The organism is Enterobacter sp. PI-10 (assembly GCF_027947695.1).
In the GTDB taxonomy this organism is placed as follows: Bacteria; Pseudomonadota; Gammaproteobacteria; order Enterobacterales; family Enterobacteriaceae; genus Enterobacter; species Enterobacter vonholyi.
In genome coordinates, this window is sequence record NZ_JAJNOG010000003.1 from 287,050 (window position 1) to 402,392 (window position 115,343).

A 115,343-nucleotide genomic window follows, 5' to 3' on the forward strand; every position below is an offset into this window, starting at 1 on the left:
AACAACATGCTGTGGTGGGCAACGCTGATGCTGCTGGGTGGTGCCGTGGGTAAATCCGCGCAGCTGCCGTTGCAGACGTGGCTGGCCGACGCGATGGCGGGTCCAACCCCTGTCTCCGCGCTGATCCACGCTGCGACCATGGTTACCGCCGGTGTTTACCTGATTGCGCGTACCCATGGCCTGTTCCTGATGACCCCGGAAATTCTGCATCTGGTGGGTATCGTCGGTGCGGTCACGCTGGTGCTGGCAGGCTTTGCCGCGCTGGTGCAGACCGACATCAAACGCGTTCTCGCGTATTCCACCATGAGCCAGATTGGTTACATGTTCCTGGCGCTGGGCGTTCAGGCGTGGGACGCGGCCATTTTCCACCTGATGACGCACGCGTTCTTTAAAGCGCTGCTGTTCCTCTCATCCGGTTCCGTGATTCTGGCCTGCCACCACGAGCAGAACATCTTCAAGATGGGCGGACTGCGTAAGTCCATTCCGCTGGTTTATGTCTGCTTCCTGGTGGGCGGCGCGGCGCTGGCGGCACTGCCGCTGATCACCGCGGGCTTCTTCAGTAAGGACGAAATCCTTGCGGGTGCCATGGCGAATGGTCATATCAATCTGATGGTTGCGGGTCTGGTCGGCGCGTTCATGACCTCCCTGTATACCTTCCGTATGATTTTCATCGTATTCCACGGTAAAGAACAAATTCACGCTCACGCAGGGAAGGGGATTACCCATCACCTGCCGCTGATTGTGCTGCTGGTACTGTCCACCTTCGTTGGCGCGATGATTGTGCCACCGCTGCAGGGCGTACTGCCGGACACCACCGAGCTTGAGCACGGTCGCGTTCTGACGCTTGAAATCACCTCCGGTGTGGTCGCTATCGCGGGCATCCTGATCGCAGCATGGCTGTGGCTGGGCAAACGTACGCTGGTCACTGCCGTGGCCAACAGTGCGCCGGGCCGCCTGCTGGGCACCTGGTGGTACAACGCGTGGGGCTTCGACTGGCTGTACGACATGATCTTCGTTAAGCCGTTCCTGGGCATCGCGTGGCTGCTGAAGCGCGACCCGCTGAACAGCCTGATGAACATCCCGGCGATCCTTTCCCGCTTTGCAGGTAAAGGCCTGCTGTACAGCGAGAACGGTTACCTGCGCTGGTATGTGGCGTCCATGAGCATCGGTGCGGTTGTCGTGCTGGCGCTGCTGATGGTGTTGCGTTGATCGTTAAGTGAATTTTATTCGAATTCGTTGAAAATCAGGCCCCTGCTGGGGGCCTTAAAAAGGAATGTAAATCGCCATGTTACTACCCTGGCTAATATTAATTCCCTTCATCGGCGGCTTCCTGTGCTGGCAGACTGAACGCTTTGGCGTGAAGATGCCGCGCTGGATCGCGCTGATCACCATGGGATTGACGCTCGCGCTTGGCCTGCAACTGTGGTTGCAGGGCGGTTACTCACTGACCCAGTCTGCGGGCATTCCGCAGTGGCAGTCTGAGTTCATCCTGCCGTGGATCCCACGTTTCGGCATTACGATCCACCTGGCGATTGACGGTCTGTCTCTCCTGATGGTGGTGTTGACCGGCCTGCTCGGCGTTCTGGCGGTACTTTGCTCCTGGCGAGAAATCGAAAAATACCAGGGCTTCTTCCACCTGAACCTGATGTGGATCCTGGGCGGCGTAATCGGCGTGTTCCTTGCCATCGACATGTTCCTGTTCTTCTTCTTCTGGGAGATGATGCTGGTGCCGATGTACTTCCTGATCGCGCTGTGGGGCCACAAGGCGTCCGACGGTAAAACGCGTATCACGGCGGCAACCAAGTTCTTCATCTATACCCAGGCGAGTGGTCTGGTGATGTTGATTGCCATTCTGGCGCTGGTGTTTGTTCACCACAATGCGACCGGCACCTGGACCTTCAACTACGAAGACCTGCTGAAGACCCCAATGTCGCACGGCGTGGAATATCTGCTGATGCTGGGCTTCTTCATCGCGTTCGCGGTGAAAATGCCGGTCGTTCCGCTGCACGGCTGGCTGCCAGACGCGCACTCTCAGGCACCAACGGCGGGTTCCGTTGACCTGGCGGGCATCTTGCTGAAAACGGCGGCCTACGGCCTGCTGCGTTTCGCTCTGCCGCTGTTCCCGAACGCCTCCGCAGAGTTCGCACCGATTGCCATGTGGCTTGGTGTGATCGGTATCTTCTACGGTGCCTGGATGGCTTTCACCCAGTACGACATCAAGCGACTGATTGCCTACACCTCCGTTTCCCACATGGGCTTCGTGCTGATTGCTATCTACACCGGCAGCCAGCTGGCGTACCAGGGCGCGGTGATCCAGATGATTGCGCACGGTCTGTCTGCAGCCGGCCTCTTCATCCTGTGCGGTCAGCTGTACGAACGTCTGCATACCCGCGACATGCGTATGATGGGCGGTCTGTGGAGCAAAATTAAGTGGCTGCCAGCGCTTTCCATGTTCTTCGCGGTGGCTACCCTGGGGATGCCGGGTACCGGTAACTTCGTCGGCGAATTTATGATTCTGTTCGGCAGCTTCAAAGTGGTACCGGTGATTACCGTGATCTCCACGTTTGGTCTGGTGTTCGCTTCCGTATACTCGCTGGCGATGCTGCACCGCGCTTACTTCGGTAAAGCGAAGAGCGAAATTGCTGCACAAGAACTGCCGGGGATGTCGCTGCGTGAGCTGTTCATCATCCTGCTGCTGGTCGTACTGCTGGTGCTGCTGGGCTTCTTCCCGCAGCCGATTCTGGATACCTCGCATAGCGCGATGGGTAACATCCAGCAGTGGTTTGTTAATTCTGCTTCTACTACAAGGCCGTAATTCGCCATGACAATAACTCCACAACAACTGATCGCGCTGCTACCGCTGCTGATCGTCGGATTGACGGTGGTGGTTGTGATGCTCTCCATTGCGTGGCGACGCAATCACTTCCTGAATGCCACGCTGTCGGTCATCGGCCTGAACGCCGCGTTAGTCTCTCTCTGGTTTGTTGGTCAGGGTGGGGCGATGGACGTCACCCCGCTGATGCGCGTTGACGGTTACGCCATGCTGTATACCGGACTGGTGCTGCTGGCAAGCCTGGCAACCTGTACCTTTGCGTACCCGTGGCTCGAAGGCTACAACGACAATAAAGAAGAGTTTTACCTGCTGGTTCTGATTGCCGCGCTGGGCGGCATTCTGCTGGCGAATGCGAACCACCTGGCCGCGCTGTTCCTCGGCATTGAGCTGATATCTCTGCCGCTGTTCGGCCTGATTGGTTACGCCTTCCGTCAGAAGCGCTCCCTGGAAGCAAGCATCAAGTACACTATTCTGTCTGCTGCTGCATCCTCGTTCCTGCTGTTTGGTATTGCGCTGCTGTACGCACAGTCCGGTAATCTCTCCTTCATGGCGCTCGGCAAGAGCCTCGGCGACGGCATGCTGCATGAGCCGCTGCTGCTGGCGGGTCTGGGCATGATGATTGTTGGCCTTGGCTTCAAACTCTCTCTGGTGCCGTTCCACCTGTGGACGCCAGACGTATACCAGGGCGCTCCGGCTCCGGTGTCGACCTTCCTGGCGACGGCGAGCAAAATCGCTATCTTCGGTGTGGTCATGCGTCTGTTCCTGTACGCGCCGGTAGGTGACAGCGAAGCGGTTCGCGTGGTGCTGGGCATTATCGCGTTCGTCTCCATCATCTTCGGTAACCTGATGGCGCTGAGCCAGACCAACATCAAGCGTCTGCTGGGCTACTCGTCTATCTCTCATCTGGGCTACCTGATGGTGGCGCTGATTGCGCTGCAGAGCGGCGAGATGTCGATGGAAACCGTGGGCGTGTATCTGGCCGGTTACCTGTTCAGCAGTCTCGGCGCCTTCGGCGTGGTGAGCCTGATGTCCAGCCCGTACCGTGGTCCGGATGCCGATTCACTGTTCTCCTACCGTGGGCTGTTCTGGCACCGTCCGATCCTGTCTGCGGTGATGACCGTGATGATGCTCTCTCTGGCAGGTATCCCGATGACGCTTGGCTTTATCGGTAAATTCTACGTGCTGGCCGTCGGTGTGCAGGCGCACCTGTGGTGGCTGACTGCGGGCGTGGTGATCGGTTCCGCGATTGGTCTCTACTACTACCTGCGCGTGGCCGTGAGCCTGTACCTGAGTGCGCCTCAGCAGCTCAACCGTGATGCCCCAACCAACTGGCAGTACAGCGCCGGTGGTATCGTCGTGCTTATCTCGGCGCTGCTGGTGCTGATCTTCGGTATCTATCCGCAGCCGCTGATTGATATCGTGCAGCGAGCGATGCCGCTGATGTAAAAACAAAAAACCCGCCTCGGCGGGTTTTTTTATGGTTTGCCCAGCGGCGCTACGCTTGCAGGGCCTACGGGTTTTGTAGGTCGGGTAAGCGTAGCACCACCCGACTAAGCCAGCTGCTTCCGGCTAATCAACGGCCCGTCAATCTTCTTCATCGAGCGGTCCAGCACTTCCTCAATCACCGACGACAGCTCGTTTAGCTCAAACTTCGCCACATACCCGTCCGCTTTCACCTTACGAATATGATCTTCGTTGGCGTTGCCGGAAAGGGAAGAGTGGATCACCACCGGAATGTCCTTTAATACCGGGTCGGTTTTGATTTTGCGCGTCAGCGTAAAGCCGTCCATCTCCGGCATTTCAAGATCGGTCAGCACAAGCGCGATCTTGTCGGTGATGGGAACTCCCTCAGCCTGCGCCTGTGCGGCCAGAACCCCAATTTTCTCCCACGCCTCTTTGCCGGTGATATGCAGCTGTGCCGGGATCTCCATCGCCTGCAGACCTTTCTCCAGCATCGAGCGCGCGACTTTCGAATCTTCTGCGACGATGGCGACTGCGCCAGGCTTAATATGGAATTTGGTGGTCTTCAGATTGGTGGCGTGCAGATCGTGATTGGCCGGAGTGATGTCATACAGGATCTGCTCAACGTCCAGCACCATCGCCAGATCGTTGGTATCGCTCTTCTCGTCAAGACACGCAATGCTGGTGATGTAGCGACCGCTGACGGCAGTTTCCGCCGCGTGCACCTGCTTCCAGTCCAGACGCATGATGTTCTCAACCGACTCCACGGCAAACGCCTGCACGCTGCGCGCGTATTCGGTGATCAGCAGGATATTCAGCCCGGTGGTGGGCTTACAGCCCGCCACGGCGGCGAGGTCGATCACCGGGATCACCTGATCGCGAATATTCACCATTCCCATCAGCGGTGATTTCATCCCGGCGGGTTTCGTGAACTCCGGCATCGGCACAATTTCACGCAGCTTAAAGACGTTAATGCCAAACAGCTCAGATTTATTTTCGTTAAGAGAGGTGCCAAGACGGAACAGCAACAGTTCAAAACGGTTCGACAGGGTCAGATTCGCCCTGTCATCAATATCTTTCTGGAAATTATCCATTCTACCCTCGAGAGAAATGCTGACCTTTTAATCGTTATCGGCATCCTGAGGGAAAAATGAAGGACTAAACGCTGACCTGAGCGAAATCTTCGGCCAGCTCACATTCCGGGAACAGCGCGCGACACTCTGCCAGCAGCTTTTCACAGCCCCGCGCGTCGTAGCGCGAGCTGACGTGGGTGACGATGAGCCTCCCGACGCCCGCGTCACGGGCAAGCTGCGCCGCCTGACGCGTAGAGCTATGGCCCCGGCCGTTGGCTTTTTCTTCCATCGCTGTTTCAAGCGTTGCTTCATGCACCATCACATCCACGCCCTGGGCAAGCTGAAGCGCTGCCGGGCACGGGGCCGTGTCGCCAAATATTGCCAGCTTTTTGCCGGGCTGCGGTGCGGCAAGATAATCCTGGCCGTTGATGACGCGTCCGTCCTCCAGCGTGACGGTCTCACCGTGCTTCAGGCGCTGGAACAGCGGTCCGGGTTTGACGCCATCGGCCATCAGCGCGGCGGCGTCCAGCGCGCCGGGTTTGTCATGCGCTTCAATGCGGTATCCATAGCACTCGACAGGGTGATTGAGCGGCTGAGCGCTCACCTTATATTCGCCGTCATCGAAAACCAGGGCTTCGCTAATTTCAACGACCTCCAGCGGATAATCCGTCCATGACCCGCTAAGGCGCAGCGTGGTTTCAACAAATTCACGAATACCCGAAGGCCCGTAAATCGTCAGCGAGTTGGCGTTACCGGCCATCGAGCGGCTGCACAGCAGGCCGGGAAGGCCAAACAGATGGTCACCATGCAGATGGGTGATAAAAATTTTATCCAGCTTGCCGGGGTGATAAGCGGTGTGTAACAGCTGATGCTGCGTCCCTTCACCACAGTCAAACAGCCACAGCCCGCCGCGGGTGGGGTGTTTAAGATCCAGCAGTATCGCCGTCACATTTCGTGAGCGGGTTGGCACGCCCGCGGACGTACCCAGAAAAATCAGTTCCATAACGCAATCAGCCCTTTGCCGAACGGGGAGGGGTTTAGTATAACGTGATGAACCCCAGGAAGGAGACTGACATGATCCAGTGGCAAGATTTACACCATAGTGACCTCACCGTTCATTCACTTTACGCCGTGCTGAAACTGCGCTGCGAAGTGTTCGTGGTTGAACAGACCTGCCCGTATCAGGACATCGACGGCGACGATCTCGTCGGCGAGAACCGCCATATCCTCGGCTGGCGGAATAACGAGCTGGTGGCGTATGCGAGGATTCTGAAAAGCGAAGACGATTTTGAGCCTGTCGTCATTGGCCGGGTCATCATCAGCGGTAAGGCGCGTGGCGAAAAGCTGGGCTATCAGCTGATGGAAAAAACGCTGGAGGCGTGCCGGAAACAGTGGCCTGACAAGGCGTTATACCTGGGCGCGCAGGCACACCTGCAGTCCTTCTACGGCCACTTTGGTTTCGTGCCGGTCACCGATGTGTACGATGAAGATGGCATTCCCCACGTCGGCATGGCGCGAGAAGCGAAGCAGGCGTAATAGCGAGTCGTTGGCTATAGTTAGCGGACTGGTGTACTAACATGGAGAAAAATATGTCATTTCAATCCTGGGATACCCGTATCGACGACGACCTGGCTTTACTGAGCGAAACGCTGGAAGAGGTGTTACGTTCCTCGGGCGACCCTGCCGATCAGAAATATATTGAGCTAAAAGCCCGCGCCGAGCAGGCGCTGCATGAAGTGAAAAACCGCGTCAGCCATGCGTCTGATACCTACTACTACCGGGCCAAAAAAGCAGTGTATCGTGCCGATGATTACGTGCATGAAAAACCGTGGCAGGGTATTGGCGTGGGGGCTGCCGTAGGGCTGGTACTGGGGCTGCTGCTGGCCCGACGTTAAGCCGCTTAACCACTCCCTATACGTGGGTACTGCTATTTATCGTCAGTACCCCGTATAATACGAGGTTTTAACAGGGAGAGGTTCGCGTGAATTCGATTTTCCTCGCGCTGGAGCAATTGCGTACCCAGCTTTCGCAAGCGTTACCCGCAACACCCGGCTTACGTCATTTCGACGTCTCTTTCCCGTTAAACGACGCCTTCGACCCTCTCGCCTGGCTTGGGGCTCAGCAGTGCTATCCGCAGTTTTACTGGCAACAGCGTAACGGCGATGAAGAGCTGGCTGCGCTGGGGGCGGTTACCCAATTTTCCTCTCTGGCGTTAGCCACGCAGTTTTTGCGCGAGCAAAACGCGGCACAAGATACCCGTATCTGCGGCCTGAACGCTTTTAATCCGGAGCAGGGGAGCCTCTTTTTACCGCGGCTGCTCTGGCGACGTACCGCCGGCAACGCCACGCTGCGCCTGCAGCTGTGGAGCAATTATTCTCTTCAGGAAGATGCCCGCGCCGCGCTGGATTTTTTACAGCAGCTCCGTCCTGCAAGGCCTATCCGCCCGCTGTCCGTTCAGGTAGAGCACGAAACCCATCTGCCGCAGCAGGCCGAATGGCTGACGCTTATCCGCAGGGCGACAGAGACCATTGCGTGCGGTGAATTTGAAAAAGTGGTTCTCGCCCGGGCAACCGATATTCGTTTTACACAGCGCGTAAACCCCGTCGCGCTGATGGCAGCCAGCCGGGCCCTCAATTTACATTGCTACCATTTCTGCATGATTTTCGACGCCAGCAACGCGTTTCTCGGCTCGACCCCCGAGCGTCTGTGGCGGCGGCGCGGCACGCTGCTGCGTACGGAAGCGCTGGCGGGCACCGTCGCCAGCCATAGCGATGATAGCCAGGCGCAGCGTCTCGGCGAGTGGCTGCTGAACGATGATAAAAACCAGCGTGAAAATATGCTGGTTGTGGAGGATATCTGTCAGCGTCTTCAGCACTCCACGCAGACGCTCGAGGTACTGCCCCCCCAGGTGGTACGCCTGCGTAAAGTGCAGCATTTGCGCCGCTGTATCTGGACCGAGCTTAAACAGGCTGATGACGAGCAGTGTCTGCTCATGTTGCAGCCGACCGCGGCCGTTGCCGGATTACCCCGACAGCCTGCGCGCGAGTTTATTCAGAAGGTTGAACCCTTTAACCGCGAATGGTACGCCGGTTCGGCCGGGTATTTATCCCCCGAGCAGAGTGAGTTCTGCGTGGCGCTGCGCTCCGCGCGCGTTCAGGAGGACTACCTGCGGCTCTACGCCGGCGCCGGTATCGTCAGCGGGTCTGACCCGGAGCAGGAGTGGCAGGAGATTGAAAACAAAGCCGCCGGATTGCGCTCTCTGCTCCTAAGGGATTAATACAGATTCGCGCAATCCCGATTCATATCAAAATTCCAATTTTTTCTATTATTTATACTGTGTCGCATTCTTGATACCGGACAATCTCATGTCAGTAAGTTCTTTTAACCGACGCTGGGCGGCGGTGATCCTTGAAGCCCTGACGCGCCATGGCGTCAGGCACGTGTGTATTGCACCGGGTTCTCGCTCAACGCCGCTGACGCTGGCGGCCGCCGAAAACCGGGCGTTAATTCACCACACCCACTTTGATGAGCGTGGCCTCGGGCATCTTGCGCTGGGTCTGGCGAAGGTCAGCAAAGAACCCGTGGCGGTGATTGTCACTTCCGGTACCGCCGTGGCGAACCTCTATCCGGCGCTGATTGAAGCCGGGTTAACCGGTGAAAAACTGATTCTGCTGACGGCCGATCGTCCTCCTGAGCTTATCGACTGCGGCGCCAATCAGGCCATTCGCCAGCCGGGACTCTTTTCTTCGCATCCTTCGCAGACGATTTCGCTGCCCCGTCCCACCCAGGATATTCCGGCAAGCTGGCTGGTCTCCACCGTCGATCACGCCATGGAGACGTTGCGTAGCGGAGCGTTGCATATCAACTGCCCGTTTGCCGAGCCGCTGTACGGTGAGGTGGACGACACGGGTCTTGACTGGCAGCAGAGCCTCGGCGACTGGTGGGAGAGTGAAAAACCGTGGCTGCGCGAGCAGACGCACCTTGAGAGCGCGAAACAGCACGACTGGTTCTTCTGGCGGCAGAAGCGCGGCGTGGTTATCGCCGGGCGCATGAGCGCGTCTGAAGGCAAGCTGGTTGCCGAATGGGCGCAAACCCTGGGCTGGCCGCTGATAGGCGACGTGCTTTCCCAGACCGGTCAGCCGCTGCCGTGCACCGATCTCTGGTTGGGTAATGCCAAAGCGGTCACCGAACTGGCGCAGGCGCAGATTGTGGTCCAGCTTGGATCGAGCTTGACCGGCAAACGGTTACTGCAGTGGCAGGCGACCTGCACACCGGACGAGTACTGGCTGGTGGACGCGCTGGAAGGGCGGCTTGACCCGGCGCACCACCGCGGTCGTCGTCTCGTCAGCTCTATCGACGCCTGGCTGGCGCTCCATCCCGCTGAAAAACTCAAGCCCTGGGCGGTGGCCATTCCGGACCTTTCGCGCCAGGCGTGGGAACTAACCAAAGCGCACTGTGAAGCGTTTAGCGAAGCCGGGCTGGCGCACCGTATTCGCCAGTACCTGCCCGAGCAGGGGCAGCTGTTTGTCGGCAACAGCCTGGTCGTGCGGCTGATTGACGCCTTTTCGCAGCTGCCCGCGGGCTACCCGGTGTACAGCAACCGTGGCGCCAGCGGCATCGACGGGCTGATCTCCACGGCGGCGGGCGTGCAGCGCGCCAGCGCGAAATCGACGCTGGCGATCGTGGGCGATCTCTCCGCGCTCTACGATCTCAACGCGCTGGCGCTGCTGCGTCAGGCGTCAGCCCCGTTTGTGCTGATTGTGGTCAACAACAACGGTGGGCAGATTTTCTCCCTGCTGCCTACGCCGCAGAGCGAGCGCGAGCGTTTCTATCTGATGCCGCAGAACGTGCAGTTCGAACACGCCGCGGCGATGTTTAGCCTGAAATACCATCGCCCGGAAAGCTGGGAACAGCTGGACGCGGCGTTAAACAGCGCATGGAAACAGCCGGGCGCGACGCTGATTGAGCTTGTGGTGAACGATGCTGACGGTGCGCAGGCCCTGCAAAGCCTGCTGGCGCAGGTGAGCCAGCTGTGATCCTTTCGGGCGTGCTGCAGGCCGGAAAACCAGGCTATCCCTGGCTGGTCTTTTTGCACGGTTTTTCGGGTGACTGTCGCGAGTGGCAGAGGGTCGGTGAAGGACTTAGCGATTATCCCAGGCTATATCTGGATCTGCCGGGGCACGGTGGATCCCGGAATCTGGGTGTGAAGGGGTTTGACGAGATGAGCGCGTTGCTCACCCGAACCCTGCTTAGTTACAACATACTTAAATTCTGGCTTGTCGGGTACTCCCTCGGCGGCCGCATTGCAATGTTCCATGCCTGCCAGCAGCCGAAGGGGCTGCAGGGCGTGGTGGTGGAGGGAGGGCATCCGGGCCTGCAGGATGACGATGCGCGAAATGCGCGGCTGGCATCCGACCGCCGCTGGGCAACGCGTTTTCGTACCGAACCGCTGGAGAAAGCGTTCGCTGACTGGTACCAACAGCCCGTTTTCGCCTCCCTTACGGACGCCCAGCGCGATGCGCTGATTACCCTGCGCAGCCAGAACAGCGGCGCGACGCTGGCGATGATGCTCGAGGCGACGTCGCTGGCCGTGCAGCCCGATTTGCGTGTCGCGCTTAGCGCACGCGATTTCACTTTTGATTATCTCTTTGGCGAACGTGATGAGAAGTTTGCGGCCCTGGCCGCCGAGCTGAACGCTGTTCTCCATGCAATTCCCAACGCCGGACACAACGCCCACCGGGAAAATCCCGATGCGGTTACCGCGAGTCTGGCTCAGATACTGCGTCTTCGCATAAAGGACACTCTATGATCTACCCTGATGAAAACATGCTCTATGCACCGGTTGAATGGCAAGACTGCTCCGAAGGCTACACCGACATTCGTTACCACAAATCCACCGACGGCATTGCTAAAATCACCATTAACCGTCCGCAGGTGCGTAATGCCTTCCGTCCGCTGACCGTGAAAGAGATGATTCAGGCCCTGGCGGATGCGCGCTACGACGATAACATCGGCGTGATTGTCCTGACCGGCGAAGGCGATAAAGCGTTCTGCTCCGGCGGCGATCAGAAAGTGCGCGGTGACTACGGCGGATACCAGGACGACGCGGGTACGCACCACCTGAACGTCCTCGATTTCCAGCGTCAGATCCGCACCTGTCCAAAACCGGTGGTGGCGATGGTGGCGGGCTACTCCATCGGCGGCGGCCACGTGCTGCACATGATGTGTGACCTGACTATTGCCGCCGAGAACGCCATCTTCGGCCAGACGGGCCCGAAAGTGGGATCCTTCGACGGCGGCTGGGGTGCCTCCTACATGGCGCGCATCGTCGGTCAGAAAAAGGCCCGCGAAATCTGGTTCCTGTGCCGTCAGTACAACGCGCAGGAAGCGCTGGATATGGGCCTGGTGAACACCGTGGTGCCGCTTGCCGATCTCGAAAAAGAGACCGTGCGCTGGTGCCGTGAAATGCTGCAAAACAGCCCGATGGCGCTGCGCTGCCTGAAGGCCGCGCTCAATGCCGACTGTGACGGTCAGGCGGGTCTGCAGGAGCTGGCGGGCAACGCCACCATGCTGTTCTACATGACCGAAGAGGGTCAGGAAGGGCGCAACGCGTTTAACGAAAAACGCCAGCCGGACTTCAGCAAATACAAACGGAACCCGTAATGCGTCGCGCGCAGGTTTACCGCTGGCAGATACCGATGGACGCGGGGGTGGTGCTGCGTGAACGGCGGTTAAAAACCCGTGACGGCTTCTTCGTGCATCTGCAGCAGGGCGAGCGGGAAGGCTGGGGCGAGATTTCGCCTCTGCCGGGCTTTAGCCTTGAGTCGCTGGATGACGCGCGGGCGGCCTTGCTGGCGTGGGCGGACGCGTGGCGCGAGGGGGCGGATCCGGCGCTGCCGGACGTCCCTTCCGCGGCCTTTGGCATCAGCTGCGCGCTGGCCGAGCTGGAAGGCAGCCTGCCGGAAGCGGGGAATTACCGCGCGGCGCCGCTCTGTACGGGCGATCCGGACGAGCTGTTCGCGCAGCTCTCCGCCATGCCGGGCGAGAAGGTCGCGAAAATCAAAGTCGGGCTTTATGAAGCGGTGCGCGACGGCATGGTCGCCAACCTGCTGCTGGAGGCGATCCCCGACCTTCATCTGCGTCTGGACGCCAACCGCGCCTGGACGCCGCTTAAGGCGCAGCAGTTTGCAAAGTACGTCAATCCGGCGTACCGCAGCCGCATTGCCTTCCTCGAAGAACCGTGCAAGACGCGCGATGATTCGCGCGCGTTTGCCCGCGAAACGGGGATTGCCATCGCCTGGGATGAAAGCCTGCGCGAGGCCGATTTTGAATTTGTCGCCGAACCCGGCGTCAGCGCGGTGGTGATTAAACCGACGCTGACCGGCAGCCTGGCGAAAGTGCGCGAGCAGGTCGCGGCGGCGCACGCCTTAGGGCTGACGGCGGTCATCAGCTCGTCGATTGAGTCCAGCCTTGGGCTAACCCAGCTGGCGCGCATTGCCGCCTGGTTAACGCCTGATACGGTCCCTGGTCTCGACACGCTGAACCTGATGCAGGCTCAGCTTCTCCGCCCGTGGCCGGACAGCGCGCTGCCGTGCCTCGACCTTACGGCGCTGGAGCCGCTGCAATGAGTTTTACCGACTGGCCGTGGCGGCACTGGTGTGCGCTGTCTGCCGATAAGCCTGCCCTGAGGCTGAACGACGAGACGTTTACCTGGCAACAGCTGTGCGCGCGCGTCGACAGCCTTGCGGCGGGGTTTCACCAGCAGGGCGTGGAGGAGGGCGACGGCGTGCTGCTGCTGGCCTATAACCACCCGCAAACCCTGCTGGCGTGGCTGGCGCTGCTCCAGTGCGGGGCGCGTATTCTTCCCGTGAATCCGCAGCTGCCGCGCCCGCTGCTGGGCGTGCTGCTCCCGCAGATGACGCTGCGCTTTGCGCTGGTACTGGACGGCAGCTACGACGTTCTTCCTGCCCTGAGCATGCGCGAGACCGCCGATGCGTATTGCGCTGCGTGGCAACCGGCGCGGCTGGCGTCCATGACGCTGACCTCCGGCTCCACCGGGCTGCCGAAAGTGGCGGTCCATACCTGCGAGGCCCATCTTGCCAGCGCGCGCGGCGTTTTGTCGCTGATGCCCTACGGTGAAGACGACGACTGGCTGCTTTCGCTGCCGCTGTTTCACGTTTCCGGCCAGGGGATTTTATGGCGCTGGCTGCAGGCCGGCGCGCGGTTAACCGTGCGCGAGAAACAGCCGCTGGCGGAGGCGCTGTGCGGCTGTACCCACGCCTCGCTGGTGCCAACCCAGCTCTGGCGTCTGCTTAATGCACACCAGCATGTTGCACTGAAAGCGGTGCTGCTGGGCGGGGCGGCCATCCCTGTTGAATTGACCGAACAGGCGCGAGAACAGGATATACGCACCTTCTGCGGCTACGGCCTGACCGAGTTTGCCTCTACCGTCTGCGCGAAAGAGGCGGACGGCGAGCCGGACGTGGGCTATGCGCTGCCGGGCAGAGAGGTTCAGGTGGTCAACGGGGAAGTCTGGATCAGGGCGCAAAGCATGGCCTCAGGCTACTGGCGGGATGGCGAACTGATTCCGCTGACCAACGCGCAGGGTTGGTTCGCTACACGCGATCGCGGCGAATGGCATGACGGCCGCCTGACGATCCTCGGCCGCATGGACAACCTCTTTTTTAGCGGCGGAGAAGGGATTCAGCCGGAAAGCCTTGAGCGCGTTATCGCCACGCACCCGCAGGTTAACCAGGTGTTTATCGTTCCGCTGGACGACGCCGAGTTTGGGCAGCGTCCGGTGGCGGTAGTGGAGTGCGAGCCGGGAACGGATATCACCTGTTTACCTGACTGGGTGCGGGATAAGGTGGCGCGTTTTGAGCAACCCGTCCGCTGGCTGCTGTTGCCGACCGAACTCAAAAATGGCGGTATCAAAGTCTCGCGCCGCGCGTTGCAGCAGTGGGTGAACGCATCGCTGAAGGGATAATAGCCGTTTCAAATAGTTACAATCTACCGTTCTGCCGCACGCAGAGTGCTTGATCCCCGGGATACTCCGGTTAAAATCTCGCGGTTTTGGGACTCCTTTATAATAATTGTGCGGGATCACGACAATGAAAAAAGCGGCATTACTGGGCTTCGGCCTGATGGTTGTATCTGCGGCGGCTAACGCCATTAGCATTAACGGCTCGGCGGGTCAGGATTATACCCACCTGGGCTTTGGCATGGGTACCGAGACATCCGGTCTGGCGATGACCGGCGGCTGGACGCATAACGATGATGACGGCGACGCGGCCAGCCTCGGCCTGGGTCTCAACGTTCCTCTTGGCCCGTTCCTGGCGACCGTCGGCGGTAAAGGTATCTATACCAACCCAAATGACGGTGACGAAGGGTACGCGGCGGCAGTGGGCGGCGGCCTGCAGTGGAAAATTGGCGACAGCTTCGGCCTGTTTGGTGAGTACTACTATTCGCCGGACTCCCTCTCAAGCGGTATCGAAAGCTATGAAGAGGCTAACGCCGGCGCGCGCTGGACCATCATGCGTCCGATTACCATCGAAGCGGGCTATCGTTATCTGAACCTGGCCGGTAAAGACGGCAACCGCGACAACGCGCTGGCCGACGGCCCGTACGTGGGCGTCAGCGCAGGCTTTTAATCACTCCGGCGCGGCATTCTGTCGCGCCAGTTTCTCTCTTATCCACCCCGCGTTTGCGTTATAGTGTTTTGACCAAATAAGCGGGAGAACATAATGATTAACGTGGAGATGTTATCCACCGGCGACGAAGTGCTGCATGGACAAATTATTGATACCAATGCAGCCTGGCTTGCCGATCTTTTCTTTGAGCAAGGATTACCGTTAACGCGCCGCAATACGGTGGGCGACAATCTTGAGTCACTGGTCTCTATTCTGCGTGAACGCAGTGAGCACTGTGACGTGCTGATTGTGAACGGTGGGCTCGGCCCTACCAGTGACGATCTCAGCGCGCTGGCCGCCGCGACCGCAAAAGGCGAAGGGCTTGTGCTGCACGAGGCGTGGCTTTCGCAGATGGAGCGCTTTTTCTCCGAACGTGGCCGCGTCATGGCCCCCAGCAATCGCAAACAGGCTGAAATTCCCGCCAGCGCCGAGCTGGTTGATAACCCGGTGGGTACCGCGTGCGGATTTGCCATGCAGCTGAACCGCTGCCTGATGTTCTTCACGCCGGGCGTGCCCTCAGAATTTAAAGTGATGGTCGAGCAGCAGATCCTGCCGCGCCTTCGCGATCGTTTTACCCTGCCGGAACCGCCGCTGTGTCTGCGTCTGACCACCTTTGGCCGCTCGGAAAGCGATCTGGCCCAAAGCCTCGATCACCTTCCGCTGCCGCCGGGCGTGTCTATGGGCTATCGCTCCTCCATGCCGATCATTGAACTTAAGCTGACAGGTCCGGCCGAGCAGAAAGAGGCGATGCTGGCGTTGTGGCCCGAGGTGCAGCGCGTGGCGGGCGAAAGCCTGATCTTTGAAGGTACGGAAGGGTTGCCCGCGCTGATTGCGAAGCAGCTGCAGGCGCGTCAGCTCAGCGTGACCTTAAGCGAGCAGTTCACCGGTGGCCTGCTGGCACTTCAGCTGTCGCGCGTCAACGCGCCGCTGCTGGCCAGCGAAGTGGTGCCGTTCCAGCAGGAGACTCTGGCGCAGACCGCCCGCTGGGCGTCCGAGAGAAGGGTGAAGCATTTTGCCGGTCTGGCGCTGTTCGTCGGCGGGCTGGATGAAGAACACCTCAACTTCGCGCTGGCGACGCCCGAGGGTACCCACGCCCTGCGGGTAAAAATGAGCATTACCCGCCACAGCCTGGCGGTGCGTCAGGAGGTGTGCGCCATGATGGCGCTGAACATGCTGCGCCGATGGCTGAATGGCAAAGAGGTGGCCAGCGAGCACGGCTGGATTAACGTGGTTGAGTCGCTGTTCGTGGAGTAACGCCTGTGCCGGGGCCTTTCGCCCCGGCCATGTTCAGCCGAGCGCCTTTGCCAGCAGCGTAATCGGATGTTCGCAGCGCTTGCTGGTGGACATCTCAATCTGCCATTTGCAGGTTTCGCAGTCCGTCACCACAATATCCGCGCCGCTCTCCTCAATCTGACGAAACAGCGGGGCGCCAATCGCCTGCGACGTTTCGTAGTTTTCACGCTTAAAGCCGTAGGTTCCCGCAATCCCGCAGCAGCGCGAGTCCAGCACCGTCAGCTCCAGCCCCGGGATTAACCGCAGCAGCTCCAGCGTATAGAGCGACCAGCCCATCTTCTCCATATGACAAGGTGTGTGATACACCACCTTCAGGGGTAATTCCCTCAGCGGCAACGTCTGCCCGCTGTCCAGCTTGCGCCACAGGAAACGTGTCGCCAGCTCGATGTGCTCGCGCAGGCCGGTGTTGTCCACGTCCAGCAGATGCGGGTACTCATCGCGCAGGGTAAAGGTACAGGTGGAAGAGGTCGCCAGCACCGGAATACCTTTATCGACAATCGCTTCGCGCAGGGAGGTGACATTGCTCTGAGCCTGCCTGCGCGCTTTATCGGTGAACCCGTTGGCAATCAGCGGTACGCCGCAGCACTTCTCTTTATTCAGTAGCTGAACGCCCGTTCCCATGGCGTTCAGCACCTTCAGCAGATCTTTACCCAACTGCGGGTGGTTGTAGTTCACGTAGCAGCCGTGGAAAAAGGCCACCTGCTCGGCGTACTGAGCCTGTTTCGCCGCGACGGATTTATACCAGCGGCGGAAGGTTCCGTGAGAATATTTCGGCAGGCTGCGGTGATGGTCTATCTTCAGCGTGGCATCCAGCAGCTGGCGCACCGGTTTGAGAGAGGTCGCGGCATTCACCAGCGGGGCAAACGGCGTAGAGACGCTGCCCATCAGATCGGTATGGCTCAGAATCGCGTCCCGCAGCGACGGCTTTTGCGCGCTGTAGCGCGCCCGGGCGCGCTGGATAATATCGCCGATTTTCACATCCGACGGGCAGGCGACTTCGCAGCGTTTGCAGTTGATGCAGTATTTCAGCGCTTCATCATACAGCTTGCCGTCCTTCAGGCGCAGACGCTCGCCGTCCGGTCCGGCCTGCTTTGGTCCGGGATAGCGTGGGTTCACGCCGCTGACCGGGCAGACGGTGGTACACACCGTGCATTTGATGCAGCTTTCAAAACGGGTATCGTTCATTGTTCAGCCTCCGTGCGCTGGCTAATCTGCTCTGCCACATACAGCGCCGTGACTGCGCAGACGCCGCCACCGCATCCCTGAGCAATAGGATCGTACCCGCCCAGCAGCGAGCCGATGGCAAAGAGATTACTGACAGGTCTACCGGCAAGCTGCGGGTGTAACCGGTTATCGACAATCACGCCGAACTGCTGCCAGGGCTGCGGCGAGAAGAAATCACTTTGATACCAGTCCGCGCGGGAGGCATGCTGGCGAACATCCAGTCCCATAATAGCTTCCCGGATACCCTCCCGGCTGCTCAGCAGCCCGTTGCTGAAGAAGCTGCCGCTTGCCAGCACCGTATAGCGCGCACGAAGCGGAATATCGTCGTGGTTGCGCGTCCAGATTTCGCTCACCGCGCCGTCGGTCAGGGTGATTTTTTTCACCTCATCACCCGCCATCCACACGCCGCCCTGCGCGACAAACTGGCGCTGGAGCTGGGTATGCAGACGAATGCCGGGTACGGACGGAGGCAGCGTTGGCAGCAGGCCGAGCGAGCAGGGCAGACGATCCGATAGCCAGCGCCAGAGCCGGTTGTCGCGTAAGCCAAAGCAGGCGGGCATCAGCAGGGCGTCACAGCTGTCGCTGAGGGGCCTGAGCGCGTCATACAGCAGCGGCCATTTGTCCTCGTTATCCAGAAATCGGGCGATATTCACCGCGCGAAACTCGCTCGGGTTATCGCGCAGGACATCAAGCTCAGGTAGCTCTATCTCTGCCGTTTCCGCGTTAACGCCCTGGCGGCAAAGCGACGCCGCCGCGAGATGGGGCTGAAAATCCAGAAAACCGCTAATACCCACGACCCGAACGCGCGCGGCATTGAAGGGGGCAACGGGCACCTCCTCCGGGCTGAGCCAGGCAGAGCGTAAGGTACCGAGCGGCGTGACGCGCTGGTGATTGAGCCGGGCGCTCCCCTTCAGACGCGCGCCGCAGTCCGCCAGCAGCGCTTCCGTTTCCAGCGCAAAGCGGTCAACGTTGTGCGCGCCAATCAGGTGATAGGGGTGCTCCGGCGGCAGCTTATCGCGGTACGTTTCGTCCACCAGATCCAGCGAGCCCGACGAGAAGTGCAGGGCGCTCTGGCCCCGTGTGATAATGGCGCAGCGAAGCCCCTGCTTCGTGAGCCTGATGCCGCAGAGCAGGCCTGCCAGCCCGCCGCCGACGATTACGGTATCAAATTTCATCGCGTTGCTCCTTCTCAAGACCGCAAAGCCCCTGGTAGACCCAGCGGGTAAATTCGCTTTCGCGCAGGGCATCGCCCCAGGCGACAGGCTGGATGCCTTTCCAGCGCTCGTTTAAAAACGCGCTGAGCTGATCGAGCGACTGGGTAGCGGTGGTGGTATGAAAGCGCTGCAGCAGTCCGGCGGCACGACAGGCGCACAGCTCGCCCTGACAGGTACCCATTCCGACGCGGGTGCGGCGGCGAAGATCGAGCAGGCTGTTAACCGTCAGATTTTCCACCGCGTACTGCACCTCACCGGCGGTGACGGCTTCGCACTCGCACACCAGGCTGCGGCTCAGGCGCCCTTCACCGAGCCACTGCGGCGTTCTGTCGCCGTGGCGGTAAATAGCGGATCCGCGCAGCGGCGCGGGCAGGGAGATGATTTTTTGCAGCGTTTTTTCGGTGGACTGACGCGAGCCGGGCAGGGGTTGTTCTGCCGTCACGCACCGTTCGGTATTGCCCAGCTTGCGGCAGACGGCATCGGTCGCCCACTCGGCCATCAGGCGGTAGGTCATCAGCTTGCCGCCGGTGATGGTGATAAACCCGTCCAGGCCGTCACGCCCGGCGTGATCGAGCAGCACAATGCCCCGGCTGACGTTACGCCCGCTCGGATCGTTATCGCTGGCGACCAGCGGACGCACGCCTGCGTAGGCGCGCAGAATACGCGTCTGCGCCATCACCGGGGCCAGTTTTTCCCCTTCGCGCAGCAGGATGTCGACCTCTTTAGCGGTCACGCGGTTGTAGTCAATCTCGCTATAGTCCACGTGGGTTGAGGTCGTACCGATTAATGAGATGGTGTCGCCTGGTACCAGAATATCGGCATCTGACGGTTTGCGGCAGCGGTTAATGACGTGGTTATTGATGCGGTGGTCGAGGATCAGCAGCGAGCCTTTCGCCGGGAACATGCGCACCGACAGGTCCGCGTATTCCGCGATGCGCTGCCCCCATATCCCCGCCGCGTTAACCACCACGGCGGCATACAGCTCGCTGTGTTCGTTATATTGCGTATCAACGATCCGTACGCCGCAGATGCGGTTTCCCTCGCGGATAAGCCCGGTCACTTCGTGTCCGGTCAGAATGTGAGCGCCATGTTCGCGGGCGTCCAGCATGTTGGCGGCAGTCAGGCGGAAGGGGTCAACGGTGCCGTCAGGCACTTTAACCGCGCCGATAAGCGCCGGGTTAACCGACGGTTCCAGCCGCCGCGCCAGAGCCGGATCCATGGCCTCAGCCTTAATGCCCGCTGCACAGCAGGCGGTAATAAAGGTGTCCTGAAAGGTGAGGTCATCTTCGGGAAGAGTGATAAACAGGCCGTCAGTCGGCTCAATGCAGTGACGGGCGATACGCTTAAGGATCTGGTTTTCAGCAATACATTCGCGCGCGGATTCAGCGTCGGTGACCGCATACCGGGCGCCGCTGTGCAGCAGGCCGTGGTTACGCCCGGTTGCGCCCGTGGCGATATCATGGCGTTCCAGAAGCGTGACGCTTAAGCCGCGAAGGGCGCAATCGCGCGCGATCCCGGCGCCGGTCGCGCCACCACCAATGATTATCACATCACTATAACGAGGATCGTGACTGGTCATTGTTTACCCTCTATGTTCGTTTTTTATCATTTAGCCATATTAATTTTGTGGTTTGTTTGATTTCGAACATAAACGCGCGGAATTCGAAAGTGAAACGTGATTTCATGCGCTTTTTTGCGCATTCTGTCATATTTCTGTAACAATCTGTGCGTTGATTCACAGTAACAATCACCGTGATTTCTTAACATCCCCGCCTCTGGAATTCAGGTGCGAGCCACCTGCTCATTCATTTCAAGGCCACGGAGGCTGTTATGCTCAGTATCTTCAAACCTGCGCCGCACAGGGCGCGTCTGCCAGAGGCAGAAATAGATCCGCTCTATCGCCGTCTGCGTTGGCAAATCTTCCTGGGGATCTTCTTCGGGTACGCGGCGTACTACCTTGTACGTAAAAACTTCGCGCTCGCCATGCCGTATCTGGTGGAGCAGGGCTTTTCCCGCGGCGATCTGGGGTTCGCGCTGTCGGGGATCTCTATCGCCTACGGTTTTTCCAAATTCATCATGGGTTCCGTGTCGGATCGCTCGAATCCGCGCGTGTTCCTGCCCGCCGGTCTGATCCTGGCGGCCGCGGTCATGCTGTTCATGGGCTTTGTGCCGTGGGCAACCTCCAGCATTGCCATCATGTTCGTGCTGCTGTTCCTCTGCGGCTGGTTCCAGGGGATGGGGTGGCCGCCGTGCGGGCGTACCATGGTGCACTGGTGGTCCCAGAAAGAGCGCGGCGGCATCGTGTCGGTGTGGAACTGCGCGCATAACGTGGGCGGCGGTATTCCGCCTCTGCTGTTCCTGCTGGGGATGGCCTGGTTCAACGACTGGCATGCGGCGCTTTATATGCCTGCCTTTGGCGCCATTCTGGTGGCGATTATTGCCTTCGCCCTGATGCGCGACACGCCGCAGTCCTGCGGCCTGCCGCCGATTGAAGAGTACAAAAACGACTATCCGGATGATTACAGCAAGGAGCACGAAGAAGAGCTGACCGCGAAACAGATCTTCATGAAGTACGTGCTGCCGAACAAGCTGCTGTGGTACATCGCGGTCGCGAACGTGTTCGTTTACCTGCTGCGCTACGGCATCCTCGACTGGTCGCCAACCTACCTGAAAGAGGTGAAGCACTTCGCGCTGGATAAATCCTCCTGGGCCTATTTCCTGTATGAATATGCTGGGATCCCGGGCACGCTGCTTTGCGGCTGGATGTCGGACAAGGTGTTTAAAGGTAACCGCGGCGCGACGGGCGTGTTCTTTATGACCCTGGTGACCATTGCTACCGTGGTGTACTGGCTCAACCCGCCGGGCAACCCATCAGTAGATATGGCCTGCATGATCGTCATCGGCTTCCTGATTTACGGTCCGGTGATGCTGATCGGTCTGCATGCCCTGGAGTTGGCGCCGAAAAAAGCGGCGGGCACGGCGGCGGGCTTTACCGGCCTGTTCGGCTACCTGGGCGGTTCGGTCGCGGCGAGCGCCATCGTGGGCTACACCGTTGACTTCTTCGGCTGGGACGGCGGCTTTATGGTGATGATCGGCGGTAGCGTGCTGGCGGTACTGCTGCTGATTGTTGTGATGATCGGTGAGAAACGTCACCACGCGGAAGTGCTGGCGCGTCGTCAATAAGGAGCTTAGCGGTGAAATTTACCCAACTTGCAACCGGCCTGCTGCTGGCGGGCCTGATGACAGGCTCCGCGCTGGCGGCGGATAAAATTGTTATTGCCCACCGCGGCGCCAGCGGCTATCTGCCGGAGCATACGCTCCCGGCGAAAGCGATGGCCTATGCCCAGGGCGCGGATTATCTGGAGCAGGATCTGGTGATGACGAAGGACGACCAGCTGGTCGTCCTGCATGACCACTATCTTGACCGCGTGACGGACGTGGCGGATCGTTTCCCGGACCGCGCGCGCAAAGATGGCCGCTTCTATGCCATCGACTTCACGCTGGCGGAGATCCGTTCCCTGAAGTTTACCGAAGGCTTCGAGATTGAAAACGGCAAGAAGGTACAGGTCTATCCGGGACGTTTCCCGATGGGCAAATCTGACTTCCGGATCCATACCTTCCAGGAAGAGATTGAGTTTGTTCAGGGGCTGAACCACTCAACCGGTAAAAACATCGGCATCTATCCGGAAATCAAAGCGCCGTGGTTCCACCATCAGGAAGGGAAGGACATTGCCGCGAAGACGCTGGAGGTGCTGAAACAGTACGGCTACACCAGCAAGAAGGACAAGGTCTACCTGCAGTGTTTTGATGCCGCCGAGCTGAAGCGCATCAAAACCGAGCTGGAGCCGAAGATGGGCATGAACCTCAATCTGGTGCAGCTGATTGCCTATACCGACTGGAATGAAACCCAGGAGAAGCAGCCGGACGGAACGTGGGTGAACTACAATTACGACTGGATGTTTAAGCCGGGCGCGATGAAGCAGATTGCGCAGTACGCCGACGGCATCGGGCCGGATTACCACATGCTGGTGGCGGAAGGCTCAACGCCAGGTCACGTGAAGCTGACTGCGATGGTGAAAGAGGCGCACGCCAGCAGGATGCAGGTGCACCCATATACCGTGCGTGCAGACCAGCTGCCGCCATATGCCACGGACGTGAATCAGCTTTATGAAGTGTTGTATAAGCAGGCGGGCGTGGACGGACTGTTTACGGATTTCCCGGATAAAGCGGTGACGTTCTTAAAATAGAAAAAAGGGCCGTAAGGCCCTTTTTTACATCTCGATCTCTATATCGCCTTTTGCCCGGCAGCAGCAGGGCAAAATTTCCCCTTCGTTGATAAAGGCCAGCGGCTCGGTCAGCCAGTCCACCTGGCCGGCGACCAGACGGCAGCGGCAGGAGCCGCAGTAGCCGGAACGACACTGGTACTCTACTTCTACCTGATGCGCCTCAAGCGCCACCAGCAGAGAAGGGTGCTCCTCCCGACACAGTACCTCAGTGCCGGAAAGACTTAACGTGACGCGTGACATCAGAGCTGGAAGTTGCTCAGGTCGTCGGTGTTGACTTCAGAATCAATCTGACCGACCAGATAAGAGCTGACTTCCACTTCCTGCGGCGCAACCTGCACGTTATCGGACACCAGCCAGGTGTTGATCCACGGAATCGGGTTAGAGCGCGTCTGGAACGGAAGGTCGAGACCAACAGCCTGCATGCGGATGTTGGTGATGTACTCAACGTACTGGCACAGGATGTCTTTGTTCAGGCCAATCATGGAGCCGTCGCGGAACAGGTAGTCTGCCCACTCTTTCTCCTGCTGAGCGGCCAGCACGAACAGGTCGTAGCACTCCTGCTTGCACTCTTCAGCGATTTCCGCCATCTCCGGATCGTCCGTACCGCTGCGCAGCAGGTTCAGCATGTGCTGGGTGCCGGTCAGGTGCAGGGCTTCATCACGGGCAATCAGACGGATGATTTTGGCGTTGCCTTCCATCAGCTTGCGCTCGGCAAAGGCGAAGGAGCAGGCGAAGCTGACATAGAAGCGGATCGCTTCCAGTGCGTTGACGCTCATCAGGCACAGGTACAGCTGCTTTTTCAGCGCTCGCAGGTTCACGGTGATGGTTTTACCATCCACGTGGTGGGTGCCTTCGCCCAGCAGGTGCCAGTAGCTGGTCATCTCGATCAGCTCGTCGTAGTAGTGAGCAATGCCTTCCGCGCGCTTCTGGATCTGCTCGTTGGTGACGATATCGTCAAACACAACCGCCGGATCGTTCACGATGTTGCGGATAATGTGCGTGTAAGAGCGGGAGTGAATGGTCTCGGAGAATGCCCAGGTTTCCACCCAGGTCTCCAGCTCAGGAATCGAGATCAGCGGCAGCAGCGCCACGTTAGGGCTACGTCCCTGAATGGAGTCCAGCAGCGTCTGGTACTTCAGGTTGCTGATGAAGATATGTTTTTCGTGATCCGGCAGCGACTGGTAGTCAATACGGTCGCGGGATACGTCCACTTCTTCCGGACGCCAGAAGAAGGAGAGTTGCTTTTCAATCAGCTTTTCGAAGATGTCATATTTTTGCTGATCGTAGCGTGCCACGTTGACCGGCTGGCCGAAGAACATCGGCTCTTTGAGCTGGTCGTTTTTCGTCTGTGAAAAGGTGGTATATGCCATGAGTGTGTCCTGTCTTACGAAATAAAGGCGGGGATATCCCCGCCCTTCATTAGATCTTACATGCGCCGCTTTCGCAGCCATCGTCCTGAATTGACGGTACCAGGTCGTCCTGCGCGTCTTCCGCACCATCACGGGTGTTGTGATAGTACAGGGTTTTCACGCCAAATTTGTAGGCGGTGAGCAGGTCTTTCAGCAGCTGCTGCATCGGGACCTTGCCTGACGGGAAGCGCGTCGGGTCATAGTTTGTATTGGCAGAGATCGACTGGTCGATAAACTTCTGCATGATACCCACCAGCTGCAGGTAGCCGTCGTTGTTTGGCATTTCCCAGAGCAGCTCGTAGTTGTCACCCAGCGTCTCGTAATCCGGTACCACCTGACGCAGCACGCCGTCTTTCGACGCTTTAATGCTGACGTGGCCGCGCGGTGGCTCAATACCGTTGGTGGCGTTAGAGATCTGCGAAGAGGTCTCAGACGGCATCAGGGCAGAGAGCGTGGAGTTACGCAGGCCGTGAGTCTTGATGGACTCGCGCAGGCCTTCCCAGTCGAGGTGCAGCGGCTCGCTGACAATCGCATCCAGGTCTTTCTTGTAGGTGTCGATTGGCAGAATGCCTTTCGCGTAGGTGGTTTCGTTGAACCACGGGCACGCGCCTTGCTCTTTCGCCAGCTCGTTGGACGCTTTCATCAGGTAGTACTGAATCGCTTCGAACGTCTGGTGCGTCAGGTTGTTGGCGCTGCCGTCAGAGTAACGCTTGCCGTTTTTCGCCAGCCAGTAGGCGAAGTTGATCACGCCGATACCCAGGGTACGGCGGCCCATCGCACCGCGTTTAGCGGCCGGGATTGGGTAATCCTGGTAGTCCAGAAGGGCGTCGAGCGCACGAACCGCCAGCACGGCCAGCTCTTCCAGCTCGTCCAGGCTCTTAATCGCGCCCAGGTTGAACGCGGACAGCGTACACAGCGCGATTTCGCCGTTTTCGTCGTTCACGTCTTCCAGCGGTTTGGTCGGCAGGGCGATCTCCAGGCACAGGTTAGACTGGCGCACTGGCGCAACCACCGGATCGAACGGGCTGTGGGTGTTGCAGTGGTCAACGTTCTGGATGTAGATACGGCCGGTAGAGGCACGTTCCTGCATCATCAGGGAGAACAGGTCTACCGCCTTCACGCGCTGCTTACGGATGCTGTCGTCTTTTTCGTATTTGGTGTACAGACGCTCGAACTCGTCCTGATCGGCAAAGAACGCGTCATACAGGCCCGGGACGTCGGACGGGCTGAACAGGGTGATGTCTTCGCCTTTCAGCAGACGGGTGTACATCAGCTTGTTGATCTGCACGCCGTAGTCCATGTGACGCACGCGGTTGCCTTCCACGCCACGGTTGTTTTTCAGAACCAGCAGGCTTTCCACTTCCAGGTGCCACATCGGATAGAACAGGGTCGCAGCACCGCCGCGCACGCCGCCCTGAGAGCAGGATTTTACGGCCGTCTGGAAGTGTTTATAGAACGGGATACAGCCGGTGTGAAACGCTTCACCGCCGCGAATCGGGCTGCCCAGCGCACGAATGCGACCGGCGTTGATGCCGATACCGGCACGCTGGGAGACGTATTTCACGATGGCGCTGGAGGTGGCGTTGATTGAATCCAGGCTGTCACCACACTCGATCAGTACGCAGGAGCTGAACTGACGGGTTGGGGTACGCACGCCAGACATGATCGGCGTCGGCAGAGAAATCTTGAACGTGGAGACCGCATCGTAGAAACGCTTCACGTAATCCAGACGGGTATCACGCGGGTAGTTAGAGAACAGGCAGGCAGCCACCAGAATGTAGAGGAACTGGGCGCTTTCGTAGATCTCGCCGGTTACACGGTTCTGAACCAGGTATTTGCCTTCGAGCTGCTTCACCGCCGCGTAGGAGAAGTTCATGTCGCGCCAGTGATCGATAAACCCGTTCATCTGCTCGAACTCTTCTTCCGTATAGTCTTCCAGCAGATGCGTGTCGTATTTGCCCAGCTCAACCATTTTCACCACGTGATCGTAAAGCTTCGGCGGCTCAAACTGACCGTAGGCTTTTTTACGCAGGTGGAAAATCGCCAGACGTGCAGCCAGGTACTGATAATCCGGTGCTTCGCGGGAGATGAGGTCTGCCGCTGCTTTAATGATCGTTTCGTGGATATCAGACGTTTTGATGCCGTCGTAGAACTGAATGTGGGAGCGCAGTTCAACCTGGGAGATAGATACGTTGTTCAGTCCTTCTGCTGCCCAGTCGAGAACTCGATGGATTTTGTCCAGATTGATACGCTCGGTAGTACCGTCGCGCTTTGTCACCAGCAGACTCTGATTCATGTGGGTTTTACCTGTCCGTGAAATAAAAAATATCCCCCGTTTATCCACAGATCCGTCTTGTGACTAACTCTGTGGATAAATACTACATGTAGGGGGTTTGCGATAAGAGAAACGCTATATGGTGAGTATTCTAGTATCGAATCTTTTCAGCACAAGGGTTGATTTTGGCGTTAAATTGAGGTTGTGAAAGGGTAAAAAAGGCTAAGTCCTCGTACCGTAAGGCCTGGAAGACATGTCAATAATTAAGAAAAAAAATTCAAAATTTGATCGAGTGCTGATTTCTTCAACGGGAGGTCAGAATTGCGCAACATGATGTCGCGCAATCTTTATAAGAATAACGAATGACGTTAGTCGTTTTTGGCGGTTGTGTGCAACATATAGTTAACATCAACGCCCGGTGCGAGTTTGAATTTATTGGTTAGCGGATTGTAGTGCAGGCCGGTGATGTGCTGCTCTTTGAGCCACGTCTGGTCAACCCAGCTTAACAGCTCTGCAGGCTTGATGAATTTCTTCACGTCGTGCGTCCCTTTCGGCACCATGCGCAGTACATACTCCGCGCCAACGACGGCCATCAGCCACGCTTTACCGTTACGGTTGATGGTTGAGAAGAAGACCTGGCCGCCCGGCTTCACCAGTTTTGCACAGGCATGTACCACCGACTGCGGATCGGGTACGTGCTCCAGCATCTCCATGCAGGTCACCACATCGTACTGATGGGCGTGTTTTGCCGCGTGTTCTTCCACGGTTTCCTGCACGTAGTCTACCTGTATGCCAGACTCCAGCGCATGAAGACGGGCAACCTGCAGCGGTTCAAAGCCCATATCCAGGCCCGTGACGTTCGCCCCTTCGCGCGCCATGCTTTCCGCCAGGATGCCGCCGCCGCAGCCGACGTCGAGCACTTTCTTACCGAACAGGCCGCCGGAACGCTCCGCGATATAGCCCAGACGCAGCGGATTAATGCGATGCAGCGGTTTGAACTCACCTTCGAGATCCCACCAGCGGGACGCCACCGCTTCAAATTTGGCAATCTCTTCGTGGTCAACGTTGTGAGCCACCGGGGATTTTTCGGCATTCATGGGCGCTTTTACTCCTTATTTAGCAAGACAAAGGAGTATATCAGGCAATCCCCGTGAATAAAGCGTATAGGTTTACCTCAATCACCTCGGCTGTGTTATAATTTGCGACCTTTGAATCCGGGATACAGTAGAGGGATAGCGGTTAGATGAGCGACCTTGCGAGAGAAATTACACCGGTTAACATCGAGGAAGAGCTGAAGAGCTCCTATCTGGACTATGCGATGTCGGTCATTGTTGGCCGTGCGCTGCCGGACGTCCGCGATGGCCTGAAGCCGGTACACCGTCGCGTACTATACGCCATGAACGTATTGGGCAATGACTGGAATAAAGCCTATAAAAAATCTGCCCGCGTCGTCGGTGACGTCATCGGTAAATATCACCCGCATGGTGATACCGCCGTTTATGACACCATCGTTCGTATGGCGCAGCCATTCTCCTTGCGCTACATGCTGGTAGATGGTCAGGGTAACTTTGGTTCAGTCGACGGCGACTCCGCTGCGGCGATGCGTTATACGGAAATCCGTATGTCGAAAATCGCTCATGAGCTGATGGCCGACCTGGAAAAAGAGACCGTTGATTTCGTCGATAACTACGACGGCACCGAGCGCATCCCAGATGTGATGCCAACCAAGATCCCGAACCTGTTGGTTAACGGTTCTTCCGGTATCGCGGTCGGTATGGCAACCAACATTCCGCCGCACAACATCACGGAAGTGATCAACGGCTGTCTGGCCTATATCGACGATGAAGACATCAGCATTGAAGGGCTGATGACACACATTCCGGGCCCGGACTTCCCGACGGCGGCGATCATCAACGGTCGTCGCGGTATTGAAGAAGCGTACCGTACCGGCCGCGGCAAGATTTACATCCGTGCCCGCGCCGAAGTGGAAGCGGACGCTAAAACCGGCCGTGAAACCATTATTGTTCACGAGATCCCGTATCAGGTGAACAAAGCGCGTCTGATTGAAAAAATCGCCGAGCTGGTAAAAGAAAAACGTGTTGAAGGCATCAGCGCGCTGCGTGATGAGTCTGACAAAGACGGTATGCGCATCGTGATTGAGATCAAACGCGACGCGGTGGGTGAGGTTGTGCTGAACAACCTGTACTCCCAGACTCAGCTTCAGGTCTCCTTCGGTATCAACATGGTTGCGCTGCACCATGGTCAGCCGAAGATCATGAACCTGAAAGAGATCCTGAGCGCGTTCGTCCGTCACCGCCGTGAAGTGGTGACCCGTCGTACCATCTTCGAACTGCGCAAAGCGCGCGATCGTGCGCACATCCTTGAAGCGCTGGCGGTTGCGCTGGCCAACATCGACCCGATCATCGAACTGATCCGTCGTGCGCCAACCCCGGCAGAAGCGAAAACTGCGCTGATTTCCCGTCCGTGGGATCTGGGCAACGTCGCCGCGATGCTGGAACGTGCGGGCGATGACGCGGCGCGTCCTGAGTGGCTGGAACCTGAATTCGGCGTGCGTGACGGTCAGTACTACCTGACGGAACAGCAGGCCCAGGCGATTCTGGATCTGCGTCTGCAGAAACTGACCGGCCTTGAGCATGAAAAACTGCTCGACGAATACAAAGAGCTGCTGGAACAGATTGCTGAGCTGCTGCACATTCTGGGCAGCGCAGAGCGCCTGATGGAAGTGATCCGCGAAGAGCTGGAGCTGGTCCGCGATCAGTTCGGCGACGAGCGCCGCACCGAAATCACCGCCAACAGCGCGGACATCAACATCGAAGACCTGATCAACCAGGAAGACGTTGTTGTGACCCTGTCTCACCAGGGCTACGTGAAGTATCAGCCGTTAACGGACTACGAAGCACAGCGTCGTGGCGGTAAAGGTAAATCTGCAGCACGTATTAAAGAAGAAGACTTTATTGACCGACTGCTGGTGGCGAACACCCACGACACGATCCTCTGCTTCTCCAGCCGCGGTCGTCTGTACTGGATGAAAGTCTATCAGCTGCCAGAAGCAAGCCGCGGCGCGCGTGGTCGTCCAATCGTTAACCTGCTGCCGCTGGAAGCGAACGAACGTATCACCGCTATTCTGCCGGTACGCGAGTACGAAGAGGGCGTGAACGTCTTTATGGCGACCGCCAGCGGTACCGTGAAGAAAACCGCGCTGACCGAATTCAGCCGTCCGCGTTCTGCCGGTATTATCGCCGTGAACCTGAACGAAGGCGACGAGCTGATTGGCGTGGATCTGACCTCGGGATCTGATGAAGTCATGCTGTTCTCTGCGGCCGGTAAAGTGGTGCGCTTCAAAGAAGACGCCGTCCGTGCAATGGGCCGTACCGCGACGGGAGTTCGTGGTATCAAGCTGGCTGGCGAAGACAGCGTTGTTTCTCTGATTATTCCGCGCGGTGAAGGGGCTATCCTGACCGTGACGCAGAATGGTTACGGTAAACGTACGGCGGAAGGGGAATACCCAACCAAGTCTCGCGGTACGCAGGGCGTTATCTCCATCAAGGTGACCGAGCGCAACGGTTCCGTTGTCGGCGCGGTGCAGGTGGACGATGCGGATCAGATCATGATGATCACCGATGCCGGTACGCTGGTGCGTACCCGCGTGTCTGAGATCAGCGTGGTGGGTCGTAACACCCAGGGCGTGATCCTCATCCGTACAGCGGAAGATGAAAACGTAGTGGGTCTGCAGCGCGTTGCCGAGCCGGTGGATGACGAAGAGCTCGACTCCATCGACGGCAGCGTTGCGGAAGGCGATGATGATATCGCGCCGGAAGCCGACACCGACGATGACGTAGCGGATGACGCTGACGAGTAATGTCTTCTGATGCAAAAAAGGGCCGGATTCCGGCCCTTTTCTTTTGCATTAGCAGATAAGTCAACGTTGCGACCTGGCGCGTTTACCGCTACCTTAACCACATTCTTTTGACCCCGACGGCGGAGCCTCGCCCCCTTGAAATACCTCGTCTCCTTTCGTACTACGCTGAAAGTCTCTCGCTATCTGTTTCGGGCGCTGGCGCTCCTGCTTTGGCTGCTGGTGGCCCTGTTCTCGGTGTTTTACATCGTTAACGCCCTGCACCAGAAAGAAGCGGAGATCCGCCAGGAGTTTAACTTAAGCTCCGACCAGGCCCAGCGCTACATTCAGCGAACGTCTGACGTCATGAAGGAGCTGAAGTATATTGCCGAAAATCGTCTGACGGCGGAAAACGGCATCCTTGCGCTTCGCGGGCGTGATGACAAAACCGAGGTCCCGGACTTCCAGCCGCTGTTCCCGGATTCCGATTGCTCCACCATGAGCAATACCTGGCGCGGGTCGCTGGAATCCCTTGCCTGGTTTATGCGCTACTGGCGCGACAATTTCTCCGCCGCCTATGACCTGAACCGCGTCTTCCTGATTGGCAGCGAGAATCTTTGCATGGCTGACTTTGGCCTGCGCGATGTGCCCGTTGAGCGTGATGATGCGCTGAAAAGCCTGCATGAACGTATTGTGAAATACCGCAATGCGCCACAGGACGAGCGCGGGAATAACATCTTCTGGGTGAGCCAGGGCCCGCGCCCGGGCGTGGGGTATTTTTACGCCCTGACGCCGGTCTATCTGGGCAATCGCCTGCAGGCGCTGATGGGGATTGAGCAGACCATTCGCATGGAGAACTTCTTCACCCCGGGCAGCCTGCCCATGGGGGTGACCATTCTGGATGAAAATGGTCATCAGCTGATCTCCCTTGCCGGGCCCGATAACCGTCTAAACGTCGAACCGCACTGGATGCAGGAGCGGTCGTGGTTTGGCTATACCTCGGGTTTCCGCGAGCTGGTCCTGAAGAAGAGCCTGCCGCCTTCGTCGCTGAGTATCGTCTATTCGCTGCCGGTGGATATGGTGCTTGAGCGGATACGCATTCTTATCATGAATGCGATTCTGCTGAACCTGCTGGCGGGGGGCGCGCTGTTCACGCTGGCGCGCATGTATGAGCGGAAAATCTTTATTCCCGCAGAAAGCGACGCCCAGCGGCTCGAGGAACACGAGCAGTTTAACCGCAAGATTGTCGCCTCGGCGCCGGTGGGGATCTGTATTCTGCGTACCCAGGACGGAACCAACATCCTGAGTAATGAACTGGCGCATAACTACCTGAACATGCTGACGCACGAAGACCGGCAGAGGCTGACGCAAATTATCTGCGGCCAGCAGGTTAACTTCGTCGACGTGTTGACCAGTACGCACACCAATCTGCAGATCAGCTTCGTGCACTCCCGCTATCGCAATGAAAACGTGGCGATTTGCGTGCTGGTGGATGTTTCCGCCCGCGTGAAAATGGAAGAGTCGTTACAGGAGATGGCGCAGGCCGCAGAGCAGGCGAGTCAGTCGAAATCCATGTTCCTTGCGACCGTAAGCCACGAGCTGCGCACGCCGCTGTACGGGATTATCGGTAACCTCGATCTGCTGCAGACGAAGGAATTGCCGAAAGGAGTCGACAGACTGGTGACGGCGATGAACAACTCCTCCAGCCTGCTGCTGAAAATCATTAGCGATATTCTCGACTTCTCTAAAATTGAGTCTGAGCAGCTGAAAATTGAGCCGCGGGAATTCTCACCGCGCGAGGTGATGAACCACATCAGCGCCAACTATCTGCCGCTGGTCGTGCGTAAACAGCTGGGACTCTACTGCTTTATCGAACCGGACGTGCCGCTGACGCTGCACGGCGATCCGATGCGCCTGCAGCAGGTCATCTCCAACCTGCTCAGCAACGCCATCAAATTCACCGATACCGGCTGTATTGTGTTGCACGTCTGCCGGGCGGGGGATTACCTGAGCATTCGCGTGCGCGACACGGGGGTCGGCATTCCGGCGAAGGAGGTGGTTCGTCTGTTCGACCCGTTCTTCCAGGTTGGGACCGGCGTGCAGCGTAACTTCCAGGGAACCGGACTGGGGCTGGCGATTTGTGAGAAGCTCGTCAGCATGATGGACGGCGATATCTCTGTGGATACCGAGCCCGGCATGGGCAGCCAGTTCACCATCCGCATTCCGCTTTATTCGGCGCAATATCCGGCAAAAGCGATGGTAGACGGGCTGAGCGACAAGCGCTGCTGGCTGGCGGTGCATAACGCCTCGCTGAATGACTATCTGACGGCGCTGCTTACCCACAGCGGCGTGAGGGTGTGCCGTTATGAAGGTCAAACGCCGGACGTGGACGATGTGCTGATCGCCGACGAGATGCTGGAGCTGCCGTGGCAGGGGAGAGGGTCAGTGCTCTTCTGCCGTCGCCACATCGGTATCCCGGTTGAGCGTGCGCCAGGAGAATGGGTACACAGTGTCGCAACCCCGCACGAGCTGTTGAGCCTGCTGGCGCGTATCTACAAAGTAGAACTGGAAGAGAGCGAGGGCGCGGGCGGATTGCCGTCACCGGAGTCTCTGGCGTCGGTGAATGACGATATGATGATTCTGGTGGTGGATGACCATCCAATTAACCGTCGCCTGCTGGCTGACCAGCTTGGATCGCTGGGCTATCAGTGCAAAACCGCCAATGACGGCGTGGATGCGCTGAACGTGCTGAGTAAGAATCATATTGATATCGTGCTGAGTGACGTCAACATGCCTAACATGGACGGCTACCGTCTGACGCAGCGCATCCGGCAGCTTGGCCTGACGTTGCCGGTGGTGGGCGTAACGGCGAACGCGCTGGCGGAAGAGAAGCAGCGCTGTCTGGAGTCAGGCATGGACAGCTGTCTGTCGAAACCGGTGACGCTGGACGTGCTTAAGCAGACCTTGTCGATTTACGCGGAGCGCGTGAGAAAAACCAGAATATAAAAAAGGCCCGCAAGGGCCTTTTATGTTTTTTACCCTCTCCCGGGGAAGAGGGATGGGGTGAGGGCATCAGGCCGCACACCCGTCGGAATCAATCCTTGTCCGTTGCGCTCAGCGTGACGGAGGAGAGATAGTTCAGCAGTGCAATATCGTTGTCCACGCCCAGCTTCATCATCGCTGATTTCTTCTGGCTGCTGATGGTTTTAATACTGCGGTTCAGCTTCTTGGCAATCTCGGTCACCAGGAAGCCTTCTGCGAACAGGCGCAGAACTTCACTCTCTTTCGGAGACAGGCGTTTGTCACCGTAGCCACCCGCGCTGATTTTTTCCAGCAGACGAGAAACGCTTTCAGGCGTGAACTTCTTGCCTTTCTGCAGCGCTGCGAGCGCTTTTGGCAGATCGGTCGGTGCGCCCTGTTTCAGCACAATCCCTTCGATGTCCAGATCCAGTACCGCGCTCAGGATCGCCGGGTTGTTGTTCATGGTCAGAACAATGATCGAGATATCCGGGAAGTGGCGTTTAATATATTTGATGAGCGTGATCCCATCACCGTATTTGTCTCCAGGCATGGAGAGGTCGGTAATGAGCACGTGTGCATCAAGCTTTGGGAGGTTATTGATCAGTGCTGTAGAGTCTTCAAATTCACCGACTACATTCACCCACTCGATCTGTTCAAGTGATTTGCGAATACCGAACAGTACAATCGGATGGTCATCGGCAATAATTACGTTCATATTGTTCATGTATAAGGCTACCTTGCTACAGCAAGCTTTTGACGTAGGCGTCAATGTCGCTGATGTATTTTTCAATGCCAGAGGCATCTTTCTCACGAATTAGATGTTCCAGCGTTTCACATAACTGCTTGCCGGGAACCAGATTAAGCATGGCAAACACCCCTTTAAGCCGGTGTGCTGTCTGTGCCAGCGCTGCAAAATCATTCGCAGCGGACTCAGTATACAACCGCTTAACATCATCTGGTACTGTATCAACAAAGAGTGAATAGTATCCGCTGGCGTGAAGCTCGGCATTTTCATTACCGCCAAGCGGGGATTCCGCTATCTCTTCCTGCGCCAGCTGCTCTTCTATTAGTTGTAGTACAGCTTCCTGCATCGCATTGCTTATATTAAAGTTGACGCGCAGCTGGCCAGGGCCGATTTTCCGCACGCCTGACTCATCATCGCTTAAAAGCAAGCCGGAGGCAGTAAGATTAGACGGATTATCAGTTAAAAACAGATCAAATTCTTGACTTGCAAGTCTTTCATCCGGCGTGATGCAGGCCGCACCCCAGTTTTCTAACTGGCGAACGACAATATTGCGGATCTCGTTCGACGTAACGTCGACCATCACCACGACATCATCGAGCAGACGTTCTTCATCTTCTTCCTGCGGATTGGCGGCCATTTTCACGTGCAGAGAATAGCGGGTGCCGAGGGATTCACGGGCCTTGATATTCAGATGGCCGCCGAGCTTACGCGCCAGCTGATCGCATAGCCAGAAGGTAAGGGCATTTGCCTTGCCGTAGCGATCGCTTTGCGTGTCGTTCAGGAACGGGAAGTGCAGATTATCAATTTCACTCGTGGTGACGCCTTCCCCGGTGTCCAGGATGCGGAACGTCAGGCGGTCTTCTGCCGACTCCTCCGTACTGACTTCAAGGGTGATTTTACCGATCTGCGTGGTGGTCACCGCGTACTGAATAATCATCAACAGTATGCGGCGCAACGCTTCACGATCGCCGTGGCGTTCGTCATTTGCCGGGAGATTGTTATTGATCAGCAGCTGCAGCCCTTTGCGCTTAATCACGGGCAGGACTTCCGGAACCACTTCATCAATCAGAGCCTGAATAGAGAAGAGGCTTGGCGTTCCCTTCCAGAAATCATTCTCCAGCATGTTCGCCAGCTGGATCTCATCAACCATTCTGACCAGCGAGTCGGCCTGACAGGCAAGCTGGTGGCTTTCTGACGTATTTAACGCCGCCGCCTGGGTCGCCAGCGTTTTTAACGGCTGCTTGAAGGCATCGCCAATGTTCTGCATAAATGCGGCGCGCCCCTGCTGGTTTTTCTCATACAGCCTTTGCGCCTGCTTGAGCTTTTTATTCACCAGCACTTCGCGATCCTGATCGCGGATGATGAAGATTTGCGTGCGTGGAGCCACCTGGCTGCGGAACTGGCGGATCTCGTACAGTTCATTGTTGATGGTGGCCTGAATCACCCCCTGGTGCTGATCCGCCATGGTGGTGATATTCTGCAGGTTAAGATGCGGCAGCAGATGGTCGGCAATTTTGTTGCTCATCACCGTACGATTCGCTTCCTGGTCGTGAACTAAGACCCCAAGCGGCAGCACGGAAACAATCTCTTCATTCAGCGCGCGTAATACGCGCAGCTCATTGCTGGTGCCGGCAGGAACCGCAGAGGCGTCGCTTTGACGCCCCGACTGGAAACGGAAGGTGCTGTACCCAAACAGGGCCAGCGCCAGCAGACCGATATTCAGCAGCAGAGGCAGCAGGATATTTTGCAGGGTATCCAGCAGCAGCGTGCCAAACGGCACCTGCCACACCAGACGCATACCGGTCGAGTTCAGGGATGAGGCAATTTCGATTTTCGAGCCGTTAAAGGAGATCGATACGCTCTCTGCGGCCTCTTTGTCAGATGCCGCACGCATGTTTTGAGTGCTGCTGTCGGGCTCCAGACGGAAACTATCGAGCGGCATGTCCGGTGGGATTAAATCATTTATCGGTAAATCGAAGGCGACCACCGTCGCCAGATGTCCTGGCTGGTTGAACGTGGTGCGCAGAGTAAAATAATGACCGTTTTGCCATGCCAGACGGCGCAGAGAAGAGAAGCTCTCACGTTCATCAAGCGCATTCGCCTGTTGCAGCATCTCTGCCCGGCGGGAATCGACGATGCTGCCCACGGTGGTCTCTTTAAAACCGGAAGAGAGATCTTTTAACGGCAGCGTAGAGATAAGGATCATGCTGTTGTCCTGACCATTCAGATAATACATCGACCATGGCACCGTTTCGGCACCCCAGAGGGTATCCAGATAGGTCGAAATACGCTGCGTCATCTCAAGCGTCGCGCTGTCATGAGAGCCAAAAATAAGCGCCTCGGTTTTACGCTGCGGTTTTTCGAGGTAATAGACATCCTGCTTAAGCCGCGTCTCCTGAAGTCCATCTCCGGACGAGGAGGCAGGTGCGGCCGCGATATTGTCGTAAATCTGCCATGTGGCGTAGCGCCAGGTATCTATGCGCTTATGGACGGCGTGGGTGATATCGACGACCTGATAGCTCTTATCCTTCAGCCATGCATTAACCGCGCTTTGTATCATCACCCCCATGGTCACTAACAGCACAACGATCAAAAGAAGAAAGAAACGGGTGATGCTCCCGGGAAGGAGGGAGAATTTGCTCGGGGCGGTGGTTTCAGTCTGACTCATTGATATCTTTAACCCGTTGTGGTCGTGCTCTGTGGCGATAGGGCAGTATAAAGGGTAATAACTGAATTTCCAGCGCCACTGTCCGGGAAGAGGCGACTTTTTCACTGGACAATATCGGCGGTGGATGGAGCAATAAACGTGTACAAACTCGCCGTGCGCGTACAAATAATAAGTGCGCTAAGCCAGCAAATAGCACGAATTAACAAGAAATTAAGCGCTATATCATTTGCGTGCCAGAGAAGGATAGCCGGTGAGAAATTAGTTAATAGTCGTTACAATTTCGGATCGGTAGCACAAAAAATGAGAAGTTACGTAAAGAAAGGTAAAAAAAAACCGAATGCGAAGCATTCGGCTCAATTAGGGATAAACAGACATTCAAAATTGAATGACGGTAATAAATAAAGTTAATGATGATAGCGAGAGTTATTTTAGAGATTAGGTGCGATCTTGTTTTGTCATTCAGTGCTGTAACGGATTTTATTGTAAGCTATTGATTTATATGTGGTGTATTTTTCGTTTGATTATAAGTGCTAATTTTCTAAGCTATTTGTGCTTTGTAAAAGTTCCTTGATATTTACATTTTGAAACATGTTGATAGATAAATGAAACATCTTCAAAGTTTTCGTATCATATTCGCATTGGATTATTCTGTAATTTTGCGGAGAATGAAATTGCCGACTGGTTAATGAGGGTTAACCAGTAAGCAGTGGCAATTATAAGGCATATAACAGAGGGTTAATAAAATGAAAGTTAAAGTACTGTCCCTCCTGGTACCAGCACTCCTGGTGGCAGGCGCAGCAAATGCGGCCGAAATTTATAACAAAGATGGCAACAAATTAGATCTGTACGGTAAAGTTGATGGTCTGCACTATTTCTCTGACGACAAGGGTGCCGACGGCGACCAGACCTACATGCGTCTCGGCTTCAAGGGCGAAACTCAGGTTAACGATCAGCTGACCGGCTACGGCCAGTGGGAATACCAGATCCAGGGCAACACCTCCGAAAGCGAAAATGATGCCTGGACGCGTGTGGCGTTTGCGGGTCTGAAATTTGGTGACGCGGGGTCTTTCGATTACGGTCGTAACTACGGCGTAATCTACGACGTAACCTCCTGGACTGACGTTCTGCCAGAATTTGGTGGCGATACCTACGGCGCAGACAACTTCCTGCAGTCCCGTGCTAACGGCGTTGCGACCTATCGTAACCAGGACTTCTTTGGTCTGGTGGATGGTCTGAACTTTGCTCTGCAGTATCAGGGTAAAAACGGCAGCGTAAGCGGTGAAAACGTGGGTGGACGCAGCCTGCTGAAACAGAACGGCGACGGCTACGGTGCTTCCGTGACCTATAACCTGGGCGAAGGCTTCAGCGTAGGTGGCGCAATGTCCTCCTCCAAACGTACTGCCGATCAGAACGGTGCAAGCGTTTACGGTCATGGCGATAACGCAGAAGTCTATTCTGGTGGCCTGAAATACGATGCCAACAACATCTATCTGGCAGCGCAGTACTCCCAGACCTACAACGCAACCCGTTTCGGTACCTCTAATGGCGACAGCCCGACTACCGCTTACGGTTTTGCTAACAAAGCGCAGAACTTCGAAGTGGTTGCTCAGTACCAGTTCGACTTCGGTCTGCGTCCATCCGTGGCCTACCTGCAGTCTAAAGGCAAAGACATCGAAGGTTACGGCGATCAGGATCTGCTGAAATATGTTGACGTTGGTGCGACTTACTACTTCAACAAAAACATGTCCACCTACGTGGATTACAAAATCAACCTGGTTGATGAAAATGAATTCACCCGTCAGGCGGGTATCGGTACTGACGATATCGTAGCGCTGGGCCTGGTTTACCAGTTCTAATCGCTTTATCGTGTGACGTAAGGGGCCTGATGGCCCCTTTTTTGTGCTTCCCCGATTCTCACTACTTACCCGTTTTGGTGTACTCTTGCCGCCCTGGCATGAGGATAATAATGAATGGACATGACTTTTTTACGCGCCAGCTTTCTGGCTATGCTTTTTTTCCTGACCGCGTGTGACGATCCCGCGCCCGTGGCGAAAACCGATGCACCCGCCGCGACGGTGCTCGAAGGCAAAACGATGGGAACCTTCTGGCGCGTCAGCGTGATGAACCTCGATAAAACTCGCACGGATGAGCTTCGCGGCAAAATTCAGGCGCAGCTGGACGCCGACGATCAGCTGCTCTCAACCTATAAAAATGACTCGGCGCTGATGCGCTTTAATCTCTCCACCAGTACCTCTCTGTGGCCGGTGAGCGAGGCGATGGCCGATATCGTGACTGAATCCATACGCGTGGGTTACAAAACTAACGGGGCGATGGATGTGACCGTCGGCCCTCTGGTGAACCTCTGGGGATTTGGCCCGAATAAACAGCCTGTGAAGACGCCCGAACAGGCGGCCATTGATGACGCCCGCGCCAGAACGGGGCTGCAGCATCTGACGGTGATCAACCAGTACGGGCAGCAGTACCTGCAAAAAGATATTCCCGATCTGTTTGTCGATCTGTCAACGGTCGGGGAAGGCTATGCGGCGGATCATCTTGCTGCACTGATGGCGCAGGAAGGCATTTCCCGTTATCTGGTCTCGGTTGGCGGCGCGTTGGTCAGTCGGGGCATGAACGCCAGCGATAAGCCGTGGCGCGTAGCGATTCAAAAACCAACCGATCGGCAAAATGCCGTGCAGGCGATAGTGGATATCAACGGACATGGCATCAGTACATCCGGAAGCTATCGTAACTATTACGAGCTTGACGGGAAGCGTATTTCACATGTTATCGATCCGCAGACCGGGCGCCCCATCACGCATAACCTGGTCTCGGTAACGGTCATTGCCCCCACCGCGCTGGAAGCGGATGCCTGGGATACCGGGTTAATGGTTCTCGGCCCGGAAAAAGCTAAAGAGGTGGTCCGTCAGGAAGGGCTGGCGGTTTATATGATTGTTAAAGAGGGCGACGTGTTTAAAACCTGGAGCTCGCCGCAGTTCAACAGTTTCCTGGTCAGCGACAAAAATTAAAAAGCAAGGTTGCGGGTTTTTTATCGGTGGCGCTCAGGCACGCTCTATGTATGCTTATACGAGGAGCCGATCATGAAAAACCCAACCTTAATTACCGATGAGGATCGCTGGCAGGCCGTACTGGCCCGCGATCCGCTCGCTGACGATCAGTTTGTCTTCGCCGTGCAGACAACGGGTATTTTCTGCCGTCCGTCATGTCGCGCCCGCCACGCGCTGCGTAAAAATGTCCGTTTTTATCCTGATGCCCATCATGCCGCTCAGGCAGGGTTTCGCCCGTGCAAGCGCTGCATGCCGGACAAACGCGATCCGCAGGCGCAGAAGCTGGCAAAAGTGGAACATGCCTGCCGGCTTCTGGAGCAGGATCCTGCGTTAACCCTGGAGAAGCTGGCGGAGCAGGTTGCCATGAGTCCTTTCCATTTCCACCGCCTGTTTAAGTCGGTGACGGGCATGACGCCAAAAGCCTGGCAGCTGGCGGTGCGGGGTCAGCGTTTGCGCACCGCGCTTGCGCAGGGAGACAAAATTACCGACGCCGTGCTGGCGGCGGGATTTCCCGACAGCAGCAGCTATTATCGTAAAGCCAACGATGCATTAGGCATGACGGCGAAGCAGTACCGTAAAGGAGAGGTGGCCGTGCGGTACGCCATCGATGACTGTTCGTTGGGACGCTGTCTGGTCGCCGAAAGCGAGCGGGGGATCTGCGCGATTCTGCTGGGTGACACCGATGCTGAAGTAACCGCAGAGCTTGCCACGCAATTTCCAAAAGCTACGCACGCGCCGCTGGACGACGCGTTTGTGCAGCGGATCCACCAGGTCATTGCCAGTATTGATAATCGCGACGTACCGCTTGCGCTGCCGCTGGATATTCGTGGAACTGCTTTCCAGCAGCGCGTCTGGCAGGCACTTCGCAACATTCCCTGCGGCGAAACGGCAAGCTACCAGCAGGTGGCGCAGGCGATTGGCCAGCCCAGGGCGGTACGCGCCGTTGCCGGAGCCTGTGCGGCAAACACGCTGGCGATTGTGATCCCCTGTCATCGCGTGGTTCGCAACGACGGTGCGCTGTCGGGCTACCGCTGGGGGACGGCGCGAAAAGCGCTATTACTGAAACGTGAGGCGAAACGTCAGGAGGGATAATGCTCGATCTTTTTGCGGATGCTGAACCCTGGCAGGAGCCGCTTGCGCCGGGGGCGGTTATCCTGCGTCGCTTTGCTCTCTCCCGTGCGGAGGCGTTGCTTGCCGGAATTGAAGAGGTCACAGCGGTTTCACCGTTTCGTCATATGGTAACGCCGGGCGGCTACACCATGTCGGTGGCCATGGCCAACTGCGGCGAACTGGGCTGGGCGACGAACGAGCGGGGCTATCTGTATGCCCCGAACGATCCTGCGACCGGCCAGCCCTGGCCTCCGATGCCTGCGGTTTTTCAGGCGCTTTGCCGTGAGGCCGCCGTGGCAGCCGAGTATCCTGACTTTCGGCCGGATGCCTGCCTGATTAACCGCTATGCCGTTGGCGCAAAGCTCTCGCTGCATCAGGATAAGGATGAACCCGATCTGCGCGCGCCTATCGTCTCGGTATCGTTAGGTCTGCCCGCCGTCTTCCAGTTTGGGGGATTACGCCGCAACGATCCGCTCAAACGCATCATGCTGGAACATGGCGATGTGGTGGTGTGGGGCAGGGAATCGCGGCTTTATTATCACGGCATTCAGCCGTTGAAACCCGGCGTCCACCCCCTCACGGGTGAGTACCGCTTTAATCTGACCTTCCGTCAGGCGGGGATGAATAAACTAAAATAAGAATTATTCTTGATGTCCGCGCAGGGCAGTTTACACTGCTGGCTGATTTTTATTGTCCGGATTGCCTGCATGCAACTACTTCTCCTCGTCTGGCGTCAGTATCGCTGGCCCTTCATCGCCGTTATGGCGTTAAGCCTTGCCAGCGCCGCGCTGGGTATTGGCCTGATCGCGTTTATTAACGTGCGGTTGATAGAAATGGTCGACACCTCGCTCTCCGTATTGCCGGAGTTTCTTGGCCTTCTGCTGCTGTTGATGGCGGTTACGCTCGGCTCACAGCTGGCGCTGACCGCGCTTGGCCACCATTTCGTTTTTCGTTTGCGCAGTGAGTTTATCAAGCGGATCCTGGACACCCAAATAGAGCGCGTTGAGCAGCTCGGCAGCGCCTCCCTGCTGGCGGGGCTGACCAGCGACGTGCGCGCCATTACCATCGCGTTCGTTCGTCTGCCGGAGCTGGTGCAGGGGATCATTCTGACCTTTGGCTCGGCGGCCTATCTCGCCTGGCTCTCCACCAAAATGCTGGCGGTGACTGCACTGTGGATCGCCATCACCATCTGGGGCGGTTTTATGCTGGTGTCGCGCGTCTATAAACATATGGCGGTGCTGCGCGAAACCGAAGATAAGCTCTATAACGATTACCAGACGGTACTGGAAGGGCGTAAAGAACTCACCCTGAACCGCGAGCGCGCCGAGTATATCTTTAACAATCTCTATATCCCGGACGCGCGCGAATACCGGCATCACATTATTCGCGCTGATACCTTCCACCTGAGCGCGGTGAACTGGTCAAACATTATGATGCTGGGTGCCATTGGCCTGGTATTCTGGATGGCGAACAGCCTGGGCTGGGCGGACACCAACGTAGCGGCAACATACTCGCTGACGCTGCTGTTTTTGCGCACGCCGCTGCTCTCGGCGGTCGGCGCGTTGCCCACCTTACTGAGTGCGCAGGTGGCCTTTAATAAGCTCAAAAAATTCGATCTCGCGCCGTTCCAGGCAGAATTTCCGCGCCCGCAGGCCTTCCCGAACTGGCAGACGCTCGAGCTACGTAACGTCACGTTCCGCTATCAGGACAGCGCCTTCTCCGTGGGGCCGATCAACCTGACGATCCGCCGCGGCGAGCTGTTGTTCCTGATTGGCGGCAACGGCAGCGGTAAATCGACGCTGGCTATGCTGCTCACCGGGCTTTATCAGCCGCAGTCGGGCGAGATTTTGCTGGATGGCAGGGCGCTGAGCGCGGAGAAACCTGAAGATTACCGCAAGCTTTTCTCGGCGGTGTTCACCGACGTTTGGCTGTTCGATCGGCTGCTGGGGCCGGATGGGCAGCAGGCTAGTCCGGCGCTGGTGGAAAAATGGCTGGCGCAGCTGCAGATGTCGCACAAGCTGGAGTTACAGGACGGGAAGATCCTCAACCTGAAGCTTTCCAAAGGGCAGAAAAAGCGCGTGGCGCTGCTGCTGGCGCTGGCGGAAGAGCGTGACATCATCCTGCTCGACGAGTGGGCAGCGGATCAGGACCCGCATTTCCGCCGCGAATTTTATCAGGTGCTGCTGCCGCTGATGCAGGAGATGGGCAAAACCATTTTCGCCATCAGCCACGACGATCACTACTTCATTCATGCTGACCGCCTGCTGGAGATGCGCGACGGCAGGCTGAGCGAGCTGACCGGTGAAGAGCGCGATGCGGCATCGCGTGACGCGGTGGCGCGTACGGCCTGAAGCCTTCACCCTAACCCTCTCCCACAGGGAGAGGGGAGAGATCGTGGCCGTAATGCCGCTTTTTTCTCCATCCCGGCCCGTTGTTTATTCTTATTTACATATCCCCGCGCTATGCTTAACCCCAACTCATTTAATGGATTTATGATTGATGTCGGTATTAAAGAAAAACAGCGCCAGACAGCGTGACCAGGAGCGCGCGCGACTCATCTGGCTCCTCACGACCGATAAAGCGGTCACTTCTACGCTATTAGGCAAACTCACCCTGGCTGAGCAATATGATGTCGGCACTCTGGCCGACGATATTGCTGAGGTAGGTGCGCTGGTTGCTCACTTACCCCCGCCGGATCTGGCGGACACCCTTGAAGCGCTTCCCTCGGAAGAACGTCACGCCCTCTGGCGTCTGGTACAGGATCACGAGCGCGGACAGGTGCTGCTTGAGGCCTCCGAAAACGTCTGGGACGACCTGATCGACGAGATGAGCGACCGGGATATTCTCGACGCTCTGCAAACGCTGGATATCGACGAGCAGATTTACCTCGTTCAGCACCTGCCGCGAAACCTGACCGGTCGCCTGCTGGCGTCACTGCCTGCGGAGGAGCGGGCGCGCGTGCGTCAGGTGATGCACTATGAGAAAAACAGCGTCGGCGCGATCATGGAGTTCGGCGTTATCACGGTGCGACCGGACGTGACGCTCGGTACCGTACAGCGCTATCTGCGTCGCCTGGGCAAAATGCCGGATAACACCGATAAACTGTTTGTCACCTCCCGGGACAAAACCCTGCTCGGCGAGCTGGAGCTGAAAACCATCCTGCTCAACAGCACCCAGCGGAAGGTGAGCGAGGTGATGGAAAACGAGCCGATGGTCTTCTCCCCGGAAGACGATGCGGAGAAAGCGGCGCGAACCTTCGAACGTGACGACCTCGTGAGTGCTGCCGTCGTGGATTCCGTCGGCAAACTGATGGGGCGTCTGACCATCGACGAGATCGTTGACGTGGTCTACGAAGAAACCGATAACGATCTGCGTGCGCTCGGAGGGATCAGCGCAGAAGATGACGTCCATGCCTCCGTCGGCAAGGCGGTGAAAACGCGCTGGGCGTGGCTGGCCATTAACCTGTGTACCGCGTTTATCGCCTCCCGCGTGATTGACGGCTTTGAACACACTATTTCGCAGCTGGTGGCGCTGGCCTCGCTGATGCCGATTGTGGCCGGGATTGGCGGCAACACCGGAAACCAGACCATCACCATGATCGTCCGCGCGCTGGCGCTGGAAAATATTCAGCCCGGCAACTTCGCCTTTCTGATCTTCAGAGAGATGGGCGTGGCGCTGATCAACGGCCTGGTATGGGGCGGCATTATGGGCGGCATCACCTGGTGGCTGTATGACGATATGGCGTTAGGCGGAGTGATGATGCTGGCGATGGTGCTGAATTTGCTGGTGGCATCGATGATGGGCGTCATTATCCCGTTGACCATGACCAAACTGGGGCGCGACCCCGCGGTGGGGTCGAGCGTGATGATCACCGCCATCACCGATACCGGCGGTTTCTTTATTTTTCTTGGACTGGCGACGATTTTTCTTCTTTAAGCCGACGCTTGATGCGGGCGGGGAGGAGTGCCATGACGATAATCCCGCCCAGCACGCCAATTGCCAGATTGCCGGTTGATACCGTGGCGGCAACGGTGACCAGCATGACGACCGTTTCCGCTATCGGGGCCGTTTTCAGCGTGGCGGGCTGAAGGCTGTGCCAGCTGAAGGTTTTGACGGCGACGATTGCCATAATGCCCGCCAGCACCGCCATCGGGATGTTGGCCATCACCTCGCTGAGCGCCGTCACCAGGATCAGCAGCACGATGCCCGCAGCGAAGGTTGAAATGCGGCTTCGGCCTTTCCCCATCTCCACGTTAACGATGGTTTGTCCTATCATCGCGCAGCCTGCAATACCACCGTAAAATCCGGCCAGAATATTGCCGACGCCTAATCCAATGCTTTCGCGGCGTTTACTTGACGGTGTCGCGGTCAGTTCATCCACCAGCTTTGCCGTGAGCAGGGACTCCAGCAGGCCGACAAAGGCGATGCTCAACGCGCACGGCCAGATAATGCTCAGCGTCTGTAAATTGAGGGGGACCAGAAGTTCACTAAGTCCCGGCAAACCGCCGCTCATTGAGCCTTCATCGCCCACGGTCGGCAGGCTTTGCCCGGTTGAAACGGTAAACAAGGTTAACAGCACAATCGCAATCAGCGGGGAAGGGATGCTTTTGATATAGCGCGGCACCCAGAGCACGATCAGCAGCGTCAGCACGAACAGGCCCACAATCAGCGGGCTTCGGCTCCAGAAATGCGGCACCTGAGCTAAGAAGATCAAAATGCCCAGGGCGTTAACAAACCCGGTCATGACCGACTGGGGAATAAAGCGCATCAGCCTTGCCATGCCCAGCACGCCAAACAGAATCTGAATCACGCCAGCCATGAGCACGGCGGGAAGAATGTACTGCACGCCGTGCTGATGCACCATCGGCCCAATGACCAGCGCCACGGAACCGGCCGCTGCCGTGACCATCGCCGGACGACCACCGAGTATGGACAGGGCGAGACACAGCACTACGGAAGCGATCAGGCTGACCTTCGGGTCAACGCCCGCGACCACCGAAAACGAGATGACTTCGGGGATCAGAGCCAGGGCGGTAATCACGCCTGCCAGCGTTTCGTGCGTCAGCTTCTTAGGGGAACGCAGTACGTTGGCTACGCGGTTTTCGGGGGATACAGCAGAATGGGGTAAGGACATAACAGTTCGCTGGTTAGGGCAGGCTTCCGTGCGCGCGATCACAAAACGCAACATACTAGCCAGTAAAACCGCGCTTTACCAGACGCATCGCTAATTCCTCACAAACAATCCATCATTAAATTTCACAATTACAATAATTTCGTAACCTTTAAACAATATTTAAAAGTTGTTACCGTGCCCCCGCAGCTTTTTTCACCTGCAATTTCCACGCATCAAGCACTTTTACACTAAGGCATAAATTATGAAAAAAATGACTGCCATGCTCTTTTCTCTGGCCGTGGGGCTTAACACCGTCTCCATGGCGGCGAAAGCTGACGCACCAAAAGAGCAGGAAACGGACGTCCTTTTAATCGGTGGCGGGATCATGAGCGCCACGCTGGGAACCTATCTGCAAGAACTGCAGCCGGACTGGTCTATGACCATGGTCGAGCGCCTTGATGGCGTGGCGCAGGAGAGTTCGAACGGCTGGAATAACGCCGGTACCGGCCATTCGGCACTCATGGAACTGAACTATACGCCGCAGAAAAAGGACGGTTCCATTAGTATCGAGAAGGCAGTAGAAATCAACGAAGCATTCCAGGTTTCTCGCCAGTTCTGGTCTCATCAGGTCAACAGCGGCGTGCTGCACGACCCGCACTCCTTCATCAACACCGTGCCGCACATGAGCTTTGTGTGGGGCGAGCAGAACGTCAACTTCCTGCGCGCGCGCTACGCCGCTCTGCAGCAGAGCACGCTGTTCCGCGGGATGAAATACTCTGAAGACCACGCGCAGATTAAAGAGTGGGCTCCGCTGGTCATGGAAGGTCGTGACCCGAACCAGAAAGTGGCGGCGACCCGTACCGAAATTGGTACTGACGTTAACTACGGTGAAATTACCCGTCAGCTGGTGACGTCTCTGAAGAAAAAAGAGAACTTCAATCTGCAGCTCAGCACCGAAGTGCGCGGTTTCAAGCGCAACGCGGATAATAGCTGGAGCGTGACCGTTGCCGATCTGAAAAACAATGAAGCTGAACACGTCATCAAGGCGAAGTTTGTCTTCATCGGTGCGGGCGGCGCGGCGCTGAAGCTGCTGCAGGAGTCCGGTATTCCGGAAGCTGACGACTACGCGGGCTTCCCGGTCGGCGGTCAGTTCCTGGTGTCCGATAACCCGGAAGTGGTGAATCGTCATCTGGCAAAAGTGTACGGTCAGGCTTCCGTGGGCGCGCCGCCAATGTCCGTTCCACACATCGATACCCGTATGCTTGACGGCAAACGCGTGGTGCTGTTTGGACCGTTCGCGACCTTCTCCACTAAATTCCTGAAAAACGGCTCCCTGTGGGATCTGCTGAGCGCAACCACCACCTCTAACGTCAAGCCGATGATGGACGTGGGTCTGGATAACTTCGATCTGGTGAAATACCTGATTAGCCAGGTGATGCTCTCTGACGACGATCGTTTCGAAGCGCTGAAAGAGTACTATCCTCAGGCGAAGAAAGAAGACTGGCGTCTGTGGCAGGCGGGTCAGCGCGTGCAGATTATCAAGCGCGATCCGAAAGAGGGCGGCGTGCTGCGTCTGGGTACCGAAGTGGTGAGCGATAAGGATGGCACAATCGCCGCGCTGCTGGGCGCGTCACCGGGTGCGTCTACCGCTGCGCCAATCATGCTGCACCTGATGGAAAAAGTGTTTAAAGATAAAGTCGCCAGTCCGGAATGGCAGGCGAAGCTGAAAACCATTATTCCATCCTACGGCACGAAGCTGAACGGTAACGTGGACGCGACGGAGCAGGAGCTGGAATACACCAGCCGCGTACTTCAGCTGCAGTACATCAAACCGCAGGCTGCGGATGCTGCGCCGAAAGCGGAGCTGAAGCCTCAGCCGGAAAACAAACCGGTTGCGGATATCGCGCTGTAAGGTAAAAAAGCCGGGTGGCGCTGACGCCTACCCGGCCTATGTTCGGTGTTGTTTTGTAGGTCGGGTAAGGCGAAGCCGCCACCCGACTTAATTTCAACGTACGACAGCCTGCTCAATCTTCTCTTCAGCCTTCCACACGCGATACTTCACTTCCACGTTTTCAGGCGTATAAACCACGATCGGCAACTTGCTGTTGTAGCGCAGCAGGCTATTGTCGCCCAGATACGCTGTCACAAATTTCTTCTCTTTCTTGCCGTCCGGGCAGGCCATCATGGTGGAGACCGGAGAGGTCACTTTATCAAAGACGTAGTAGTCATAACCCCAGCCTTCCAGCGTTTTGCTTTCCAGCTGACCGCCCAGACGATGCTGGTTGCAATCCACTTCCAGCGTCTTGCCAATCAACAGCTCCACTTTGAAATTCGCTTCATCCTGCTGTGCCGGTAGCTGGATCACCTGACGCTTCATCCCTTTATCCGCTTTCGGATACGGGGCGACTTTTTCCAGCGGCTGCTCTTTAGGGGTTTCGCTGGCGAAAGCACTGGTGCTGACACATGCGGCGGCGATGAGTGCGATGGCAAATTTAGGTGCGTTTTTCATTGTCATTCCTTTATGTCAAAACGATCCTGCACAGGTTAACATATCAATTATGAATGATTGGTGTTATTTACTTACATTTTCAATATTAATAGCGCAATAAACCACATATTTGCCATTTAAGTAGAGATTTGTACTGGCGTGGAGTCCGGCAGGCGTTTGTGTTATTTTAGACCCTCTATAATGTTATTCATCTGTAAAAGGGAAGAGAGATGGTTCGTGCAAAACTGAAAACGCCTGAAGGCCGCAAGTTCCTCCTGGCGCTGCTGGTTGTGTTTATGATTGCTGCCGCGTGCGTGGGGCGGGCCACCATTGTAGGCGTTATCGAACAGTACAACATTCCTCTCTCTGCCTGGACAACCAGCATGTATGTCCTGCAGTCGGCGATGATCTTTGTCTACAGCCTGGTGTTCACCGTTCTGCTGGCCATCCCGCTGGGCATTTTCTTCCTGGGCGGACGTGATAAACACTAGACGCCGATTTGCGATATCGAAGCCATCCTGCGGGGTGGCTTTTTTATGTCTAATAATTTTTATTCGCATTTCCAGGATATTCTGTTTCGAACAAGACAGTGCAACATGAAGCAGGAGATGCGCAATGTTATCCCGGTTTGCAACGCTCAGCCGGATCCCGAAAGGAGTCTGGGTGGTGGGCGGCGTCAGTATGTTAATGGATATCTCCTCGGAGATTATCCACAGCCTGCTGCCGCTGTTTATGGTGACGACGCTGGGCGCCAGCGTTATTTTCATTGGTTTGATTGAAGGTCTGGCTGAAGCTACGGCGCTGTTTATCAAGGTGTTTTCCGGCGCCATCAGTGACTATCTGGGCAAGCGTAAAGGACTGGCGGTTCTGGGCTACGGTCTTGGCGCATTGAGTAAACCGTTGTTCGCTATCGCCTCTTCTTCCGGCATGATCCTTGGGGCGCGCTTAATCGACCGGGTCGGGAAGGGGATACGGGGAGCGCCGCGCGATGCGCTGGTTGCTGATGTTACGCCGCCGGAACTTCGCGGCGCGGCCTTTGGGCTGCGTCAGTCGATGGACACCGTCGGCGCATTTCTCGGGCCGCTGCTGGCCGTAGGATTAATGCTGCTGTGGAACGATGACTTCCGCACGATTTTCTGGATCGCGGTGATCCCCGGCGTGCTCGCCGTGGCGCTGCTTTTCTTCGGCCTGCATGAGCCGAAAACGCCCGTCGAACATAAACGCACGAACCCCATCAAAAAAGAGAACCTCAGGCGTCTCGGGAAAGGCTGCTGGTGGGTCATTGGCCTGGGAGCCATCTTCACGCTCGCACGTTTCAGTGAAGCATTTCTTGTGCTGCGCGCACAGCAGTCGGGGGTGCCGCTGGCGCTGATCCCGCTGGTGATGGTGGCCATGAATCTGCTCTATTTCCTCTCTGCCTATCCGTTTGGCAAGTTGTCGGACGGGATGAGCCACACCCGATTACTGCAGTGGGGCCTGGTGATGCTGATTGGGGCAGATATTGTGCTGGCGCTGAGCACCCACTGGGCTGGAATGCTTCTGGGCGTCGCGTTTTGGGGAGTACATATGGGTATGACCCAGGGATTACTGGCGGCAATGATCGCTAAAACCGCACCGCCCGATCTGCGCGGCACTGCTTTCGGTATTTTTAGTCTGGTCAGCGGCGTGGGATTATTAATCGCCAGCGTGGGAGCCGGCGCGATATGGGAAACGTTTGGCGCGGAATATACGTTTTATGCCGGAGCGGTGATTTGTCTGGCTACGCTGGTGTATCTGCGCAAAACCCCGGACGAGGCGAAATAAAAAAACCAGCCATCAGGCTGGTTTTCAGTATGTTTTTGGTCGGCACGAGAGGATTTGAACCTCCGACCCCCGACACCCCATGACGGTGCGCTACCAGGCTGCGCTACGTGCCGACGCATAAAAAGAATACTACTCGATTCCGTTTTGAATGCAAGGGAATCTGTCGCTAACTGGTTTATTATTAATCAGTTAGCGATGAAGCGCTTCTCATCCGTCAGGACCTGCAGCAGCAGGCTCAGCTGCGGTTTCTGGTCTTTCAACCGTTCACCCTGCAGATTATACGTCTGATAATTCCCGTTACTGTTCAGCACCAGCGTCAGCTTCGGTGTGGTCACCACCAGCGTGTCATTCCCGGCAGCCGTGACCCAGTTATGGCGGCGCGCGGCGCTGAAGAGATCCTGTCCCTGCGAATACTCGTTCGCTGGCGTGCTGACATGCAGCAGGCGTTGCATCAGGGTAGTCATCACATCTTTATGCTCGGTAAGCATATTGATGCGCTGTGCCGGGGTGCCAGGCCAGTGGATCACCAGCGGAACCTGCAGGTTCGGGCGTGACCAGCTCATGCTCTTCGTCTCGTCACCTAACGGGACGCCATGGCCTGCGGTCACGATCACCACGGTGTTATCCAGCTTGCCGGACTCACGTAGCGCGTCAAGCACGCGGCCAATCTGCGCATCAACATCACCCGCCGCGCGGCCGTAGCGGCGCGCGAAATCACTCTTATTGCTGTTAGCAAGCGTTGTGCCGTTAAAGGCAACCCATGAGAACCAGCGGTTATCTTCCTGCGCGTAGCGCTGAAGCCAGTTTATCCATTGGCCGGCGGTCTGCGCATCGGACTGATTTTGTGCCGCTGGCAGTGAGAAATCGGACAGCAGCGCCTGGCGGTAGAGCGGGCTGTTAAAGCCATCGGATGAGAACAACCCTAACTGATAGCCCTGCTGATTCAGCCCGGTGATCAGCGCCGCAGGCGTGCGGGTAGAGAGTACGCCGTCCATGTATCCGGCTGAAATGCCATAGAAGAGGCCAAAGATGCCCGCGTCGGTTGTGTTACCGGAGCTCATATGCTGAGTAAACGAGACGTTTTGACTCGCGAAATCGGCCAGCACAGGCATCTGCTTCTCGTAACGGGAATAGTTCAGGCCATCAACGGTGATCAGCAGGACGTTTTGCCCGCGCCCCATATCGCGATAGCGTAGATCGCTCAGAGGATACTGCACGCTGACGGCTTCCGGATTACCCTGCTCGATAAGACGGCGCTGGTACTCCTGAGCGTCAAGCAGGCCGTGTTTCTCGAGGAAACGACGGGCCGTCATCGGGTACGAGAGCGGCAGGTTCGCGCGCTGCATGGTAATAGGGCGATAGAAGTTTGCATCCGCCCAGATATACATGATGTGCGAACTGATAAAGGAGACGAAAAAGAGCGCGGCGACGGGCTTCGCGTAATGGCGTCGCCGGGTCAGGCTGCGGAGCTTTTGCCAGCTCCACGTCGCAAACAGCATCTCAATCAACAGGATCACCGGGACGCTGATAAACATCAGCTGCCAGTCACGGGCCGTTTCGTTCTGGTCGGGGTTAATCACCAGTTCCCAGACGATGGGGTTAAGATGCAGGTGGAAGCGGGTGAACACTTCACTGTCGATAAGCAGCAGCGTCATCCCCACCGTCGCGAGGATGGCGGATAAGAACCGCATCAGACGCTGCGACATGACGATAAACGTCAGGGGGAACAGGATCAGCAGATAGGTGGCGAAAACCAAAAAGCTAAAGTGACCGACAACGCTTATCCAGGAGTAGACACGCCCGGTTAGCGTTGTTGGCCAGTCTGCGACAAACAGATAACGACAGCCAATGACCGTCGCCAACAGAATGTTGAACAGGGCAAACCAGTGCCCCCAGCTGACCATCTGGGAGACTTTTTCACGGTAGCGCTGACGATTCGTCACCATAAACTGTTGTTCGTATCCCTTAATGGGCCGGGTCGTTGCTGACGGACGACTGTAAAGCCTGGGCGAAAGATTTTGCGATCGCCTGACGCTGAGCCGGAGCAACGCTGGTGTTAATCAGGTTGGTGACCATATTTCCCAAAACCATCAGGGAGAGATCGGTCGGCGTTTTATGTTTTTCCAGTACGTTGACCAGCTCACTGAGCAGTTGTTCAACGTGTTCATCACTGTAGCGGGAATGTTGTGGCATAAATCAAAATCAGTTTGTTGATGAAAGGGCAACATATTACCGTAGCAACAGCTTTTTTTCCCCTTTTTTATCTGTTGTTGCACACATGTCCTGGTGGTGGTTGAATACCGCCCGGTCTAAAAGGAGAGTTTATCATGAGTCTGGAAATCAACCAGATTGCCTTGCACCAGCTTATCAAGCGTGATGAGCAAACCCTTGAAGTGGTGCTGCGCGATTCGTTACTGGAACCCACGGCGACCGTGGTGGAGATGATGGCAGAGCTGCATCGCGTCTACAGCGCCAAAAATAAAGCCTATGGTCTTTTCAGCGAAGACAGCGAACTGGCCGATAGCCTGCGCCTGCAGCGCCAGGGTGAAGAGGATTTCCTGGCGTTTAGCCGTGCGGCAACCGGGCGTCTGCGCGACGAGCTGGCTAAATATCCGTTCGCCGACGGCGGGATTGTCTTGTTCTGCCACTACCGCTATCTGGCGGTCGAGTATCTGCTGGTTACCGTGCTGAATAACTTAAGCAGCATGCGCGTGAACGAGCAGCTGGATATCAGCTCGACGCATTATCTGGACATTAACCATGCGGATATCGTGGCGCGTATTGATTTGACCGAGTGGGAAACCAACCCGGAGTCGACCCGCTACCTGACTTTCCTGAAGGGACGCGTGGGCCGCAAAGTGGCGGATTTCTTTATGGACTTCCTCGGTGCCAGTGAAGGGCTTAACGCCAAAGCGCAGAACAAAGGGCTGCTCCAGGCGGTTGACGATTTCACAGCAGAAGCGCAGCTCGATAAATCTGAGCGCCAGACGGTGCGTCAGCAGGTTTACAGCTACTGCAACGAACAGCTGCAGGCAGGGGAAGAGATTGAGCTGGAGTCGCTGTCAAAAGAGCTGGCGGGCGTCAGCGAAGTCAGCTTCCAGGAATTTACCGCAGAAAAGGGCTATGAGCTTGAAGAGAGCTTCCCGGCGGATCGCAGCACGCTGCGTCAGTTAACCAAGTTTGCCGGCAGCGGCGGTGGGTTAACCATTAACTTTGATGCGATGCTGCTGGGTGAACGTATCTTCTGGGATCCGGCCACCGATACGCTGACCATTAAGGGCACGCCGCCGAATCTGCGCGATCAGCTTCAGCGCCGCACCTCGGGCGGTAAATAGCAGGCACAAAAAACCCCGCAGAAGCGGGGTTTTTTTCGACAGGTTTGCGATTACGCGCGAACGAAGTCGATGTGAGTCAGTTTTGGCTTGAACGCGTGACGCTGAACAGCCTGAACTTTCACTTTTTCTTCTTTACCGCCAACAACGATGGTCAGAACTTCGCTGTAGAATTCAGCTTTGGTCTGCAGGTTCCACAGTTTGTCGTGATCCAGTTCGATTGCAACTGGAGCAGCTTCGCCACCGTAAACGATAGCCGGGAACTTGTTAGCGGTACGCAGGCGGCGGCTCGCACCCTTACCCTGCACGTTACGTACTTCTGCTTCGATAGTAAACATTGATTTCTCTCTGTATTTAAAACCCTACTACAGGCGACCCAGCAGCAGGTGAGTGTTCTGCCTCACGGATGTGAAGCGGGCGGCATTTTATACTCAAATGCCCCCCACATCAATGAAAAGTCCCGCTAACCGCGCAATTCGTTGGCGCGACGGAAGCGACCTTCGTAGTCAAAGAGTTTCTCGCGCACCTGCCAGAACTGGCCTTTTTTGCGGGCGACGACAAAATCCGGATGGCGCAATAGCACCTGCTGGCGCACGATATCCGCCACGGTGATCCAGCGCAGGGGCACCCCCGGGGTGCGGGTGTGCGGGCGAATAAACAGCTGTTCGAAGGCCGTTCGCTGGGCAGGCGTCTGGAGCCGGAAGCGCTCGCTGACGTCCGCCCCGTCTTCATCGTAATAGGTGATTTTCAGCCATTCGCCTTTTTCATCGGCGCCGGGCTGCAACGCCATGCCGGAACAGCGCAGCACCAGCGCATCTTTCAGCTTTAATGCCGCTTTCAGCATGTCGTCCGGGTCAACCAGCACCGTGTCGCATTCCCGACAGCGGCGAGCGGCAATGTCGTTTTCGGCGTTGCACTGCGGGCAGTTTTTAAACCGGAAGCGGAAATCGCACTGCTCGCGATGCCCGTCATCATCTTCAAACCAGCCCTGACAGCGGCGGCCAAAATGTTCGATCAGCGTGCCGTCGGCGGTGGTTTTTCCCCAGAAGGTGTTGGCAAACCCGCAGGCAGGGCAAAAGACCTGCACGGGCACGTTGTCGCTTTTCCCTTTTGGCGCGCCGACCTCAGGCGTATAGAGATCGTGCGGGTTACCGGCATAATCCAGAATCAGGCAGTCGGTTTTCCCCGGCGCCAGACGCAGGCCGCGGCCAACAATTTGCTGATACAGACTGACCGATTCGGTCGGACGCAAAATAGCGATCAGGTCGACGTGCGGGGCGTCAAAGCCGGTGGTCAATACCGATACGTTAACCAGATAGCGGAACTGCTGGGCTTTAAAGGCCTCAATCAGGCGGTCGCGCTCGGGGCCGGGCGTCTCGCCGGTGATGAGCGCCGCGTCGCCGGGGGGCAGTAACCCGGTGATTTCTCGCGCGTGCTCAACGGTGGCGGCAAAGATCATCACCCCTTTGCGCGTCGCGGCGAACTCCTCTATCTGGCTGATGATATGCGGCGTAATGCGCTTTTGCTTTTTCAGCTCCTGGTTAAGATCCGCTTCGCTGAATAACCCGTTGCTCTGCGCCTGCAGGCGGCTGAAATCGTACTGCACCACCGGCATATCCAGCCGCTCAGGTGGCGTCAGGTAGCCATGTTTAATCATGTAGCGCAGCGGAAGCTCGTAGATGCAGTCGCTAAACAGGGCCTTGTCATCGCCGCGCACCATGCCGTGATAATGGTAGCGATAGATCCAGCCTTTCCCCAGACGAAACGGGGTCGCCGTCAGGCCCAACAGGCGCAGGTGAGGATTCACCTCTTTCAGGTGGGACAGGATTTGCTGATACTGGCTGTCGTCGTCATCGCTGATGCGGTGACATTCGTCGACAATCAGCAGCGAAAATTCGCTGCGAAACAGGTCCAGATTGCGGGCCACCGACTGCACGCTGCCAAACACCACTTTGCCGTGGCTCTCTTTACGCTTCAGCCCGGCAGCGAAAATATCGGCTTCCAGCCCAAGTGCACAATATTTGGCATGGTTTTGCGCGACGAGCTCTTTAACGTGCGCCAGCACCAGCACGCGGCCGCGGGCCAGACGCGCCAGTTCGGCAATGACCAGGCTTTTGCCTGCACCGGTCGGGAGCACAATCGCCGCCGGCTCGCGATGTTTACGGAACCAGGCGAGGGTGGCGTCAACGGCTTCCTGCTGATAGGGACGAAGTGTAAAAGTCATGGGGTCTCGGTTTCGTTATTCCGCACATAGTATGCCACGAAACTTTTTCCCTTGAGTGGCGCAACCAGACCATTATACTGAACCGTTCCAGACTGCTTCTTTTTTCGGACCTGTTGTCCGACTTCCTGCACCATTAAGGCTAAAAAGATTTCATGCGACTTGATAAGTTTATCGCTCAGCAACTCGGCGTAAGCCGCGCTATTGCCGGGCGCGAAATTCGCGCCAGCCGCGTTACCGTGGATGGCGACATTGTGAGAGACAGCGCGTTCAAACTGCAACCTGACCATCAGGTGGAGTATGACGGCAATCCGCTGACCCAGCAGCACGGTCCGCGCTACTTCATGCTCAATAAGCCGGAAGGCTACGTCTGCTCAACGGACGATCCGGATCACCCGACGGTGCTCTATTTCCTCGACGAGCCGGTGGCGCACAAGCTGCACGCCGCAGGTCGACTCGATATCGACACCACCGGGCTGGTGCTGATGACCGACGACGGTCAGTGGTCGCACCGCATCACCTCTCCACGCCACCACTGCGAGAAAACCTATCTCGTGACGCTGGAGTCACCGGTGTCGGATGACACGGCAGAGCACTTCGCGAAAGGCGTTCAGCTGCATAATGAAAAAGATCTGACCAAACCGGCGGTGCTCGAAGTCATCACCCCGACGGAGGTCCGCCTGACCATCAGCGAAGGGCGCTACCATCAGGTGAAACGTATGTTTGCCGCGGTGGGGAACCACGTTGTTGGCCTGCATCGCGAACGGATTGGTGCGATTGAACTCGATCCCGACCTGGCGCCTGGCGAATATCGCCCGTTAACGGAAGAAGAGATCGCCAGCGTCGGTCTGCCTTCGCACTAATTTCAGGAGAACTCTGTGACCACCAGGCCACACTCGTCGTTCAAAATCGTCTTCATTCTTGGCCTGCTGGCCATGCTGATGCCGCTGTCTATCGATATGTACCTGCCCGCGCTGCCGGTCATTTCCGCGCAGTTTGGCGTTCCGGCGGGCAGCGCGCAGATGACGCTCAGCACCTATATTCTCGGCTTTGCCCTCGGCCAGCTGTTTTATGGCCCGATGGCCGACAGCCTTGGACGCAAGCCGGTCATTCTGGGCGGGACGCTGGTCTTTGCCGCCGCAGCGGTTGCCTGCGCGCTGGCGCAGACTATCGATCATCTGATTATCATGCGTTTCTTCCACGGTCTGGCGGCGGCAGCGGCAAGCGTGGTGATTAACGCCCTGATGCGCGATATCTACCCCAAAGAAGAGTTCTCCCGCATGATGTCGTTTGTCATGCTAGTGACGACGATTGCGCCGCTGGTGGCCCCAATGGCCGGTGGTGCGGTGCTGGTGTGGTTCAGCTGGCATGTGATTTTCTGGATCCTGGCCCTGGCCGCGCTGCTGGCCTCCGCGATGATCTTCTTCTTTATTGATGAAACGCTTCCCGTCGAGCGCCGCCAGAAGTTTCACATCCGTACCACCATCGGCAACTTTGCCTCGCTGTTTCGCCACAAGCGCGTGCTCAGCTATATGCTGGCGAGCGGGTTCAGCTTCGCCGGAATGTTCTCCTTCCTGAGCGCCGGGCCGTTTGTCTATATCGAGCTGAACCACGTTTCGCCGCAGCACTTCGGCTATTACTTTGCGCTTAACATCGTCTTCCTGTTCATCATGACCATCATCAACAGCCGCTTTGTCCGGCGGGTGGGGGCGCTGAACATGTTCCGCGCCGGGCTGTGGATCCAGTTTGTGATGGCGATCTGGCTGGTGGTGAGCGCGTTTCTGGGCGTGGGCTTCTGGGCGCTGGTGGTCGGCGTGGCGGCCTTTGTTGGCTGCGTGTCGATGGTGTCGTCCAATGCGATGGCGGTGATCCTGGATGAGTTTCCGCACATGGCAGGAACCGCATCATCTCTGGCAGGGACGTTCCGCTTCGGCATCGGCGCTATCGTCGGAGCGATGCTTTCGATGGCCACCTTTACGACGGCGTGGCCGATGCTGTGGGCGATGGCTTTTTGCGCAACCAGCTCGATACTCTTCTATCTTTACGCCAGTCGACCGCGAAAAGCGGCCCACTAAAACGCAGAGAAGGCCCGGAAGGGCCTTTTTTGTTGATGCATATCAACCAAACCCCCGTTCGTTTATTCCGTGTTTGTTTATTTTATGTAAAATCTATTTGTGTAAAAAGTCACATCATTGTATTCAAAAAGGTTGAGTTAGATCGCAGAAACGGGTACATATAGCGCCGACGCGAGCCTGAATACCGATAAAAAAGTGCTGAATAGTGCAGGCTGGCGATGATGTGTTACTATAAATGTAAATAAATTGTGAAGTAAATTTTGCTTCCGGGGAACGAACGTGAATACATTACAACTTTCTATTGTCCATCGCTTGCCCCAGAGCTATCGCTGGTCGGCGGGTTTTGCTGGTTCGAAAGTTGAACCGATTCCGCAAAACGTCGCGGGCTGTGAAAACTGCCTGGTGGCGCTCAAGCTTCTGAGCCCGAGCGACGAAAATGCCTGGCGGGTGATGGAGCGTCTCAGTCAGGCCCTGACGGATATCGAAGTGGACAGCTCCGTACTGGAGTGCGAAGGTGAGCCGTGCCTGTTTGTGAAAAGCCAGGACGAGTTTGCTGCTACCTGCCGCCTGAAAAATTTTGGCGTTGCTATTGCAGAGCCTTTCTCCGGCCAGTATCCATTCTGAGCGCTAGTCTGACGACAACAGCTGGCGCGTGTAGCGCTGCGTTGGCGCGCTAAATACGCGCTGGCAATCACCCTGCTCGACCACCTCTCCCTGACGCAACACAATCACCTGATGGCATAGCGCCCGCACCACCTGTAAATCATGGCTGATAAAGATATAGGCCAGCCGGTGCTTTTCCTGTAACCCTTTCAGCAGCGCCAGGATCTGCGCCTGTACGGTCCTGTCCAGCGATGACGTCGGTTCATCCAGAATAATCAGCTCCGGTTTCAGGATCAGCGCGCGGGCAATGGCGATACGCTGGCGCTGCCCACCGGAAAATTCCGCAGGGTAGCGATGGCGCGTCTCGGGATCTAGACCCACTTCGGTCATGACCCGCATGACCTCCTGCTCGCGTTGCTGCGCGCTCAGGCCGGGCTGATGGACGCGCAGACCCTCTTCGATAATCTGTAACACGCTGAGCCGCGGGTTAAGCGAGGAGTTGGGATCCTGAAACACCACCTGCATGCGGGGACGCACGGGCAGCATCTGGCGGCGGTTCCAGCGGTGCAGCGGCATATCGTCAAAGAGGATTTCCCCCTGCGAGGCGATTAAGCGCAGCAGCGCCAGACCGGTGGTGCTTTTGCCCGAGCCGGATTCGCCCACCAGACCCAGGGATTCACCCGGGCGCAGCGAGAAGCGGAGGTTTTTCAGCACCGGGTTGCGATCGACAATGCGGCGCAGAATACCTTTACGGATCGGGAACGAGACGGACAGATCCTCAACGCGCAGCAGCGGCGTGCTGTCCGCATCGAGAGGAACCGGGTCGCCGGAGGGTTCGCTGTCGAGCAGGCGCTGCGTATAGGGGTGCTGTGGGGCACTCAGCAGCGCGGACGCCGTATCCTGTTCAACACAGCGTCCGTTTTGCATCACCGCGACGCTGTCGGCCAGCTTTCTCACAATGCTCAGGTTGTGCGTGATAAACAGCAGGCTCATGTTCAGCTCGTCACGCAGTTCCCGCAGCAGCGTCAGTATTTGCGCCTGTACCGTCACGTCAAGCGCCGTTGTAGGCTCGTCGGCAATCAGCAGTTCGGGGCGCGTCAGCAGGGCCATGGCGATCATCACGCGCTGGCGTTCGCCGCCGGAGAGCTGATGCGGAAAATCATTCAGCCGTTTGGCCGCATTGCGTATGCCCGTTCGTTCAAGACAATCCAGAATTTCTCCCCGCGCGGCCTCTTTGCGCATCCCTCGGTGCAGGGAGAGCACTTCATAAAGCTGTTTTTCCAGGCTGTGCAGAGGGTTAAGTGAAACCATCGGCTCCTGGAAGATCATCGCGATTTTGTTGCCGCGAATGCCGCGCAGGGCATGTTCGTCGGCATGCAGCAGCGAACGGCCATGAAAAAGAATGTCCCCTTGCGGATAGCTCACCGGCGGAGAAGGCAGCAGCCGCAGGATGGAGAGCGCCGAAACGCTTTTGCCTGAACCCGATTCGCCGACCAGAGCCAGCGTTTCCCCGGGCTGGATCTGCAGCGATAAATCGTTGACCACGGTGCGCGTCTCACCCTGCTTTGAAAAAGCAATCGACAGGTTATCAATACTCAGAAGAGGCTGGGTCATCTTATACCGCCTTGTTCGGATCAAAGGCATCGCGCACGGCTTCGCCAATAAAAATCAGCAGCGACAGCAGCACGGCCACGGAAAGAAAGGCGGCGATGCCTAACCACGGCGCCTGGAGGTTGTTCTTACCCTGCAGCAGCAGTTCGCCTAGCGACGGGGAACCCAGCGGTAGCCCGAAACCGAGAAAATCCAGCGAGGTGAGGGTGGTGATGGAGCTGCACAGAATAAACGGCAGGAAGGTGAGCGTTGCCACCACGGCGTTGGGCAGCATATGGCGGAAGATGATACTCCGGTCGCTAACGCCAAGCGCCTGCGCCGCGCGGATATAGTCGAAATTGCGGGTGCGCAGAAACTCCGCCCGCACCACGCCGACCAGCGCCATCCAGCCGAACAGGACGGTGATGCCTAATAGCCACCAGAAGTTGGGCTGTACGACGCTGGAAAGCAGGATTATCAGAAACAGCGTTGGCATACCAGACCAGACTTCGATGATACGCTGGCCCCACAGGTCAATTTTCCCGCCGTAGTAACCCTGAACGGCGCCCGCCACAACGCCCATCACGCTGGAGAAGAGCGTCAGCATCAGCCCAAAGAGAAGCGATATTCGCGTGCCGTACAGGATGCGTGCCAGCACGTCGCCGCCGTTAGCATCCGTTCCCAGCCAGTTTTGCGCGGAGGGCGGGGAAGGGAAGGGGGCCGTGGTAGCGAAGTTTATACTGTTTGCGCCAAAGCGCACCGGCGCCCAGAGCGCCCAGCCGTGCTGCTCAATCTGCTGGCGAAGCCACGGATCCTGATATTCCGCCCGTGTCGCAAACGGGCCGCCAAAGTCGCTTTCGCTGTAGCTGGCGATGACCGGCACGTACCAGCGATCGTTAAAATGCACCAGCAGCGGCTTGTCGTTGGCGATCAGCTCCGAACACATGCTTAAGGCAAACAGCACGGCAAAAATCCACAGCGACCAGTAGCCGCGGCGGTTGTGGCGAAAACGGGCCCAGCGGGCCTGATTGACGGGGCTTAAACGCGGCATCAGCGGCCCTCAAAATCGATTCGGGGATCGACCAGCGTATAGCTGATATCACTGATGATATTCAGCAGCAGGCCAATCAGGGTGAAAATATAGAGTGTGCCAAACATCACCGGATAATCGCGCGATACGGTAGCCTCATAGCCCAGCAGCCCCAGACCGTTGAGCGAGAACATGACCTCTATCAGCAGCGAGCCGGTAAAAAACATGCCGATGAACGTGGCCGGAAACCCGGCGATTACCAGCAGCATGGCGTTGCGGAACACGTGTTTCCACATGATCTGCTTCTCGCTCACGCCCTTGGCGCGGGCAGTAACAACGTACTGCTTACGAATTTCATCGAGAAAGGCGTTTTTGGTCAACATGGTCAGGGCCGCAAACCCGCCAATGACCGTGGCCAGAACCGGCAGTGTGATATGCCAGAGATAGTCGGTGATTTTCTGATACCACGGCAGGGAACTGAAATCGGCGGAGACCAGCCCCCGCAGCGGGAAGAGGTCAAAATAACTTCCCCCGGCAAAAAAGACGATCAGCAGGACGGCAAACAGAAACGCCGGGATGGCATAGCCGATGATAATGAACGTGCTGCTCCAGATATCGAAGCGGCTACCGTTATACACCGCTTTGCGGATCCCAAGCGGTATAGAGACCAGATAGATAATCAGCGTTCCCCACAGCCCCAGCGTGATCGAAACCGGCAGGCTTTGCTTGATCAGCGTTAACACTGACGCACTGCGAAACAGGCTATCGCCAAAATCAAAGCGGATGTAATCCCAGAGCATTTTGAAATAGCGCTCGTGAATCGGTTTGTCAAAGCCGTAGCGGTGGGTGATCTCGGCGATCACTTCCGGATCCAGCCCGCGTCCGCCGCGATAATGGCTTTCACTGATATTCCCTACGCCGGTTCGCGCATGGCTTGCGCCCATGCCTTCACCGCCGCCGCCGGGCATGCCGCCGCTGTTGCCAAATTCAATGGCGGCAATCGCCTGATCGACCGGGCCGCCGGGAGCAATTTGCACGATAAAAAAGTTAATCGTGATGATGGCCCACAGGGTGGGGATGACCAGCAGGAGACGACGGATAAGATAGGCACCCATGATGATTCCTTATCGCCGCTCAGCGGGAAGTCTGGCGGCTTTGTTAACGTCATACCACCAGGTATCAAAGCCCAGGGAGTAGACAGGGCGCACGGCAGGCACGGAGAACTTATCCCAGCGCGCAAGGCGATCTTCGCCCATATACCACATCGGCAGCATGTAGTAGTTCCAGGTTAAGACCCTGTCGAGGGCGCGCCCGAGCGGCAGGAGCTTTTCTTTATCCCCCTGCGCCGCCACGATTTTCGCAATCAGCGCGTCAATCGCCGGGCTTTTTACCCCCGGCGCATTGTAGGAGGAGTCGATGTAGCTGGAGGCCCAGGAAATTTGCAGGTCCGAGCTGGGCCACGGTTGGGCGGGCCACAGGCGCTGCATCATGTCGTAATCACGGCTGCGCATGCGGCTGGTGATCTGCGCGTTATCCACCTGGCGAATGTTCATGGTCACGCCCAGCCGCTCAAGATTGTGCTTAAACGGCAGCACCCACTGGTCGTTGCCCCCGGACGAGAGCAGCAGCTCAAAGCTGAGAGGCTTTCCCGTTTTGGCATCAACACGTTTTTGATTCTTCAGGTGCCAGCCCGCGTCATCCAGCAGCTTGCTGGCTTTGAGCAGGTTGTCGCGGTCGTAACCGTCACCGTTTGAAGCCGGCGGCTGAAACACCGTTGTAAACACCTCTGGCGGTACCTCTGCTTTAAGGGGTGCCAGCAGAACCAGTTCGTCGGCTTTCGGGTAATCGCGCGCGGCATATTCCGTGTTCTGGAAATAGCTGTTGGCGCGGCTGTAAGCCCCGTAAAACAGCGCTTTGTTCATCCACTCAAAATCAAAGGCCAGGGAGATGGCTTCCCGCACCCGGCGGTCATTAAATACCGGACGCTGAATATTAAACGCCAGCCAGCGGGTGTCTTGCGCAGACGCATTTTTATGCTCGTCTTTGACGATATAGCCTTTGGCGAAATTTTTGCCGATATAGCGGGTCGCCCAGTTTTTGGCGCTGCTCTCGACCCGCAAATCGAAGGCCCCCGCTTTGAACGCTTCAAACGCCACGTTATCGTCAAGGTAGTAATCATAGCGAAGGGTGTCGAAGTTCCAGCGTCCGCGGTTTACCGGCAGATTGGCTGCCCAGTAGTCTTTGACGCGGGAATAGACGACATATTGCCCCATGCGCCAGTCGGTGATGCGGTAGGGGCCGCCAGCCAGAGGAGGCGTGGGAAGCGGGTCGCTCAGCTTGTGGTTTTTCCAGAACGATTCCGGCATCACCGGCAGCGAGAACAGGCTGAGCATGTTCTCTTTATTTGGTTCGCTCAGCTCGATGCGCACGGTAAGCGGCGCAATGGCTCTGACCGACGCGCCTTTATACACGATGCGGAACTGGGGAACGCCTTCGGTCATAAATTTATGAAAGGTGAACGCAACGTCGCTGGCCTTAACCGGCGTACCGTCATGAAAACGAGCTCGAGGGTTAAGGGAGATCTCCGCCCAGGCGAAGTTATCGGCGTAACGCACGTTCTCGGCAATAAGCGGATAGTAGCTGCCGGGCTCGTCATCGGAGGTGACAAAGAGCGTATCGTAAAGCGATTCCGTCCGCGCGGCCGCCACGCCGCGCAGGGCGAAGCGGTTGAAGTTGTCGAAGGTTCCCGTGGCGGAAAGCGTGACCTTTCCGCCCTTCGGCGCGGCAGGGTTGACGTAATCGAAGTGCGTAAAATTGACCGCGTATTTCGGCTCGCCAATCACCGCGAAGGCGATATTTTCTTTGATGGCTTGCGCCTGGCTGGACAGGCTCGTGAATGCCAACATCAGCAACATAAAGCGCATAAGCATCTCGCGGCAGCTCCCTCTTTACAGACCGGCTCGGTTAAGCTGAATAATAAGTGACGTCACGGACAATGTGAAATTAATCACCCTCGGCCGAAATATCAGGCCGCCATTCGCGGAACTGCGCCAGCGGCATCGGGCGGCTAATCCAGTATCCCTGCAGGAAATTAACGCTGTGTTCGCGCAGCCAGGCGGCCTGTTCCGGTGTCTCTACCCCTTCGGCGACGGTCGACATATTCAGTCGTCTTGCCAGCGTCAGAACGGCATCCAGCACCGGCGACGTTACCGTCTCAGTCCCTATCGCATTAACAAATCCGCGGTCTATCTTGAGGTAGTCCATGGTGAAATGCTCAAGGTAAATCAGCGCGCTGTGGCCGGTACCAAAATCATCAATGGCGATTTCAAACCCTTCGTTATGCAGCCATTCGAAGAGGCTGTTGGCTTCCCGATGGTTAAGCATATCGCGCTCGGTAATTTCCAGCACGATCTGGAAGTAATCTGGCGGCAGTAACGCTTTGAAGGTGCGCATATCGTCCTTGAAGCTCTCCGCATGCAGATGCCCCGGCGCGATGTTGATTCCCACCTTTGCGCCCGGAGGTAACAGCGTTTGTAACACGGGAGCATCGTGAATGATAAGGTCAAAAAGATGCAGCGTCAGCGGGACAATGAGCTTCTGCGCTTCGGCAAAATTGATAAACGCGTCGGGCGGAATTTCCCCCATTGTCGGGTGTTTCCAGCGCATCAGTACTTCCAGCCCGGTCATCTGGAGCGATTTAGCATCGACGACGGGCTGATAGACTACATAAAACTGGCCGCGCTTAATCGCGCTCAAAATCTCTTTACCCGGGTTGAGGCGAATGCTGAGGATATAGTAGTTGAGCGAGCCGGCACAAATGCCGCATACCAGCCCGAAGAACAGGGCGTAAAGAATTTCATCGCTGGTCCAGGCGTCCGCATACAGATTTATGGTCAGGGGAACGTCTTTCAGCGTTGCGGTACGGGCCGGCGTTTCATGAAGATCGTGCGCGTTGACCAGCATGCTGGACCGCGTTGACAGCGCATGATCGCCAATGATGATGGCGATGCCGGCAAATTCGTCCTGGCGAGCCGTGTAGAGCAGGTAAGGCGTCAGGTTGAGATTCACTGAGGTAAATACGCCGCCGTCCTTCACTAGCGGGTTACGGTACCAGATGGCAATGGCGGGCTTGTTGGGCAACATCGGAGTGCCGGGAAGCAACGCCATATCAATCTGTTTGTCGATGTGCAGCTCAGGTATCAGCTCCTCCATTGGGGAATTCATCGGACCCGTAGCAGAAGAGCAGAACGCCATTTTGTCTCTGACCAGCAGGAATGCGCGAACGTTAACGCTAAAGGCAGCGCGCGAAGTGAGTTCCTGATTTACGTCGTGGCAATTGTTTAACGTGAGCGGCTGGAGCACATCGATAGAATTTTTTAACTCATCGAAATAGCTCTCCATATAGATGCTCACATCGTGGATCAGGGTGTCGAATTTGACTTCCCGCTTGTGGTAGCTCCAGAAAAATTGCAACGAACCCAGGAGCAGGGCGGCGATCAGGCCTGTGATGATGCTGAGGATCAGTATCTTGCGATTGCTGGAGAAATAGCGGGTGAACATAGACGTCGTAATTCCTGAAATGCCGCTGGATGTATTCAGTGTAACGGGCAAAAAAAAACACTGCCGAAGCAGTGCTTTTTTTCATCATATCGCCAGCCAAGGGATAACCAACGATACGATAGTCATATTAACTGCGGGTCAGTACGCGGCGTGCTTCGTTGTAGCGCTTCTTCCAGTACGGTTCATTCATGCTGGAAATGGTGACACCGCTGCTGGTGGAGGCATGTACGAACTGGTCATTACCAATGTAGATGCCAACATGTCGACCTGTAGAACCGGCACGGAACAGGACTAGATCACCGGTGCGCAGTTTGGTACGTGAAATCGACTTGCCCATCTCCTGCTGTTCATAGGTTGAACGCGGAAGATCTAACCCAAATTGCTCGCGGAATGTACGCTGTACAAAACCGGAACAATCAATACCTGTTTTTGTGCTGCCGCCAAGACGATAACGCACGCCTTTCCAGTCAGCATACTGGTCCATAATGCGGGACTTCACGTCCAGATTACGTACCATATTTTCAAATTCATCCTGAGAGGCTTGCAGTGACGAGGAATCTTCCATTCCCACAACACGCGTCTCAGGATGCATATTCTTTGCGGTGTTCGATGTACTACATGCAGACAACAGTACCGCGACTGCTATCGCCGGGATCCCCCGTAAGATATATCTCAGAAACGGTTGAGATTTGACCATTTTGTTTATTTTCCCTTGAAGTCCTTAACGACAAATATCGTTATAAAAATGCCAAACGTGACGAGACTAATTATCTGTTCACATTGAGACAATTCTTTCTGGTCACATTTGTGGTACAGCGCACAAAATTATTCGCCAGCGAAATAATTATCTCTATGGGGCAAAACGAGTTCGAGATTAACCGATTGCCTGGGGTATTGCGAGAAAAAAAAGCCTTTTTTTTATAAGAAAATGTGATACAGAAAGTAAAAATCCGTAATTGCTTAAAATGCGGACAGATCCGAGGCTTTATCGCGCAATTGCTTCATTTTTATCATGAATGTGATGACAAGAATATGACGCTGGGAAAAGATCGTGGCGGAAAGGCTATCAGGGATCATGTCGATCCCTGATAGCTCACGTTAATTTAGGTTAGTTATTTGTTTAATTGTTGTTGCGCTCTGCCGGGAAGATAGCGATCGAACAGCGCTATTATCCTGTCGCTCAGTGGGGTCATCAAACACCACGGCAGCGCAATCAGCGCAACGGAGAGCGAACCGACGGCAATATCGGTGAACCAGTGAGCGCCAATCATTACGCGCGGGAAGGCAAAAACCACAAAAATAATCAGGGCTATGGCAAACGCTTTTCTGCCGAAATAGCGAAGCATAATTGAGGAAAAAATAAGCAGCATCATGCCGTGATCGCCAGGGAAACTGTCCTTCGACGCATCTTTTGTTGGAATATGCAGCAGCTCGCTGACGCGATAAATATCGGTGAAAAAGAGCGTTGGGCTGGAACGCTTAACCGGAATAATCGCGGTGGCCAGCTGGTTAATGACGACAGCAAACAGCAGCATCACCAGACCGATAATCAGAATACGCCGACGCCCGGCTTTGTCCTCTTTCAGCCAGAAAGAGAGCATCAGGCAGCCCATCGCCAGCAGCGAGAAGCCGTCAAAGGCGCGGTTGTTGGTAATTGCCACCAGCCACAGGAACGCGTTGCTCTTCACCAGCTCCTGATTGAAGAAGTGAAAAATGGCAGAATCCAGCGGGAACCAGAAACCATGATCTGCCGGGATATACCAGGAGAAGAAAAGCGCCAGACCGGCGACATTAAGCAGTAATATCAGGGGAAATCGAGTTGTCATAACGTTCTGCATAGAGTGAAAACTGGGGCAACGTTAGCCGCCCGAACTTAAACGAATCCTCAACAGACTGGACTGGAGGGCATTCCAGTCGGCGTTAACCGCACTAATTAACTCTATACGGCTGTCAGGCGGCGCCACGTTTTGCGTTTCAATAAAGAAATCGTCGCCCTGGCGATTGATCCGCACCAGTCCGTCCGGGGTGCGCATGATCCCTTTCACGCGATCGACGGGCGCAAGACGGGCCCACTCCAGGATCCCGATGGTGTCAAAAACGGTTTCAGCATCAAAAATCCATCCGCAGGCCTGATATCCCTGGCCGCTATTCAGATTACGACGCCAGCGCTGGTGTTCCGGCAGACTCAGGGCTGCCAGACCCTGCTTAACCGGATGACTGTGCGAATGCTCCGCGCTGGCGGGCAGCTCGGTGCGGTTCAGACGAGGCAGGTCAAGCAGGGCGCTATCAATATTCCCCTGGGTGGTCTGCACCCGCGTGCGATTGCCGCCAAAATGTTGCCACCACGCATCCAGCGCGGCCTGGCTTTCAGCCGTGGCGCGATCTGCTTTATTCGCGACAATAACGTCAGCGGAGGCGAGCTGATCGCGGAAGTTCTCATTTGCCACCGCCTTGTCATCCAGAAGCTGACGCGGATCGAGCAGGCACAGGGTGGCGCGCAAATCGATCCACGGCTCGTAAACCGGGGCGGTCAGTAAATCGAGGATTTGCTTAGGGTGACCCAGCCCGGTAGGTTCAATCAGCAGGCGGTCAGGTTTGCCCTGACGCAGCAGGGTATTTAGGCCGACCTGCATAGGCAGGCCATTGACGCAGCACATGCATCCGCCGGGGATCTCTTTAATCATCGCGCCGCTGGATGACAGCAACGCGCCGTCAATGCCCACCTCGCCAAATTCATTGACCAGCACGGCCCACTTCTCGGCCGGATCTTTATTCGCCAGCAGGTGGAGAATTGAGGTGGTTTTACCGCTGCCGAGAAAACCGGTGATGAGGTTGGTTTTGGTCACGTGCGCTCCAGATGAGAATTGTGATGCTATAACACTATTCTCTCTATCCTGGCGAAAAACGTGACCTGTGAGAAGGGGAAGGGCGAACGGAGGCCTCATCCGTTCGCGTTAAGCGCAATAATCGTTAAATATTTAACGTTTCGATAACAGCCTGACGTGCGCCGTTGCGGATAATGCGCTGGTATGCCTGGCGGACAGTCTCCACAAAGACGCTGTTTTGTGCGAGATCGTGACCAAAGACCTCACTCAGCCCCAGCAGCGCGTTAACGCGGTCGGCGTCGCTGCTGGCGTTGACGATGGCGCGGATTTTATCGCTGAGGGGATCGCGAACGTCAATCGCATTGCCACGGTCGTCGATACCGCTGACGTAGCGTATCCAGCCGGCTACGCCCAGAGCCAGCAGCGACCACGGCGTATTTCGCTCAAGATGAACGCGGATCCCGTCCAGCATTCTTTGCGGAAGCTTCTGGCTACCGTCCATCGCGATTTGCCAGGTCCGATGCTGGAGGGCCGGGTTGGCAAAGCGTTCAATTAGGCTATCGGCGTATGCGGTAAGGTCGACATCCTTAATCCGTAACGTGGGGGCCTGCTCGTTCAGCATCAGCCGACGGGCGGCTTCACGGAACGCCGCGTCCTCCATGCATTCATTAATATGCGCGTAGCCAGCGAGATACCCGAGATACGCCAGGAAAGAGTGGCTGCCGTTGAGCATGCGTAATTTCATCTGCTCCCACGGCAGAACATCCTGCACCATCTGGACACCCGCCACTTCCCACTCGGGACGGCCTGCGACAAAATTATCTTCCACCACCCACTGAATAAACGGTTCGCAGCTGATGGCGCACGGATCTTCAACGCCGAGCGCGTCTGTGATTTCCGCCAGCGATGCTTCCGTCGCGGCGGGAACAATTCTGTCAACCATCGTTCCCGGGAAGCTCACGTGGCTATCAATCCATTCAGACAGCGCCGCGGAACGCTTTTGCGCCATGCCCAGCACCGCGTTTTTGACCACGTGCCCGTTATCCGGGATGTTGTCGCAGGAGAGCACGGTAAACGCAGGCAAGCCGCGCTCGCGGCGGCGGTGGAGCGCTTCGACCAGGATCCCTGGGGCCGAATGTGGCTCTGAGGGGTTTTCAAGGTCGTGGACGATCCGGGGGTTATTCAGATCGAGTTTTCCGGTCGCGGGATCGATGCAATAGCCTTTTTCCGTGATGGTGAGCGATACGATCGCGACCTGAGGCTCGCAAAATTTCTCAATAATGGCGGGCAGGGAGTCCAGCTTTGCGTTCAGGCACTCATGGACGGCGCCGACGATAATCGCCTCATTTCCTTCAGCCCCTTTCTCCAGCACGGTGAACAGATGCTCCTGCGCGCGCAGCTGGCTCATCAGCACGTCGCCGCTGAACAGGCTAATCTCACAAATCCCCCAGTCGCCGCCTTTTTCATTCAGCACCCTATTTGTTAACAAGGCCTGGTGCGCACGGTGAAACGCGCCAAAGCCAAAGTGGACGATGCGGGAGCGTAATGACTGGCGATCGTAGCGAGGTTGCTGAACCCCGGCAGGAAGGACGGTAGAGGCAATTGTCTTCATGAGATACACACCTGATTAACCATTAATTAACAATGCCAGTGTAAAGTTATATGACAGCAAATAAAATTGGTGAGCCGTAAATATCCCCGTTATGTGAGTTTGATCAATCAATGTGTGGCGGTGTATTGACCCTTCACGGCAAACATGTATGGTAGTCGTCATTGCAGTAACGCATATTGGTATAACAACTTAAGAGGGTGAGGCAATGGAACAAACCTGGCGTTGGTACGGGCCGAACGATCCGGTTTCTCTTGATGATGTGCGTCAGGCTGGCGCAACGGGTGTCGTCACGGCGCTGCATCATATTCCTAACGGTCAGGTCTGGCCGGTAGAGGAAATACAGACGCGTCAGGCGCTGCTGGCGGAGAAGGGATTAACCTGGTCTGTGGTGGAAAGCATTCCTGTTCATGAAGATATCAAAACCCATTCCGGGGATTACCAGACCTGGATTGCTAACTATCAGCAGAGCATTCGTAACCTCGCGGCCTGCGGAATTGATACGGTTTGCTATAACTTTATGCCCATCCTCGACTGGACGCGAACCGACCTCGAATATCAGATGCCGGACGGTTCAAAAGCGCTGCGTTTCGATCAGATTGCCTTTGCAGCGTTCGAGCTGCACATCCTGAAACGGCCTGGCGCCGAAGCGGATTACACCGCGGAAGAGCAGCAGCAGGCACTCGAATGGTTCAATGCAACCAGCGACGCGGACATCGAAAAGCTGACCCGTAATATCATTGCGGGCCTGCCTGGGGCTGAGGAAGGGTATACGCTGGATCAGTTCCGCGCCCGCCTGGCGGAATACGGCAATATTGATAAGCATCAGCTGCGTGAAAACATGGCGTATTTCCTGCGCGCAATCGTGCCGGTTGCGGAAGAGGTAGGGGTTCGCCTGGCCGTGCACCCGGACGATCCACCGCGTCCAATCCTCGGCCTGCCGCGCATTGTTTCCACAATTGAAGATATGCAGTGGCTGAAAGAGACGGTCGACAGCATCAATAACGGCTTCACCATGTGTACCGGCTCCTACGGCGTGCGGGCGGATAACGATCTGGTGCGGATGATTGAAACCTTCGGCGACCGCATTCATTTTACGCATCTGCGCGCGACCTGCCGTGAAGAGAACCCAAAAACCTTCCACGAGGCGGCTCACCTGGGCGGCGATGTGAATATGGTGGCGGTGGTAGACGCCATTCTGGCCGAAGAGGCGCGTCGCAAGCAGATTGGCGATGTGCGTCCTATTCCGTTCCGTCCTGACCACGGCCACCAGATGCTGGACGATCTGCGTAAGAAAACCAACCCAGGCTATTCTGCGATTGGCCGTCTTAAAGGGATGGCGGAAGTGCGTGGCGTTGAGCTGGCGTTGAAGATGACGAAGTATCCGGAGCTTCTGTAAGTGCCACCGGACCAACAATAAAAAAAACCGGCCTGAGAGCCGGTTTTTGTGTTTTTGCAGGTCGGGTAAGGCGAAGCCGCTACCCGACAAATGCCGCAATCAGTCAGCGCGGCCCATATAGCGTTTTTCTTCGATATGGATGCGGATCTTCTCGCCAGCGGAGAGGTATTCCGGCACCTGCACAACTAGGCCGGTCGTCAGGGTAGCAGGTTTGTTACGCGCACTTGCGGATGCGCCTTTGATGCCGGGTGCCGTTTCAACGATTTCCAGATCGACGGTCTGAGGCAGTTCCAGCGCCAGCAGCACGCCATCCCAGGTCAGAACCTGCATGTCAGGCATACCGCCTTCAGGAATGAACAGCAGCTCTTCTTCAATCTGATCTTTGGTGAAGATGTACGGGGTGTAATCTTCTTTGTCCATGAACACGTATTCGTTGCCGTCGATGTAGGAGAAATCAACATAGCGACGGGTCAGGGTCACGGTATCGACAATATCGTCACCTTTGAAGCGTTCTTCCACTTTGAGGCCGGTACGCACATCAGCGAAACGCATTTTATACAGCGTTGCTGCACCACGGGCGCTTGGTGCCTGAATGTCGATATCTTTCACAATCAGCAGTTTGCCGTTGTAATTCAGCACCATACCTTTCTTAATTTCGTTCGCTCTTGGCATTGCAGTAATCCTGTTTACGGGAGGTAAAAAATATCGCGCCAAATTACTCGCGCGCGGCCTTTCAGGCAAGTGGAATTCGTGGCTTTTGCTATCAATACGCAAAAGGTGTTACTGTGCGCGCGATGCCCGACTACGCGGGCCATCGTCAGCGAAAGAGAGCATTTATGGATTGCCGTCCCGATTGTGGCGCGTGCTGTACTGCACCGTCCATTTCAAGCCCCATTCCTGGAATGCCCGAGGGCAAGCCTGCCAATACTCGCTGCGTTCAGCTCTCTGAAACCAACCTGTGCATGATCTTTGGCTCACCGCTGCGTCCGAAGGTCTGCTCCGGGCTTCAGCCCACGGCCGAAATGTGCGGCAGCACGCGCGAGCAGGCGATGACGTACCTTCTTGAGCTTGAATCGCTCACCGCACCTTAAACGTCTTGAATCCTCGCCAGACAGCCCATCGTCAGCGTACACATCACCAGCGCAATCCAGAATACCGTGTGATAGTTCCAGATTTCTGCCACGACACCGGCCATTGAACCCGCGATAATCCACCCCACGCGGGTGGTATTAGTATAAAGGGTGGTGGCAGAGCCTGCCTGGCCCGGCATCAAATCCTGGAAATAGAGCATGCCTATCCCCGCGAGAATGCCAATATAGATGGCGTTCAGCAGCTGTAACGCCAGCAATAGCCCGGGCGTATGTACCGTCAGCATGCCGAGATAGAACAGCAGACCGGCGACGGCGGCGATACGCATTAAAAAACGTTTCCCGAAGCGCTTTGCGTAATAGCCCGCAATGAGCATCGTCGGGATCTCAAGCCCGGCCGCGGTGCCCATCATGATTCCCGCCAGCTTCTCCGACAGGTGCAGTTCATTAATAATAAACAGCGGCATATTGATGATATACAGGCTATTGGTGCCCCACATCAGCGTGCAGACAACAAACAGGAGCAGGGCATCGCGGCGGTTGCGGCGCGGTGCTTCCAGCACGCCCGTTGTCACTTTCGGCTCTTTGCGCATGGACGGCAGGAAGAACCACACCAGCGCGCCGCATACCACAAACGCGACGGCGGCACTCAGGTACATTACCGTAAAGCCAAAACCCATCGCCAGCGCGTAGGCCAGCGGCGGGCCAATCACCCATGCCAGCGACACCTGAGCACGCAGGACGGAGCTGAACATCACCGCTTCACGTCCGGTATGGTCCGCGTGTTCGCGAGCAAGGGCGAACAGCTGGGGGTTCGCCGTTGAGCCAAAGCTGCTCAGGAATACCCCGATGAAGAGCAGAATGAAGTAGTTGCGGTTCCAGGCAAACAGAACGCAGGCCATGACCCCCAGCAGGCAGCAGAAAACGATCAGGCTTTTACGATCGCCTTTTCTGTCGGAGCGTCCCGCCAGAAACTGGCTGACCAGGATGCCGATGATGGCGCTTCCGGTAAAAAAGAAGCCAACCAGCGCCGGACGAACATGAACCTCATTTGTCAGAAATAGGCTCAGCGTCGGCGTCTGTAACGCACCGGCAATGCCCGTGAAGAAGGCAACAATCAGGAAGGCCGCTGAGGTTAAATCAAAGGGCTTCGGCGAGGCAGCCGCAGGGGTGTTATGCATGTTTTATAATTAGCAAGTAGCAGAGAGGGGCGGAGTGTACGCCGTCAGCTAAAAAATAAACAGTGGGTGCGGTCAATGATGCCACGAAAAATCAAAATGGCATTTCATCTTACAACCACATCGGCTGACCTTAGCTGAAACTGACTTGCTGAACTTCAGCAAAATTCAGCTGAACGAAGAAGAAATGTGCTGTATCTCTAAATTCTGACATCAGAAAGACGAGTTTACTTGCAAGACATTGCAGAAAGCGCAAGACTTTTTGAAACGTTTCAGCGCTATCTTGTTTAAACAAACGGAGCAGGCTAGCGCATTTTTTCTCATTAAAGCTGAAACGATTCAATTTCAGCAGGAGTGGAGAACCATGTTCCAGTTATCTGTTCAGGATATCCACCCGGGCGCTCAGGCCGGGGATAAAGAAGAGGCTATTCGCAAGGTTGCCGCTGCGCTTGTGCAGGCGGGTAACGTCGCGGACGGCTATGTCAACGGCATGCTGGCCCGCGAGCAGCAGACCTCAACCTTCCTCGGCAATGGCATTGCCATTCCGCACGGCACAACCGACACCCGCGATCAGGTGTTGAAAACCGGCGTTAAGGTTTATCAGTTCCCGCAGGGCGTGCTTTGGGGCGACGGTCAGGTGGCCTATGTGGCTATCGGTATCGCGGCCAGCAGCGATGAACACTTAGGTCTGCTGCGTCAGCTGACGCATGTCCTGAGTGATGACGCGGTGGCTGAACAGCTTAAGTCCGCCACCACAGCGGAAGAGCTGCGCGCCTTGCTGATGGGAGAAAAACAGAGCGAAGCGCTGAAACTGGATAATGAAACGCTGACGCTGGACGTGGTTGCTTCCGATCTGGTGACGCTGCAGGCGCTAAACGCCGGTCGTCTGAAAGAAGCCGGCGCGGCGGATGCCACCTTTGTGACCCGCGTGATTAACGATAAGCCGTTGAATCTGGGTCAGGGTATCTGGCTGAACGACAGTGCTGAAGGCAACCTGCGCAGCGCTATCGCCGTGAGCCGCGCGGCCAATGCATTTGACGTAGAAGGCGAACGCGCGGCCATGCTGGTGACCGTAGCGATGGCTGATGAACAGCCGGTTTCCGTGCTGAAGCGTCTGGGCGACCTGTTGCTGAACAACAAAGCTGAAAAACTGCTGAACGCTGATGCCTCCACCGTGCTGGCACTGCTGACCAGTGATGATGTGCTGACGGATGACGTGCAAACTGCGGAGTTCGTGGTGCGTAACGAACACGGCCTGCATGCCCGCCCGGGTACCATGCTGGTGAATACCATTAAACAATTCGAGAGTGAGATCACCGTGGCGAATCTTGACGGCACGGGCAAACCGGCCAACGGCCGTAGTCTGATGAAAGTTGTCGCGCTGGGCGTGAAGAAAGGTCACCGTCTGCGTTTCACCGCGCAGGGTGCTGATGCTGAACAGGCGCTGAAAGCGATTGGCGACGCCATCGCGGCGGGTCTGGGGGAGGGCGCATAATGAGCAGACGTGTTGCGACTATTACGCTGAACCCGGCTTATGACCTGGTAGGATTTTGCCCGGAAATTGAGCGCGGCGAAGTCAACCTCGTGCGTACCACTGGCCTGCATGCTGCGGGCAAAGGGATTAACGTCGCGAAAGTGCTCAAGGATCTCGGTATCGACGTCACCGTGGGGGGATTCCTCGGTAAAGATAACCAGGATGGTTTCCAGCAGCTGTTCAGCGAGCTGGGCATTGCCAACCGTTTTCAGGTTGTTCAGGGGCGTACCCGTATCAACGTTAAGCTGACGGAGAAAGACGGTGAAGTGACCGATCTGAACTTCTCTGGCTTCGAAGTGACGCCGTCAGACTGGGAGCGTTTTGTTAACGATTCTCTGACCTGGCTGGGTCAGTTTGACATGGTCTGCGTCAGCGGCAGCCTGCCGTCCGGCGTGAGCCCGGAAGCGTTTACCGACTGGATGACGCGCCTGCGCAGCCAGTGCCCGTGCATTATTTTTGACAGCAGCCGCGACGCGCTGGTCGCCGGTCTGAAAGCCTCGCCGTGGCTGGTGAAGCCGAATCGCCGCGAGCTGGAAATCTGGGCGGGTCGTAAGCTGCCAGAACTAAAAGATGTGATTGACGCTGCCCATGCGCTGCGCGAGCAGGGTATCGCTCACGTGGTGATCTCGCTTGGTGCAGAAGGCGCGTTGTGGGTTAACGCGTCTGGCGAATGGATCGCCAAACCGCCGTCAATGGAGGTTGTGAGTACCGTTGGCGCAGGGGATTCAATGGTTGGCGGCCTGATTTACGGCCTGCTGATGCGTGAATCCAGTGAACATACTTTACGTCTTGCCACTGCCGTTGCTGCCCTGGCCGTAAGCCAGAGCAATGTCGGTATTACCGATCGTACCCAGTTAGCCGCGATGATGGCGCGCGTTGACTTAAAACCTTTTAACTAACAGCAGGAGAGGAATAATGAAAACGCTGCTGATCATTGACTCCGGTCTCGGACAGGCTCGCGCCTATATGGCGAAGACCTTGCTGGGAGCGGCGGCGAACAAAGCACATCTCGAGATGACTGATAACCCTGGCGATGCCGAACTGGCCATTGTACTGGGCGACAAAATCCCGGCTGACAGTGCGCTGAACGGCAAAAAAGTGTGGCTGGGCGATATTAATCGCGCGGTGGCTCATCCGGAACTGTTCCTGAGCGAAGCGAAAGGTCACGCGTCTGTTTACAGCGCGCCCGTCGCGACGGCACCGGCTGCGGCCACGGGCCCGAAACGCATTGTTGCGGTGACGGCCTGTCCGACGGGTGTGGCTCACACCTTTATGGCGGCTGAAGCCATTGAAACCGAAGCGAAAAAACGCGGCTGGTGGGTTAAAGTTGAAACGCGCGGCTCCGTCGGTGCCGGCAACGCTATCACCCCTGAAGAAGTGGCTGAGGCCGATCTGGTGATTGTGGCGGCGGATATCGAAGTGGACCTGGCGAAATTTGCCGGTAAGCCAATGTACCGCACGTCTACCGGCCTGGCGCTGAAAAAGACTGCGCAGGAGTTTGATAAAGCGCTGGTGGAAGCGAAGCCGTATCAGGCAACTGGCGCGCGCCAGACCGCGACGGAAGGTAAGAAAGAGTCCGCAGGCGCCTATCGTCACCTGCTGACCGGCGTGTCTTACATGCTGCCGATGGTGGTTGCGGGTGGTCTGTGTATCGCGCTCTCGTTCGCATTTGGTATTACCGCGTTTAAAGAGCAAGGCACGCTGGCCGCTGCGTTAATGCAGATTGGTGGCGGTTCCGCATTTGCATTGATGGTACCCGTTCTGGCAGGCTTTATTGCTTTCTCCATCGCTGATCGTCCTGGCCTCACGCCGGGTCTTATCGGCGGTATGCTGGCCGTAAGCACCGGTTCCGGCTTTATCGGCGGTATCATCGCGGGCTTCCTCGCCGGTTACGTCGCGAAGCTCATCAGCTCGAAGCTCAAGCTGCCGCAGAGTATGGAAGCCCTGAAGCCGATTCTGATCATCCCGCTGATTTCCAGCCTGGTGGTCGGTCTGGCGATGATTTACCTGATTGGTAAGCCGGTTGCAGGCATCCTGGCGGGTCTGACCCACTGGCTGCAAACCATGGGTACCGCGAACGCGGTTCTGCTGGGGGCAATTCTCGGCGGCATGATGTGTACCGACATGGGTGGTCCGGTAAACAAAGCGGCGTACGCCTTTGGTGTTGGCCTGCTGAGTACCCAGACCTACGCGCCAATGGCAGCGATCATGGCGGCAGGTATGGTGCCACCTCTGGCGCTCGGCCTGGCGACGATTATTGCCCGTCGTAAGTTCGATAAAGCGCAGCAGGAAGGCGGTAAAGCCGCGCTGGTGCTGGGTCTGTGCTTCATCACCGAAGGCGCGATTCCGTTCGCGGCCCGTGACCCAATGCGTGTACTGCCGTGCTGTATTGCAGGTGGTGCAGTGACCGGGGCGATCTCCATGGCGATTGGCGCGAAGCTGATGGCACCACACGGCGGTCTGTTTGTTCTGCTGATCCCTGGCGCCATCACGCCGGTACTGGGCTACCTGCTGGCCATCGTCGCCGGTACGCTGGTGGCGGGTCTCTCTTACGCGGTGCTGAAACGTCCGGAAGCGGAAGTTGTGGCAAAAGCAGCGTAAGCGATAAATAATAAAAAAGCCGGGTCGCATTACGCACCCGGCTTTTTTTATGCCGCCTGTTCAGCAGTTTGCTGAGCCTTCAGCCAGGCAATCTCTTCTGCCCAGATGTCCGGATTAATGGTTTCAAGCACCATCGGAATACCGTCGAAGCGGGCGTCCTGCATGATAAAGCGAAACGCATCGTGGCCAATGTTGCCTTCGCCCAGGCTGTGGTGGCGGTCAACGCGGCTGCCAAAGGCGCTTTTCGCATCGTTTAAGTGCATTCCGCGCAGGTACTTAAAGCCAACTACGCGCTCGAACTCATCAAACGTGTTTTTCGTTGCCTCGGTGGTGCGAAGGTCATAACCGGCGGCAAACGCGTGGCAGGTATCAATGCACACGCCGACGCGGGATTTATCCTCCACGCCGTCGATAATCGCCGCCAGATGTTCGAACTTAAAGCCGAGGTTGCTGCCCTGACCGGCGGTATTCTCAATCACCGCGGTGACGCCTTTGGTCTTGTCCAGCGTGATGTTGATGGATTCGGCAATGCGCGCGAGACAGGCATCTTCATCGATCTGCATCAGATGGCTGCCAGGATGGAAGTTCAGCAGCGTCAGCCCAAGCTGCTCACAGCGCTGAACTTCATCAAGAAACGCCTCGCGGGATTTTTCCAGCGCCTCTTCAACCGGGTGCCCGAGGTTAATGAGATAGCTGTCGTGGGGAAGGATCTGGCCTGGCCCGTAGTGGTACTTCTCACAGGCAGCTTTGAAATCGTCAATCACCTCGGCGGTGAGCGGTGCGGCGCGCCACTGGCGCTGATTTTTGGTGAACAGGGCGAAAGCGGTCGCCTCAATTTCGGCGGCGCGAATGGCGGCATTCGCAAGGCCACCTGCAGCGCTGACGTGCGCTCCAACATATTTCATAAAGGGACTCCTGTTAACCCGAAATGCCTATGATAGCGGGTTAACAGGAGAAGGATGTAGTGGTTTATGCCATCAGGCTATGGACCGCGAGGTTAATCGCGCCGCCGCCGACAATCAGCCAGATGAAGAGTACCAGCGCCATCAGCAGCGGTTTCGCACCGGCTTTTTTCAGTGCGCTGACGTGTGTAGTCACCCCCAGGGCCGCCATGGCCATCGCCAGCAGTACGGTATCCAGCGTCACCAGCATATCCACTACCGATTTGGGCAGCAGGTGGAAGGAGTTAAAGATAGCGACCACGATAAACAGGATCGCAAACCATGGAATGGTGATTTTACTTTTCTGATTACTGTCCGCCGGTGCCAGCTGTTTAACCCGTGCAGCAAGGAAAATCAGGAACGGCGCCAGCATCATCACGCGCAGCATTTTGGCAATCACCGCCGCGTTTTCGGCTTCAGGGTTAATAGCATGTCCTGCCGCCACCACTTGGGCCACTTCGTGCATGGTCGAACCGATATAGATGCCGTAGGTTTCCGGGCTAAACCAGTGGGCAACCAGCGGATACATGGCCGGGTAGAGGAAAATCGCCAGCGTACCGAAGATCACCACCGTCGCTACCGCCACCGTCACCTTACTGGCTTCGGCTTTAACAACGGGTTCCGTTGCCAGCACCGCCGCGGCCCCACAGATACTGCTCCCGGCACCGATCAGCCAGCTGGTTTGCCTATCCAGGCCAAAGACTTTCTGGCCGATAAAACAGGCCAGCAAAAAGGTGCTGGTCAGGGTCAGGACGTCGATGGCGATCCCGCTCACGCCCACATCCGCAATCTGCGAAAAGGTGAGACGGAAGCCGTAAAGAATGATCCCAAGACGCAGCAGATGCTGCTTGGCAAAGATCACGCCGCCGTCGCAGGATTTCCAGATATGTGGATAAACGGTGTTACCCACGACCATGCCCAGCAAAATGGCCAGCGTCAGCGCGCTGAAGCCTGCGCCTGCGATGGCCGGGATGCTGCCGCCCCATAGCGCGACGGCGGTCACTGCGGCGCTGAGCGCAAGACCCGGCACGAAGTGCCACACTGTACGATGATGTTGTAAGGTGATTTCTGACATAACCTTCTCCTTTGTCTGGCTAAAGGTTACGGCGCTCTGGCTTAAAAATAAAATTGATTATATACTTATAATCAATCTATATAAGTGGTAAGTAACCATGCACATTACTCTGCGTCAGCTGGAAGTGTTTGTCGAGGTGCTGAAAAGCGGCTCGACGACCCAGGCGTCACAAATGCTGGCGCTCTCGCAGTCTGCGGTCAGCGCGGCGTTAACCGATCTTGAAGGACAGCTGGGCGTTCAGCTTTTTGACAGGGTAGGGAAGCGTCTGGTGGTCAACGAGCACGGTCGTCTTCTTTATCCGCGCGCGCTGGCGCTGCTGGAGCAGGCTATCGAAATCGAGCAGCTGTTCCGCGAAGACAACGGTGCGATCCGCGTCTACGCCAGCAGCACCATCGGGAACTACATCCTGCCGGAAGTGATTGCCCGCTACCGCCGGGATTTCCCGACCCTGCCGCTGGAGATGAGCGTGGGGAACAGCCAGGACGTCATCAACGCGGTGATCGACTTCCGGGTGGATATCGGCCTCATCGAAGGACCCTGCCATAACGTCGATATTATTGCCGAGCCCTGGCTGGAAGATGAGCTGGTGGTGTTTGCCTCCCCGGCCTCGTCTTTACTACAGGGAGAGGTGACGCTGGAACGCCTGGCGCAGGCGCAGTGGATCCTGCGCGAGCAGGGCTCCGGCACGCGTGAAATTGTCGATTATCTGCTGCTTTCTCATCTGCCGCATTTCCAGTTAGGGATGGAGCTTGGGAACTCTGAGGCCATCAAGCACGCGGTGCGCCACGGGCTCGGCATCAGCTGTCTTTCACGGCGCGTTATTGCCGAACAGCTGGAAACCGGATCGCTGGTTGAAATCCCCATCCCGCTGCCGAAGCTGGTGCGCACGCTGTGGTGCATTCATCATCGTCAGAAACACCTTTCCAGCTCGCTGCAGCGTTTTCTGCGCTATTGCGAAATCTGACATCGTCCCTCTCCCCAAAGAGGAGAGGGAAAAATTATGCTTTACTTATAATCTTGGCCCAGTCATGAAGCTCTCTTATAACTGAGTATTTCTGCCGGAAGGAACGCGGATCGTCTGCTACAATCGCGCCTCATTTAATAAATGGACAGCATTTTCATATGGTTTCAGAAATTAAAACCACAGAAGCGCCCACGCTACGTCGTGAACTCAAGGCGCGTCACCTGACGATGATCGCCATTGGCGGCTCCATCGGTACAGGTCTTTTCGTTGCCTCTGGCGCAACGATTTCGGCAGCAGGCCCGGGTGGGGCACTTTTCTCTTATATCCTGATTGGCCTGATGGTGTACTTCCTGATGACCAGTCTTGGCGAACTGGCCGCGTACATGCCGGTATCCGGTTCGTTCTCGACCTACGGTCAAAAATACGTTGAAGAAGGCTTTGGCTTCGCGCTGGGCTGGAACTACTGGTACAACTGGGCGGTCACTATCGCCGTTGACCTCGTTGCCGCACAGCTGGTGATGAACTGGTGGTTCCCGGATACGCCGGGCTGGATCTGGAGCGCCCTGTTCCTCGCCGTTATTTTCCTGCTGAACTACATTTCCGTGCGCGGTTTCGGCGAAGCGGAATACTGGTTCTCTTTGATCAAAGTGGCAACCGTCATCATCTTTATCGTCGTCGGTGTGGCGATGATCGTTGGTATTTTCAAAGGCGCAGAACCTGCGGGCTGGAGTAACTGGACGATAGGCGATGCGCCGTTTGCCGGTGGACTGTCGGCAATGATTGGCGTGGCAATGATTGTCGGCTTCTCCTTCCAGGGGACCGAGCTGATTGGCATCGCGGCCGGTGAGTCAGAGAACCCGGAGAAGAATATTCCGCGCGCGGTTCGTCAGGTCTTCTGGCGTATCTTGCTGTTCTATGTGTTCGCTATCCTGATTATCAGCCTGATCATCCCGTACACCGATCCAAGCCTGCTGCGTAATGACGTTAAAGACATTAGCGTCAGTCCGTTCACGCTGGTCTTCCAGCACGCCGGCCTGCTTTCAGCTGCGGCAGTGATGAACGCCGTTATCCTGACCGCTGTGCTTTCAGCCGGTAACTCCGGGATGTACGCGTCCACCCGTATGCTCTACACGCTGGCATGCGACGGTAAAGCGCCGCGTATTTTCGCGAAGCTGTCCCGTGGCGGCGTACCGCGTAACGCGCTGTACGCCACTACGGTGATCGCCGGTCTGTGCTTCCTGACCTCTATGTTTGGCAACCAGACGGTTTACCTGTGGCTGCTTAACACCTCCGGGATGACGGGCTTTATTGCCTGGCTGGGGATTGCCATTAGCCACTACCGTTTCCGCCGTGGCTTCGTCAAACAGGGTCACGATATTAACTCGCTGCCGTATCGCTCAGGGTTCTTCCCGCTGGGTCCCATTTTCGCCTTCATTCTGTGCCTGATCATTACGCTGGGACAGAACTATGAAGCGTTCCTGGCGGACACCATTGACTGGGGCGCCGTCACGGCGACCTACATTGGTATTCCGCTGTTCCTCGTTATCTGGTTTGGCTACAAGCTGACGAAAGGAACAAAATTCGTTCGCTACAGTGAAATGGAATTCCCGGAACGATTTAAACAATAACCGCACTTCCTCTCTTTTAACCCGCTCATTCGAGCGGGTTTTTTTATTCCCGTATCCTGAAACAAAGATATATTTCATAACAATTTAATTGATAATAATTATCGTTTGCTTTATCGTTATCACAAATAAGCGTGTCACCGACCCACCGCAGATGTGGGCGGCAGGGAAGACGCTGTGAGCAATGATGATTTGATTTAGTTGTATTTACCTCATGGAGATATGGAATGTTTAGGTTGAATCCCTTCGTCAGGGGAGGACTTTGTGCGTCCGCAATGTCCCTGGCCCTGCCTGTTATCGCAGCGGAATCCGGCGACACAATGGTTGTCACGGCCTCCGCGACCGAGCAAAACCTGAAAGACGCACCGGCAAGCATCAGCGTGATTACCCAGGAAGATTTGCAGCGCAAACCCGTTCAGAACCTGAAAGATGTGTTACGGGATGTGCCGGGCGTTCAGCTCACGAGCGAAGGGGACAACCGTAAAGGGGTAAGTATCCGTGGACTGGACAGCAGCTACACGCTGATCCTGATCGACGGCAAGCGCGTCAATTCCCGTAACGCGGTGTTCCGCCATAATGATTTCGACCTCAACTGGGTGCCGGTTGACGCCATCGAACGAATCGAAGTGGTGCGCGGACCGATGTCTTCTCTTTACGGCTCCGATGCGCTGGGCGGCGTGGTAAACATTATCACCAAAAAAATCGGCCAGAAATGGACGGGCACTCTGAGCGCCGATTCCACAATTCAGGAACATCGCGACCGTGGCGACACGTATAACGGTCAGTTCTATACCAGCGGTCCGCTGGTGGACGGTCTGCTGGGGCTGAAAGCCTACGGTAGCCTCGCGAAGCGTGAGAAAGACGGTCAACAGAAGTCCTCTACCACGGCGAGCGGTGAAACGCCGCGCATTGAAGGCTTTACCAGCCGCGATGCGAATGTGGAGTTCGCCTGGACGCCGTCTGAAAATCATGACTTTACGGCGGGCTACGGTTTCGACCGTCAGGATCGTGACTCTGATTCCCTCGACAAAAACCGCCTTGAGCGGCAGAACTACTCGCTCAGCCACAACGGCCGCTGGGGCGTCGGCAACAGCGAGCTGAAGGTTTACGGCGAAAAGGTAGATAACAAGAACCCGGGCAACAGCAATCCGATCACCTCCGAGAGCAACGCGGTGGACGGGAAATACGTGCTGCCGCTGGGCGAAATCAACCAGCTACTGACCTTCGGCGGCGAATGGCGTCACGATAAGCTGAAGGATCCTGTCAACCTGACGGGCGGTTCCAGCAGCAGTACGTCGACAAGCCAGTATGCCCTGTTCCTGGAGGACGAGTGGCGTATTTTTGAACCTCTGGCGCTGACCACCGGCATCCGTATGGACGACCATGATACCTACGGCGACCACTGGAGCCCGCGCGCCTATCTGGTCTACAACGCGACCGATACCGTAACGGTGAAAGGGGGCTGGGCTACCGCGTTTAAAGCGCCGTCTCTGCTGCAGCTGAGCCCGGACTGGGTCACCGGCTCGTGCCGCGGTGCCTGTGAGATTGTTGGTAACCCGGACCTGAAGCCGGAAACCAGCGAGAGCTTTGAATTCGGTCTGTACTACAGTGGGGAAGAGGGCTGGTTAGAGGGCGTGCAGGCCAGCGTCACCACCTTCCAGAATAATGTGGATGACCGTATCAGCATCAGCCGTACGGCCAATGCGAAACAGGCCCAGGGCTACACTAACTATGTTGGACTGAATGCTGACGGTGAACCGATTTTCCGGTATTACAACGTAAACAAGGCGCGCATCCGCGGGGTGGAAACAGAGGTAAAGTTCCCGGTTGCTGAAGACTGGAAGGTGACGCTGAACTACACCTACAACGACGGTCGTGATATCAGCAACGGCGGCAACAAGCCGCTGTCCGATCTGCCGTTCCACACCGCCAACGGGACCGTTGACTGGAAGGCAACGCAGGACTGGTCGTTCTATGTTCAGGGTAACTACACCGGTGAGAAACGCGCGCTGACCAGCAGTGCTCCAACGCCGGGTGGCTATGTCATCTGGAATACCGGCGCCGCGTGGCAGGTAACGAAAGCCGTTAAGCTACGCGCGGGCGTGCAGAACCTGCTGGACAAAGATCTGAGCCGTGACGATTACAGCTACACGGAAGATGGCCGTCGCTACTTTGTGGGCGTGGATTATAAGTTCTGATGTAGCCTGGATGCCCGGTGGCGCTTCGCTTGCCGGGCCTACAAAACCCACGAATGTAGGCCGGGTAAGGCGAAGCCGCCACCCGGCAATCGGCTGCACTTAGCCAAACAAATGCTCCGCATGGAAGCGAAGATGATCCTCAATAAAGGACGCGATGAAGTAATAGCTGTGATCGTATCCCGGCTGAATGCGCAGCGTCAGCGGCCAGTCTTTCTGGCGTGCCGCTTCTGCCAGCACCGCAGGCTGCAGCTGTCCGGCGAGAAACTGGTCCGCATCACCCTGATCGATAAGGGTGGGAATGGCCTCTTCAGCTTTGCTGGCCAGCATCAGCGCGCAGCTGTCCCATGCCTGCCATTTTTCCGCATCCTCACCCAAATAGTGTGTGAAGGCTTTCTGCCCCCACGGCACCTGCGTTGGGTTCACAATCGGCGCAAAGGCCGACGCGCTGACGTATTTCCCCGGATTTTTCAGCGCCATGATGAGCGCCCCGTGTCCGCCCATCGAGTGGCCGCTGATCGCGCAGCGCTCGCCAACCGCAAACTGCGACTGCACCAGCGCAGGAAGTTCATCGCGAAGGTAATCATACATGCGATAGTGGCGCGCCCAGGGCTGCTCGGTGGCATTGAGATAAAATCCGGCGCCTTTGCCCAGATCGTATCCCGCATCGTCGGCCACATCATCGCCGCGCGGGCTGGTATCAGGCATCACCAGCGCAATACCGAGCTCGGCGGCAATACGCTGCGCCCCCGCTTTGGTGGTGAAGTTTTCGTCGTTGCAGGTCAGGCCGGAAAGCCAGAACAGAACCGGCGGATTTTCCGTCGGCGGCAGGAAAATGCTGAACGTCATCGCACAGTTCAGGACGGTGGAGTCATGCCGCCAGCGCTGCTGTCGACCTTCAAAACAACGGTGCTCTTCGAGCAGTTCCATGCAGGGCTCCTTAATGAGAATGCGTATTCATAAAAACCATAATACAGCCTTTTCATTGACCTGTGAGCAACTTTCACTTTCGCCTGACGGCCAGATGCTGCATCATAAATTTACTTTTCTTTAACAATTGGAGCGGTCATGGCGCTGCGTATTGCGCTCAGTGGGTTTGTCGTTCTGGTGGTGGCGATGGGGATAGGACGCTTTGCCTTTACGCCTCAGGTGCCGCTGATGATTGCTGCCGGGCAGCTTACGTTGACCAGCGCGGGTCTGGTCGCGGCGATGAACTATCTGGGCTATCTGGTGGGCGCATGGGATGCCATGCGCGCGCACCGCTTTGTGGAAACGCGCCTCTGGCTTGGCATCACCGGCGCGGTGGCGCTGACGCTGCTCTCCGCGGCGGCGGATAACGCCGTCGTACACGGCCTGCTGCGTTTTGTGATTGGCTGCATGAGCGGCTGGTCGATGGTACTGATTGCCGCCTGGACTAACGAACGGCTTGGGCAGTTGGGTAAACCGGGCCTGAGCGCTGCCGTATTTGCCGGACCGGGGGCGGGCATTGCCCTGAGCGGGCTGCTCGCCGTCTATATCCAGGCGAAGTCCCTGTCGGCCGGGGCGGCATGGCAAATCTACGGCGTGCTGGCGCTGGTGCTGATTGCGCTGGTGGCGCGCTACCTGCCGCGATCCGGTCAGCTCCATCGACCGGGCACCGCACCAGAGCCGCTGGTGCTGACGGCGGATTTAAAACGCCTGGTCTGGAGCTACAGTCTGGCTGGCTTTGGATATATCCTCCCGGCGACCTTCCTTTCGCAAATGGCGGCGGTGCGTTTTCCCGGCAGCCTGTTTGCGCAGTTCGTCTGGCCGATTTTTGGTATCGCCGCCGTGGTGGGGATAGCGCTCAGTATTCTTTTACGCCATACCTCAACGGCTAACCGCAGGCTGGCTATAGTCCTGTGGTTACAGGGGGCGGGCGTGCTGGCGGCCTGGCTGCTGCCGGGGATTGGCGGATTGCTGACGGGTGGGCTGCTGGTGGGCGGCGGCTTTTTGTGTGCCGTGCAGCTCTCTCTTTTATACGGTCGCGAGCTGGCGCCAAACCACACGCGCTATATGGCAGGCCTGCTCACCACCGGGTATGCGATTGGTCAGTTGATTGGGCCAGTCACCTCGGCGTTATCAACCTGGCTTACCCACCGGCTGGAGCCCGCGCTTGGCCTGGCGGGCATTGCGCTGTTCGTTGGAGGAGCGTTGGTCTGGAATCGTCACGCTGAAAGGCAACAGCAATTGCAATAATTATCGTCGTGAATACTGGATTATGTGCGTCGCCTCACGCACAATGAGCGCATACTTTTGCCACAACGAGGGCAAAAGACGCCACACCTGCAGGAGAACAAAATGTCATCACTCAGTAAAGAAGCTGCCCTGGTCCACGAAGCCCTGGTTGCGCGCGGTCTTGAAACGCCACTGCGTCCGCCCGTACAGGATTTGGACAATGAAACCCGCAAGCGTCTGATTGCCGGTCATATGACCGAAATCATGGAGCTGCTGAATCTCGATCTGAGTGACGACAGTCTGATGGAGACGCCGCACCGCATCGCGAAAATGTACGTCGACGAAATTTTCTCCGGCCTGGATTACGCCAACTTCCCGAAAATCACCGTCATTGAAAACAAGATGAAAGTGGATGAGATGGTGACGGTGCGTGATATCACGCTGACCAGCACCTGCGAACACCATTTCGTGACCATCGACGGTAAAGCGACCGTGGCGTATATCCCCAAAGATACGGTGATTGGCCTGTCGAAGATCAACCGCATCGTGCAGTTCTTTGCCCAGCGTCCGCAGGTGCAGGAGCGTCTGACGCAGCAGATCCTGACCGCGCTGCAAACGCTGCTGGGCACCAATAACGTGGCCGTCTCTATCGACGCGGTTCACTACTGCGTGAAGGCGCGCGGCGTGCGTGATGCGACCAGTGCAACGACCACCACCTCGCTGGGCGGCCTGTTTAAGTCAAGCCAGAATACCCGCCAGGAGTTCCTGCGCGCCGTACGTCATCACAACTAAGTCTTACAGGGCAGGGACCATGGAGCGAAACGTCACGCTCGATTTTGTTCGCGGCGTCGCCATTCTCGGTATCCTGCTGCTTAATATCGCCGCCTTCGGTTTGCCGAAGGCGGCTTATCTCAATCCTGCGTGGTATGGCGACATCACGCGCAGTGATGCCTGGACGTGGGCGATCCTCGATCTCTTTGCGCAGGTCAAATTCCTCACGCTCTTTGCCCTGCTGTTTGGCGCAGGCCTGCAGCTTCTCCTCAAACGCGGTACGCGCTGGATCCAGTCGCGCCTGACGCTGCTGGTTATCCTCGGCTTTATCCACGGCCTGTTCTTCTGGGACGGCGATATTCTTCTCGCGTATGGGTTAGTCGGGCTCATCTGCTGGCGCCTCATTCGCGATGCGCACAGCGTAAAAAGCCTGTTTAACACCGGCGTGATGCTGTATGTGATGGGGCTTGGCGTCCTGCTATTGCTGGGGATGATCTCCGGCGAGGCGACAAACCGTTCATGGATCCCGGATGCCGCTAACCTGCAGTACGAACAGTTCTGGAAGCTGAAAGGCGGTACGGAAGCGATAAGCAACCGTGCGGATATGCTGGGGGACAACCTCCTTGCGCTGGGCGCGCAATACGGCTGGCAGCTGGCGGGCATGATGCTGATGGGCGCGTCATTGATGCGCACCGGCTGGCTGAAAGGAGAATTCAGCCTGCGTCACTATCGTCGTACCGGCGCCGGTCTGGTGCTGCTCGGCGTGCTGATTAACCTCCCGGCGGTGATTGTGCAGTGGCATATCCACTGGGATTACCGCTGGTGCGCGTTTCTGCTCCAGGTGCCGCGTGAACTGAGCGCGCCGTTCCAGACCATCGGCTACGCGGCGCTGATCTATGGCTTCTGGCCAACGCTTTCCCGCCTGTGGATTGTCAGCGCTATCGCCTGCGTGGGCCGAATGGCGTTGAGCAATTACCTCCTGCAAACGCTCATATGCACCACGCTTTTCTATCGCTTTGGCCTGTTTATGAAATTCGACCGCCTTACGCTGCTGGCGTTTGTTATTCCGGTCTGGGTGGTAAACCTGGCGTTTTCTGTTCTCTGGCTACGCTATTTCCGCCAGGGACCGCTGGAGTGGGTGTGGCGTCAGTTAACCGCATATGCTTCAGGGGTATCATTGAAAAACACATCCAGATAACGATCTGGATCACAATCATTAACAAAACGGATGTAAGCGTTTTCATGACTGTGAGCTTCTTCACGTAGTCCCCTTTCTCTCGCTGCCAAAATAGCCACCTTGCTAAACACAGGGGGTGTCTGTGAGTTGCTGCAATCCTTTGAAGGATGGTGAATATGATCACCATTCGTGACGTCGCCCGTCAGGCGGGCGTTTCTGTGGCTACCGTCTCACGCGTGCTGAACAATAGCGCGCTGGTCAGCCCTGAAACCCGAGAAACCGTAATGAAAGCCGTGACCCAGCTCGGGTACCGGCCAAATGCCAATGCCCAGGCGCTTGCGACGCAGGTCAGCGACACCATCGGCGTGGTGGTGATGGATGTCTCGGATGCCTTTTTCGGCGCGCTGGTGAAAGCGGTCGACATGGTGGCACAGCAGCATCAGAAATATGTCCTGATCGGCAACAGCTATCATGAGGCGGAAAAAGAGCGTCATGCCATTGAAGTGCTGATCCGTCAGCGCTGTAACGCCCTGATTGTCCATTCAAAAGCCTTGAGCGATGAAGAGCTAACCGGATTAATGGAGCAGATCCCGGGCATGGTGCTGATCAACCGCATCGTCCCCGGCTATGCTCACCGCTGCGTCGGGCTCGATAACGTCAGCGGCGCCATGATGGCCACGAAAATGCTCATCAACAACGGGCATCAGCGGATCGGTTATCTGGCCTCAAGCCATCAGATTGAAGATGACGAACTGCGGCACGAAGGCTGGCAAAATGCCCTGAAAGAGCACGGCATTACGCCATCCGAAAGCTGGGTGGGGACCGGCACGCCGGACATGCAGGGCGGTGAAGCGGCGATGGTGGAGCTGCTGGGCCGCAATCTGCAGCTGTCTGCGGTGTTTGCCTATAACGACAGCATGGCGGCTGGCGCCCTGACGGCGCTGAAGGATAACGGCATTGCGGTGCCACAGCATTTGTCACTCATTGGTTTTGATGATATCCCGATTGCCCGTTACACCGACCCGCAGCTGACAACGGTGCGCTACCCCATTGCCTCTATGGCGAAACTGGCGACTGAGCTGGCATTACAGGGAGCGGCAGGGCTGCTGGATCCGGGCGCAACGCACTGTTTCATGCCGACTTTAGTACGTCGCCACTCCGTCGCGGCCCGGCAAATTGTGGTTCCGATCACTAACTGATTAGATCAGGTGATGTAACCGTTTTCAATCTGTGAGTAAATTCACAGTATCTTAACAAGGCGCTGACTATGATGTCAGCGTTTTAGGGGCTGAAACGCTATGTAACAGTGATTATTCACTTTCACTATAGCCAATGTGCCGCAAACAACGAATAAAACGCATTTCTGGAGCGTTACCGAACACGGAAGAGAGAAATTTTATAAGTGAACTTCGGCTGTCAGTAACGTTTTATTAACACCTGCCCGCCGATCGTTATTCACAAGAACTACCCTGCATAAAAAAACCGGAGATACCATGAATAAGAAGGTGTTGACCCTGTCTGCTGTAATGGCAAGCATGCTTTTTGGTGCAGCAGCGCACGCTGCGGATACCCGTATTGGTGTGACCATCTATAAATACGACGACAACTTCATGTCTGTTGTGCGTAAAGCGATTGAGAAAGATGCGAAAGCAGCGCCAGACGTTCAGCTGCTGATGAACGACTCCCAGAATGACCAGTCCAAACAGAACGACCAGATCGACGTTCTGCTGGCGAAAGGCGTGAAAGCCCTGGCCATCAACCTGGTTGACCCGGCTGCAGCAGGCACGGTCATTGAAAAAGCGCGCGGTCAGAACGTGCCGATCGTCTTCTTCAACAAAGAACCTTCCCGTAAGGCGCTGGATAGCTACGACAAAGCGTATTACGTCGGTACTGACTCTAAAGAGTCCGGTATTATTCAGGGCGATTTGATCGCGAAACACTGGGCGGCGAACCCGAACTGGGACCTGAATAAAGACGGTCAGATTCAGTTCGTGCTGCTGAAAGGCGAGCCAGGCCACCCGGATGCTGAAGCGCGTACTACCTACGTCATTAAAGAGCTGAACGACAAGGGCCTGAAAACCCAGCAGCTGGCGTTAGATACCGCGATGTGGGATACCGCTCAGGCGAAAGATAAGATGGACGCATGGCTGTCCGGCCCTAATGCCAACAAAATCGAAGTCGTTATCGCCAACAACGATGCGATGGCAATGGGTGCGGTAGAAGCGCTGAAAGCACACAACAAATCCTCAATCCCGGTATTCGGCGTGGATGCACTGCCAGAAGCGCTGGCGCTGGTTAAATCCGGTGCGATGGCCGGTACCGTGCTGAACGATGCCAACAACCAGGCGAAAGCCACCTTCGATCTGGCGAAAAACCTCGCCGATGGCAAAGGCGCGGCAGATGGCACCAACTGGAAAATTGACAACAAAATCGTTCGCGTACCTTACGTGGGCGTAGACCAGTCCAACCTGGCTGAGTTTATCGGTAAATAAGTTAGCGGTACTGTCTCCACTGGGCGCAATTCGTTGCGCCCTTTTATAACGCGATATGCGAGGCCAACAAGGTATAATTATGGTCAGCACAACAACTCAGTCATCCGGTGAATACCTGTTGGAAATGAGCGGTATCAACAAGTCATTTCCCGGCGTTAAGGCACTCGATAATGTTAATTTAAAAGTTCGTCCTCACTCTATTCATGCCTTAATGGGGGAGAACGGTGCGGGTAAATCAACATTATTAAAATGTCTTTTTGGGATCTATCAAAAAGATTCTGGCAGCATTCTTTTTCAGGGGAAAGAGATCGATTTCCATTCAGCGAAAGAAGCACTGGAAAACGGTATCTCGATGGTTCACCAGGAATTAAACCTGGTGCTGCAGCGTTCAGTTATGGATAACATGTGGTTGGGACGTTATCCAACCAAAGGTGTCTTTGTCGATCAGGACAAAATGTATCGCGACACCAAAGCGATTTTCGACGAGCTGGATATTGATATCGATCCGCGCGCCCGCGTGGGAACATTATCCGTCTCCCAGATGCAGATGATCGAAATCGCCAAAGCGTTCTCCTATGATGCGAAAATCGTCATCATGGACGAACCGACATCGTCATTAACGGAAAAAGAGGTTAACCACCTTTTTACCATTATTCGTAAGCTAAAAGATCGCGGCTGCGGCATTGTGTACATCTCACACAAAATGGAAGAGATCTTCCAGCTGTGCGATGAGATCACCATCCTGCGCGACGGTCAGTGGATTGCCACGCAGCCGCTGGAAGGGCTGGACATGGACAAGATCATCGCCATGATGGTCGGCCGTTCCCTGAACCAGCGCTTCCCTGACAAAGAAAACAAGCCGGGTGAAGTGATTCTGGAAGTGCGCAACCTGACCTCGTTACGTCAGCCGTCTATACGCGATGTCTCCTTCGACCTGCATAAAGGTGAAATCCTGGGGATTGCCGGCCTGGTCGGGGCAAAACGTACCGATATTGTGGAAACCCTGTTTGGTATCCGTGAGAAAGCTCAAGGCACCATTACGCTGCACGGTAAGAAAATTAACAACCACAACGCCAACGAAGCTATTAATAATGGTTTCGCGCTGGTGACGGAAGAGCGTCGGTCGACCGGTATTTATGCTTATCTGGATATTAACTTTAACTCGTTAATTTCTAACATTCGCAATTACAAAAACAAAGTCGGGCTGCTGGATAACTCCCGCATGAAGAGCGATACCCAATGGGTGATTGACTCCATGCGCGTGAAAACGCCAGGCCATCGCACCCAAATTGGTTCGCTGTCAGGCGGTAACCAGCAGAAAGTGATTATCGGCCGTTGGTTATTAACCCAGCCAGAAATTCTGATGCTGGATGAACCTACCCGCGGTATTGACGTCGGCGCGAAGTTTGAAATTTATCAGCTGATTGCCGAGCTGGCGAAAAAGAATAAAGGGATCATTATTATTTCTTCCGAAATGCCGGAATTGTTAGGGATCACGGACCGTATTCTGGTTATGAGCAATGGTCTCGTCGCCGGTATTGTTGACACCAAAACGACAACGCAAAACGAAATTTTGCGTCTTGCGTCTTTGCACCTTTAAGATCAGGGGCTCCTCATGAGTGCGTTAAATAAAAAAAGTTTTCTCACTTACCTGAAAGAAGGCGGTATTTACGTTGTTCTTTTAGTCTTGCTGGCAATCATCATTTTCCAGGACCCTACGTTCTTAAGCCTGCTGAACCTGAGTAACATTCTGACCCAGTCCTCCGTGCGTATTATCATTGCGCTGGGCGTGGCGGGCCTGATCGTGACCCAGGGGACGGACCTTTCTGCCGGTCGCCAGGTGGGTCTGGCGGCGGTTATCGCGGCAACTCTGCTGCAGTCGATGGAAAACGCTAACAAGGTCTTCCCGGAAATGGCCACCATGCCGATTTTCGTGGTGATCCTGATTGTCTGCGCCATCGGTGCGGTGATTGGTCTGATCAACGGAATTATCATCGCCTACCTGAACGTGACGCCGTTTATCACCACCCTGGGTACGATGATCATCGTTTACGGTATCAACTCCCTGTACTACGACTTCGTCGGCGCTTCGCCAATCTCGGGCTTTGACAGCGGCTTCTCGACCTTTACGCAAGGGTTTATTGCGCTTGGCAGCTTCCGCCTGTCGTACATCACCTTCTATGCGCTGATTGCGGTGGCCTTCGTCTGGATCCTGTGGAACAAAACGCGCTTCGGCAAAAACATCTTCGCCATCGGCGGTAACCCGGAAGCGGCGAAAGTCTCCGGCGTTAACGTAGCTCTGAACCTGCTCATCATCTATGCCCTGTCCGGCGTGTTCTACGCCTTCGGTGGGATGCTGGAAGCGGGCCGTATCGGCTCTGCAACCAACAACCTCGGCTTCATGTATGAGCTGGATGCGATCGCAGCCTGCGTGGTGGGCGGCGTCTCCTTCAGCGGCGGTGTGGGTACGGTACTGGGCGTGGTGACCGGTGTGATCATTTTCACCGTCATCAACTACGGGTTGACCTATATCGGCGTGAACCCGTACTGGCAGTACATCATCAAGGGCGCCATCATTATCTTCGCGGTTGCGCTGGATTCACTGAAGTACGCCCGTAAGAAGTAATCGTCTCTCTCCATACCCGGCCCGCTCACCGAGCGGGCTTTTTTTATGCTCTATGCCAGATGGGACTCCTCTCGGGTCACAATGCGCTCAAACCAGTCGAGTTCAGAGAGCTTGCAGGCGACCCACTGTTCGGAAAAGGCATCGCCCAGGCTGTCGGTGAGATACTGACAGCGGGCAAAGGCCTCAATCGCCTCCTGCTGGAACAGCGGCAGTTCCGGTTGGTCGTGCTGCGGTTCAGGGAGATCCCCCTCGTCGATATGTTCCAGCCCGTACAGCATGCCGGTCAGGATAGTGGCCGCCACCAGATACGGATTCGCATCGGCCCCGGCCAGCCGGTATTCGATACGACGGTTACTCTCATCCGAGCAGGGAATACGCAGGGCGGCGGAGCGGGTGTTATAGCCCCAGGAGTTAAAGACGGGTTCCGTCAGGCTTTTACGCAGGCGACGAAACGCGTTGACGCCTGGCGCAAGAATGGCGACGGAGGCGGGCATCAGCGCCAGCTGGCCCGCGACGCACAAACGTATCATGCTGTTAAGCGCGTTCACCGGGGAAGCAAAGACGTTTTCGCCGTGACGATTGTTCAGGCTGAAATGGAAGTGCAGGCCGCTGCCGGCAAGCTGGCTGAAAGGCTTAGCCATAAAGTTGGCCTGCAGACCGTGCTTTTCAGCAACGTAACGGGTCAGGCGACGAAGCGCCAGCACGTTATCGCAGACCTCAACGACGCGATGGCTGTGCTTCAGGTTTAATTCGTACTGTCCGGACTCGGCTTCCGCTACGACCCCTGACAGCGGGATGCGCTGCAGGTGGGCCAGCTGTTCCAGCTCGTCAAACAGCGCCGCATGCGCCGACGAGGTATCCATGTGAAAACAGCCCTGATTTTGCGGATCGCGTTCGCCCTGTCCCGTCAGATAGAACTCGATTTCCGGGGCAATGACCGGGAAAAGGCCGTGCTGGTGGAAGCGGGCCACGACGTTCTGCAGTATCGCGCGCGGTTCAAGCGGGCAGGGGTTACCGTCGCTGTCTTTCATCGTCAGCAGGATCTGCGCCGTGTGCTCTGGATCCTGCGGACAGGGGCGCAAAGAGCCGGCGACCGGGACGCACAGCCGGTCGGGTTCATCATAAAGCGAGGCGGCGATTTTTCCCTTCTGGTCCATTGAGTAGACGGAAAGCGGAAAATAACAGCCTTTTTCCAGATTCAGCATGCTCTCTACCGAGAGGCGCTTGCCGCGCATCGTGCCGTTGATATCGTTCAGGTAAACGTCAACATGTTTCGTTTGCGGGTAACGTTCCAGGTAATCGGCCACTTCCACGGCAACGTTGTGCTGCAGGGCGTCAATTTTTTCATCCAGCCAGAGACCAGAATTAAGTGCGCCAGGGAGTGATAAACCGGGAAAGTTAAAGTAGGGGCGGAGACTTTTGAGGAAAAACGCATTCATTATCGAGTTCATAGTCATTCTTCAATGAAGCCGTAGCGGCAGTGAACTCAGCTTAAAAGAGCAGACGTAAAGGGGAGATAAAAAGCGTCAGGCCGGCCGTAAAGAAAGTATAAAGGCGGTCCCGCTATTTCTCTTTTTTCTGCATATCCAGCAGCTGCTCGGGCGTGACGGCCGGGTAACCCTGCGCGTCTTCCGGCACTTCGTGCATCGCCGGAATCGGCACCAGCGGGCCTAAAAAGCGCGGTTCGCGCTTAAAGATATACAGATCGGCCAGGGCACCAAAGCGGGCGCCGAACTCGCGCACGCGCACGCTCAGCATATCTTTTGGCGACGGCACCGCGTAGCACTGCGCCTGAATGCCCATATGCAGGGCGATAAACAGCGCGCGCTCGCAATGGAAGCGCTGGGTGATGATGATGAAGTCGTTGGTGTCGAAGACTTTGCGCGTGCGCACGATGGAGTCCAGGGTGCGGAACCCGGCGTAGTCGAGCACGATATCGGCCGGATCCACGCCCGCGGCAATCAGGTCCTTACGCATCGTCACCGGTTCATTGTAGCTTTGCAGGGCGTTATCGCCGCTCAGCAGCAGGTAGTTCACCTTGCCGCTGTTGTAGGCGTTCAGCGCGCCCTGAATGCGGTAACGGTAATACTGATTGATTACGCCGGTGCGGTAATACTTGGCGGTGCCAAGCACCACGCCAACCTGACGATACGGCAGGTCCTGCAGGTCATCAAAGATGTAAGGGGCGGTTTTCCAGCTCATCCAGCGGTCAAGACCCAGCACGATCAACAGCAGTATGCCGACCAGGACAGACAGGCTGTAAAAAACGCGCTTTAACATGCAGATGGCTCGTTCGTGGATGAAATTTAACTCAGGCTACTTTACCCGCCTGGTTAGCGCAAGAAACAGCGACTCAACTGAGGGGTTTTTCAGCAAACGGGCGGGCATTTTTGCCCGCCGGAAGGATTACGCCAGCAGTACGCGGTCAATCGTCGTACAGCCCAGCGCTTTTAGCGTTGCGGCGGTGGCATCCCACTGGATCAGCGGTGCATCGGCAATTTCAGCCAGAATGGCGCGCTGAATGTCAGGATAATCATAGCCGTTCAGGCTCAGCAGGTTGAGTGCGCCCTGCAGCGGCGGCAGCGTTGGGTTAAACGCGGCGTTTTCCGCATAGCTGCCGGTGAAGATTCGGCCATCGCGGCACCGCAGCGCCACGCCGCTCGGGGACTTGCTGTACGGCGTGTGGCTCTTGTTGGCGGCGGTAATCGCCGCCTGGCTCAGGTCATCGCCGGACGGGGCGTAACCGTGGTCCTGATCGTCCATCAGCAGCGTTTTGATCTCCAGATCTTTCGGACCAAATGCGTCAGGCAGATAATCGCCCAGCGTGTGCGGCGCGCGACCCGGCAGGTTGATGCGCAGCTGCAGCCCGCTGTTCAGCTCGTTCATAAACTGACGGCAGTGGCCGCACGGAGTGTAGTTAACGGTAATGGCGCTCAGGGCTTTTTCACCGCGCAGCCAGGCGTGGCTGATGGCGCTCTGCTCGGCGTGAACCGTTTGCTGCATGGTCGCGCCCAGGAACTCCATATTGCCACCGAAGTACCAGGTTCCGCTGACGCCGCGCGCAATGGCCCCGACGTTAAAATGGGAGAGATCGGCCCGCGCGCAGGCGGCAGCCAGAGGAAGCAGTGCGAAAGCCAGCGCGTCTTCTTCCAGTCCCGTTGCCTGTTTCAGCATCGTGACCTGCTCCGCGTTCAGCAGGGCGGGGAAGTGTGCATCTGCCAGAACGGGAGCCAGGGCTGACTGCAAATTCTCTGCAAGCTGGGCGAAAGCAGCTTGAAAACGTGGGTGCATGGCGTTTGCCTCATAAAGGTTAATGGATCGGTAGTTTACGGAGCCGTCAGGGCTTTATATGTGATCCACTTCTCATTATGTATGCAACTTATGAAAGCAAAATGAAATTTGCGCGACGCATCGCAAATTTTAGCCCATCACCGCCAGAATAAGCGGGAAAATGAACGGGGCCAGCAGGGAGGTGATAATCCCGCAGATCACCAGCGCCAGCGAGCTAAACGCCCCTTCCTGATAATCCAGCTCCGCGCAGCGGGCAGTGCCCAGGGCGTGGGAAGCTGTCCCCATCGACAGTCCTCGTGCCGCTTTAGTATGAATGCGCATACCGTTCAGCAGGCTGTGGCCAAACACCGCGCCGAGAATACCGACGAAAATAACGCACATCGCGCTGATTGCCGGAATACCGCCGAGGCTACCCCCAACCGCCATCGCGATAGGCGTGGTCACAGATTTAGGCAGAATAGAGGCGGCAATTTGCGGGGAGGCCCCCATCAACAGCGCCACTGACGTACCGGTGATCATCGCCACCAGGCTGCCGACAAAGCAGATGGTAATGATGGATTTCCAGCGGGCGCGGATCTGGTGCAGCTGCTCGTATAAAGGAAAGGCGAGCGCCACAACTGCGGGCTGCAGCAGGTCGTTTAAAATTTTGCTGCCGGCAAAGTAGCGTTCGTAAGGAATGCCGGTGAGCAGCAGGAACGGAATAATCACCACCATTGCCACCAGCAGCGGGTTCAGCAACGGCATTTTGAAACGCGCGGCAAGCTTACGTGCGGCGAAGAATACTGCGAGGGTGAGCGGCAGCGACCACCAGATATTGGCCATCATTTTTTTGTTTTCTCCCCAATCACGTTACGTTCGCCATGCACCAGATGCGAACTCCAGCTCACGACCAGGAAAACCACCAGCGTACTCACCGCGCAGGAGACAACAATCGGGCCGAACTGGGCCTTGAGCAAATCAAAATATTGCATGACCCCGACGCCGATAGGCACGAAAAGCAGCGCCATATAGCGAATGAGGACGAAGCAGCCGGGATTGACCCACTTTGCAGGCAGGATTTGCAGCGCCAGCAACACGAAGAGGATCAGCATGCCGATAATGCTGCCGGGAATGGTGATGGGCAGCAGCGACGCGATGAAAATCCCGGCATACAGACAGGCATAAATCAGGACGAATGCGCGCAGATATTGCCAGATAATGTTCAATGTTTTGCTCATGGTGATAGTCCTTGCTGAAACGCATTCATCATACAATTAAACCCAAAAATGTGCCACGGATCACATCATGAAATTTGAGCATACCAGACATTCCAGAATGGAACGTCTGGTATCACCGCACAGGGGCAGGCTACAGTTTAGAGGAAAGGATGTGCAGTGGCGAAGTGGCGAGTCAGAGAAATGCCTCTGAGTCAGGCATCGAGTTGGGCGGTGAGTTTATCCAGAAAAGAAAACAGCACCTGGTTCATTTCGCGATAATCATGCGAGCGGAGTTTTTCCGCCGTTTCGACAAAACGGAATTCACCCGCGCGGCTGAGGTCATTCTGCGAATGCTCAATCAGCAACTCTACAACCTCTGGCGTAAGCTCCATATGGCACTGAAAACCGTAAACCCGTTCGCCATATTCCACGATCTGACGGGGGCAGCCCTCGCTGTAAGCCAGCACTTTAGCCTGCGGCGTCAACCCTGGCATGTCGTTATGCCAGTGACCGACGTTCAATTCGTGGCCAAAATCCGCAAACAGCGGGTTCGCCTTGCCTGCATCGGTGAGCCTGACGGGAAATTTGCCGATCTCTTTTTCCGGGCTATGGCTAAACGCTGCCCCCAGCGCTTCGCCGATAAGCTGCGAGCCAAGACAAACGCCTATCACCGTTTTACCTGCCTCTATCGCGCGGCTGATGAGTGCCTTTTCCGCCTGTGCATCGAACCAGGGGCATTCCTCAGGCGTGGTAGCGGGGGACTGCGGGCCTCCCATAATGATAAGCAGGTCCGTGCTCCCCAGCTCCTCGGGTAAAGGATCGCCCTGATAAACTCTGGTGTAGCTCAGAGTATGGCCGCGGCTTTTCCCCCAGATTTCATAGGCGCCCGGCGCTTCGAAATGTTCATGAATGATAAATTGAATGTGCATTGCGTCTCTCTCCGGTTACGTGTACAAGCAGCATCATAAGTGGAAGGGAGGAATGTGAGATGCCAACCGTTATCGATAAAACGCCAATTCATGACGATGACATCGGATGGTCCAGAGGGGCTATTAGCTATACGCGCGGCGAAGTGGATCCGCCTCACCAGCATTCACAGGGACAGCTTTTGTTTGCCATCAAAGGGGTGATGCTGGTCGAAACCGGCAATAAGCGTTGGGTCATACCGCCGCAGCGCGCGCTGTGGATCCCTCCCTTTCAGGAGCATACCTACAGCGTGTTATCCGCAACGGAGCTCCGGGCGGTCTGGTTTAGCCCTGCGCTGATATCGCAATGCGGATCTTTTAAACGGAAAGAAGAGGTTCACGTCATTATGGCGACAGCGTTGTTCAAAGAGCTGATAGCCGGGCTGTTCAGTGCGGAATACCGGCCAGCCACTCAGCGCAGCATGGCCGTTTTGCTGCTCGATATTCTCAGTGAAGCTCAGCAAATCTCGGCTGAATTACCGATGCCCGTGGATGAGCGCTTACATCGCGTTGCCTGTGACATCATTGCCAACAATCTCTGGGATCTTTCTCTGGAAAGGCTGGCGGAACGGGCCGCGATGTCTGAACGCACATTCTCACGCGCGTTTATCAAAGATACCGGCTTTAGCTTCCGGGCCTGGCGACAGCGCGCAAGGATCTGTGCCTCGCTGGACCTGCTCGCCAACGGATACCCGGTTAAGCAGGTGGCCTGGATGCTGGGGTTTTCAGGGCAGGCGGCATTTGCGGCGGCGTTTCGCGCCGTTGTCGGGGCAACGCCGGCTGACTTTCTCCCTGAACAGAAGCGCTTCCCAGCGATATAGAGAGCGGCTACTATAGCGCGTCTTTTTTCACAGGTACTGCTATGCGTGTTTTACTGGCCCCAATGGAAGGCGTGCTCGACTCCCTCGTGCGCGAGCTTCTGACCGAGGTGAACGACTACGATCTCTGCGTGACGGAATTTCTGCGCGTGGTCGATATGCTGTTGCCGGTAAAATCCTTCTACCGGCTTTGCCCCGAGCTGCTCAACCAGAGCCGGACCTCTTCCGGCACGCTGGTGCGTATTCAGCTGCTCGGCCAGTACCCCGAATGGCTGGCGGAAAACGCCGCCCGCGCGGTTGAGCTGGGCTCTTACGGTGTGGATCTCAACTGCGGCTGCCCGTCGAAGCTGGTGAACGGCAGCGGCGGCGGGGCGACATTGCTGAAAGATCCTGAGCTGATTTACCGCGGCGCGAAAGCCATGCGTGAGGCAGTGCCCGCGCATTTGCCGGTGACGGTTAAGGTGCGTCTGGGGTGGGACAGCGACGCGCGGCAGTTTGAAATCGCCGATGCGGTGCAGCAGGCCGGGGCCACCGAGCTGGTGGTGCATGGCCGCACCAAAGAAGACGGCTACAAAGCCGAGCGCATAAACTGGCATGCGATCGGCGAGATCCGCAAACGCCTCTCTATTCCGGTGATCGCTAACGGCGAAATCTGGGACTACGAGAGCGCGCAGGCCTGTCTGCAGGCCACCGGCTGCGATGCGGTAATGATCGGTCGCGGCGCCCTGAATGTGCCCAACCTCAGTCGGGTGGTGAAATATAACGAGCCGCGAATGCCGTGGGCAGACGTCGTCACGCTGCTGCAAAAATACAGCCGTCTGGAAAAGCAGGGCGATACCGGTTTGTATCACGTCGCGCGTGTTAAACAGTGGCTGAGTTATTTACGCAAAGAGTATGATGAAGCGCTGGGGTTATTTCAGGAGATTCGTACTTTACAGACGTCGGCTGATATTGCCCGGGTAATTCAGTCGAAATAATAAGCGTTAAATTGCTCACACTTTTTTAAAACAGAAAACAGTTCAGGTTTTCAACGTGGCGCGACGGTGTTAAGGTGCCACTGTTTTCAACGCAGGATTGTTACTGGTTAACAGGCAAAACCTAAGCGTTTCACAGCATTTTCGCTGTGGAGCGCTTAGGTTTTTTTTTGCCTGTCGTTTACGCAGGAGAGACATTTGGCTTAGCGCTTTTTAATGATTTTAAAAAATGAATTATCGACAGGAAATAGAAAAATTTCCTGCGGCCGGTTACGCACTCAATACTCAATCACAGGTTGTTATCATGGCATATAAAAATAAACTCTATGCGTTCGCCTTATTGGCGATATCCCCGCTGTCGATGGCGCAAGACTGGAACGGTACGGTACTAGGTTTTGAGGCTCCACCGGCGCCGCTTCTCGGCAATATGCTCGGTGTGCGTAAAATTCTCAACGATAACGGCTTTACGTACAATCTCGGCTATTTGAATGAGATCGGCTGGAACGGCGGCGGTGGCTATAACCACGACTCCCACGTGGCCTATATTGACCAGTTCGCGCTGACCTTCAACCAGGACCTGGAGCGCTGGACCGGTATCCCGGACGCGCGTATCGAGGGAAACATCGTTAACCGCAACCACAATGACGATCTCACCACCAAACGCGTGCAGGATCCGCGCGTCAACTTCAACGATCTGACCCAGGAGAGCTGGGGCGGGCAGTCGATTACCCGTCTGGGCTGGCTGACCTTTGCCCGCAGCTTTGACGACCGGCGTCTGACCTGGCGCATAGGGATGATGAACAAGGTACAGACCTTCGATCAAATTATCCCCTGTGATTTCCAGCTGCTGTCCCAGTGCGGCGGAAAGTCCGCCAACTCGCTGACCTGGAACAACTGGAACGTGCACACCTGGGGCACCACGCTTGCCTATAAACTCACGCCGACGCTGACCTTAAAAGGCGGCGTGATGGAGCAGAATCCGCAGGCCGCCAGCCGCAGCCATGCGTGGAGCTGGTCGACGAAGGGCAGCAAAGGGATCTTACTGCCGGTTGAAATCGAAGCGCGTCCGCTGATTAACGGCCTGCCGGGCGCGTACAACCTGGGCGTGGTGTTTACCAACGCGCCGCAAACCGATCTCTATCGCGGCAAATCGGGTGGTGCGGGGGCGACGGACCCGGACGGATTCGATACGCACAGCCGGACCTGGTTTATGTACGCCGGACTGAACCAGCAGCTAACGCAGCATCAGGACGATCCGAATCGCGGGTTGAGTACCTCGTTCAGCATGAGCCTTGCGGATCAGAGCAGTAACTACATGCACCAGGTATACGCCGCCTCGCTGCGCTACCGCGGGCTGTTTGATGCGCGACCGGAAGACTGGATTGGCTTTGGCTTAACCTGGATTGATATGAGCAGCCAGTACGCCCGCAACCAGCGTTATCTGAACAGCCTGAGCGGCGTTAGCGATTACAACAATCCTGCATATCACCCGGTGCCGGGCCATTCCCTGAACGGTGAGTTTTACTACCGTTTTCGTCCGGCGTCATGGCTAGAACTGCAGCCGGGCATTCAGTACTGGCACCATCCCGGTGGGGTCAGCCGCACCCAGGATGCCTGGGTCACCGAGCTGAAAACGGTGGTGACCTTCTGATATCACCGTAGCAAGTTCGATCCGCGTCACGTTTCTGACGCGTGACGCATTGAGGCTACGAATGAAACTGATAGAGTGCCAGAACTGGATTGTTACTGCTTAGGCAGGCAAAACCTGATTTTCTGGCATCTGCCGGAGGTCAGGTTTTTTTGTTTCTGGGGTTCCGATGAAAATCGCCAAGATACTCAATAATAACGTGGTGGTTGTTCAGGATGAGCGCGGGCGCGAACAGGTGGTGATGGGCCGTGGGCTGGCCTTTCAGAAGCGCGTCGGTGAAGCGCTGGATACCGCGTTGGTTGAAAAGGTGTTTGCGTTACAAAGCGATGAACTGGTGCGTCGGCTCGGAGAGCTGCTGAGTCAAATTCCGCTGGAGGTGATGACCACCTGCGACCGCATCATCGGGCTGGCGACGCAGCGGCTGGGCAAGCTGCAGGAGAGCTTGTATATCACCCTCACCGATCACTGCTACTTTGCTATTGAGCGGCAGAAGAACGGGCTGGCCATCAAAAACGTGCTGCTGTGGGATATTAAACGGCTGTATCCGAAGGAGTTCGAGTTAGGGCAGGAGGCGCGGGCCATTATCGCCAGACGCCTGAACGTCGAACTGGAGGAGGATGAGGCCGGTTTTATCGCGCTGCATCTGGTCACCGCGCAGCTGAACAGCGAAATGCCGGAGGTGATGCACGTGACGCGGGTGATGCAGGAGATCCTCCAGCTGGTGAAGTATCAGCTGCAGCTTGAGTATGACGAAGAGTCGCTCAGCTATCAGCGTTTTGTCACCCACCTGAAGTTTTTTGCCCAGCGGATGCTCACCCGCACCGTGGTGGAAGATGACGATGTCTCGCTGCATACTGCAGTAAAAGACAACTACGCGAAAGCGTGGAAATGCGCCGAGAAAATCGCCCAGCACCTGAACAAAAGCTATCAGCGTGAGCTGACAACAGAAGAAATTATGTTCCTCGCCATTCATATCGAGCGGGTGAGAAAAGAGGGGCGTTAAGCCTCAAAACAGGATTGTTACTGCATCACGCAGGCAAAACCTGAGCGCGGCCTTCGTCAGAAGGCCGTTCTCGGGTTTTTTTATTTTTGTACTCAGTCAACAGGTGCCTGCGGGCATCGGATGTAAGGAAATCGAGATGGAATACCAGGCTTTAGCGAAGGATATTCTCGGCCACGTTGGCGGAAAAGAGAACATCGTCAGTCTTGTGCACTGCGCGACCCGGCTTCGCTTCAAACTGAAAGAGAATCAACGGGCGGATGCGGAAGGGCTCAAGAAAAATCCGGGCGTAATCATGGTGGTCGAAAGCGGCGGCCAGTTTCAGGTGGTGATTGGCAACCACGTTCACGACGTCTGGCAGGCTGTCCGTAATGAAGCAGGCCTTACGGATGACGCCCCTGTTGTGGAAGAGAAGGGTGAAAAGGGGAACCTGCTGGGCCGCCTGATCGACATCGTCTCCGGGATCTTCACCCCGTTTATCGGCATTCTGGCCGCGTCCGGTATTCTGAAAGGGCTGCTGGCGCTGGCCGTGGTATGCGGCTGGCTCACGACCGGGAGCGGCACGTATAAAATCTGGTTTGCCGCCAGCGACGCGCTGTTCTTCTTCTTCCCGATGGTGCTGGGCTATACCGCCGGGAAAAAGTTCGGCGGCAACCCGTTTATTACCATGGTGATCGGTGGGGCGCTCACCCATCCGGTAATGATTGCGGCGTTTAACGCCAGCCAGCAGCCGGGCGCGGTGTCGGACGCCTTTTTGGGCATCCCTGTCACCTGGTTCAACTATAGCTCGTCGGTGATCCCGATTATTCTCGCCGCGTGGGTGAGCTGCTGGCTTGAAAAACAGAGCACCAGGCTGCTGCCTTCCTCGATGAAAAACTTCTTCGCGCCGCTGATCTGTCTGGGCGTAACCGTGCCGCTGACTTTCCTCGTGATCGGGCCGCTGGCGACCTGGCTGAGCCAGCTGCTGGCGAACGGCTATCAGAGTATTTACGTTCTGGCGCCGTGGCTGGCGGGTGCGGCGATGGGCGCGCTATGGCAGGTCTGCGTTATTTTTGGCCTGCACTGGGGGCTGGTGCCGCTGATGATTAACAACCTGGCGGTGCTGGGGCATGACTCCATGCTGCCCATGCTCTTGCCCGCGGTGTTTGGTCAGGTGGGGGCGGCGCTGGGTATTTTCCTGCGCACCCGCGATGCGCGTCAGAAAATGCTGGCCGGTTCATCCGTGACGGCAGGTATTTTCGGTATCACCGAACCCGCAGTGTATGGCGTAAACCTGCCGCTGCGCCGTCCGTTTATTTTCGGCTGCGTGGCGGGGGCTATCGGCGGGGCGATTGTCGGCTTTAGTGACACCCACGTTTACTCTTTCGGCTTCGCCAATATCTTTACTGTCGCCCAGATGATCCCGCCGGGCGGCGTGGACGCCACGCTGTGGGGCGGCATTATCGGTACGGTGGTGGCGCTGGTGCTGAGCTGCGGCCTGACGCTGGTCGCCGGTATGCCAGGAAACACCGCGACAGAAGGGGCGGTCTCCGCGGGTGAAAACGATGTGCTGGCACCGATGACCGGCACCGTTCTGGCGCTCGACCAGGTGCCGGATACCACCTTTGCCAGCGGCCTGCTGGGCAGCGGTGCCGCGATTATTCCCTCCGATAACAAAGTGGTTGCCCCGTTTGCCGGCGTGGTGGCCTCTCTTTTCCAGACCAAACACGCCATCGGCCTGCTTAGCGACAGCGGGATTGAAGTGTTAATCCACGTGGGTATCGACACCGTGAAGCTCGACGGCAGGCCGTTTACCGCCCACGTGAAGGTGGGTGACAAAGTACAGCCCGGCGATCTACTGCTGGAGTTTGACCGACAGGCGATTATCGATGCCGGATTCGACCTGGCGACCCCGATTATTATCAGTAACAGCGATGAGTATCGCGACGTGGTGACCGTGGCGGCAACGTCCGTCAGTGCCGGTGCGCCGTTACTCAGCGTAAGCCATCAATAACAGGAGAACGTGATGAAAACTTTCCCGGACGATTTTTTATGGGGCGGCGCGGTTGCCGCGAATCAGGTAGAGGGCGCGTATCTGGAAGAGGGAAAAGGGCTGTCCACCTCAGACGTTCAGCCGCGCGGTGTCTTTGGCCCGGTGGTTGAGCGCGTGGCGGGTGACAGCGGCATCAAGGATGTTGCCATCGACTTCTATCATCGCTATCCCGAAGACATCAAACTGTTCGCTGAGATGGGCTTTAGCTGCCTGCGCGTCTCCATTGCCTGGACCCGCATTTTTCCGAACGGCGATGAGCAGCAGCCTAACGAGGCGGGGCTGGCGTTTTACGACCGGCTGTTTGACGAGCTTGCTGTGCACAACATTACCCCGCTGGTGACGCTGTCGCATTACGAAATGCCGTGGGGGCTGGTGAAGCAGTACGGCGGGTGGGGCAGCCGCCAGACTATCGACTTCTTTGAACGCTATGCCCGTACCGTGTTCGTGCGCTACAAAGAGAAGGTGAAGCTTTGGCTGACCTTCAACGAGATCAATATGTCTCTCCACGCGCCGATGACCGGCGTGGGCCTGCCGGAAACCAGCAGCAAAGGTGAAGTGTATCAGGCAATCCACCACCAGCTGGTGGCCAGCGCGCTGGCGGTGAAGGCCTGCCACGAGATCGTTCCTGATGCCAGAATTGGCAACATGCTGCTGGGCGGCCTGATGTATCCGCTGACCTGCAAGCCGGAAGATGTTCTGAAGACGCTGCAGGAAAACCGCACCTGGCAGTTCTTTGGCGACGTGCAGTGCCGCGGCGCCTACCCGGGGTATATGCAGCGCTTCTTCCGCGACAGCGGTATTCAGCTTGAGGTCACGGACGCCGACCGCGAGGCGCTGAAATCGACCGTCGATTTTATCTCCTTCAGCTACTACATGACGGGCTGCGTTACCGCGGATGAAGCTCTCAACCAGCAGGCGCGCGGCAACATCCTGAGCATGGTGCCAAACCCGCATCTGGCAAGTTCCGAATGGGGCTGGCAGATTGACCCCATCGGCCTGCGTACCCTGTTAAACGTGCTCTGGGATCGCTATCAGAAGCCGTTGTTTATCGTGGAAAATGGCCTCGGGGCGAAGGATAAACCGGATGCGGACGGCGTGGTGCAGGATGACTATCGCATCAGCTACCTTAACGACCATCTGGTACAGGTGCGTGAGGCAATTGATGACGGCGTTGAGGTGATGGGATATACCAGCTGGGGGCCAATCGATCTGGTGAGCGCGTCTAAAGCTGAACTCTCTAAGCGCTACGGCTTTATTTACGTCGATCGCGATGACAGCGGAAAAGGCACGCTGGCGCGCAGCCGCAAAAAGAGTTTCTACTGGTATAAAGAGGTTATTGCTACGAAAGGGGCTTCGCTGAAAGCCTGATATCAAGGACGTTGCCCGGCGATGCGCCGGGCAAAGGAATCAGAAAATCATCTTGAATACACCGGTAACCACTAAGAGACCTATCAGAAATATAATCAAAATAACCCACAGTAATATTTTCATTCCCTTCTTCCGCTCATGTATGTCCTGAATAAGTGTAGCAGCGTATTTATGGTTGGCATGAATGTATTAAATTTAATCATTATTTTTAGGAATAAATTTCCGTGTATTAAGATGTATGACAATTTGCGGATTGCCACGCGTTACTAAAAAAATGAACGACACTGAGCGTAACGTGCGCCTTTATTTTTTGAGTTTATGGCGTCATGAAACGTTCTCTTATTTTTTCTCTGAGTGCTCCCTTCGTTTTTATTCTGGCAGCCTGTGCGCCTGAACATGCCACGGTATCTCCCATTAAAACGCAAACCGCTGCGGCGTCGGTGAATACGCAGCTTCGTCATACCGACTGGCCGAAAAATGAGTGGTGGAAAGAGTATAACAATCCCGAACTTAACGGGCTTATTGCGAAAGCATTAAGCGATGCGCCGGATATGCAGATTGCCCGTCAGCGCATTACGCTTGCCGAAGCCCAGGCCAAAGCCGTAATGGCAGCCGACGGTCCGCAGATTAATTTTTCCGCCGATGCGGAACGTCAGAAAATGTCCGCCGAAGGGCTGATGGGACCGTTTGCCTTTACCGACCCGGCTGCAGGCACCACCGGGCCGTGGTACACCAACGGCACCTTTGGCCTGACCGCAGGCTGGGATCTCGATCTGTGGGGAAAAAATCGCGCCCGGGTCGAGTCCCGGATTGGCAAAGTGAATGCGCAAAAAGCGGAGCTGGAGCAGACGCGTCAGCTGCTGGCCAGCAGCGTGGCGCGGCTTTACTGGGAATGGCAAACGCAGGCCGCCGTGGGGGAGGTCCTCGCGCAGATCAAACATGAGCAGGACAATATTATCGGGGCCGATCGCGAGCTGTATCAACACGGCATCACCTCCTCCGTTGAGGGCGTCGAAACGGATATCAACGCCAACAAAACCGAAGCGCAGCTGGCAGAAGTCAACGGGAAGATGAAAGCCGTTGAGGCGCGCCTGGTCGCGCTGACGAACGCCTCTTCCGTGACGCTGACGCGGCACGCCTTGCCGACGGTGGAAGCCTCGTTACCGTCGACGCTCGGCTATGAACTGCTGGCACGTCGTCCGGATCTTCAGGAGGCGCACTGGTATATCGAAGCCTCTATGAGCGAAGTGGAGGCTGCCCGAGCGGCTTTCTACCCTGACGTGAACCTGATGGCATTCTTACAGCAGGATGCCCTGCACCTGAGCGATCTGTTCCGCTCTTCCGCGCAGCAGATGGGCATGACCGCCGGGCTGACGCTGCCGATTTTCGACAGCGGCAGGCTGAACGCCAGCCTGGATATCGCACAGGCGCAGAATAATCTCTCGGTGGCGAACTACAACAAAGCGGTGGTCGAAGCCGTCAATCAGGTGGCACGTACGGCCAGTGAAGTCGAAACGCTGACGGCGAAGAACAGCCACCAGCAGCAGGTTGAAAAAGATGCGGCACGCGTTGTGGCGCTTGCCCAGGCGCGTTTCAGCGCGGGGATCGTTGCGGGCTCTCGGGTCAGTGAAGCCAGAATACCGGCCCTCAAAGAACACCTCGAAGGATTACTGTTAAAGGGGCAGTATGTCGACGCCACGCTGCAGCTGACCTCGGCGCTGGGCGGTGGCTATCATCATGGCTAAAAAAGGTCATTATCTATACTTACCTCTTTGCAGTTTTTCAGGAGGTGAGTATGACCAGAGTAGCGATTGTAACCGCATCGGATTCCGGGATCGGTAAAACCACGGTGCTGATGCTTGCAGAGCGCGGGTTTGATATTGGCGTCACCTGGCATTCGGATGAAAAAGGGGCGCTGGAAACCTGCCGCGAAGTTGAAGCGCAGGGGCAGCGCGCAGAGGCTATCCATCTTGACTTAAGCACACTACCGGAAGGCGCAGAGGCTATTGAAACGCTGATTGCGCGTTTTGGCCGGCTGGACGTGCTGGTCAATAATGCGGGTGCGATGACCAAAGCGCCGTTCCTTGAAATGCCGTTTGACGACTGGCGGAATATTTTCACCGTCGACGTGGACGGCGCGTTTCTCTGTTCACAAATTGCCGCCCGGCAGATGGTGAAGCAGGGGGAAGGGGGGCGAATTGTGAACATTACCTCGGTGCATGAGCACACGCCGCTGCCGGAGGCGAGCGCCTACACGGCGGCAAAACATGCGCTCGGCGGGTTAACCAAATCCATGGCGATGGAACTGGTTAAGCACAATATTCTGGTGAATGCCGTCGCGCCGGGTGCCATTGCCACGCCGATGAATGACATGGACGACGGCGAAGTGAAGGAAGGCTCAATGCCGGAAATACCGCTGGCAAGGCCGGGCCACACTAAAGAGATTGCCAGCCTGGTGGCGTGGCTTTGCGACAGCGACGCCAGCTATACCACAGGGCAATCGTTTATCGTCGACGGGGGCTTTATGCTGGCGAACCCGCAGTTTAAGCCGGAGGGGTAGTAACCTTTCTCCCTCTCCCTTGAGGGAGAGGGCTGGGGTGAGGGGAGGAGACCGCACTCACTCCTCATCCCGCGTCTTTTCCCGGTGCTTCAGCCACAGTCGAACCCCAATCACCGCCACAACCACCAGAATCAACCACGCCCAGTGCTTCAGGTGCTGGTCGAGATTATGCAGCCATGGCGCAATCACTTCGCCCCCTGCGTAACCGAGCGTCGTAAAGATCAGCGCCCAGGCAACCGCGCCCAAAATATTGAGCGGCAGAAAAATTTTTGGCGGCAGATGGCTGGCGCCAATCAGTATCGGCCCGATAATGCGAAAGCCATACATAAAGCGCGTGCCAATGACGAACAGATAGGGATGACGTTGAATGAGCCGCTGAGCGCGGCGGATTTTCTTTTGATGCTTTGCGAAGCGTTTAAGCAGCGTTGGCCCAAATCGCAGCCCCAGAAAGTAGAGCAGCTGATCGCCAATCATTCCACCCAGCGCGACCGCGGCAACGACCAGCGGGAACTTCAGTAACCCCTGATGCGCGGCGACGCCCCCTAACAGCGTGATGGTTTCACCTTCTGCCACGCTGCCGATGACCAGCGCGGCATAGCCATATTGCTCAATGAGTGCGTTAATATCCATTACGTAAATGTTATCTCCCTCAGCGTACCTCGTTTAATCATATACCCCGTGAATCAACAGCGGGGAAATCAACGGAAATTTCCCACTGTACATAAAATAATCTAAAGCCTGCATTATACTTAAGGTATCGCTGACGGGCCGACAACAAGGGGGCGCTATGAACCATGTCTGGGGACTTTTCTCCCATCCCGATCGTGAAATGCATGTCATTAAAAGTGAGAACGAAACGGTCTCGCATCATTACACGCACCATGTGCTGCTGATGGCTGCGGTGCCGGTAATATGCGCCTTTATCGGAACAACACAAATCGGCTGGAACTTCGGTGACGGCACCGTGGTTCAGCTTTCCTGGTTTACCGGGCTTTATCTGGCCATCGTTTTTTATGGCCTGATGCTGGCGGGTGTGGCGGTTATGGGGCGCGTCATACACTGGATGGCGCGTAACTATCCGCAGCGTCCATCGCTGGCGCACTGTATGGTCTTTGCCGGATATGTCGCGACCCCGCTGTTCTTAAGCGGTATTGTTGCGCTCTATCCACTGGTCTGGCTGTGCGCGCTGATCGGTACCATTGCCCTCTTTTACACCGGGTATCTGCTGTATCTGGGGGTTCCAACCTTCCTGAATATCAATAAAGAAGAAGGCCTGAGTTTTTCCAGTTCAACACTCGCCATTGGGGTGCTGGTGCTGGAGGCGCTACTGGCGCTGACGGTTATTCTTTGGGGTTACGGATACCGTCTCTTCTGAGTTCACTGCATTGCTGGCGTAAATGCCAGCAATGCAGCATCTGTTCACGATTATCCGCTAGCGACAATGCTCTGTGACCGCTATGATGCCGAAGCCAGCCTGTGTTTATCAGTTGATACAGGCGGTGTACGTCATGACGTGCGTGAATAATTATCAGAAGTCTCACCATGCAGAAATTCCGAGTCTCTTTACTTAGCCTGGCGCTGCTGCTGGGCGCGTCCGCTGCCGTGCCGGCCGTCGCCAAAACGCCCGCGGTGAGCGCCGCCGCTGCTCAACCGCAAATTGCGTCCGGCAGCGCGATGATTGTCGATCTCAACACCAATAAGGTGATTTACGCCAGCCATCCGGACCTGGTGCGCCCGATCGCCTCGATTACCAAATTAATGACCGCGATGGTGGTGCTTGATGCACATCTGCCGCTGGACGAAAAGCTAAAAGTAGATATCAGCCACACGCCGGAGATGAAAGGGATCTACTCCCGCGTGCGGCTGAACAGTGAAATCAGCCGTAAAAATATGCTGCTGCTGGCGCTAATGTCGTCTGAAAACCGCGCGGCGGCGAGCCTGGCGCACCACTATCCGGGCGGCTACGACGCCTTTATCCGCGCGATGAACGCAAAAGCCAAAGCGCTGGGGATGAACAATACGCACTACGTTGAACCGACGGGGCTGTCGATCAACAACGTCTCCACGGCGCGCGATCTGACGAAACTGCTGATTGCCAGCAAACAGTATCCGCTGATTGGTCAGCTCAGTACCACCCGTGAAGAGATGGCGACCTTTGCGAACCCGGCCTATACGCTGCCGTTCCGCAACACTAACCATCTGGTTTACCGCGATAACTGGAATATTCAGCTAACGAAAACCGGCTTTACCAACGCGGCAGGACACTGTCTGGTGATGCGCACCGTGTTTAACGGTAAGCCAGTGGCGCTGGTGGTGATGGATGCCTTCGGCAAATATACCCACTTCGCGGACGCGAGCCGCCTGCGCACCTGGATTGAAACCGGAAAAGTGCAGCCTGTACCGGCCGCGGCATTGACGTATAAAAAGCAGAAAGCCGAGCAGATGGCGACGGCGCAGAACGATTAATTTCCCTCTGCCCGCAGATGCCCTCACTCCGACCCTCTCCCTGTCGGAGAGGGAGAAAACACTAAAAACGGTAACCCAGGTTACCGTTTTGCGTTTATTCCGGCAGCGTCCAGTCACCATCGTTGAGCGGGCGCTGCATAATCACCGTATCCCGCCAGTCGCCTTTCTTATACCCCACGCTGCGCAGCTGACCGACAATCTCGAAGCCGTGCTTTTTATGCAGCCGCAACGAGCCGGCATTATTATTGCCATCTCCCACCACGGCAATCATCTGCCGCCACGGCCCTTGCTCGCAGCGTTCAATCAACGCATCCATCAGTGCCGAGCCAAAACCGCGCCCGGTGATGCTGGCATCAACGTAAATCGACTCTTCCAGGGTATAGCGGTAGGCGTGCCGTGGACGGTAAGGCGTGGCGTAGCAGTAGCCCACCACGATGCCGCGATACAGCGCGATAAGCCACGGTAAACCGTGCTCAGCCACGCTTTTCATACGATGTCGCATTTCGTCGATGGTGGGGGGGACTTCTTCAAACGACGCGCGCCCGTGAAGCACATGCCAGGCATAGATGGCGGCAATAGCATGCACATCATCGGGAAGGGCGTCGCGCACTTCCAGTTCGGTCTCGGATAAAACATCAACAGCCGACATGATGTGCCTGCTCCTCGTTATAGAAAGCCGGAGAAACGTTTCTCCGGCGATAAGCAGTTACTCTATTACGATTAAGGAGCGCTTAACAATCTCTCAAATTTGGCTGTAGGAATTAATCAGACGTTTGCGTTATGCGCTGCTCCGCGTCTGCGCTCTCTTTCCAGTATTTCTTCCGCGTTGTTTTACCAATGCCGGGATTCATGCTGTTTGTAGGGTCATTCTCGCGATAAAACTGCTTAAGTGCGTCAGGGGCTTCATAAAGATGTCCGACGTTATGTTCCGCAGGATATTGTGCGCCGCGTTCACGCAGAAGGGCGAGCATCTGCTCCTTCAGTTCGTGTGCGTCGACCCCTTTTTTGACAATGTAATCCTGATGGAAGACATAACACATAAAGTGGCCGTAATAGAGCTTGTGCACCAGCTTGCTGTCGATTTCCGGCGGGAGATGCTCGAACCAGTCGGTGTCGTTACGTCGCAGTGCGATATCCAGCGCCAGAATATCTTCCACTTCTTCGGAATGCACCGCCTGGTAACGGATGGCTGCGCCTGCGGCGGCAAAACGGTGCAGGAAGGCTTTGCTGCCCTCTTCAGGCGTACAGGCAAAGAAATCCCCTTCGGCGGTTTTGAAGTATTCGGTCAGCCAGGACTGCGCTTCGGCAATCCCGTCCCCGGCCATTTTCAGCAGCAGGTGATGTTCGTACTTGTCGCGCCAGGTTTTCATTCTCTCCGGTAAATGCGCCGGGAAAACGTTGCCCAGCTTCTGCATAAAGCGGTCGGTGAAGTGGGGTTTAAACAGCGACACTTTCTCCAGCATCGCATCGGTGCGGCCCTTCATGGTGAAGAAGAACGGCATTTTGTCGGTGCCGAGCTTGTCGATCATCAGGAAGGTATCTTTGCCGTAACGTTCGGCGATGTCGTAAATGTCCCGGTGCATGTACTCGCCCGCCACCGGAAGATTGCTGAATTCGCCCAGAATATGACGGCGGATTTCCGTCAGAACCTCAGGCTGATTGGTACCGATGTAAAATACCTGCTGCTTTTTCTCTGCCGGGAAGGTATCCAGACGCACAGCAAAAACGGCAAGCTTCCCGGCGCAGCCGGAGGATTCAAACAGGCGGTCCGGGTCGGCGTTGTAGCGCGCCGGCGTATCGGCGTCGATATCCCGGACGCGGGTCACGTAGTCGTGATCGTGCGCATGACGGCCGTCGTGCTGCACGTCTTCGTCCTTCACGCGATCGTCGTCAAGCTTGCTGAGGATCTGTTCTGGCGTCACGCCGAGATCGATTCCCAGATGGTTCACCAGCGTCAGCTTGCCGTTTTCGTCAATACGGGCAAACAGCGACATCTCGGTATACGCCGGGCCGCGCTGCACCAGCGAGCCGCCGGAGTTATTGCAGATCCCGCCGACCACCGAGGCGCCAATGCAGGAGGAGCCAATCACCGAGTGCGGTTCGCGGCCCAGCGGCTTAAGCGCTTTTTCGAGGGAGTAAAGCGTGGTGCCGGGGAACGCGAGCACCTGCTCGCCCTTGTCCAGCAGGTGCAGCTTGTCGAGACGCAGGGTACTGATAATCACGATGTCACGATCGTAATCGTTGCCGTTCGGCGTGGAGCCTTCGGTCAGGCCGGTGTTGGCCGCCTGCATTAAAATAATCTTGTCGGCCGCGACGCAGGCGCTCAGCACGCGCCACAGTTCCAGCAGCGTGCCGGGGAAAACCACCGCCAGCGCCTCGCCCTGACCGGAGCGGAAGCCCTTGCGGTAGCGGGCGGTTTTAGCCGGGTCGGTAAGCAGGTGAGAGGAGCCAACCAGGCGCGACAGTTCGTTAATAAATGCTTTGTTATCGTCAGTTCGAACAGAAGACATCTTCCACTCCTTGTGGTGGGGCAAATTTCTCGCTGTAAAGCATAGCGCGATTAACTGTTAAGCGGTCGAGTATTCACGAGAAAAATCAGAGAATAACCCTGCAACGTTCAGAGGGTTTGTGGCACACTGCGCTTTTCGCACGGTATGGCCGAGATCGTCCGGCGGTTATTGATGAGAGAGTA

The 115,343-nt window shown here is 56.4% G+C and carries 95 protein-coding genes, 1 tRNA gene and 1 pseudogene (1 of these 97 running past the window's edge); 55 read left to right on the plus strand and 42 right to left on the minus strand.

Going from position 1 to position 115,343, the window contains the following annotated elements; genetic code table 11:
• From nuoL to nuoN, 3 genes are all read left to right on the plus strand, one after another.
• Window positions 1-1,209, plus strand: the 3' portion of a protein-coding gene (nuoL, locus tag LRM19_RS09790) for an NADH-quinone oxidoreductase subunit L (RefSeq protein WP_023325763.1). Its footprint begins 633 nt before the window's first position; 1,209 of the gene's 1,842 nt are visible here — the last part of the coding sequence; the start codon falls outside the window, past its left edge; its stop codon occupies window positions 1,207-1,209.
• A 76-nt stretch (window positions 1,210-1,285) separates the two neighbouring features.
• Window positions 1,286-2,815: an NADH-quinone oxidoreductase subunit M gene (gene nuoM, locus LRM19_RS09795; RefSeq protein WP_023312532.1), complete on the plus strand. Its 1,530-nt coding sequence runs from the start codon at window positions 1,286-1,288 to the stop codon at window positions 2,813-2,815.
• Window positions 2,816-2,821: 6 nt separating this feature from the next.
• Window positions 2,822-4,279, plus strand: a complete 1,458-nt coding sequence (gene nuoN, locus LRM19_RS09800; protein ID WP_023312531.1) for an NADH-quinone oxidoreductase subunit NuoN — start codon at window positions 2,822-2,824, stop codon at window positions 4,277-4,279.
• A gap of 104 nt (window positions 4,280-4,383) precedes the next feature.
• Here the strand turns inward: nuoN and LRM19_RS09805 are convergent, their stop codons facing one another.
• Window positions 4,384-5,388, minus strand: coding sequence for a chemotaxis protein (locus LRM19_RS09805; RefSeq protein WP_032652809.1), 1,005 nt, complete (start codon window positions 5,386-5,388; stop codon window positions 4,384-4,386).
• Between the two features lie 64 nt (window positions 5,389-5,452).
• Window positions 5,453-6,370 carry a ribonuclease BN gene (gene rbn / locus LRM19_RS09810; RefSeq protein WP_271368621.1) on the minus strand — a complete coding sequence of 306 codons (918 nt, stop codon included), beginning with the start codon at window positions 6,368-6,370 and terminating at the stop codon, window positions 5,453-5,455.
• 71 nt (window positions 6,371-6,441) lie between these two features.
• Between rbn and LRM19_RS09815 the strand changes: the two genes are divergently transcribed.
• From LRM19_RS09815 to LRM19_RS09860, 10 genes are all read left to right on the plus strand, one after another.
• Window positions 6,442-6,903, plus strand: coding sequence for a GNAT family N-acetyltransferase (locus LRM19_RS09815; protein ID WP_115875889.1), 462 nt, complete (start codon window positions 6,442-6,444; stop codon window positions 6,901-6,903).
• Between the two features lie 53 nt (window positions 6,904-6,956).
• Window positions 6,957-7,262, plus strand: coding sequence for a stress response protein ElaB (gene elaB, locus LRM19_RS09820; protein WP_008500219.1), 306 nt, complete (start codon window positions 6,957-6,959; stop codon window positions 7,260-7,262).
• Between the two features lie 86 nt (window positions 7,263-7,348).
• Window positions 7,349-8,644, plus strand: coding sequence for an isochorismate synthase MenF (gene menF / locus LRM19_RS09825; RefSeq protein ID WP_271368622.1), 1,296 nt, complete (start codon window positions 7,349-7,351; stop codon window positions 8,642-8,644).
• Between the two features lie 88 nt (window positions 8,645-8,732).
• Entirely contained in the window at window positions 8,733-10,403 is a 1,671-nt protein-coding gene (gene menD, locus LRM19_RS09830) for a 2-succinyl-5-enolpyruvyl-6-hydroxy-3-cyclohexene-1-carboxylic-acid synthase (protein ID WP_271368623.1), read from the plus strand.
• A complete protein-coding gene (gene menH / locus LRM19_RS09835) occupies window positions 10,400-11,176 on the plus strand; it encodes a 2-succinyl-6-hydroxy-2,4-cyclohexadiene-1-carboxylate synthase (protein WP_271368624.1) in 777 nt (258 codons plus the stop codon). Before menD ends, menH begins: the two co-directional genes overlap by 4 nt.
• Entirely contained in the window at window positions 11,173-12,030 is an 858-nt protein-coding gene (gene menB, locus LRM19_RS09840; protein ID WP_045402731.1) for a 1,4-dihydroxy-2-naphthoyl-CoA synthase, read from the plus strand. The genes menH and menB overlap by 4 nt, the downstream gene beginning before the upstream one ends.
• On the plus strand, window positions 12,030-12,995 hold the full coding sequence (gene menC, locus LRM19_RS09845; RefSeq protein ID WP_271368625.1) for an o-succinylbenzoate synthase: 966 nt from the start codon (window positions 12,030-12,032) through the stop codon (window positions 12,993-12,995). Before menB ends, menC begins: the two co-directional genes overlap by 1 nt.
• Window positions 12,992-14,353 (plus strand): o-succinylbenzoate--CoA ligase, encoded by a 1,362-nt coding sequence (menE, locus tag LRM19_RS09850; protein WP_271368626.1) that lies wholly within the window; start codon window positions 12,992-12,994, stop codon window positions 14,351-14,353. The genes menC and menE overlap by 4 nt, the downstream gene beginning before the upstream one ends.
• 124 nt (window positions 14,354-14,477) lie before the next feature.
• Window positions 14,478-15,017, plus strand: coding sequence for a YfaZ family outer membrane protein (locus LRM19_RS09855; protein ID WP_115875883.1), 540 nt, complete (start codon window positions 14,478-14,480; stop codon window positions 15,015-15,017).
• 93 nt (window positions 15,018-15,110) lie between these two features.
• A complete protein-coding gene (locus LRM19_RS09860) occupies window positions 15,111-16,310 on the plus strand; it encodes a nicotinamide mononucleotide deamidase-related protein YfaY (RefSeq protein ID WP_271368627.1) in 1,200 nt (399 codons plus the stop codon).
• Between the two features lie 33 nt (window positions 16,311-16,343).
• Here LRM19_RS09860 and glpC read toward each other — a convergent pair whose 3' ends face one another.
• The 3 genes from glpC to glpA are packed head-to-tail and all read right to left on the minus strand — an operon-like array spanning window position 16,344 to window position 20,366.
• Window positions 16,344-17,534 carry an anaerobic glycerol-3-phosphate dehydrogenase subunit GlpC gene (gene glpC, locus LRM19_RS09865; protein ID WP_271368628.1) on the minus strand — a complete coding sequence of 397 codons (1,191 nt, stop codon included), beginning with the start codon at window positions 17,532-17,534 and terminating at the stop codon, window positions 16,344-16,346.
• Window positions 17,531-18,748: a glycerol-3-phosphate dehydrogenase subunit GlpB gene (glpB, locus tag LRM19_RS09870; protein ID WP_271368629.1), complete on the minus strand. Its 1,218-nt coding sequence runs from the start codon at window positions 18,746-18,748 to the stop codon at window positions 17,531-17,533. Before glpB ends, glpC begins: the two co-directional genes overlap by 4 nt.
• The gene (glpA, locus tag LRM19_RS09875) at window positions 18,738-20,366 is read right to left on the minus strand and encodes an anaerobic glycerol-3-phosphate dehydrogenase subunit A (RefSeq protein ID WP_271368630.1); all 1,629 of its coding nucleotides are present in this window, start codon (window positions 20,364-20,366) and stop codon (window positions 18,738-18,740) included. The genes glpB and glpA overlap by 11 nt, the downstream gene beginning before the upstream one ends.
• A 251-nt stretch (window positions 20,367-20,617) precedes the next feature.
• Here glpA and glpT point away from each other — a divergent pair, with 251 nt between their 5' ends.
• The gene (gene glpT / locus LRM19_RS09880; protein WP_045354273.1) at window positions 20,618-21,970 is read left to right on the plus strand and encodes a glycerol-3-phosphate transporter; all 1,353 of its coding nucleotides are present in this window, start codon (window positions 20,618-20,620) and stop codon (window positions 21,968-21,970) included.
• A gap of 11 nt (window positions 21,971-21,981) precedes the next feature.
• A complete protein-coding gene (gene glpQ / locus LRM19_RS09885; RefSeq protein WP_271368631.1) occupies window positions 21,982-23,034 on the plus strand; it encodes a glycerophosphodiester phosphodiesterase in 1,053 nt (350 codons plus the stop codon).
• 24 nt (window positions 23,035-23,058) lie between these two features.
• Here glpQ and yfaE read toward each other — a convergent pair whose 3' ends face one another.
• The 4 genes from yfaE to ubiG form a co-directional block, all read right to left on the minus strand.
• A complete protein-coding gene (yfaE, locus tag LRM19_RS09890; protein WP_008500234.1) occupies window positions 23,059-23,313 on the minus strand; it encodes a class I ribonucleotide reductase maintenance protein YfaE in 255 nt (84 codons plus the stop codon).
• A complete protein-coding gene (gene nrdB / locus LRM19_RS09895) occupies window positions 23,313-24,443 on the minus strand; it encodes a class Ia ribonucleoside-diphosphate reductase subunit beta (protein WP_111965288.1) in 1,131 nt (376 codons plus the stop codon). Before nrdB ends, yfaE begins: the two co-directional genes overlap by 1 nt.
• A gap of 49 nt (window positions 24,444-24,492) precedes the next feature.
• On the minus strand, window positions 24,493-26,778 hold the full coding sequence (nrdA, locus tag LRM19_RS09900; RefSeq protein ID WP_045908710.1) for a class 1a ribonucleoside-diphosphate reductase subunit alpha: 2,286 nt from the start codon (window positions 26,776-26,778) through the stop codon (window positions 24,493-24,495).
• A 347-nt stretch (window positions 26,779-27,125) separates the two neighbouring features.
• Entirely contained in the window at window positions 27,126-27,854 is a 729-nt protein-coding gene (ubiG, locus tag LRM19_RS09905; RefSeq protein WP_021241539.1) for a bifunctional 2-polyprenyl-6-hydroxyphenol methylase/3-demethylubiquinol 3-O-methyltransferase UbiG, read from the minus strand.
• Window positions 27,855-28,000: 146 nt separating this feature from the next.
• On the opposite strand from ubiG, the gene gyrA reads away from it, so the two are divergent.
• A complete protein-coding gene (gyrA, locus tag LRM19_RS09910) occupies window positions 28,001-30,637 on the plus strand; it encodes a DNA topoisomerase (ATP-hydrolyzing) subunit A (RefSeq protein ID WP_111965289.1) in 2,637 nt (878 codons plus the stop codon).
• 135 nt (window positions 30,638-30,772) lie between these two features.
• Window positions 30,773-33,619: a two-component system sensor histidine kinase RcsC gene (gene rcsC / locus LRM19_RS09915; RefSeq protein ID WP_271368632.1), complete on the plus strand. Its 2,847-nt coding sequence runs from the start codon at window positions 30,773-30,775 to the stop codon at window positions 33,617-33,619.
• A gap of 88 nt (window positions 33,620-33,707) precedes the next feature.
• On the opposite strand, the gene rcsB is transcribed toward rcsC, so the two are convergent.
• Together rcsB and rcsD are read right to left on the minus strand one after the other, a co-directional pair.
• Window positions 33,708-34,358, minus strand: coding sequence for a response regulator transcription factor RcsB (rcsB, locus tag LRM19_RS09920; RefSeq protein WP_003859405.1), 651 nt, complete (start codon window positions 34,356-34,358; stop codon window positions 33,708-33,710).
• 16 nt (window positions 34,359-34,374) lie between these two features.
• Complete coding sequence (gene rcsD, locus LRM19_RS09925) at window positions 34,375-37,047, minus strand: phosphotransferase RcsD (RefSeq protein WP_248174739.1); 2,673 nt, start codon at window positions 37,045-37,047, stop codon at window positions 34,375-34,377.
• A 743-nt stretch (window positions 37,048-37,790) separates the two neighbouring features.
• On the opposite strand from rcsD, the gene LRM19_RS09930 reads away from it, so the two are divergent.
• From LRM19_RS09930 to mgtE, 6 genes are all read left to right on the plus strand, one after another.
• The gene (locus tag LRM19_RS09930; RefSeq protein ID WP_033146057.1) at window positions 37,791-38,903 is read left to right on the plus strand and encodes a porin OmpC; all 1,113 of its coding nucleotides are present in this window, start codon (window positions 37,791-37,793) and stop codon (window positions 38,901-38,903) included.
• Between the two features lie 114 nt (window positions 38,904-39,017).
• Window positions 39,018-40,073 (plus strand): FAD:protein FMN transferase ApbE, encoded by a 1,056-nt coding sequence (gene apbE / locus LRM19_RS09935; protein ID WP_271368633.1) that lies wholly within the window; start codon window positions 39,018-39,020, stop codon window positions 40,071-40,073.
• Window positions 40,074-40,145: 72 nt separating this feature from the next.
• Window positions 40,146-41,204 (plus strand): bifunctional DNA-binding transcriptional regulator/O6-methylguanine-DNA methyltransferase Ada, encoded by a 1,059-nt coding sequence (gene ada / locus LRM19_RS09940; protein ID WP_271368634.1) that lies wholly within the window; start codon window positions 40,146-40,148, stop codon window positions 41,202-41,204.
• Window positions 41,204-41,860 (plus strand): DNA oxidative demethylase AlkB, encoded by a 657-nt coding sequence (gene alkB / locus LRM19_RS09945; protein WP_115875872.1) that lies wholly within the window; start codon window positions 41,204-41,206, stop codon window positions 41,858-41,860. Before ada ends, alkB begins: the two co-directional genes overlap by 1 nt.
• 69 nt (window positions 41,861-41,929) lie before the next feature.
• On the plus strand, window positions 41,930-43,573 hold the full coding sequence (locus LRM19_RS09950; protein WP_127731750.1) for a multidrug ABC transporter permease/ATP-binding protein: 1,644 nt from the start codon (window positions 41,930-41,932) through the stop codon (window positions 43,571-43,573).
• Between the two features lie 148 nt (window positions 43,574-43,721).
• The gene (gene mgtE / locus LRM19_RS09955) at window positions 43,722-45,158 is read left to right on the plus strand and encodes a magnesium transporter (RefSeq protein WP_069303099.1); all 1,437 of its coding nucleotides are present in this window, start codon (window positions 43,722-43,724) and stop codon (window positions 45,156-45,158) included.
• On the opposite strand, the gene LRM19_RS09960 is transcribed toward mgtE, so the two are convergent.
• Window positions 45,121-46,410: a SulP family inorganic anion transporter gene (locus LRM19_RS09960; protein WP_271368635.1), complete on the minus strand. Its 1,290-nt coding sequence runs from the start codon at window positions 46,408-46,410 to the stop codon at window positions 45,121-45,123. The two genes, mgtE and LRM19_RS09960, sit on opposite strands and share 38 nt — an antisense overlap.
• Window positions 46,411-46,597: 187 nt before the next feature.
• Here LRM19_RS09960 and mqo point away from each other — a divergent pair, with 187 nt between their 5' ends.
• Entirely contained in the window at window positions 46,598-48,247 is a 1,650-nt protein-coding gene (gene mqo / locus LRM19_RS09965; protein ID WP_047652540.1) for a malate dehydrogenase (quinone), read from the plus strand.
• Between the two features lie 93 nt (window positions 48,248-48,340).
• On the opposite strand, the gene eco is transcribed toward mqo, so the two are convergent.
• Window positions 48,341-48,844 carry a serine protease inhibitor ecotin gene (gene eco / locus LRM19_RS09970; RefSeq protein ID WP_045351839.1) on the minus strand — a complete coding sequence of 168 codons (504 nt, stop codon included), beginning with the start codon at window positions 48,842-48,844 and terminating at the stop codon, window positions 48,341-48,343.
• 209 nt (window positions 48,845-49,053) lie between these two features.
• Here eco and LRM19_RS09975 point away from each other — a divergent pair, with 209 nt between their 5' ends.
• Window positions 49,054-49,314, plus strand: a complete 261-nt coding sequence (locus LRM19_RS09975; protein WP_010433451.1) for a DUF2534 family protein — start codon at window positions 49,054-49,056, stop codon at window positions 49,312-49,314.
• 124 nt (window positions 49,315-49,438) lie between these two features.
• A complete protein-coding gene (locus LRM19_RS09980) occupies window positions 49,439-50,626 on the plus strand; it encodes an MFS transporter (RefSeq protein WP_115875869.1) in 1,188 nt (395 codons plus the stop codon).
• 36 nt (window positions 50,627-50,662) lie between these two features.
• Here the strand turns inward: LRM19_RS09980 and LRM19_RS09985 are convergent.
• From LRM19_RS09985 to LRM19_RS09995, 3 genes are all read right to left on the minus strand, one after another.
• Window positions 50,663-50,739, minus strand: a tRNA-Pro gene (locus LRM19_RS09985).
• A 72-nt stretch (window positions 50,740-50,811) separates the two neighbouring features.
• Complete coding sequence (yejM, locus tag LRM19_RS09990; RefSeq protein ID WP_115875868.1) at window positions 50,812-52,572, minus strand: LPS biosynthesis-modulating metalloenzyme YejM; 1,761 nt, start codon at window positions 52,570-52,572, stop codon at window positions 50,812-50,814.
• Between the two features lie 19 nt (window positions 52,573-52,591).
• The gene (locus tag LRM19_RS09995) at window positions 52,592-52,819 is read right to left on the minus strand and encodes a YejL family protein (RefSeq protein WP_008500958.1); all 228 of its coding nucleotides are present in this window, start codon (window positions 52,817-52,819) and stop codon (window positions 52,592-52,594) included.
• Between the two features lie 134 nt (window positions 52,820-52,953).
• Here LRM19_RS09995 and yejK point away from each other — a divergent pair, with 134 nt between their 5' ends.
• On the plus strand, window positions 52,954-53,961 hold the full coding sequence (gene yejK, locus LRM19_RS10000) for a nucleoid-associated protein YejK (protein WP_109845346.1): 1,008 nt from the start codon (window positions 52,954-52,956) through the stop codon (window positions 53,959-53,961).
• A gap of 50 nt (window positions 53,962-54,011) precedes the next feature.
• On the opposite strand, the gene rplY is transcribed toward yejK, so the two are convergent.
• On the minus strand, window positions 54,012-54,296 hold the full coding sequence (gene rplY / locus LRM19_RS10005; RefSeq protein ID WP_008500956.1) for a 50S ribosomal protein L25: 285 nt from the start codon (window positions 54,294-54,296) through the stop codon (window positions 54,012-54,014).
• 125 nt (window positions 54,297-54,421) lie between these two features.
• Window positions 54,422-56,182 carry a DEAD/DEAH box helicase gene (locus LRM19_RS10010; protein WP_111967554.1) on the minus strand — a complete coding sequence of 587 codons (1,761 nt, stop codon included), beginning with the start codon at window positions 56,180-56,182 and terminating at the stop codon, window positions 54,422-54,424.
• Window positions 56,183-56,334: 152 nt separating this feature from the next.
• On the opposite strand from LRM19_RS10010, the gene rsuA reads away from it, so the two are divergent.
• The 3 genes from rsuA (at window position 56,335) to LRM19_RS10025 (ending at window position 58,878) form a co-directional block, all read left to right on the plus strand.
• Window positions 56,335-57,042, plus strand: a complete 708-nt coding sequence (gene rsuA, locus LRM19_RS10015) for a 16S rRNA pseudouridine(516) synthase RsuA (protein ID WP_021241522.1) — start codon at window positions 56,335-56,337, stop codon at window positions 57,040-57,042.
• A gap of 15 nt (window positions 57,043-57,057) precedes the next feature.
• Window positions 57,058-58,254, plus strand: coding sequence for a Bcr/CflA family multidrug efflux MFS transporter (locus tag LRM19_RS10020; protein WP_271368636.1), 1,197 nt, complete (start codon window positions 57,058-57,060; stop codon window positions 58,252-58,254).
• Between the two features lie 279 nt (window positions 58,255-58,533).
• Window positions 58,534-58,878 carry a YejG family protein gene (locus tag LRM19_RS10025; RefSeq protein WP_008500952.1) on the plus strand — a complete coding sequence of 115 codons (345 nt, stop codon included), beginning with the start codon at window positions 58,534-58,536 and terminating at the stop codon, window positions 58,876-58,878.
• A 3-nt stretch (window positions 58,879-58,881) separates the two neighbouring features.
• Here LRM19_RS10025 and yejF read toward each other — a convergent pair whose 3' ends face one another.
• The 9 genes from yejF to LRM19_RS10070 form a co-directional block, all read right to left on the minus strand.
• A complete protein-coding gene (yejF, locus tag LRM19_RS10030) occupies window positions 58,882-60,471 on the minus strand; it encodes a microcin C ABC transporter ATP-binding protein YejF (protein ID WP_271368637.1) in 1,590 nt (529 codons plus the stop codon).
• A gap of 1 nt (window position 60,472) precedes the next feature.
• Complete coding sequence (locus LRM19_RS10035) at window positions 60,473-61,498, minus strand: ABC transporter permease (RefSeq protein WP_133294830.1); 1,026 nt, start codon at window positions 61,496-61,498, stop codon at window positions 60,473-60,475.
• Window positions 61,498-62,592 (minus strand): microcin C ABC transporter permease YejB, encoded by a 1,095-nt coding sequence (locus LRM19_RS10040; RefSeq protein WP_029740961.1) that lies wholly within the window; start codon window positions 62,590-62,592, stop codon window positions 61,498-61,500. The genes LRM19_RS10035 and LRM19_RS10040 overlap by 1 nt, the downstream gene beginning before the upstream one ends.
• A 9-nt stretch (window positions 62,593-62,601) precedes the next feature.
• Window positions 62,602-64,407 carry an extracellular solute-binding protein gene (locus LRM19_RS10045; protein WP_271368638.1) on the minus strand — a complete coding sequence of 602 codons (1,806 nt, stop codon included), beginning with the start codon at window positions 64,405-64,407 and terminating at the stop codon, window positions 62,602-62,604.
• A 73-nt stretch (window positions 64,408-64,480) separates the two neighbouring features.
• Window positions 64,481-66,037, minus strand: coding sequence for a cyclic di-GMP phosphodiesterase (locus LRM19_RS10050; RefSeq protein WP_271368639.1), 1,557 nt, complete (start codon window positions 66,035-66,037; stop codon window positions 64,481-64,483).
• Between the two features lie 127 nt (window positions 66,038-66,164).
• Window positions 66,165-66,734, minus strand: coding sequence for a bifunctional murein DD-endopeptidase/murein LD-carboxypeptidase (gene mepS / locus LRM19_RS10055; protein ID WP_008500946.1), 570 nt, complete (start codon window positions 66,732-66,734; stop codon window positions 66,165-66,167).
• Between the two features lie 415 nt (window positions 66,735-67,149).
• Window positions 67,150-67,863, minus strand: coding sequence for a phosphatase PAP2 family protein (locus LRM19_RS10060; RefSeq protein WP_181899759.1), 714 nt, complete (start codon window positions 67,861-67,863; stop codon window positions 67,150-67,152).
• A 33-nt stretch (window positions 67,864-67,896) separates the two neighbouring features.
• Window positions 67,897-68,883 (minus strand): CobW family GTP-binding protein, encoded by a 987-nt coding sequence (locus tag LRM19_RS10065; RefSeq protein WP_115875861.1) that lies wholly within the window; start codon window positions 68,881-68,883, stop codon window positions 67,897-67,899.
• A gap of 124 nt (window positions 68,884-69,007) precedes the next feature.
• Complete coding sequence (locus tag LRM19_RS10070) at window positions 69,008-70,474, minus strand: mannitol dehydrogenase family protein (protein WP_271368640.1); 1,467 nt, start codon at window positions 70,472-70,474, stop codon at window positions 69,008-69,010.
• Window positions 70,475-70,679: 205 nt separating this feature from the next.
• Here LRM19_RS10070 and uxuA point away from each other — a divergent pair, with 205 nt between their 5' ends.
• Window positions 70,680-71,870, plus strand: coding sequence for a mannonate dehydratase (gene uxuA, locus LRM19_RS10075; RefSeq protein WP_271368641.1), 1,191 nt, complete (start codon window positions 70,680-70,682; stop codon window positions 71,868-71,870).
• Between the two features lie 99 nt (window positions 71,871-71,969).
• Here uxuA and yeiP read toward each other — a convergent pair whose 3' ends face one another.
• Window positions 71,970-72,542 carry an elongation factor P-like protein YeiP gene (gene yeiP, locus LRM19_RS10080; RefSeq protein WP_008500940.1) on the minus strand — a complete coding sequence of 191 codons (573 nt, stop codon included), beginning with the start codon at window positions 72,540-72,542 and terminating at the stop codon, window positions 71,970-71,972.
• 164 nt (window positions 72,543-72,706) lie between these two features.
• Between yeiP and LRM19_RS10085 the strand changes: the two genes are divergently transcribed.
• Window positions 72,707-72,961 carry a YkgJ family cysteine cluster protein gene (locus tag LRM19_RS10085; protein ID WP_045908692.1) on the plus strand — a complete coding sequence of 85 codons (255 nt, stop codon included), beginning with the start codon at window positions 72,707-72,709 and terminating at the stop codon, window positions 72,959-72,961.
• Here the strand turns inward: LRM19_RS10085 and setB are convergent.
• Window positions 72,958-74,139 carry a sugar efflux transporter SetB gene (setB, locus tag LRM19_RS10090; protein WP_271368642.1) on the minus strand — a complete coding sequence of 394 codons (1,182 nt, stop codon included), beginning with the start codon at window positions 74,137-74,139 and terminating at the stop codon, window positions 72,958-72,960. The two genes, LRM19_RS10085 and setB, sit on opposite strands and share 4 nt — an antisense overlap.
• A 361-nt stretch (window positions 74,140-74,500) precedes the next feature.
• Between setB and fruB the strand changes: the two genes are divergently transcribed.
• Genes fruB through fruA form a run of 3 tightly spaced genes read left to right on the plus strand, consistent with a single transcriptional unit; the run spans window position 74,501 to window position 78,271 of the window.
• Complete coding sequence (gene fruB, locus LRM19_RS10095; RefSeq protein ID WP_271368643.1) at window positions 74,501-75,631, plus strand: fused PTS fructose transporter subunit IIA/HPr protein; 1,131 nt, start codon at window positions 74,501-74,503, stop codon at window positions 75,629-75,631.
• Window positions 75,631-76,569 (plus strand): 1-phosphofructokinase, encoded by a 939-nt coding sequence (gene fruK, locus LRM19_RS10100; protein ID WP_008500936.1) that lies wholly within the window; start codon window positions 75,631-75,633, stop codon window positions 76,567-76,569. The genes fruB and fruK overlap by 1 nt, the downstream gene beginning before the upstream one ends.
• A gap of 16 nt (window positions 76,570-76,585) precedes the next feature.
• Entirely contained in the window at window positions 76,586-78,271 is a 1,686-nt protein-coding gene (fruA, locus tag LRM19_RS10105) for a PTS fructose transporter subunit IIBC (protein WP_127731692.1), read from the plus strand.
• Between the two features lie 47 nt (window positions 78,272-78,318).
• On the opposite strand, the gene nfo is transcribed toward fruA, so the two are convergent.
• Complete coding sequence (gene nfo / locus LRM19_RS10110) at window positions 78,319-79,176, minus strand: deoxyribonuclease IV (protein WP_127731690.1); 858 nt, start codon at window positions 79,174-79,176, stop codon at window positions 78,319-78,321.
• 64 nt (window positions 79,177-79,240) lie between these two features.
• On the minus strand, window positions 79,241-80,287 hold the full coding sequence (locus tag LRM19_RS10115) for a YeiH family protein (RefSeq protein ID WP_143345329.1): 1,047 nt from the start codon (window positions 80,285-80,287) through the stop codon (window positions 79,241-79,243).
• A 97-nt stretch (window positions 80,288-80,384) separates the two neighbouring features.
• Here LRM19_RS10115 and yieE point away from each other — a divergent pair, with 97 nt between their 5' ends.
• From yieE to cirA, 3 genes are all read left to right on the plus strand, one after another.
• On the plus strand, window positions 80,385-81,251 hold the full coding sequence (yieE, locus tag LRM19_RS10120; protein WP_271368644.1) for a DNA-binding transcriptional regulator YeiE: 867 nt from the start codon (window positions 80,385-80,387) through the stop codon (window positions 81,249-81,251).
• 158 nt (window positions 81,252-81,409) lie between these two features.
• Entirely contained in the window at window positions 81,410-82,879 is a 1,470-nt protein-coding gene (locus tag LRM19_RS10125) for an amino acid permease (RefSeq protein WP_121425315.1), read from the plus strand.
• Window positions 82,880-83,103: 224 nt separating this feature from the next.
• Window positions 83,104-85,074, plus strand: a complete 1,971-nt coding sequence (cirA, locus tag LRM19_RS10130; RefSeq protein ID WP_115875854.1) for a catecholate siderophore receptor CirA — start codon at window positions 83,104-83,106, stop codon at window positions 85,072-85,074.
• A 99-nt stretch (window positions 85,075-85,173) separates the two neighbouring features.
• On the opposite strand, the gene fghA is transcribed toward cirA, so the two are convergent.
• Complete coding sequence (gene fghA, locus LRM19_RS10135) at window positions 85,174-86,001, minus strand: S-formylglutathione hydrolase (protein ID WP_271368645.1); 828 nt, start codon at window positions 85,999-86,001, stop codon at window positions 85,174-85,176.
• A 138-nt stretch (window positions 86,002-86,139) separates the two neighbouring features.
• Between fghA and LRM19_RS10140 the strand changes: the two genes are divergently transcribed.
• From LRM19_RS10140 to mglC, 7 genes are all read left to right on the plus strand, one after another.
• Window positions 86,140-87,288, plus strand: coding sequence for a YbfB/YjiJ family MFS transporter (locus LRM19_RS10140; RefSeq protein ID WP_194400536.1), 1,149 nt, complete (start codon window positions 86,140-86,142; stop codon window positions 87,286-87,288).
• 102 nt (window positions 87,289-87,390) lie between these two features.
• Window positions 87,391-88,059: a GTP cyclohydrolase I FolE gene (folE, locus tag LRM19_RS10145; RefSeq protein ID WP_023312471.1), complete on the plus strand. Its 669-nt coding sequence runs from the start codon at window positions 87,391-87,393 to the stop codon at window positions 88,057-88,059.
• 19 nt (window positions 88,060-88,078) lie between these two features.
• Window positions 88,079-89,236, plus strand: a complete 1,158-nt coding sequence (gene yeiB / locus LRM19_RS10150; protein ID WP_271368646.1) for a DUF418 domain-containing protein YeiB — start codon at window positions 88,079-88,081, stop codon at window positions 89,234-89,236.
• Between the two features lie 155 nt (window positions 89,237-89,391).
• Complete coding sequence (gene galS / locus LRM19_RS10155) at window positions 89,392-90,414, plus strand: HTH-type transcriptional regulator GalS (RefSeq protein ID WP_149366476.1); 1,023 nt, start codon at window positions 89,392-89,394, stop codon at window positions 90,412-90,414.
• 294 nt (window positions 90,415-90,708) lie between these two features.
• A complete protein-coding gene (gene mglB / locus LRM19_RS10160) occupies window positions 90,709-91,707 on the plus strand; it encodes a galactose/glucose ABC transporter substrate-binding protein MglB (RefSeq protein ID WP_008500923.1) in 999 nt (332 codons plus the stop codon).
• A gap of 79 nt (window positions 91,708-91,786) precedes the next feature.
• A complete protein-coding gene (mglA, locus tag LRM19_RS10165) occupies window positions 91,787-93,307 on the plus strand; it encodes a galactose/methyl galactoside ABC transporter ATP-binding protein MglA (RefSeq protein ID WP_047174129.1) in 1,521 nt (506 codons plus the stop codon).
• Between the two features lie 15 nt (window positions 93,308-93,322).
• Entirely contained in the window at window positions 93,323-94,333 is a 1,011-nt protein-coding gene (mglC, locus tag LRM19_RS10170) for a galactose/methyl galactoside ABC transporter permease MglC (RefSeq protein WP_008500921.1), read from the plus strand.
• A 50-nt stretch (window positions 94,334-94,383) separates the two neighbouring features.
• Here mglC and LRM19_RS10175 read toward each other — a convergent pair whose 3' ends face one another.
• The 6 genes from LRM19_RS10175 to LRM19_RS10200 all read right to left on the minus strand — a co-directional run bounded on the left by LRM19_RS10175 (window position 94,384) and on the right by LRM19_RS10200 (window position 99,749).
• Window positions 94,384-95,772 carry a glutamine synthetase family protein gene (locus tag LRM19_RS10175; RefSeq protein ID WP_271368678.1) on the minus strand — a complete coding sequence of 463 codons (1,389 nt, stop codon included), beginning with the start codon at window positions 95,770-95,772 and terminating at the stop codon, window positions 94,384-94,386.
• A gap of 124 nt (window positions 95,773-95,896) precedes the next feature.
• Window positions 95,897-96,613, minus strand: coding sequence for an outer membrane permeability protein SanA (sanA, locus tag LRM19_RS10180; RefSeq protein WP_008500918.1), 717 nt, complete (start codon window positions 96,611-96,613; stop codon window positions 95,897-95,899).
• 126 nt (window positions 96,614-96,739) lie between these two features.
• On the minus strand, window positions 96,740-97,624 hold the full coding sequence (gene cdd, locus LRM19_RS10185; protein WP_271368647.1) for a cytidine deaminase: 885 nt from the start codon (window positions 97,622-97,624) through the stop codon (window positions 96,740-96,742).
• A 129-nt stretch (window positions 97,625-97,753) separates the two neighbouring features.
• Window positions 97,754-98,449: a CidB/LrgB family autolysis modulator gene (locus LRM19_RS10190; protein ID WP_111965322.1), complete on the minus strand. Its 696-nt coding sequence runs from the start codon at window positions 98,447-98,449 to the stop codon at window positions 97,754-97,756.
• Entirely contained in the window at window positions 98,446-98,841 is a 396-nt protein-coding gene (locus LRM19_RS10195) for a CidA/LrgA family protein (protein WP_111965323.1), read from the minus strand. Before LRM19_RS10195 ends, LRM19_RS10190 begins: the two co-directional genes overlap by 4 nt.
• Window positions 98,842-99,032: 191 nt before the next feature.
• Window positions 99,033-99,749 (minus strand): type 1 glutamine amidotransferase, encoded by a 717-nt coding sequence (locus LRM19_RS10200; protein WP_271368648.1) that lies wholly within the window; start codon window positions 99,747-99,749, stop codon window positions 99,033-99,035.
• A 59-nt stretch (window positions 99,750-99,808) separates the two neighbouring features.
• Here LRM19_RS10200 and LRM19_RS10205 point away from each other — a divergent pair, with 59 nt between their 5' ends.
• The 6 genes and pseudogenes from LRM19_RS10205 to LRM19_RS10230 all read left to right on the plus strand — a co-directional run bounded on the left by LRM19_RS10205 (window position 99,809) and on the right by LRM19_RS10230 (window position 107,625).
• On the plus strand, window positions 99,809-100,606 hold the full coding sequence (locus LRM19_RS10205; RefSeq protein WP_115875843.1) for an AraC family transcriptional regulator: 798 nt from the start codon (window positions 99,809-99,811) through the stop codon (window positions 100,604-100,606).
• A gap of 41 nt (window positions 100,607-100,647) precedes the next feature.
• Window positions 100,648-101,580 carry a tRNA dihydrouridine(16) synthase DusC gene (dusC, locus tag LRM19_RS10210; RefSeq protein WP_271368649.1) on the plus strand — a complete coding sequence of 311 codons (933 nt, stop codon included), beginning with the start codon at window positions 100,648-100,650 and terminating at the stop codon, window positions 101,578-101,580.
• Between the two features lie 358 nt (window positions 101,581-101,938).
• Entirely contained in the window at window positions 101,939-103,228 is a 1,290-nt protein-coding gene (locus LRM19_RS10215) for a carbohydrate porin (RefSeq protein ID WP_407719100.1), read from the plus strand.
• A gap of 166 nt (window positions 103,229-103,394) precedes the next feature.
• Complete coding sequence (gene licT, locus LRM19_RS10220; RefSeq protein ID WP_115875840.1) at window positions 103,395-104,228, plus strand: BglG family transcription antiterminator LicT; 834 nt, start codon at window positions 103,395-103,397, stop codon at window positions 104,226-104,228.
• A gap of 24 nt (window positions 104,229-104,252) precedes the next feature.
• A pseudogene (gene bglF / locus LRM19_RS10225) lies at window positions 104,253-106,218 on the plus strand (PTS beta-glucoside transporter subunit IIABC).
• Between the two features lie 12 nt (window positions 106,219-106,230).
• Window positions 106,231-107,625, plus strand: a complete 1,395-nt coding sequence (locus tag LRM19_RS10230; RefSeq protein WP_271368651.1) for a glycoside hydrolase family 1 protein — start codon at window positions 106,231-106,233, stop codon at window positions 107,623-107,625.
• 39 nt (window positions 107,626-107,664) lie between these two features.
• Here LRM19_RS10230 and yohP read toward each other — a convergent pair whose 3' ends face one another.
• Window positions 107,665-107,748, minus strand: a complete 84-nt coding sequence (gene yohP, locus LRM19_RS21210) for a small membrane protein YohP (protein ID WP_015572324.1) — start codon at window positions 107,746-107,748, stop codon at window positions 107,665-107,667.
• Between the two features lie 203 nt (window positions 107,749-107,951).
• Here yohP and mdtQ point away from each other — a divergent pair, with 203 nt between their 5' ends.
• Together mdtQ and LRM19_RS10240 are read left to right on the plus strand one after the other, a co-directional pair.
• The gene (gene mdtQ, locus LRM19_RS10235; RefSeq protein ID WP_271368652.1) at window positions 107,952-109,370 is read left to right on the plus strand and encodes a multidrug resistance outer membrane protein MdtQ; all 1,419 of its coding nucleotides are present in this window, start codon (window positions 107,952-107,954) and stop codon (window positions 109,368-109,370) included.
• A gap of 50 nt (window positions 109,371-109,420) precedes the next feature.
• Entirely contained in the window at window positions 109,421-110,185 is a 765-nt protein-coding gene (locus tag LRM19_RS10240) for an SDR family oxidoreductase (protein WP_271368653.1), read from the plus strand.
• A 57-nt stretch (window positions 110,186-110,242) separates the two neighbouring features.
• Here the strand turns inward: LRM19_RS10240 and LRM19_RS10245 are convergent, their stop codons facing one another.
• Window positions 110,243-110,815 (minus strand): DedA family protein, encoded by a 573-nt coding sequence (locus LRM19_RS10245; RefSeq protein ID WP_115875835.1) that lies wholly within the window; start codon window positions 110,813-110,815, stop codon window positions 110,243-110,245.
• A 157-nt stretch (window positions 110,816-110,972) separates the two neighbouring features.
• Here LRM19_RS10245 and LRM19_RS10250 point away from each other — a divergent pair, with 157 nt between their 5' ends.
• Complete coding sequence (locus LRM19_RS10250; RefSeq protein ID WP_023312454.1) at window positions 110,973-111,560, plus strand: Yip1 family protein; 588 nt, start codon at window positions 110,973-110,975, stop codon at window positions 111,558-111,560.
• Window positions 111,561-111,727: 167 nt separating this feature from the next.
• Window positions 111,728-112,651, plus strand: a complete 924-nt coding sequence (gene pbpG, locus LRM19_RS10255; protein ID WP_111965977.1) for a D-alanyl-D-alanine endopeptidase — start codon at window positions 111,728-111,730, stop codon at window positions 112,649-112,651.
• Between the two features lie 94 nt (window positions 112,652-112,745).
• Here the strand turns inward: pbpG and LRM19_RS10260 are convergent, their stop codons facing one another.
• Window positions 112,746-113,300 carry a GNAT family N-acetyltransferase gene (locus LRM19_RS10260; RefSeq protein WP_115875833.1) on the minus strand — a complete coding sequence of 185 codons (555 nt, stop codon included), beginning with the start codon at window positions 113,298-113,300 and terminating at the stop codon, window positions 112,746-112,748.
• 112 nt (window positions 113,301-113,412) lie between these two features.
• Window positions 113,413-115,161, minus strand: a complete 1,749-nt coding sequence (dld, locus tag LRM19_RS10265) for a D-lactate dehydrogenase (protein ID WP_133294803.1) — start codon at window positions 115,159-115,161, stop codon at window positions 113,413-113,415.
• Window positions 115,162-115,343: the final 182 nt, after the last annotated feature.

What these genes read in the sequence shown, in the direction of transcription:
- nuoM (WP_023312532.1), top strand. Translation starts at nt 1,286, where the DNA reads ATGTTACTACCCTGGCTAATATTAATTCCCTTCATCGGCGGCTTCCTG.
- nuoN (WP_023312531.1), top strand. Translation starts at nt 2,822, where the DNA reads ATGACAATAACTCCACAACAACTGATCGCGCTGCTACCGCTGCTGATC.
- LRM19_RS09805 (WP_032652809.1), bottom strand. Translation starts at nt 5,388, where the DNA reads ATGGATAATTTCCAGAAAGATATTGATGACAGGGCGAATCTGACCCTG.
- rbn (WP_271368621.1), bottom strand. Translation starts at nt 6,370, where the DNA reads ATGGAACTGATTTTTCTGGGTACGTCCGCGGGCGTGCCAACCCGCTCA.
- LRM19_RS09815 (WP_115875889.1), top strand. Translation starts at nt 6,442, where the DNA reads ATGATCCAGTGGCAAGATTTACACCATAGTGACCTCACCGTTCATTCA.
- elaB (WP_008500219.1), top strand. Translation starts at nt 6,957, where the DNA reads ATGTCATTTCAATCCTGGGATACCCGTATCGACGACGACCTGGCTTTA.
- menD (WP_271368623.1), top strand. Translation starts at nt 8,733, where the DNA reads ATGTCAGTAAGTTCTTTTAACCGACGCTGGGCGGCGGTGATCCTTGAA.
- menB (WP_045402731.1), top strand. Translation starts at nt 11,173, where the DNA reads ATGATCTACCCTGATGAAAACATGCTCTATGCACCGGTTGAATGGCAA.
- menC (WP_271368625.1), top strand. Translation starts at nt 12,030, where the DNA reads ATGCGTCGCGCGCAGGTTTACCGCTGGCAGATACCGATGGACGCGGGG.
- menE (WP_271368626.1), top strand. Translation starts at nt 12,992, where the DNA reads ATGAGTTTTACCGACTGGCCGTGGCGGCACTGGTGTGCGCTGTCTGCC.
- LRM19_RS09855 (WP_115875883.1), top strand. Translation starts at nt 14,478, where the DNA reads ATGAAAAAAGCGGCATTACTGGGCTTCGGCCTGATGGTTGTATCTGCG.
- LRM19_RS09860 (WP_271368627.1), top strand. Translation starts at nt 15,111, where the DNA reads ATGATTAACGTGGAGATGTTATCCACCGGCGACGAAGTGCTGCATGGA.
- glpC (WP_271368628.1), bottom strand. Translation starts at nt 17,534, where the DNA reads ATGAACGATACCCGTTTTGAAAGCTGCATCAAATGCACGGTGTGTACC.
- glpB (WP_271368629.1), bottom strand. Translation starts at nt 18,748, where the DNA reads ATGAAATTTGATACCGTAATCGTCGGCGGCGGGCTGGCAGGCCTGCTC.
- glpA (WP_271368630.1), bottom strand. Translation starts at nt 20,366, where the DNA reads ATGACCAGTCACGATCCTCGTTATAGTGATGTGATAATCATTGGTGGT.
- glpT (WP_045354273.1), top strand. Translation starts at nt 20,618, where the DNA reads ATGCTCAGTATCTTCAAACCTGCGCCGCACAGGGCGCGTCTGCCAGAG.
- yfaE (WP_008500234.1), bottom strand. Translation starts at nt 23,313, where the DNA reads ATGTCACGCGTCACGTTAAGTCTTTCCGGCACTGAGGTACTGTGTCGG.
- nrdB (WP_111965288.1), bottom strand. Translation starts at nt 24,443, where the DNA reads ATGGCATATACCACCTTTTCACAGACGAAAAACGACCAGCTCAAAGAG.
- nrdA (WP_045908710.1), bottom strand. Translation starts at nt 26,778, where the DNA reads ATGAATCAGAGTCTGCTGGTGACAAAGCGCGACGGTACTACCGAGCGT.
- ubiG (WP_021241539.1), bottom strand. Translation starts at nt 27,854, where the DNA reads ATGAATGCCGAAAAATCCCCGGTGGCTCACAACGTTGACCACGAAGAG.
- gyrA (WP_111965289.1), top strand. Translation starts at nt 28,001, where the DNA reads ATGAGCGACCTTGCGAGAGAAATTACACCGGTTAACATCGAGGAAGAG.
- rcsB (WP_003859405.1), bottom strand. Translation starts at nt 34,358, where the DNA reads ATGAACAATATGAACGTAATTATTGCCGATGACCATCCGATTGTACTG.
- rcsD (WP_248174739.1), bottom strand. Translation starts at nt 37,047, where the DNA reads ATGAGTCAGACTGAAACCACCGCCCCGAGCAAATTCTCCCTCCTTCCC.
- LRM19_RS09930 (WP_033146057.1), top strand. Translation starts at nt 37,791, where the DNA reads ATGAAAGTTAAAGTACTGTCCCTCCTGGTACCAGCACTCCTGGTGGCA.
- apbE (WP_271368633.1), top strand. Translation starts at nt 39,018, where the DNA reads ATGGACATGACTTTTTTACGCGCCAGCTTTCTGGCTATGCTTTTTTTC.
- ada (WP_271368634.1), top strand. Translation starts at nt 40,146, where the DNA reads ATGAAAAACCCAACCTTAATTACCGATGAGGATCGCTGGCAGGCCGTA.
- alkB (WP_115875872.1), top strand. Translation starts at nt 41,204, where the DNA reads ATGCTCGATCTTTTTGCGGATGCTGAACCCTGGCAGGAGCCGCTTGCG.
- LRM19_RS09950 (WP_127731750.1), top strand. Translation starts at nt 41,930, where the DNA reads ATGCAACTACTTCTCCTCGTCTGGCGTCAGTATCGCTGGCCCTTCATC.
- mgtE (WP_069303099.1), top strand. Translation starts at nt 43,722, where the DNA reads ATGTCGGTATTAAAGAAAAACAGCGCCAGACAGCGTGACCAGGAGCGC.
- LRM19_RS09960 (WP_271368635.1), bottom strand. Translation starts at nt 46,410, where the DNA reads ATGTTGCGTTTTGTGATCGCGCGCACGGAAGCCTGCCCTAACCAGCGA.
- mqo (WP_047652540.1), top strand. Translation starts at nt 46,598, where the DNA reads ATGAAAAAAATGACTGCCATGCTCTTTTCTCTGGCCGTGGGGCTTAAC.
- eco (WP_045351839.1), bottom strand. Translation starts at nt 48,844, where the DNA reads ATGAAAAACGCACCTAAATTTGCCATCGCACTCATCGCCGCCGCATGT.
- LRM19_RS09975 (WP_010433451.1), top strand. Translation starts at nt 49,054, where the DNA reads ATGGTTCGTGCAAAACTGAAAACGCCTGAAGGCCGCAAGTTCCTCCTG.
- LRM19_RS09980 (WP_115875869.1), top strand. Translation starts at nt 49,439, where the DNA reads ATGTTATCCCGGTTTGCAACGCTCAGCCGGATCCCGAAAGGAGTCTGG.
- yejM (WP_115875868.1), bottom strand. Translation starts at nt 52,572, where the DNA reads ATGGTGACGAATCGTCAGCGCTACCGTGAAAAAGTCTCCCAGATGGTC.
- LRM19_RS09995 (WP_008500958.1), bottom strand. Translation starts at nt 52,819, where the DNA reads ATGCCACAACATTCCCGCTACAGTGATGAACACGTTGAACAACTGCTC.
- yejK (WP_109845346.1), top strand. Translation starts at nt 52,954, where the DNA reads ATGAGTCTGGAAATCAACCAGATTGCCTTGCACCAGCTTATCAAGCGT.
- rplY (WP_008500956.1), bottom strand. Translation starts at nt 54,296, where the DNA reads ATGTTTACTATCGAAGCAGAAGTACGTAACGTGCAGGGTAAGGGTGCG.
- LRM19_RS10010 (WP_111967554.1), bottom strand. Translation starts at nt 56,182, where the DNA reads ATGACTTTTACACTTCGTCCCTATCAGCAGGAAGCCGTTGACGCCACC.
- rsuA (WP_021241522.1), top strand. Translation starts at nt 56,335, where the DNA reads ATGCGACTTGATAAGTTTATCGCTCAGCAACTCGGCGTAAGCCGCGCT.
- yejF (WP_271368637.1), bottom strand. Translation starts at nt 60,471, where the DNA reads ATGACCCAGCCTCTTCTGAGTATTGATAACCTGTCGATTGCTTTTTCA.
- LRM19_RS10035 (WP_133294830.1), bottom strand. Translation starts at nt 61,498, where the DNA reads ATGCCGCGTTTAAGCCCCGTCAATCAGGCCCGCTGGGCCCGTTTTCGC.
- LRM19_RS10040 (WP_029740961.1), bottom strand. Translation starts at nt 62,592, where the DNA reads ATGGGTGCCTATCTTATCCGTCGTCTCCTGCTGGTCATCCCCACCCTG.
- LRM19_RS10045 (WP_271368638.1), bottom strand. Translation starts at nt 64,407, where the DNA reads ATGCTTATGCGCTTTATGTTGCTGATGTTGGCATTCACGAGCCTGTCC.
- LRM19_RS10050 (WP_271368639.1), bottom strand. Translation starts at nt 66,037, where the DNA reads ATGTTCACCCGCTATTTCTCCAGCAATCGCAAGATACTGATCCTCAGC.
- mepS (WP_008500946.1), bottom strand. Translation starts at nt 66,734, where the DNA reads ATGGTCAAATCTCAACCGTTTCTGAGATATATCTTACGGGGGATCCCG.
- LRM19_RS10060 (WP_181899759.1), bottom strand. Translation starts at nt 67,863, where the DNA reads ATGACAACTCGATTTCCCCTGATATTACTGCTTAATGTCGCCGGTCTG.
- LRM19_RS10070 (WP_271368640.1), bottom strand. Translation starts at nt 70,474, where the DNA reads ATGAAGACAATTGCCTCTACCGTCCTTCCTGCCGGGGTTCAGCAACCT.
- uxuA (WP_271368641.1), top strand. Translation starts at nt 70,680, where the DNA reads ATGGAACAAACCTGGCGTTGGTACGGGCCGAACGATCCGGTTTCTCTT.
- yeiP (WP_008500940.1), bottom strand. Translation starts at nt 72,542, where the DNA reads ATGCCAAGAGCGAACGAAATTAAGAAAGGTATGGTGCTGAATTACAAC.
- LRM19_RS10085 (WP_045908692.1), top strand. Translation starts at nt 72,707, where the DNA reads ATGGATTGCCGTCCCGATTGTGGCGCGTGCTGTACTGCACCGTCCATT.
- setB (WP_271368642.1), bottom strand. Translation starts at nt 74,139, where the DNA reads ATGCATAACACCCCTGCGGCTGCCTCGCCGAAGCCCTTTGATTTAACC.
- fruB (WP_271368643.1), top strand. Translation starts at nt 74,501, where the DNA reads ATGTTCCAGTTATCTGTTCAGGATATCCACCCGGGCGCTCAGGCCGGG.
- fruK (WP_008500936.1), top strand. Translation starts at nt 75,631, where the DNA reads ATGAGCAGACGTGTTGCGACTATTACGCTGAACCCGGCTTATGACCTG.
- fruA (WP_127731692.1), top strand. Translation starts at nt 76,586, where the DNA reads ATGAAAACGCTGCTGATCATTGACTCCGGTCTCGGACAGGCTCGCGCC.
- nfo (WP_127731690.1), bottom strand. Translation starts at nt 79,176, where the DNA reads ATGAAATATGTTGGAGCGCACGTCAGCGCTGCAGGTGGCCTTGCGAAT.
- LRM19_RS10115 (WP_143345329.1), bottom strand. Translation starts at nt 80,287, where the DNA reads ATGTCAGAAATCACCTTACAACATCATCGTACAGTGTGGCACTTCGTG.
- yieE (WP_271368644.1), top strand. Translation starts at nt 80,385, where the DNA reads ATGCACATTACTCTGCGTCAGCTGGAAGTGTTTGTCGAGGTGCTGAAA.
- LRM19_RS10125 (WP_121425315.1), top strand. Translation starts at nt 81,410, where the DNA reads ATGGTTTCAGAAATTAAAACCACAGAAGCGCCCACGCTACGTCGTGAA.
- cirA (WP_115875854.1), top strand. Translation starts at nt 83,104, where the DNA reads ATGTTTAGGTTGAATCCCTTCGTCAGGGGAGGACTTTGTGCGTCCGCA.
- fghA (WP_271368645.1), bottom strand. Translation starts at nt 86,001, where the DNA reads ATGGAACTGCTCGAAGAGCACCGTTGTTTTGAAGGTCGACAGCAGCGC.
- LRM19_RS10140 (WP_194400536.1), top strand. Translation starts at nt 86,140, where the DNA reads ATGGCGCTGCGTATTGCGCTCAGTGGGTTTGTCGTTCTGGTGGTGGCG.
- folE (WP_023312471.1), top strand. Translation starts at nt 87,391, where the DNA reads ATGTCATCACTCAGTAAAGAAGCTGCCCTGGTCCACGAAGCCCTGGTT.
- yeiB (WP_271368646.1), top strand. Translation starts at nt 88,079, where the DNA reads ATGGAGCGAAACGTCACGCTCGATTTTGTTCGCGGCGTCGCCATTCTC.
- galS (WP_149366476.1), top strand. Translation starts at nt 89,392, where the DNA reads ATGATCACCATTCGTGACGTCGCCCGTCAGGCGGGCGTTTCTGTGGCT.
- mglB (WP_008500923.1), top strand. Translation starts at nt 90,709, where the DNA reads ATGAATAAGAAGGTGTTGACCCTGTCTGCTGTAATGGCAAGCATGCTT.
- mglA (WP_047174129.1), top strand. Translation starts at nt 91,787, where the DNA reads ATGGTCAGCACAACAACTCAGTCATCCGGTGAATACCTGTTGGAAATG.
- mglC (WP_008500921.1), top strand. Translation starts at nt 93,323, where the DNA reads ATGAGTGCGTTAAATAAAAAAAGTTTTCTCACTTACCTGAAAGAAGGC.
- LRM19_RS10175 (WP_271368678.1), bottom strand. Translation starts at nt 95,772, where the DNA reads ATGAATGCGTTTTTCCTCAAAAGTCTCCGCCCCTACTTTAACTTTCCC.
- sanA (WP_008500918.1), bottom strand. Translation starts at nt 96,613, where the DNA reads ATGTTAAAGCGCGTTTTTTACAGCCTGTCTGTCCTGGTCGGCATACTG.
- cdd (WP_271368647.1), bottom strand. Translation starts at nt 97,624, where the DNA reads ATGCACCCACGTTTTCAAGCTGCTTTCGCCCAGCTTGCAGAGAATTTG.
- LRM19_RS10190 (WP_111965322.1), bottom strand. Translation starts at nt 98,449, where the DNA reads ATGATGGCCAATATCTGGTGGTCGCTGCCGCTCACCCTCGCAGTATTC.
- LRM19_RS10195 (WP_111965323.1), bottom strand. Translation starts at nt 98,841, where the DNA reads ATGAGCAAAACATTGAACATTATCTGGCAATATCTGCGCGCATTCGTC.
- LRM19_RS10200 (WP_271368648.1), bottom strand. Translation starts at nt 99,749, where the DNA reads ATGCACATTCAATTTATCATTCATGAACATTTCGAAGCGCCGGGCGCC.
- LRM19_RS10205 (WP_115875843.1), top strand. Translation starts at nt 99,809, where the DNA reads ATGCCAACCGTTATCGATAAAACGCCAATTCATGACGATGACATCGGA.
- dusC (WP_271368649.1), top strand. Translation starts at nt 100,648, where the DNA reads ATGCGTGTTTTACTGGCCCCAATGGAAGGCGTGCTCGACTCCCTCGTG.
- LRM19_RS10215 (WP_407719100.1), top strand. Translation starts at nt 101,939, where the DNA reads ATGGCGCAAGACTGGAACGGTACGGTACTAGGTTTTGAGGCTCCACCG.
- licT (WP_115875840.1), top strand. Translation starts at nt 103,395, where the DNA reads ATGAAAATCGCCAAGATACTCAATAATAACGTGGTGGTTGTTCAGGAT.
- LRM19_RS10230 (WP_271368651.1), top strand. Translation starts at nt 106,231, where the DNA reads ATGAAAACTTTCCCGGACGATTTTTTATGGGGCGGCGCGGTTGCCGCG.
- yohP (WP_015572324.1), bottom strand. Translation starts at nt 107,748, where the DNA reads ATGAAAATATTACTGTGGGTTATTTTGATTATATTTCTGATAGGTCTC.
- mdtQ (WP_271368652.1), top strand. Translation starts at nt 107,952, where the DNA reads ATGAAACGTTCTCTTATTTTTTCTCTGAGTGCTCCCTTCGTTTTTATT.
- LRM19_RS10240 (WP_271368653.1), top strand. Translation starts at nt 109,421, where the DNA reads ATGACCAGAGTAGCGATTGTAACCGCATCGGATTCCGGGATCGGTAAA.
- LRM19_RS10245 (WP_115875835.1), bottom strand. Translation starts at nt 110,815, where the DNA reads ATGGATATTAACGCACTCATTGAGCAATATGGCTATGCCGCGCTGGTC.
- LRM19_RS10250 (WP_023312454.1), top strand. Translation starts at nt 110,973, where the DNA reads ATGAACCATGTCTGGGGACTTTTCTCCCATCCCGATCGTGAAATGCAT.
- pbpG (WP_111965977.1), top strand. Translation starts at nt 111,728, where the DNA reads ATGCAGAAATTCCGAGTCTCTTTACTTAGCCTGGCGCTGCTGCTGGGC.
- LRM19_RS10260 (WP_115875833.1), bottom strand. Translation starts at nt 113,300, where the DNA reads ATGTCGGCTGTTGATGTTTTATCCGAGACCGAACTGGAAGTGCGCGAC.
- dld (WP_133294803.1), bottom strand. Translation starts at nt 115,161, where the DNA reads ATGTCTTCTGTTCGAACTGACGATAACAAAGCATTTATTAACGAACTG.